This is a genomic window from Georgenia sp. EYE_87 (assembly GCF_023148685.1).
Lineage (GTDB): Bacteria > Actinomycetota > Actinomycetes > Actinomycetales > Actinomycetaceae > Georgenia.
Genome location: NZ_JAHXNL010000015.1, coordinates 1 through 83,596 on the forward strand (window position 1 = coordinate 1; position 83,596 = coordinate 83,596).

An 83,596-nucleotide genomic window follows, 5' to 3' on the forward strand; every position below is an offset into this window, starting at 1 on the left:
CCGCCCGGGCGGGGAGCGCGAGGCCGCCGGCGCCCGCGGTGCGCCGGGGTCCGGGGGCGGGTCGGGCTCCGGGGCCGGGCAGGGCTCCGGGGGCGGGCAGGGCTCCGGGGGCGGGCCGGGCTCCGAGGCCGGGTCCGGGTCCGGGTCCACCCTGCCGGCGGGCGCAGGCCAGGAGGACCGGGCCGGGCGCGAGCCGGACGACGATCTCGGCCCTCGCGACACCCCCGCCCCGGCGGACGTGGACGGCGACGCGACGCGCGAGCCGCCGGACGCCGGGAGCAGCGGCAGCGCGGGGACGGGCGGGGCTGCCGGGACCGGCGGGACCGCGGGGCGTGGGGCGCGCGGACGCCCCGGCCCGAGCGGACGGAAGGGACGCCCGCGCACGGGCGCGAGCACCCACGAAGGAGATGGTTCACGTGCCGGCAACCGTTGACGGCCACCACCAGCCCCGCACCTACGGCAACTGGCGGCGCCCCACCACGCCGGGCCTCATGGGCCTGGGCACGGCCGGGACGATGATCCTGATGGCCGGCCTGGTGGTGGTGGTGCTCGTCGTCATGTTGACCGAGCTGCTCACCGGCCTGGTGGTGGCCGCCGGGCTGGCGGTCGTGCTGCTGGCCATCGGGGTGCGCGACAAGCACGGCCTCAACGCCCTCGACAAGGGCGCCACCCGGTGGTCCTGGTGGCGCCAGCGCTCCGCCGGCGAGCACCTGTACCGCTCCGGCCCGCTCGGCCAGGTGCCGTGGGGCACCTGTCAGCTGCCCGGGCTGGCGGCGTCGTCGAAGCTGACGGAGCACTCCGACTCCTACGGGCGGCGCTTCGCCCTGATCCGCGTCCCGGCCACCGCCACCTACACCCTCGTCATCGGCACCGAGCCCGACGGCGCCGCCCTGGTGGACGAGGAGCAGGTGGACGCCTGGGTCGCGGACTGGGGCCTGTGGCTGGCCAACCTCGGCGACGAGCCGGGGATCGTCGCCGCGTCGGTGACCATCGAGACCGCGCCCGACACCGGCACCCGGCTGCGCCGCGAGGTCGGGACGAACCTCGACCCCGACGCGCCGGAGTTCGCCCGGGCGCTGCTGGCCGAGACGGTCGCCGAGTACCCGCACGGCTCCTCCACCGTGCGCGCCTACGTGGCGCTGACGTTCAACGCCACGCACAACGGCCGGCGCCGCCAGCCCGCCGAGTTCGCCCGCGAGCTCGGGGCCCGCCTGCCCGGGCTCACCGGCGAGCTGCAGGCCACCGGCGCCGGCCCCGCGCACCCGGTGGACGCCGCGGAGCTGTGCGAGCTGGTGCGGGTGGCGTACGACCCGGCCGCGGCGACCGCCGTCGACGAGGCGCACGCCGAGGGCGAGGTCACGCACCTGACGTGGTCCGACGTCGGCCCCTCGGCCGCCGAGGCGTCCTGGGACGACTACCGGCACGACTCCGGCGTGTCGGTGAGCTGGGCCATGACGGGCGCCCCGCGCGGCAACGTCCAGGCGTCGATCCTGTCCCGGCTGCTCGCCCCCCACCGCGACGTCGCCCGCAAGCGCGTCACCCTGCTGTACCGGCCCATCGACGCCGCGTCCGCCGCCGCGATCGTCGAGGCGGACCTGCGCGCCGCGCAGTTCCGGCAGTCCTCCTCGGACAGGCCGACCGCCCGGGACGTCCTCGCCACCCGCGCCGCGGCGCTGACCGCGCAGGAGGAGGCCGCGGGTGCGGGGCTGGTCAACTTCGGCATGCTCGTCACCGCCACGGTCCTCGACGAGGCCCGCGAGGCGGACGCCCGCGCCGCCGTCGAGAACCTCGCGGCCACCGCGCGGCTGCGGCTGCGGCCCGCCTACGGCTCCCAGGACACGGCCTTCGCGGCGGCGCTGCCGCTCGGCCTGGTCCTGCCGCGCCACCTCGACCTGCCCTCGCAGATGCGGAGCCGGCTGTGAGCCCCCGGAAGAGCGAGGGGACGACGTCGGCACCGCCGCGACCGGGACCGCGCGGCTGGCCCGGGCGCGGGCGGGGCCGGGCCGGGTCGATCCAGCCGGTGCCGGAGTGGCGCGGCTCCACCCGCCAGGTGTGCGGGCTCTGGCCGTTCGCCGTCGGCTCCGGGACCCCGATGGTGGGGGTGCCGCTGGGCCGGAACATGGTCACGGGCGCCACGGTGTGCTGCGACCCGGTGTCGTGGTTCCAGCGCGCGAACCTCATCTCCAACCCCTCGGCCTTCGTGCTCGGCCTGCCGGGCCTGGGCAAGTCGACGCTGGTGCGGCGGATGGCGGCGGGGCTTGCGGGCTACGGCGTCATGCCGCTGGTGCTGGGCGACCTCAAGCCGGACTACGTCGACCTCATCGAGGCCCTCGGCGGGCAGGTCATCGCGCTCGGCGGGGACCGCGGGCACATCAACGTCCTGGACCCCGGCGAGGCCACCTCGGCTGCGGAGCGGCTCACCGGCGGCGCCCGGGCGATGGTGCTCTCGGACGCGCACGACCGGCGCCTGACCATGGTGTCCTCGCTGCTGACCATCCTGCGCGCCCAGCCGCCGACCGACCGGGAGGAGACGATCCTCGACCGGGCGCTGCGCGTGCTCGACGAGCGCCACGACGGCGTGCCGGTGCTGCCGGACCTGCTGGAGGTCATCCGGTCCGCGCCGGAGGACGTCCGGCAGGTGGCGCTGGACCGCGGCTCCCTCGAGCGCTACCAGGCGGTCACGGAGAACCTCGAGGCCTCGCTCATCGGGCTGGTCGACGGCGGCCGGCTGGGCCGGACCTTCTCCCGCCCCACCACCAACCCGATGCGGCGGGACCGCCCGGTGGTCTACGACGTCAGCCACATCGACGACGCCCAGACGGACCTCCAGGCCGCGGTCATGCTGGCCTGCTGGTCGGCCGGGTTCGGGACCGTCAACGTGGCCAACGCCCTCGCCGACGCGGGGGTGGAGCCGCGCCGGCACTACTTCGTGGTGCTCGACGAGCTGTGGCGGGTGCTGCGCGCCGGCCGCGGCATCGTCGACCGGGTCGACGCCCTGACCCGGCTGAACCGCACCCGCGGGGTGGGGACCGTGATGGTGTCCCACACGATGTCGGACCTGCTCGCCCTGCCGGCGGAGGAGGACCGGATGAAGGCCCGCGGGTTCGTCGAGCGCTCGGGGATGGTCGTGGCGGGCGGGCTGCCGGGGGCGGAGATGTCGATGCTCACCCAGGCGGTGCCGCTCTCGCGCGCCGAGCAGGAGCTGCTCATCGGCTGGCAGGACCCGCCCGCGTGGGACCCGGTGCACCACCGGGAGACCGAGCCGCCCGGGCGCGGGAAGTTCCTCGTCAAGGTCGGCGGCCGGCCGGGCATCCCCGTGCAGGTGCAGCTGACCAGCGTCGAGCTCGGCATCCACGACACCAACAAGCGCTGGCGGGAGCTCTCCCGCGTGGGCCGCGTGGAACGGGCGGAGGAGTAGAGCGCTCCGCGCCGCCACCCGCGCATCGCCGCCGCCACCGCCGCCGCCACACCCGCCACCCGCCACCCGCCGCCGCCGCCGCCGCCGCCCGAGCATCTCCCTCGACGGCTAAGTGCTCCTGAGCAGATGAAGTGGATCGAGGACGACTTCATCTGCTCAGGAGCACTTATCGGACCGAACCGTCCGGGCGTCAGCGCGGGCGCCCGCCACCAAGCCGCGGGGACGACTTTCGCGGGCATTCCTAGATGAGGCACCGCGCCCGTTTCGGGGGCACTCTTCGTGAGTCTCGTCGAAGTCTTGACACGCATACGTGAACTCCGCTTCACTAATCACGTTGGTGGAGGGGAGTAACCCCAAGCGTTCCGTCGTCATCACGTCCCGCACGAATGCGGGTCCGGCGGGGCGGGCCCGGTCCGGGCCGGGAGAGACCTCCGGTCGGTGAAGTGACCGGAGGGTGGTGCTCTCGGATGGATGTTCCGTTCTGGGTGTGGGCGACGGTGATCGCCTTCATCGTGGTGATGCTCGCGATCGACCTCTTCGCCCACCGTCGCGCCCATGTCATCGGGGTGCGAGAGGCCGCGATCTGGTCGGCGATCTGGGTGGCGTTCGGGATCGCCTTCGGCGCGCTGGTGTGGAGCGTCTACGGCGCCGAGCCCGGGCAGCAGTACTTCGCCGGGTACCTGATCGAGAAGTCCCTGGCGGTCGACAACGTCTTCGTCTGGGCGATCATCTTCAGCTACTTCGGCGTCCCGCGGGAGTACCAGCACCGGGTGCTGTTCCTCGGCGTGCTCGGCGCGCTCGTCCTGCGCGGCGGGTTCATCGCCGCCGGCGCCGCGCTCATCGAGAACTTCTCCTGGGTGCTGTACGTCTTCGCCGCCTTCCTGCTGTGGACCGGGTACCGGATGATCCGCTCCCGCGACGAGCACCTCGACCCGGCGGGGTCGCGGACGCTGCGGCTGTTCCGCCGCTTCGTGCCGATGACCGACGCCTACTACGGCCAGCGACTCCTCGTCCGCGTCGGCGGAACCCTCGTGGCCACCCCGCTGCTCGCCGTGCTGGTGCTCGTGGAGGTCACCGACGTCGTGTTCGCGGTGGACTCGATCCCGGCCATCTTCGCGGTGACCGACGACGTCTTCCTGGTGTTCACCGCCAACGCCTTCGCCATCCTCGGGCTGCGGGCGATGTATTTCCTGCTGGCCGACCTGATCCACCGCTTCGTCTACCTCAAGATCGGCCTCGCCCTGGTGCTGATCTGGGTGGGCGTGAAGATGCTGCTCAAGATCGACCTGTTCTACATCCCCACGTCGATCTCCCTGGCCGTGGTGGCGACCATCATCGGCACCTCGGTCGTGGCCAGCCTCCGCGCCACCCGCGGGCAGAGCCGGCGGGAGCTCCCCTCGCCGGCCGCCGCGCCCTTCCGGGTGGCGACGGAGGAGGAGCTCGCCGCGAGCGCGCCGGCCTGGAAGGCCCGGTGAGGTCGACGCGCGGCGGACGCCGCCCCACGGCGGCGGAGCGAGAGGGGAGGATGTGGTCATGGCTGCCGACGACGACGCACGGCCGGGGTGGACGTTCCTGACCAACCACGGCCACGTCCTCCTCGCCGTCGCCGCCGCCCCGGACGCCCGGGTGAGCGACCTCGCCCGCCAGGTCGGGATCACGCCGCGCGCCACCCTCGCCATCCTCAGCGACCTCGAGGCGGACGGGTACGTCCGGCGCACCCGGGTCGGGCGGCGGACGCACTACACCGTCAACTCACACCGGCCGTTCCGGCACCCCGCGAACGCCGCGCACGAGGTCGGCGAGCTGCTCGGCATCTTCAGCGAGCACCCGCCGCCAGCTCGAGCGCCACGTCGATGATCATGTCCTCCTGGCCGCCGACGTAGCCGCGCTCCCCCACCTCGCGCAGGATGTCGTGGGCCGGGACGCCGTACCGGGCGGCCGCACGCTCAGCGTGCAGCAGGAAGGAGTTGTAGACGCCGAAGCGCCCCTGCACGATCGAGGACCGGTCCGCCACGGGCAGCCGGGGCACCAGCGGGCGCAGCACGTCCTCGGCAGCGGCCAGGACGGCGTCGACGTCGATCCCCGTGGGGACGCCCAGCTTCTCGAAGGCTGCGGCGAGGATCTCCGTGGGCGAGTTCCCGGGCCCGGCCCCGAGCGCGCACAGGGTGCCGTCGATCTGGCGGGCGCCGGCGTCGTAGGCGGCGAGGGAGTTCGCCACCCCGAGCGAGAGGTTCTGGTGGCCGTGGAAACCGACCTGGGCGTCGTCGCCCAGCTCCGCGACGAGCGCGGCGACCCGGTCCGTCGCGGTGCCCGGCATGAGCGCCCCGGCCGAGTCGACGACGTAGACGCACTGGCACCCCGCGTCGGCCATGATCCGGGCCTGGCCGGCGAGGCCCTCCGGGGTGTTGCGGTGGGACAGCATCAGGAACCCGACGGTCTCCATGCCCAGGTCCCGGGCTGCGCCGAAGTGCTGCGCGGAGATGTCCGCCTCGGTGCTGTGCGTCGCCACCCGGGCGATCGTCGCCCCGGCGCCGTGCGCCTCGCGGAGGTTCTCCACGGTGCCGAGCCCGGGCAGGAGCAGGACGGCGATCCGGGCCGATGTCACGGCTTCCGCGGCGGCCGCCACGAGCTGGGCGTCACTGCGCGCGCCGAAGCCGTAGTTGAACGAGGACCCGGCGAGGCCGTCTCCGTGGGTGACCTCGATAACCTGCACGCCCGCCCGGTCCAGGGCGCCGGCAACGGCGCGGACGTCGTCCTCGGTGAAGCGGTGGCGCACGGCATGGCTGCCGTCGCGGAGCGTGGTGTCGGTGATGCGGACAGACGTCGGGCCCGTCCCGCGCCCCGGGCGACCCGCGCCCGTCTCGGTGGTGGTCATCGCTGGTTCGCTCCCTTGGCCTGGCCGATCAGCTCGCCCACCCGCAGGGCGGCGGCGGTCATGATGTCGAGGTTGCCGGCCCACTCGGGCAGGTAGTCGCCGTTGCCCCGGACCTCGAGCAGCACGGTGACGCGGGCGTTGCCGTCCCACAGCTCCTCGGCGTCGTCGAACTGCGGCTCGCCGCGCAGCTGGTAGCCCGGCACGTAGGCCTGGACCTCCCGCACGCGGCGGTGGATCGACGCGGCGATCGCGTCCCGGTCGGCGTCGGCGGGGATCGCGCAGAACACGGTGTCCCGCATGATCATGGGCGGGTCGACCGGGTTGAGGATGATGATCGCCTTGCCGCGCCCGGCCCCGCCGACCGACTCGACGGCCCGGGCGGTGGTCTGCGTGAACTCGTCGATGTTCGCGCGCGTCCCCGGCCCCGCCGACCGCGACGCGATCGAGGCCACGATCTCGGCGTAGGGCACCTCGGTCACGCTGGAGACCGCGTCGACGATCGGGATGGTCGCCTGCCCGCCGCAGGTGATCATGTTGACGTTCGGCGCGTCCAGGTGCTCGGTGTTCACGGCCGGGCACAGGAAGGGCCCGACGGCGGCCGGGGTCAGGTCGACCGCGGTGATGCCGGCCTCCCGGTACCGCGGCGCGTTCGCCAGGTGGGCCCGGGCGGAGGTCGCCTCGAACACGATGTCAGGCAGGGCGCCCTGGGCCAGCAGCCAGTCCACGCCCCCGTGGCTGGCCTCGACGCCGAGGCCGCGGGCACGGGCGAGCCCGTCCGAGGTCGGGTCCACCCCCACCATGGAGTGAACGTCGAGCGACTCCGAGCGCAGCAGCTTCACGAGCAGGTCGGTCCCGATGTTGCCGGGCCCGACGACGGCTGCGCTCAGCCGCCGCCCGGGGGCCGGCGCGAGCGCGGCAGCTCGTTGCGTGACGGTCATGGTCATCCTCCTGGTCGGCTGGACGGCGGTCGGCTGAACGGCGGTCAGTCGCCGGCCGGGTCGATCTGCATCACGACGGCCTTGGGCTCCGTGAAGAACTCGCGGCTGAACGACCCGCCCTCCCGGCCCACCCCCGAGTCACCGACGCCGCCGAAGGGGGCGCGCAGGTCACGGATGAAGAAGCAGTTCACCCACACCGTCCCGACGCGCAGCCGGGAGGACACCCGGTGGGCCCGCGAGAGGTTCTCGCTGAAGAGCATGGCGTTGAGGCCGAACGGGGAGGCGTTGACCAGGCCCACCACCTCGTCCTCGCTGTCGAAGGGCGTCACGGTGACGATCGGCCCGAAGATCTCCTCGCGCTGGTGGGGCGAGTCCTCGGCGAGTCCGGTGACGATCGTGGGCAGGACGAACAGGCCCTCCCCGAGCGCGCCGGTGAGCACCGTGCCTCCCTCCGCCTCGATCGCCTCGAAGTAGGAGCGCACCTTGGCGTGGTGGGTCGCGGACGAGAGCGGGCCCAGCTGGGTGGCGGGGTCCTTCGGGTCACCGGCCACCATCGCGCGGGCGGCGGCCACGAAACGCTCGAGGAACTCCTCCTGGATCGAGCGGTGGACGTACAGGCGTGAGCCGGCGAGGCAGACCTGGCCGGCGTTGGTGAAGATGGCCCGCACCGACCAGGCGACGGCGTTGTCGAGGTCGGCGTCGGCGAAGACGACGTTCGCCCCCTTGCCGCCGAGCTCGAGGCTGACCGGCGTGAGGTTCCGCGCCGCGGCACCGGCGATCGCCCGCCCGGTGCCGGACTCGCCGGTGAAGGTGATCCGGTCGACGTCGGGGTGCGCCGTCAGTGCCTCGCCGACGGAGTCGGGGCCGTAGCCGTGGACGACGTTGAAGACCCCGGGCGGGATGCCGGCCTCCAGCGCGAGGCGTGCCAGGATCGTGGCCGACGCCGGGGAGTCCTCGGCGGGCTTGAGGACCACGGTGTTCCCCCAGGCGAGGGCGGGGGCGACCTTCCAGCTCTCGAGCATCATCGGGAAGTTCCACGGCGCGATGGCGACGACGACGCCGGCAGCCTCGTAGCGCGTGTAGGCGTGGTGGCCGGAGTCCATCGGCAGGGCCTCGGCCGCGGTGAGCTGCGCGTGGTCGGCGAAGAACCGGAAGTTGTCGGCGGTGCGGGGCACGTCGTTGCCGCGGCTCTGGGTGATCGGCTTGCCCATGTCCCGGGTGTCGGCCAGGGCGAGCTCGTCCCCGTGCTCGAGGATGAGGTCGGCGAAGCGGGCGAGGATCGCCTGACGCTCCCGGCGCCCCATCCGGGGCCAGGGCCCCTCGTCGAACGCGCGGCGTGCGGCGGCGACGGCGAGGTCGGCCTCCGCCTTCCCGCCGAGCGGGAACCGCGCCCAGACCTGGCCGGTGTACGGGTCGACGCTGTCGAACGTGGCGCCGTCGGCGGAGGGCACCTCGTAGCCGCCGATGACGTGACCGAAGGTGACCACGGGCGCCTCGGCTCGCAGCGGGCCGGCCGCGTAGGCCGGCGGCTGCTCGCCGGGGCTCGGGGCGGAGGTCTCGGCGACCTGGCTGGTCGGGTTCATTTCAGCGTCCTTCCTGGTCGCGCTCGGCGAGGGTCTGATCGCCCGCGGACCACAGCTCGCGGGGCACCTCGCGCACGATCACGCGGATGTTCTGGGGGCTGGCGTCAAGGCTGACGCGGACCGCCTCGTGGACCCGGTGCATGAGCTCGCGTAGCTGTTCGGGCTGCCGGCCCTGGGTGAGGGTGACTTCGACGAGTGGCACGGTTCAGGCTCCTGTCACGGTGACGCTGCCGAGGTGGCTGAAGTGGAGCGACACGGACGAGCCGGGACGGAGGAAGACCGCGTCGGTGATGCCGCCGGTGAGCACGATCCAGCCGGCGCGGAGCCGGTGCCCGCGGGCGCCGAGCGAGTTGGCGGCGAGTGCGAGAGCCTCCGCGGGGTGGCCCTGGACGGCGGCCGCGGTCGCGGTGTCGACGATCTCGCCGTCGACCTCGACGAGGCAGGCCTCCAGGGAGAGGTCGAGGTCGCCCGGGTCGAGGGAGACGGGTCCGCTGCCCCAGCGGGCGGCGGAGGCGTTGTCGGCGATGACGTCCGGCAGCGTGAAGCGGAAGTCGCGGTAGCGCGAGTCGATGATCTCGTAGCCGCCGAGGACGGCGGAGACGGACCTCATCGCGCGGGCCGCGGTGATGCCGGGCCCGGCGAGGTCCTCGCCGAGGACGAAGACGATCTCCGGCTCCACCCGGGGGTGGATCAGCTCGGCCAGCGGTGCGGGGGCGCCCGCCGGGAGGGTCATGGCGTCGGTGAGCCAGGCGGTCAGCGGCGCGTCGATGCCCATCCGCTGCTGCTTGGCCCGCGAGGTCAGGCCGAGCTTGACCCCCGTGACGGTCTGGCCCTCGGCGACCTTGCGCTCCACGAGCAGGTCCTGCGCCCGGTAGGCGGTCTCGATGTCGAGGCCGGGGAACTCGTCGGTGATCGGCGTCCGGTCGTACCGGCCGGCCTCGGCCGCGTACAGCTCCTCGACCACCCGGTCGATCGTCCAGTCCCCCACCCCTGCTCCTTCTCTGGCGCCGTCGGCCCGCGCGCCGGTCGTCGTGGTCATGCCGCCACAGCCATCCGCGTGCTGACGGTGCCGAGCCCGGCGAAGGTCGCCCGGACCGTGCCGCCCGGCCGGAGCGCCTGGGCGGCGGTGAGCGAGCCGGGGATCACCACCTGGCCCGCCTCGAGGGTCGTGCCCAGCGCGCCGACGGTGTTGGCGAGCCAGACGAGCGCGTTGATGGGGGATCCCAGGACCGCCCCTCCCGCGCCGGTGGCCACGACCTCGCCGTCGACGGCGAGGACGCACCCGGTCAGGCGCAGGTCGACGTCGGCGAGCCGCACGGGCCGGGACCCGAGGACGACCGCGCCGGAGGAGGCGTTGTCGGCCACCGTGTCGGCGAGCCCGATGCGCCAGTCGCGGATGCGCGAGTCGATGATCTCGAGCGCGGGCAGCACGCAGTCCACGGCCCGCACGGCGTCGACGACGGTGACGCCCGGCCCGGCGAGGTCGCGGCCGAGCACGAACGCGATCTCCGGCTCGACCTTCGGCTGGACGAAGTCCGCCGGGTCGAGGGCCTGGCCCTCGCCGTGGATCATCGTGTCCAGCAGCTGGCCGTAGTCGGGCTGGTCCACGCCGAGCTGGCGCTGCATGACTCGGGAGGTCAGGCCGACCTTGTGGCCGCGCACGGACCGCCCCCCGGCCACCCAGCGGTCCAGCTGGATGCGCTGGATCGCGTAGGCGTCGTCGAGGTCGATGTCGGGGTAGGTCTCGGTCAGCGGGGCGACGGCCTCGCCGTCGTAGGCGGCCAGCAACGCCTCGGCGGCGGCCATGCGGTCCTGGGTCTCCATGGTCTACTCGCTCGCGACGAGGTCGGCCATGTCGACGGGCTCGGCGAACGCGCCCGTGGCGATCATGAGGTCGTTCCACCGGCCCAGCTCCTCGGCGTCGGGAGCGCCCTCCACCCAGGTCGGCAGCTCCAGCGCGGCCGCGGCCTCCGGGCTCGTCTCGGAGTAGGTCTGCACGGCCTCGCGCGCGGCGTCGGGGTCCTCGGCCAGGAGGGCGTTGGCCTTCTCGATGGCGCGGGCGAAGGCGGCGGCGGTGTTGGGGTTCTCGGCGACGAACTTGTCCGTCATGCCCAGGCCCGACACGGGGATCTCCTCGGCGATGCCGCTGTAGGACGCGAAGACCTTCCGCGCGCCCTCGGCGGCCACGATGGAGCGGAAGGGCTCGGCGACCCACACCGCGTCGACGTTGCCCAGGGAGAGCGCGGCCGGCATGTCGGGGAACGGCATCTCGACGAACTGGATGCTGGCCATGTCCACGCCGAGCTCGTCGAGGGCGGCCTTGATGCTGACGTCGCCGATGTTGTTCAGCGTGTTGACGGCGATCGTGGCGCCGGCCAGGTCCTCGGGGTCCTGGATCGGGGAGTCGACGTTCACGAAGACGCCGGCGGTCTCCTCGTTGCCGCGGATCCCCTCGGCGACGATGGTGACCCCGAGGCCCTTCTGCTCGGCGAGGAAGAACGACGGGTAGCTGGCGAAGGCCGCGTGCAGGTCCCCGGAGACCATGGCGGGCAGCGCGGCGGCGCCGCCCTGCATGACGGTGGCCTCGACGCTGAGGCCCTCCTCCTCGAAGAAGCCCTCGTCCACGGCGACCTGGACCGAGGCATGGTCGACGACGGGGACGATGCCGACCGCGAGCTCGGCGATCTCGGGCTCGCCGTCGGTCGACGCGGCGGTGTCGGGGGCGTCGGCGGCGGCGGTGTCTTCGGCACCGCCGGCCGAGCAGGCGGCGAGAGCGGCGGCGAGGGTCAGGGCGAGGGGCAGGGCGGCCATGGAGCGGGGGTAGATGCGCATCGTTCCTCCTTGAACAGACGGCGGGTAACACGAATATTGATAGTAATGATTAGTCTTGTCAAGCGCGCGGGCGCTCAGAGCCCCCGACGCAGCCAGCCCACCATCACCGGACGCGAAGGCGACGCGGCGATCGCAACGAGGCGCAGGCTTCGGCGTCTCGCGGCCGGCGTGAGACGCCGGGCGACGTGGACTCGACGGCCCCCGGCCCGGGCTGCGGTGAACCCGTGCCGAGGAGCTGGTGGGCTCGAGGCGCTACATCAGGTGCGTGGCCATCCCGCCGTGCACGGCGAGGACGGTGCCGGTCACGTGCGACGCCCGCGGCGAAACCAGGTACACGATCGCGTCCGCGACCTGCTGGGCCGTGGCGGGCCGGCCGAGCGCCACCTTCCTCACGTCGCGGACGTGGTGCGCCACGGCCTCCTCCCGCGGGAGCCCGTGCCGCTCAGCGAGCGCGTCGGCGAACCCGCCCGGCTGGTCCCACAGCGGCGTGCGGGTGGGGCCGGGCGAGACGGCGTTGACGCGGATCCCGGCCGGCCCGAACTCCGTGGCGAGCGCCCCGGTCAGCGAGAGCACGGCGGCCTTGCTGGCGGCGTAGTCGACCAGCATGGGCTCGGGATAACGCCCGGAGGTCGAGGCCACGTTGACGACGGCGGCGGCGTCAGACCCGCTCAGCAGCGGGATCGCGGCACGGACGGTGCGAATCACGCTCATCAGGTTCAGGTCCAGCGTCCGCCGCCAGGCGTCGTCGTCGACCTCGAGGAATCCCGGCCGCAGAGGTGCGGCCCCGACGTTGTTGACGAGGATGTCCAGCCCGCCGAGCACCTCGTGCGTCAGGGTGGCGAGCCGGTTGCCGGCGTCCGCGGCGGACATGTCGACCTGGGCCGCGCGCACGTTCGACATCGCGTCCAGCTCGGCACAGCAGTCGGGGTCCAGGTCGGCGGCGAGCACCGTGGCCCCCTCGTTCACGAGCGTCTCCACGACGGCGCGACCGATGCCCTTGCCGGCTCCCGTCACGATCGCGCGCCGGCCGGCGAGCCCGAGGTCCACGTCCGCCTCGCTCAGCCGTGCAGCCGGCCGGTCATGGCCTCGGAGAGGGGCGTGTGGGCCTCGACCGCCCGCCTGACCCGGTCCGGCTCACCGGACGCGATCGCGTCGACGAGCTCCCGGTGCAGCTGGAGGTTCTCGGGGAAGGACGCGGCGAAGTCCGGGTCGGGAGCGACGTCCTTGACCGCCTCGCGGGCCGTCTCCAGGAGGGAGATGTAGATCGTCCTGAGCAGCGGGTTCGCCGAGATGCCGGCGATCTCCTCGTGCAGGTCCCAGTTCCGCAGCAGGTACTCACGCGGCTGGTCGCCCAGCCGGGACATGGCCTCGACGATCTCGTCGAGGCGGGCGAGCTGCTCCGGCCCGGCGTTCCGCGCGGCCTGGATCGCGACCGGGAGCTCGAGGGCGTTGCGGATCTCGAGCGTGTCGGAGACCGACATCGCGTCGGCACCAAGCCCGAGAATCAGGTGGCTGAGGCGGATGTGCGCCGAGGGGCGGGCGACGAAGATGCCACCCCGCGGCCCGGGTCTGGCCTCCACCAGCCCCCGCGTCTCGAGCAGCCGGACCGCCTCGTTCAGCGTGCCGGCGGCGACGCCGAACTGGCTCTGGAGCTCAGTTTTTGTGCCGAGCCGGTCACCGGGGAGCACCTGCTCGGTAGCGATCAGCTCGCTGATGCGCTCGGCCACCGCCTGGCCGCGCGAGGTGCGCTCGGTCCGGCCGAGGTGGAGGGCGGTCGGGGTGTCCGTCATGCCCGAACGATAGTATTGATTACGCTCGATGGCCAACACTGCCGCGCTGCGTGGTCACCTCCGGCGTGATCACGCCGGTGGTCACCCCCGGCGCGGTCACCTCCACGTCGAGGGCACGGAGCAGGTCGATCATCCGGCGCGCCCAGTCCACCTTCACCCTGGCCAGCTCGACCTGCCGGGCGAAGACCATCGCCTTGACCTCGGCGATCCGGCGGTGCTCCCGCACGGGCCGAATCTTCAGGCGCTCCCGCAGCAGCGGGGTGTCCCGGCGGAGCAGCGCGTCCCGGTGCTCCTCCCACTGCTTGATCAGCGCCCCCTGCTCCGCGACGTGGGCCTCGAGGACCGCGACGGCGCTGTCCGTGTCGATACTGTCGAATCCCAGGGCCTGCAGGGCAAAGGGGTCGCGCGTGGGCGGCTCGGGGTGCGGCGCCGAGATCCACTGCGCCAGGGCCCGGTCCCCCTCGGGTGTCAGCGCATAGTCCGCAGTGCTGAGCCCGTTGTCTCCCTCGCGGAGCGTGCCGGCGATCAGGCCGTCCTCGCGCAGTTTCGCGAGGACGCCGTAGACCTGGCTCTGCGGCGCCGACCAGACCCAGCGCTGCGCCTCGGCGAAGCGGCGGGCCAGCCGGTAGCCGTTCGTCGGACTCGCCTGGAGAACCTCCAGCACCGCGTACTTCAGGGACATGACGAAAGGATACGTCCGACCTCCGGCACTGGAGTATTCCTATGTAGACCTATTCCGTGGTAGAACGTCCTCGACGGACCGCACTCGACGACGAGGAGCACCTCCCGTGCCGAACACCGCAGACGACCTGGTCCTCGCTGGTCGCGCGCTGGCACGCCACGGTCTGGTCGACGCCTTCGGTCACGTCTCGGCCCGCACGGACGACGGCTCGTGGGCCATCACCCCGCCTGTGCCGCTCGCCCGGGCGACCGCCGGCGCCGTGCGTACCCTCGACCTCACGACACCCGACCTCGCGCCGGGCGTGCCGCGCGAGGCCTGGATCCACCGGGAGATCGCGGCCGCCCGCCCGGACGTTGGGGCCGTCTGCCGCGCGCAGCCCCCCACGGCCACCGCGCTCGCCGGCGCCGGCGTCCCCATCCGCCCGCTGCACGGCCAGGGCGCGTTCCTCGGCCCGCAGGTCGCGGTCCACGACGACCCCCGCCTGGTCCGGGACCGGGCTGCCGCCGCCAGGCTCGCCGCCACCCTCGGCGCCGGGTCCGCCGTCCTCATGCGGGGTAACGGCGCGGTCACCGTCGGGGCCGACGTGAGCGAGGCGATAGCCCGCATGTGGGTACTTGAGCGGTCGGCACTCATGAACGCCACCGCCGCCGCCAGCGGCACCCCCATTCCCCTGGACGACGACGAGCAGGACGCCTGGCGTGCCGTCGCCCCGGAGCTTCTGCATCGGATCTGGCTGTACCTCAAGGAGGAGGAATCATGATCGAGCTGGTCGACATCGCGTACGTGCGCTCCGGAACCGCCGACCTGCGGGCGGCGGTGAAGTTCGCGACCGACATCGTCGGGATGGAGCTGGTCAAGGAGGAGGAGGGCATCGCCTACCTCCGGGTGGACCACCGCCACCACTGCCTGGCCTTCGTCGAGGGCCGCTCGGGCGTGCTCAGCTCCGGCTTCGTGCTGCGCGACATGGCCGCCCTCGACGCGGCGGAGGCGGAGCTGCGCGAGATCGGCCTGAAGGTCAGGCGCGGGACTGAGGCGGGCGCCCGCTCCCGCCACGTCCGCGACTACCTCACCTTCGAGGACCCGGCCGGCAATCGGGTCGACCTCGTGGTGGGCCAGGTGAGGCTCACCGCGCCGGTGAAGTTCTCACGCCCGGCGGGCATCACGGAGTTCGGGCACATCTGCTTCGACGCGCCCGACGTGTACGCCGCGGGCCAGTTCTGGACCGAGCACTTCAACATCAAGGTCTCCGACTGGGTCACCGGCGGCGCCTGCCTCATGCGGTTCGACCCGGTGCACCACAAGCTCGCCGTGTTCCAGGGGGACCGGCCCGGCCTTTGCCACATCAACTTCCAGGTCGAGAGCATCGACGACGTCATGCGCTCGTGGCACTTCCTCGAGGAGCACGGGGTGGAGATCGAGCAGGGGCCCGGCCGGCACCCTCAGTCGACGGCGATCTTCCTGTACTTCAAGGGCCCCGAGGGCTTGACCTACGAGTACTCCTACGGCGTCCGCCAGATCGCGGAGGACGAGGACTGGACGCCACGCTGGTTCGACCCGGAGGAGCCCGGCGCCATCGACATGTGGCTCGGGCCCAAGGCGCGGGTCAGCACCCAGTACCAGGTGCCCTCGGACCTCGACGACGACTGGGAGGGCCTGCCTCGGAAGCAAGACCTGGCGGAGACGGGCCCCGCCCGCGCCACCGAGGCTTCCGAGGTCACCGCACCGGTGGGCGCCGGGGCGCAGACGACGTGACGCGCCCTGATCTGCCACGCGGCCCCGGCCATCCGGACGACTAGGCCAACCTGTCGTGAGGCTGTGCACTTCCCTTTTGCTGTCGCAAGTGAAGTGCACAGCGTCGCGACAAGGACTGCTGGACTCGTCGTTGCTCACCGCGAAGTCGGCGAGGATCCCATTCCAAACCGCCAGCCGTCGCTAGGGACAGCCGTCGTCCACAGACAACCGTTGTCCACGGATACCACCGTCCACAGACGCCCGCCGCACTGCGCCGCCGCTGCGTAACGTGCCGCAGATGGAACTCGTGAGTGTCGCGCAGGCCGCCAGCCTCCTCGGCGTGACACCGACGAGAGTCCGGCAGCGGATCGCGGAAGGGTCGCTGCCCGCCGAGAAGGTGGGCAGAACGTGGGTGCTCGATCGGGCAACGGTTGTCCCAGCGGTGCCGGGTCGTCCGCTCGAGGCCGCCATGGCGCTCGCTGTCGCGGCGGCCTGGGACGGCATCCCCCCACGTCCGGCCTTCTGGCAGGAGGCACGGGTCCGCGCCAAGGTGCGGGAGATCGAGAACTGGTCGGACGACGACCTGCCGCGCGTGGTCAGCCACACCTTCGCGAGGCGGGCCCGGCGCCGGGTGATTCACCTGCCCCGGGCGAGGGTCGCGGCGCTGCGGGCGGACAGCCGCGTCCTCAAGTCCGGAGTGTGTGACCCCCGACTAGTCATCGTGTGTGAGCCGGCGAAACTACCGTCGCACGCATCCGTGCTCTTGGAGGCATACCTCCCGTGGCGCTACTTCGCCGCGGTTCTTCGGGACCACGGCCTGCCCTCGTGGGACCAGATGGGCAAGGACGCGTCACCCGGTTCGTCCCACGAGCTCACGACGGCGACAGCGACGGCGACGGCGACGGCGACGGCGACGGCGACGGACGCGGGGACCGAACTGCCGGTCGTGCTCCGCCGCTCCGACGGATGGCTTGAGCAGGTTCCACGACTCTTCAGCATGGCTGACCTCCTCGAGCGGGAGGACAACATCTGCACCGATGCGGCGGTCCGTCTCTTCCGGGGCAGACGTCGACTCCCGTGAGACCGTCTGCCGGGCATGCACTGTTCACGCACCGGACGACAGCCGGACGCCCGGGCGCCACGAGGCCGCCCTAGTTTCGGGCCTATGCGCACAACAATCGCTGCCGCCGCGCTGACCGCGGCATCCGTCCTGACCCTGCCGATGGTGGCCGCCGCCGCACCGGCCCCCGCCAGTCCCGCCGCGGGTGCCGCGGCGTCCGACCAGGGCCGCGGCCCCCACCTCGTCCCCACGCTCGAGCAGCGCGCCACGCTCTCCGCCGACCACCTCGCGGAGGGTCCGGCGTCGGGCGCGGCTGTCACCCCGGCCAACGGCCGTACCGGCCCGTTCGACGGTCAGGTGATCCCGGGTTTCTCCGCCATGGTCGACAACGGCGACGGCTCGTTCTGGGCCATGCCGGACAACGGCTTCGGCAACAAGCAGAACTCCGGCGACTTCCTCCTGCGCGTCTACCGCGTCACCCCGGACTGGGAGACGGTCGACGGCGGAGCCGGCGAGATCGCCGTCGAGGAATTCATCTCCCTGAGCGACCCCGACGGTCACATCGACTTCCCGATCGTCAACGACGGCACGCAGGAGCGCCTGCTCACCGGCAACGACTTCGACATCGAGTCGCTCGTGCGGGCCGAGGACGGCTCGTTCTGGATCGGCGAGGAGTTCGGGCCGTTCCTCCTGCACGTCGACGCCACGGGCAAGCTGCTCGAGGCGCCCGTACCGCTCCCGGACCTGCGCGCCGGCGCCTACGGCGCGCTCGAGTCGCCGCAGAGCCCGTACCTGGACGGCGAGGAGCCGCTCATCCGCAGCTCCAAGGGCTTCGAGGCCATGGCCGGCTCGAAGGACGGCCGCTACCTCTACCCGGTCCTCGAGGGAGCGATCACTGACGACGACCAGCAGCGCCGCCGCTGGATCTTCCAGTTCGACACCACCACCGGCGACTACACCGACCGGACCTGGCAGTACGAGGCGGACACCGACGCCAACCTCGTCGGCGACGCCTTCCTCGTCAAGAACGACCGCCTGCTCATCCTCGAGCGCGACGACTTCGACGGCCCCGCCTCGGTCACCAAGCGCGTGTACGAGATCGACCTGAGCGAGACCGACGACGCCGGGTACGTGGAGAAGGAGCTCGTCATCGACCTCCTCGACATCGCCAACCCCGACGGCATCGGCACGGCGACCTCCCGGGGTGCGTACGGCGTGGGCGAGGACTTCACCTTCCCGATGCAGTCCGTCGAGGTGGTGCTCCAGCTCGCCGACGGCCGCCTGCTCATCGCCAACGACAACAACTACCCCGGCAACGACGCCCGCTACCCCGGCACGCCGGACGACACCGAGATGATCGTCCTGGACCTCGAGCCGACGAACCGCGGCGGCCGGGGCGCCCAGGCCGGACCGAACGACCCGGTCGAGGTCATCGGTCACCGGGGCGCCTCGGGGTACCGCCCCGAGCACACCCTCGCCGCCTACGAGCTGGCCATGAACCAGTGCGTCGACTTCATCGAGCCCGACCTCGTCGCCACCAAGGACGGCGTGCTCGTCGCGCGCCACGAGAACGAGATCGGCGGCACCACCGACGTCGCCGACCACCCCGAGTTCGCCGACCGCCGCACCACGAAGACCATCGACGGCGCTGAGCTGACCGGCTGGTTCACCGAGGACTTCACGCTCGCCGAGCTGCGCACCCTGCGCGCCAAGGAGCGCATCCCGGGCACCCGCCCGGCCAGCACCGCCTTCGACGGCCTCTACGTGATCCCGACCTTCGAGGAGGTCGTGGACCTCGCCCGCCACTCCCGCACCTGCGACGGCGAGCCGATGGGCATCGCCCCGGAGATCAAGCACCCCACCTACTTCGACTCCATCGGGCTGTCGATGGAGGAGGGCGTCGCCGAGATCCTCGCGGCCAACGGCTACGGCGACAAGCAGGACCCGGTGGTCATCCAGAGCTTCGAGACCGCCAACCTGCGCGACCTGGACGGCCTGACCGACGTCGCCCTCGCCCAGCTGATCAACTGCTCCGGCGCTCCCTACGACCTCGTCGCAGCCGGTGACCCGCGCACGTACGCCGACCTCGCCACTGCCGAGGGCCTGAAGGAGATCGCCGGGTACGCCGACGTCCTCGGTGCCTGCAAGGACGTCATGATCCCGCGCGACGCCGACGGCAGGCTCGCCGCACCGTCGCCGGTGATCGCGGACGCGCACCGCGCCGGCCTCGAGGTGCACGGCTGGACGTTCCGCGCGGAGAACACCTTCCTGCCCACGGAGTTCCGCTCCTCGACCGACCCCGCCGCCCACGGGGACCTCGCCGGCGAGATCGCGGTGTTCCTGGAGGCGGGCATGGACGGGCTCTTCTCCGACCATCCGGACATCGCCGTCGCCGCGGCCGAGGACTTCGTCGCCGCGCAGCACCCCGGCCGCGGCTGATCCCGACCCGGCCTCGCGGCTGATTCCATGACCCCGCCCCCCGGCTGACCGCGACCGCCGGACGGCGCCCCTGCGGCGCCGTTCGGCGGCGTTTTTCACCCGGGTTATTTCCGGACTGCCTCTGGATTCCTCGCGGCGGTGCCGCTACCTTGGCGGCCCGGGCACGACGCGGTGCCTGGGATCGATCGGGTCCGGGGTGGGGTCATCGACGACCTCGCCGCTCCACCTCCCGGGCCCGCTGACCTCGCCCCGGAACGGGGCGGGAGGGGGAACGATGAGCAACTCAGTCACCCGTGCGGTGGTCGGAGCCTCGGCCGCCGCACTCGCTCTCGCCGGCCTCGCGGCACCCGCCGCGGCCGACCACTCGGCGGACCCGCCAGATGACCTCGGCAGCGCCGGCGACGCCATCATCACCGTGCCGATCAACGACAGCGCCGCCGGCGGCACCTACTACCAGCCGTTCGAGCAGGCCTACGCGGGGACCACCGCGGACGGCACCCCGGTCTACGTCTACGTCCCCGTCGGCGCGCTGGACGGCGCGGAGGGCGTGCACAGCCTCGACCCGTCCTTCGACCACGACCCAGACGACGAGTTCCTCCCCTGCGCCGACCGCAGCGCCGAGGACTACGAGCTCACGCAGGAGCAGATCGAATACCTCGGCGACACCCTCGCGAAACAGATCGTCCAGGTGAACGAGGAGCACTTCGGGGAGATGGGCCCGGCGAACCCCGACGACCCGGCGAGCGACTCCCTCGTCACGCTCGTGTACAACGTCCAGGACGACTTCTACTACGACTGCTCGGTCACGTCCTACACGGCCGGCTACTTCGCGCCCGACTTCATGACGTCGCTGGGCATGAACGTGATCGTGCTCGACGCCCTCGAGTGGGAGAACCGGGTGGGCGAGGACCCGAGCGACGCGCCCTGGAGCGACGGCGACCCGGCCAACGACCGGCCCGAGCTCTACGAGGGCGTCATCGCCCACGAGCTCGAGCACCTGCTGATGAACTACTCCGACGCCGGCGAGCTGTCCTGGGTCGACGAGGGTCTGGCCGACATGGCCGCGTTCCTCAACGGCTTCGACATGACCGGCAGCCACCTGACCTACCAGCAGGTCTTCCACCGGGAGACCTCCCTGACGCGGTGGGGCGGCGGGCTGGAGAACTACGGCGCGTCCTTCAGCTACTTCGCCTACCTGTGGGAGCGGGCCGGCGGGAACGGCGGGGGCGACCTGACCCCGGACCTGGAGTACGACGACGCCGGCGGAGACCTGCTGATCAAGCTGATCTTCGCCGAGGAGGCCGACTCGATGGAGGGCGTCCAGACCGCCATCGACGAGTTCAACGCCCGCACCGGCGCCGGCCTGGCGTCCGCGGCGGAGCTGTTCCAGGACTGGGCCGTGACGATGTACCTCGACGACGAGGACTCGGCGCTGTGGGACCTTGAGAACTTCGACCTGGGTCCGGCCTCGGGCGGCTGGACCGTCGACATCGCGAACGACGAGTTCTGGGACGACCGCGGCAGTTACATCGGCTCCCTGCCGGAGGCGAAGTGGGACCGGGCTGCCAACCGGCCCGCCGGTGACGCCCTGCCGTTCGGCGTCTCCTACGAGAAGTTCCGCAACCCCGGCCCGTTCGTCTCGCTCGACTTCACGGGCGAGGCGGCCTCCGAGGTGACGCCGCACTCCGGCGCCACGCACTGGTGGGGCGGGTACGCGAGCCAGTCCGACACCGTGCTCGGACTCGAGACCGCGGTGACCGGCGGTGACACCGTCACCTTCTGGAACTGGCACTTCATCGAGGAGGGCTGGGACTACGGCTTCGTCGAGGCGCTCGTGGACGGCGCGTGGGTGACCGTCCCGGTGACCGACGTCGCCACCGGCGACACCGTCTCCACCGGCGACGACCCGCACGGCAACAACACCGAGGGCAACGGCATCACCGGCACGTCGGGCGGTGCGTACTTCGTGGACGAGCCGCAGTACCTCGAGTACTCGGTGACCGTGCCGGCGGGGGCCACGGACCTGAGGTGGCGCTACTCCACCGACGCGGCCTACCTCGACACCGGCTGGTTCGTCGACGACGTCGCCGTCAACGGCACGGCCGCCACCGTCGCCCCGGAGGGCGACGGCTGGGTGGAGACCGACGGCAGGCAGGACAACAACTGGACCGTCCAGGTCATCTCCACCTGCGACCTCACCCCGGGCACGGACTCCGCGGGCGAGCTCACCGACGACGCCGGGAACTTCGTGTACCGCTTCACCGGTGACTCGTTCACCACCCCGGTGCTCGACACCCGTTGCGCCAACGGGCCGAGCTCCGACTTCGTGGTGTCGATCTCGAACCTGCCCACCGGCGACCTCGCGGTCCTCGACGCGAGCTACGACTTCGACGTCGTGAAGCGCAGCCGCGGCTAGCCCGGAAGGTGCGGCCCGTTCTCGCGGGCGAGGAGGTACCTCCGAGCGGCGACGGCGTCCGGCACCCTGCCGGGCGCCGTCGCCCTGCGTCCGGGGTTGAGCGACGCCGTGTCCCGCGCCCGGACCGTGGGGGCGCCGTGGGCCGCGTCCGGGCTGCGCGGTGCGCCCCGACAGCCGTGTCGGCGGTCCGTGATGGACTGGGCCCATGAGCGAACCCGAAGCCGCAGTGCCCGACGACGTCGCCGCCTACCTCGACGCCGCCCCTGAGCAGCGGCGGGACCTGGTGCGCGAGGTCTTCGGCACAGTCGCCGGCGCGATGCCGTCGGGCTACGAGCTCGGGATGCACTGGGGGATGCCCGGCTGGGTGGTCCCGCTGGAGCGGTTCCCCGACACCTACAACGGCCGGCCGCTGAGCTACGTCAGCATCGGCGCGCAGAAGAACTACGTGTCGGTGTACCTGATGGGCGTGTACTCCGTGCCCGAGGAGGTCGAAGCCTTCCGCGCCGCGTGGAAGGCCGGCACCGGGCGGGTCGACATGGGGAAGTCCTGCCTGCGGCTGAGGAAGTCTGCCGACGTCGACCACGAGCTGCTCGCGCGCACCGTCGCCGGCATGCCGGTCGAGCGGTTCCTCGACACGTACCAGCGCATCCAGGCGCGCTGACCCGCGCTCGGGGCCGGCGGGCGCTCAGGCCGGCGGTACCGGCTGACGGGCACGCGGGCTGCTCAGGTCGGCCCGTACCGGCTGACGGTGAACGGGAAACCCTGCGGGTCGACGAGCTCGGCCACCCGTGAGTCGTCGACGTCGAACGGCTCCGCCGCCACCGACCCGCCGAGCTCGCGGGCACGGGCGGCCACGCCGTCGGGATCGGCGACGGCGAAGGTGACGTTCCAGCGCGGCGTCCCCTCCGCCGTCGCCACGATCCAGCCGACGGCGTCGGAGAAGCTGGGCGGGGCGCCGGCCTCCGCGTGCCGGGCGAGGGTCCCAGGGTTGCGCTGCTCGAGGACGTCGGAGTAGCCGGGGCGGCGCACCATCAGCAGGTCGGGCCCGACCTCGGTGGTCTCCCACCCGAAGACGTTGCCGTAGAACTCCGCGGCCGCCTCGGGGTCGGGGGTGTGCAGCTCGTTGAAGTTCCAGGAGTTCGCCACGTTGACGACGTCCGCGCCGTCGTGACGCCCGCCCTGCCAGGCCCCGAAGACCGCGCCGGCCGGGTCCTCGAACCGTGTGCGCCGGCCGCCGTCGAACGCCTCGTGGGACGGCTCGCGCACGAGCCCCCCGGCGTCGAGCACCCGGCGCTCGGTCGCGTCCAGCTCGTCCACCCGGACGTACATGGTCCAGCCCGGGTTGCCGATCGCGAGCGCGCCGATGCCCGCGACATCCCCGTCCGGCAGGCTCGCCACCCGGTACGGGCCGGGGGCGTCGTCGAGCTCCCGGAACCGCCACCCGAAGAGGTGACCGTAGAACTCGGCGGCGGGGCCGGGGGCGGCGGTGAGCAGATCCATCCAGGCGGGCACGCCATGCGGGTAGCGCGGGACGTCCGTGGGGGTGGGGGCCATGCCTCCACGGTAGGGCCGCGCGCGGGCGCCGCGCCACGGAACTCGTCCCCGACGCCGGCCGGACGGATCGCGTTCACCCTCATCGGGCGCGGATCATCCGCAACTGCCCTTGCGGCGGCCGTCCTCCACCGGCCACGCTGGGCCTCACCGTGCCCGGGGCGGAGGTGCAATGCCGCAGATCGTGCTCGTCGACGACCACCCCGTGGTCCGGCTCGGTCTGCGGGCTCTGCTCGCCGAGGAGCCCGACCTCGCGATCGTCGGTGAGGCGGCGCGGATCGAGGACGCCGTCCGCGCCGTCGACCTTCGCCGCCCGGACCTCGTGGTCCTCGACGTCCGGCTCGAGGGCAGGCCGGCCGGGCCGGACCTGTGCCGGACGCTCAAGGGCCTGCCCGTCCGCCCCGCCGTCCTCGTGCTCACCGCCCGGGCCGCGGCCGAGGAGGTCACCGCGATGTACCTCGCCGGGGCCGACAGCTTCGTGGACCAGACGATGGCGCCCGACGAGCTGGTCGCGACCGTCCGCGCCACGCTCGACGGCCGGCGGGTGTGGGTGCCGCACCCGCGCCCACCGGTCGGACGCGGGGGCGCCGGCGCCGACCGGCTCCGCGAGCACCTCACGCCGCGCGAGCGTGAGGTGCTGGGCCTGCTGCTCCAGCGCCGCACCAACGCCGAGATCGCCCGCGCCCTCCACCTCGGCCTGCCGACCGTGAAGACCCACGTCAGCGCCGTGCTGCGCAAGCTCGGCCTGACCCGCCGGCTCGACCTCTTCGTCGACGTCGCCTGAGGTTCGCGCCGACACCACCGCCCGGCCGGGACCGGCGCCCCGGGTGCCTCAGTGCGCCCAGGGCTCGAGGACGACGGCGCTCCCTCCGCCGAACCGGGTCGGCTCCGCGGCCGCCAGCAGGCCGTCGTCGCCCAGGAGCTGGACGCCGTTGGCGTTGCCGATGGGATCCTCCGTCGGCGCGGGCAGGTTGTGCCCGTACGCCCTCAGCGCCTCCTGCGCCGCCGCCGGCAGGCCCGCCTCGAAGTTGGTGTTCTCGCTGTTCAGGTTGGCCAGCCGCGGCGCGGCGATGGCGTCCGGCAGCGCCATGTCCAGGTCGATGAGGTTGACGGTGACCTGGAGCACGGTCGTGATGATGGTGGCGCCGCCGGGCGTGCCGTACGCGGCGAACGGCTTCCCGTCCGGGTCGAGGACGATCGTCGGGCTGATGCTGCTCCGCGGGCGCTTCCCGCCCTCCGGGGAGTTGGCCAGACCCGGGTCGGTGGCGAAGTCGGTGAGCTCGTTGTTGAGCAGGAACCCGTAGCCGTCGACGGCGATCCCGCTGCCGCCGATCTGCTCGATGGAGAAGGTGAGGGCGACGATGTTGCCCCACCGGTCCGTCGTCGTCAGGTGCGTGGTGGAGCCCGCGGTCGCAGGTGCCGAGGCGAGGACGACGCCGTCGTCCGCGGCGCCCTCGGGGGTGCCGGCGGGCAGGGGCTTCTCGGTCGCGGCGAACGGCTCGAGGATCAGCTCGCGGCGCTCGTCCGCGAAGTCCTGAGAGAGCAGCCCGTCGACGGGGACGTCCACGAAGTCGGGGTCCCCGAGGTACTTGCCACGGTCGGCGAACGCGAGCGCCTCGGCCTCGATGAGCAGGTGGAGCACGTCGCTGTCCGGCAGCTCGGAGAGGTCGTAGCCCTCGAGGATGTTCAGCGCCTCGCCCACCGTGGTCCCGCCGGACGACGGCGGCCCCATCCCGAAGACCGTGTGGTCGCGGTAGTCCACCATCGTGGGGTCGCGCCACTTCGCCTCGTACTCGTCGAGGTCCTCCAGCTCCATCAGCCCGGGCCGGACGTTGCGGGTGACGCCCTGCGCCACCGGCGGCTCCTGGACCGTGTCCACGATCGCCTCGGCGATCTCGCCCTCGTAGAAGGCGTCCGCACCCTCCCTGGCGATCAGCTTGTAGGTCCTGGCGAGGTCCGGGTTGCGGAAGACGCTGCCCTCCTCCGGCGCGGCCCCGTCGACGAGGAAGGTCTCGCTCGAGGAGCTGAAGTCCCGGAAGATCTCCAGGTTGTCCTCGGTCCGGTTCACGTACTCGGCGTCGACGACGAACCCGCGCTCAGCCACCACACGCGCGGGCTGGAGCAGCTTGTGCAGCGGCATGGTGCCGTACTCCTCCAGCGCCAGCTCCCAGCCGGCCACCAGCCCGGGTACGCCCTGGGAGAGGCCGGAGACGCGGCGCTCGTCGAACGGGATCGGCTGGCCGTTCTCGAGGAAGACGGTGGGCGGCGTGGCCAGCGGCGCCGTCTCGCGGGCGTCGATGGAGGTGACCTCGTCCTCCTCGGCGTCGTAGATGAGGAAGAACCCGCCGCCGCCGATGCTGCCGTCGTAGGGCCGGGTGACGCCGAGCATGGCGGAGGCGGCGATCGCGGCGTCGACGGCGTTGCCGCCCTTCTCGAGGATCTCCAGGCCCGCGGCGGTCGCGTACGGGTCCAGCGCGGTGACGGCGCCGCCGAAGCCGGTGGCGACGGCCTGCTTGTCGGGCGGGTGCGGGCGGCCGTTGTCGTCCTTGTCGCCGTCGCCCTTGCCGTGCGCCCCGGCCGGGCCCGCCCCGACGACGAGCGCGGCGACCAGCGCGAGAGCCATGACCAGCAGCGCGAGGACCCGTCCTCGGCGCAGCGCGGATCCAGACATGTCCGTTCCCCTCGACGGCGCCGGGTCCTCGTCGACCCGGCGGTGGTGCGGCAGACGGTAGCCCGCGCCCGTTCGCAGCGGATCAGCCCTGAGGGATGAGCCCGCGAGGTCACAGCGCGACTGGGCCAGAGGTCACGGCTCGTGCGCCCGTCCCCGGGGGACAGTGGACGCGTAACCCACCACGACCACGGAGGCCGACATGAAGGCATGGCAGTTCATCACCACCAACGAGCCTCTGGTTCTCGCCGACATCGCCGAGCCTGTGCCGGGTCCCGGCGAGGTGGTGCTCGACATCAGGGCGGCGGGCCTGTGCCACTCCGACGTCGGCGCGATGACCGATCCCGGCTGGCTCGCCCTCATCCCGAACCGCCCGATCGTCATCGGCCACGAGATCGCCGGCGTCGTCTCCGCCGTCGGCGAGGGAGTGACGGACGTGACGGTCGGCGACCGGGTCGGGGTGTGCCCCACCGCCAGCGAGGGTGCCCCCGGCTACGCCCGTGACGGCGGCTTCACCTACAAGCACCGGGTGGCCGCGGCCGACCTCGTGCTGATGCCCCCGGAGCTCAGCTTCGAGCTGGCCGCGCTGGGCACCGACGCCGGCATGACCTCCTACCACGCTGTCATGGTCCAGGGCCGGGTGAAGGCCGGCGACAAGGTCGGCATCGTCGGCCTGGGCGGCCTCGGCCAGGTCGGCGCGCGCATCGCCGTCGTCACCGGCGCCGAGGTGCACGTCGCCGAGATCAACCGCGAGGTGTGGCCGCTGGCGGAGAAGATCGGCGCCACCTCCGTCGTCGCCGACGTCGCCGAGTGGGCCGGGCGGGACTTCGACGTGATCGTCGACTTCGCCGGCTACGGGGACACCACGGCGAGGTCGATCGACGCGGTCCGCCGCGACGGCCGCATCGTCGTGGTCGGCATGGGCACCCTCGAGTCCACCATCAACACCCGCGACCTCATTCTCAAGCAGGCGGTGGTCATCGGCTCGAACGGCGGCACCAAGGATGACGTCGCGGCGGTCTACGAGATGCTGGCGAGCGGCGACCTCGAGCCGGTCGTCAACCTGATCGGGTTCGACGAGATCCCCGACGGTCTCGAACAGCTCCGCGAGCACTCGGTCACCGGGCGGGTCGTCGCCACCATCGGCAACTGACCCCCAGGCACGAGGGGTCATCCCCCCGCCGAGCTCCGGCACCTCGGCGGGGCGGGGCCGCCCGGCGTCAGCGTCAGCGTCAGCGTCAGCGTCAGCGTCAGCGTCAGCGTCAGCGGATCGTGATCGAGCGGTCGAGGAAGGCCAGCACCTTCTCGGAGCCGAACGGCCACAGGCCGCCGAGTGCCCCGGGGGCGTCCTTGCCGAAGGTCGGCAGCCCGGGCAGGCTCGGGCCGGCGGAGACGGTCCGGACGGGCGCGTCGTCGGGCAGCCTGCCGAGGCGCCGGGCGGCGGCCAGGCCGGCGTCGAGGTCGCCGAGCTCGTCCACGAGGCCGATCTCCTTCGCGTCCTGGCCGCTCCAGATCCGGCCGCGGCCGATCTCGTCGACGCGCTCCCTGCTGAGGTGGCGGCCGGCGGCCACGCGGTCGACGAACCTGACGTACACCTCGTCCATCATCTTCTCCGCCCACGCGCGCTCTTCGTCGGAGAAGGGGCGGTGCGGGCTCTCGAACAGGGCGCGGTCGCGGCCGACGACCTCGGGGTTGAGGCCGTGCCGGTCGTCGAACTGGGACAGCACCGGCTTGCCGACCACCACGCCGATGCTGCCGGTGATCGTGTACGGGTCGGCGACCACGTGGTCGGCCTGCGCGAGCACGTAGTACCCGCCGGACCCGGCGACCTCGCCCATGACCGCGACCACCGGCTTGGTGCACCGGGCGACGGCGCGGCACACGACGTCGGAGGCGAGCGCGGAGCCGCCCGGCGAGTCGACGAACAGCACGACGGCCTTGGTGTGCTCGTCGCGGTCGGCCTTGCGCAGGGCGGCGACGACGGAGTCGGACCCGGACATCGGGCCGGGGAGGAACGGCAGCGGCGGCGTCCCCCGGGAACGGCCGGAGACGATCGGGCCGACGACCGGCACCACGGCGACGCCGTCGGCCTTCCGGCCGATCTTCCTCATCGCCAGGTCCGGCATCATCAGCTCGATCGTGCGGCCCCAGTGCTGGTCGACGGGGGTGACGATCTCGTCGTCGTAGGCGATGCGGGTGATGAGGCCGACGTCGAGGAGCTGCTGGGCGTTGGTCAGCGTCGTCTCGAACAGCGACTCGTCGTCGGCGCCGCGCGCCTCGGGGACGTGCGCGAGCCAGCTGCGCTCGGCGGAGCGGAGGTAGGCGGTGAGCTGCTCGCGGTCGTACTCGTCCATGTGGTCCTGGGAGAACCGGGTCAGGGCGGACTTGTACTCCCGGATGCGCAGGTTCTCGAAGGTGATGCCGTGCCGGCCGAGGAAGGCGCCGTAGAAGACCTGCTCGGCGGCGAAGCCGGGCAGGGAGACCTCGGCGGACTCGGGGGCGACGACCTCGGTCAGCGGCGCCGTCGCCAGCAGGCTGCGCATGGTGACCTGCGGGACGTACCCGACCACCCGCTTGCTCTCCGCGAGGCGGCCCAGGGCGAGACCGATCGCGTGCGCGGTGGCGAGCCCGACCTTGAGCTCGCCGAGGCGGACCAGCACGCCGCGCACCCACTCGGCCCCGGCGAGCTTCTCGAGCCGCGCCGTGAGGGCCTCGAAGGACTCGTTGCGCTGCAGCAGGTCCTGCACCGGGGCGTTGGTGCGGTGCGTCGGGTAGTGGCCGTGGAGGTCGAGCACCACCCAGTCCGGGGTGCCGTCCGCCGCGGTTCCGCGGGCCAGGGACAGGCGTAGCTTCTCGGGCAGAGGGGCCATGGTCCAGCGTAGCCAGCGATTCTCGGTCCTCGGGCGTGGACGGACCGGCCTCCGGATCCCGGCTTCTGGGGGTTTCCGTTTCCGCGGGCCCGAAAGTCCACTCGCGGCGCGCGGGTCGGGAGTACGTTTCGATCCGTACCGCCCGTCAACCTCCTCCCCCTGGAGTCCCCTTCATGAGAACCGCCGCGCGCGGGCGACCCGCCCTGCTCCGGACCGTCGGGATCGCGTCGTCGGCAGCCCTGCTGGGCGCCCTGGCCGTGGCGCTGCCGCCGGGGGCGGCGGCCGCACCCGTGCCGTGGGAGCACGACACGACCGTCGACCTCCTCGCCCTCGACAAGAACTTCGCGCCGGCGCCCACCGTTGCCGACTGGGACGGCGACGGGCGGGACGACCTCGTCGTCGGGCTCCGCTCGTCCGACCAGCTCGGCGGCGTGGCCGTGGCGCTGCGGGAGGACGACGGCGATCTGGCCCCTCTCGTCCCGGCCTTCGACAGCGGCACCGCGACCAGCACCACGGGATGGACGCTGTACATGCGCCCGGCCGTGGGCGACTGGGACGGCGACGGGGACCAGGATCTGCTGTTCGGGACCTACTCCAGCAACAAGGGCGTGCTCCTCTGCGAGAACGTCGCCGAGGCTGGCGCGCCCGTCGTCCGCGGCGAGGACTGCACGCCGCTGCGCACCGCCGCCGGCGCCCTCGTCGGCGCGACCACGGGCAGCACGGTCGCCTACGTCTCGCCCGAGCTCGTGGACTGGGACCTCGACGGGGACCTCGACCTCCTCGTCGGCACCGGCGCGTCCGCGGCGGAGAAGGCCGTGCGCCTGTACCGCAACGTCGGCAGCGCCACGACCCCGGTCCTCGCGGGCCCCGTGACCGTGGTCGCGCGGAGCAGCACGGCGGGCCTTGCCGGGGAGAGCTACTTCGAGCCCACGGTCGTCGACATCGACGACGACGGCCGCCGGGACCTCCTCGTGGCCGGCAGCCAGGTCGGCGCCTCCCGGGAGTTCACCCTCCACCAGTGCCTCAACACCGGCACCGACGCCGCCCCGTCCTTCGCCGCCTGCTCGCCCACCCGGCTCCCCGGGCTCGTGAACAACACGGTCGCGGCCACCGACTGGGACGAGGACGGCTACCTCGACCTGCTGCGCGGCTTCCACTCCGGCTTCATCACGAACCCGGTGACCCTCCTGCACGGCAGGGCCCCGGACAGCGACGGCGACGGCATGTCGGACTCCATCGACAACTGCGTGGCCGTGCCCAACCCGCCGGACATGATGCTCGACAAGGCCAACGCGGTCCAGATCGACACCGACCGCGACGGGCTCGGCGACGTCTGCGACCCGGACGACGACGCCGACGCCGTGGTCGACACCGCGGACATCTGCCCGCTGACCACGAACGAGGACCAGTCCGACGTCGACGGCGACGGCCGTGGGGACGTCTGCGACGCGCGCGACGACCGCCCCGCCCACCCGGGCGCCGGCACCTACGAGGTCGCGCAGGCCGACCGCATCGGGTGGGGCCGCAAGCCGGTGATCATGCTGCGCGCCGACGCCATGTCCGTGGGCTACCGCAGCGAGATCGCCGAGGCGCTGTCCACCGAGGCCATCGACCGGGGGCTGCCCTTCTCCCTGGCGCTCATCCCGTGGGACACCGCACGGCTGGCCGGCTCCGGCACCCCGGAGTTCCTCAGCTCCGTGATCGCCGACCCGAACTTCGAGGTGGTCCACCACGGGACCTACCACACGTGCGTCTACACGCCGTACGTCGAGAAGTACGGCCCGTCGGCGGCGGAGTTCGACTGCGGCATGGACGTCTCCCGCGCGTTCAACCTGCTCAGGGTGGGCCAGCAGGCGATCACGGACACCGTCGACACGGACCGGGCGAGCCACCAGCTCACCGGGTTCATCCCGCCGACGGACGCCTATGACGACGCCGCCGGCGAGGCCATGCAGGCCGCCGGCTACAGCTGGGTCTCCTCCGCCTGGTACGCCGAGCCGGCCGGCCGGGAGGACTTCGCCTACGTCGACGACACCGGCCTGGTCCACATCCCGTGGTCGCAGATCGCGTGCGGCAACGGCGCGGCGTCCTGGACGAACTGCCAGGCGCCCGTCAGCCAGGGGATCGCCGCCCACAGCGGCGTGGACTGCGACGTCGCCGAGCTCTGCGCCCCGACCAGGGACGGCAAGGACTACTCCGACTGGCAGCGGCACGCCGACAACTCCCTCGCGGACCGGTGCGAGAACGACTTCGACCGGTACGGGATGTGCGAGGTCCTCTTCGAGCTGACCTCCTACGACGGCGACTTCGCCACGGGCAGCCTGGACGCCCGCGCCTTCGCGGGCTACCAGCAGACGCTCACGGAGCTCGAGGACCTGGCCGGGCGGACCGGGGCGGTCTTCATGACGCTCGGGGACTACGCCGCGGCGCTGCAGGCCGAGGACCACGTCGCGCCCGCCATCGCCGTCGCCACGCCGGAGGGGGCCGAGTACTCCTACACCGGGACGTTCACGGTGGACGTGGAGGTCTCCGACGACCTCAGCGGTGTGCACCACGTGGAGATCACGCTCGACGGCGAGGCGGTCGCCGACGGCGCGAACGTCGACCTGGCGGCACTCGCCCTCGGCGAGCACGTCCTGTCCGTCACGGCGGAGGACGTCGCCGGGAACCGCAGCACCTCGGAGGTCACGTTCACCGTGATCGACGACGTCGCACCGGAGATCACGGTCCTCAGCCCCACGGCGGGGGCGTACCTCCACCACGAGACCGTCGTGGTGGACGTCGCTGTCACCGACGCCCGCAGCGACGTCGCCGAGGTCGCCGTCACCCTGGACGGGGAGCCGGTGGACGACGGCGCCACGATCGACCTCCTCGACCTCGCCCTCGGGGACCACACCCTCGCGGTGGTGGCGACCGACGCGGCGGGCAACCGGTCCGACGCGAGCGTGACCTTCACGGTCGAGGCGACGGTCGGCTCCCTCCGGGCGACCGTCGAGCGGTACGTCGCCGACGGGTCGATCACCAACCCGGGCACGATCACGAGTCTGCGGCAGCTGCTCGACGCCGCAGGCACCGCGGTCGCGGACGGCCGGACCGGCGCCGCCGCGAACCAGCTGGGGGCGTTCGAGCACCTGCTCGCGGCGCAGTCCGGCAGGCACGTGCCGGACGAGGTCGCCGGGCTGCTGCGCACTGACAGCGCGGCCGTGCGGGGCGCGCTCGGCAGACCGCGCGTGTGACGAGGTGTCCCCGGGGCCCACGGCCCCGGGGACGCTCGTGCTCCGGGCACGTTGCAGCTCCGGGGACGTTCGTGCTCCGGGGCTCCTACGTCACCAACGGCGGCGTGCGGGAGCCGCAGCACATCGCCGCGGACGTCGCGACGCTCGATGTCGTCTCCGGCGGTCGCGCCCGGCTCGGACTCGGGGCGGGCCACACCCCGGCCGAGTGGCGGGCGGTGGGCCGCTGCTCCCCCGGCTGGCAGCCGTCGGCTGACCCGCCCGCCACGAGTCGGGCGCCGGCCCAGGCCCGTCTGTGCGCCCTGTCCCAGTTGCCGGCCCCAAGGTGAGTCGCTACGCCCCGATGTGGGTGGCGGGGGTGACCATGAAGGGGACAGGAGCTGGAGCCGGACGGGAGGAGCTGCACATGGCCGTCGCCACGCTGACCGAGGTCGAGCCGGACGTCGACGTCTACGCGGACTACGTGAAGGTCTGGTGCGTCGACTGCGAGGGTCCCGCGCACGAGATCGACGGGTTCTGCGAGAGCTGCGGAGGCCGGGGTCACGACCTGCTCTGATCCGGGTCCGAGGTCGCCGTCGCCCTGACACACTCCAAGGGTGTACGGCGCCGACCCGTGGGACCGCCCCACCGTCTACGCCCCGCCTCGTCGACAGCGGGGCGGCTACCTGCTCGCCGCCGTCGCCGTCCTCGTTGCGGGTGGCGGTGCCATGGCGCTCGTTGCCCCCGACGGCGACAGGCTGGCCGCCGCCCCGGTGGCCGCGCCGGGGCCGGGGTCGTTCGCCTTCGTCCAGGAGCAGCTCGGCACGCCGGTGACGTACGACCCGTGCGAGCCGATCCGGTACGTGGTCAACGACGCCCTCGCCCCCGCGGGCGGCGCCGGGCTCCTCGCCGAGGCGCTCGCCACCGTCTCCGGCGCCACCGGCCTGGTCTTCGAGGACTCGGGCAGCACCGACGAGCCGGCCGATCCCGACCGGCCGCCGCGGGACGTGCTGCGCCACGGGCTCGGCGCCTCCCCGGTGCTGGTCGCCTGGACCACCCCGGAGCAGGTCCCGGATCTGGAGGGGGGCGTCGTCGGTGTGGCGGGCAGCGTTGCCGAGGGGGTGGGCGGCAGCGCCATGCGCTACGTCAGCGGCACCGTCTACCTGGACGCCGCCGACCTGGCCGGGATCCTGCAGCGTCCCGACGGCGCGGACCAGGTGCGCGCGATCATCACCCACGAGCTGGGTCACCTCGTCGGCCTCGACCACGTCGACGACCCCGGCGAGCTGATGTACGCCCAGAACGTGGGCCGCACCGAGCTCGGACCGGGCGACCGCCAGGGCCTCGCCGCGCTGGGGTCCGGCAGCTGCGGGTAGCCGCCGGGGCCCGGGTCAGACCATGGTGGGCCAGAGGATCTCCGAGGCGGCGTCGTCGGCGTCGCGCAGGACCCGCAGCACGTTCTCGCCGGCGAGCGCCGCGAGGTCGGACCGGGACCAGCCGCGGTCCGCGAGCGCCGCGAACAGCCGCGGGTAGCCCGAGACGTCCTCGAGCCCGTCGGGGAGCCGGTCGACGCCGTCGTAGTCGCCGCCGAGCCCGATGTGGGCGATGCCGGCCACCTCGCGGGCGTGCTCGAGGTGGGCGACGACGTCCCCGATGCCGACCCTGGGCCGCGGGTGCTCGGCCTCCCAGGCCGCGAGCCGGTCGCGCCCGGCGACGTCCGGGTCGAGCCCGATGTTCTCCTCCGCCACCGCCGCCGCGTCCTCGCCCGGCCGGGGCGCGCGGGGCCAGTGCCAGGCCCCGTCGTCGAGCGCGGCCCGGGCCTCGGCGTCCCACGCGGCCGCGTCCGGCGAGACGAACTTCGGCACGAAGGTCACCTGCAGCACCCCGCCGTTCGCCGCGAGCTTCTCGAGCACGGCGTCGGAGGCGTTGCGCGGGTGGTCGCAGACCGCGCGGCAGGAGGAGTGGGAGAAGATCACCGGCGCGGTGGTGGCCGCGAGCGCGTCCAGCTGGGTCGTCTCGGCGGTGTGGGAGAGGTCGACGAGCATGCCGATCCGGTTCATCTCGGCGACGACGGCGCGGCCGACGTCGCTCAGCCCGCCGACCGCGGGGGTGTCAGTGGCCGAGTCCGCCCAGGAGACGTTGTCGTTGTGCGTCAGGGTCATGTACCGCACGCCCAGGCGGGCGAACGTGCGCAACGCCCCGAGCGACCCGCCGATCGAGTGGCCGCCCTCGGCGCCGAGGAGGGAGGCGATCGCGCCGCGCGCGAACGCGCTGCGGACGCCGTCGGCGGTGCAGACCAGCTCGAGGTCGGCGTAGCGCGCGACGAGCCGGTGCACCGCGTCGATCTGCTCGAGCGTCCCGAGGACGGCGTCCGCGCCCGTGAGGGTCGAGGGCACGAAGACCGACCAGAACTGGCCGCCGACCCGCCCCGCCCGCAGCCGCGGCAGGTCGGTGTGCAGGCCGTCGCGGGCGGCGTCGAGGCCGTCGACCGAGTAGCCGGCCGTGGTGCGCAACGCGTACGCGAGGTCGTTGTGCCCGTCGATCAGCGGGGTGGCGGACAGGACGTCGGCGACGAGGCTGGCGGAGTCGGTCATGCCTCGATTGTCAGCCCTGGGCGGCGGCCGGGTGCACGAAGAGCGCCGAGACGTAGTGGTACGCGGGCCGCACCTCCATGGTCAGATCCGCCGCATCCGGCACCAGGAACCCCAGCGTGAAGCTGACGTTCTGACCGGGCTGGATCATGGTGCCGGGCGGCCCGGTCAGGCCGGAGGCGGCGTCGTGCACCGGCTCGGCGTCCACGCCGCCGCTGCTCATCGCCACGAAGACCGACGAGTTGACCGGCCGGTCGGTGCCGTTGACGAGCACGACGTCGACGGCCACCACGCCGCCGTCGTCAGCCGGGCCGGTGAGGGTCGGCCCGGTGTCGGCGAGCCCGGTGCCGGCGGGCGCGTCCTCGTCGGACGCGCCGGACTCCTCGGCGGCGGCCGCGTCGGGCGGTGCGTCGCCCCCGGAGGTGGTGGACGACGGCGGCGCGGTCTCGGTGGCGCCGTCCTCCTCCTGGCTCTCCGGGGTCTCGAGCAGCACCGGCCGGCCGGCGGTGACCGCCAGCCCGTTGTCCCACTTGTACGTCTGCCCGAAGGCGAGCGGCGCCGACGGGCCGCCCACGCGCGCAGGGGCGGGCGGCGGCGTCCGGCTCGGTGTCGGACTCGGTTCGGGCGTGCTCGGCGGGGTCGGCCGCGCCGTGGGCACGGCGGACGGGCTCGGCGTCGTGGGGGCCTGGTCGGAGGGGCGAGGCCGTGGTGGCCGCTCGGACGGCCCCGGGTCGTCCCCCGGTGCGGGGTCCGCGGGCGGCGGGACGTGGTCCTCGGTCGGCCGCGGCGGCACACCCGTCGGTGACGCCGGGGGTTCGGTCGGCTCCGCCGTCGGGGACGTCGGCGAGGCCGGTGCCGTCCGCGCGGGGCCCGCCGCGCCGGCCGGCGGGCGGCCGTCGTCACCGCACCCGGTCAGCGCGAGGCAGGCGGCCACGACCAGCGCGGCACCACCCGCGGTTCGCTGCCTCATACGTCCGAGACTACGGGCTGGCGTCGTCGCGTCCAGGGATGGTCACAGAATGGTCACGGGTGCGGCGTCTCCCCCGCGGGCCGCGCGCCGGGCCACCCACGGTCGGGCGAAGGTTCCCGGCCAGGCGCCCCAGGCGTGCCGGCGGCAGAATGGCCGCGTGCCTGCACTGCCCGACGACGCCCGCTGCCCCTGCCTGTCCGGCGAGACCTACGCGGCCTGCTGCGGCCGGTTCCACGCCGGACTCCCCACCGGCGGCCCCTACGCCCCGACGGCCGAGACGCTCATGCGCTCGCGCTACAGCGCGTTCGCCGTCGAGGACGCTGACTACCTCCTGGCCACCTGGCACCCCACCACCCGGCCGGCGGACCTCAACCTCGCCGACGGCACGGAGTGGCGCCGCCTCGACGTGCGGCGCACCGAGGCCGGCGGGCCGTTCGACGAGACCGGCGTGGTGGAGTTCGTGGCGCACCACCGCTCCGCCGTCGGGCGCGGCCAGATGCGCGAGGTCAGCCGGTTCGTGCGCGAGGACGGGCGCTGGTACTACCTCGACGGCGACTCCGCGTAGGTCGGCCGCTCGGGTACCGCCCCCCGCTGGGCGGGGCTGGCCGCACGGAGAAGGCCCGCGGCACGATCGCCGCGGGCCCGGATGCGCGCTCAGGCGCTCGTCTCGTGCGTGATCCGCTCGGGGATGAGGCCGAGCTGCTGGAGGCCGCCGAGCATGTCGTAGACACTCCAGTCCTCGACGATGCGGTCGTCCTCCCACTTGCTCATGCCCATCCCGGTCATCACGTAGGACTTGCCGGTCGCGGGCAACCCTCGGAACTCCTTCGACGCGGTCCCTCCGCACGTGAACCGGTACGCGGTCATGTCTCCCCCAGCCACGACCTCGTGGAAGTCCATGTGCAGGTCCGCCTGCGCGGTCCGAAGGTCGCGCACGAACTCCTTGAACCCGGCCACACCGTCGATCGGGAACGTCGGGTCGTGGAACATGCAGTGTGCCGCGAACAGCTCGTCACAGGCGTCAAGGTCACCCCTGTTCCATACGGCGTCCATCGTGCGCCGGAACAGGTCGGCGCGCTCCTCCATCGTCATCATCGTGGGTCATCCCTGCTGGTCTCGCGGGTACGGCGTACCCGCGCGAACGCCGGGGCCGGAGCGGCCCCGCTGCCGGTTGGTTGATGCTGACCACGTCCGCCGATGAGCCACCTCCCGGAGCTGACTTCCGGGATCCACCACGATTTTCCCACCTCGCTCCGTCTCCCGGTAGGCCCGGACGACGGCGAACAGGACCCGGCGACGCCGCAAGCGCCTCTCGTGCAGGATCCGTCCACGGAGCCGACGCCCGCGGTCAGTGGATCAGCTTGAGCCCGATGACGCAGCCGACGATCCCGCCGAGCAGCAGGATCTTGATCAGGGACACCGCCTCCTGCCCGGTCGCCATCGCGTAGGTGACGGTGAGCACCGCGCCGATGCCCACCCAGACGGCGTAGGCGGTGCCGACCGGCAGCGACCTCATGGCGTAGGCGAGGCCGGCCATGCTCAGGCCGAGGGCGACGAAGAACGTGACGGTCGGGGCGAGGCGGGTGAAGCCCTCGGACCTGCTCAGGGCGGTCGCCCAGACGGCCTCGAGGACGCCGGACAGGACCAGGACGAGCCAGGACATGACGGTTCTCCTTCGTGGCCGTCTTGTCGCTCGCCGGGTACAGCTCCCTCGTCCGGTGCCCGTTCCGGGCCCTGCCAGGGTGCCACGCCCCGGTCGTTACCGGCAACGGTCCGGGCGGTGAGGTCGGCCTCCACGCGGTGCGTGCTTGGATGGTCCGGTGCCCGCTCCTGCCGACCACCTCGCCGACCTCGCCGACCTCATCACCGCCTCGCCGTCCTCGTATCACGCCGCCGCCGAGGTGGCCCGCCGCCTGGATCTGGCCGGGTTCACGGCCCTCGACGAGGCGGACGGGTGGGAGAGCACCGGGCGTCACTACGTCGTCCGGGACGGTGCGGTCGTCGCGTGGGTGCGGCCGGCGACGGCGGGGCCCACCACCCCGTTCCGGATCGTCGGCGCCCACACGGACTCCCCCGGCTTCAAGCTCAAGCCGCGTCCCACCGTCACCGCGCACGGCTGGCTCCAGGCCGGCGTCGAGGTCTACGGCGGCCCGCTGCTGAACTCCTGGCTCGACCGCGAGCTCGAGCTGGCCGGCCGGCTCGTGGACCGCGAGGGCCGCGAGCACCTGGTGCGCACCGGCCCGTTCCTGCGCATCCCGCAGCTGGCGATCCACCTCGACCGGTCGGTCAACGACAAGGGCGTGACCCTCGATCAGCAGCGGCACACCGCCCCCGTCTTCGGCGTCGGCGCGCACGGCGACCTGCTCGGGCGGCTGGCCGACGCCGCGGGCCTGGGCGCGGACGACGTCGTGGGGTACGACGTCCTCACCGCCGACACGCAGGCGCCGCGCCGTTTCGGCCTCGACGACACCCTCTTCGCGGCCGGCCGCATGGACAACCTCGTGTCCGTCCACGCGGGGCTGCTGGCCCTCCTCGACGCGCCCGACGACGCCGCGCACGTCAGCGTGCTGGCCGCCTTCGACCACGAGGAGCTGGGCTCGGCGTCGCGCTCCGGCGCGTCCGGGCCGCTCCTCGACGACGTCCTGACCCGCGTGTCGGGCGGCACCGCCGAGGAGGTCCGCCGCGCGTACGCCGGCTCCTGGTGCGTCTCGGCCGACGCCGGCCACGGCATCCACCCGAACTACCCCGAGCGCCACGACCCGGCCAACCACCCGACGCTGGGCGGCGGCCCGCTGCTGAAGATCAACGCCAAGCAGCGCTACGCCACCGACGCCCACGGCGCCGCGCTCTGGGCGCGGGCCTGCGAGCGCGCCGACGTGCCGTGGCAGGAGTTCGTCTCGAACAACGCCGTGCCGTGCGGGTCGACGATCGGGCCGCTCACCGCGACCCGGCTCGGGATCCGCACCGTCGACGTCGGGGTGCCACTGCTCTCGATGCACTCCGCCCGCGAGCTGGCGCACGTGAGCGACCCCGCGGCGCTGGCCGCCGCGGCGGGGGCGTTCCTCGCCGGGGCGTAGGACCCCGGCGAGGTCGTCACGCGGCCGACTGAGAGTTTCCCGCCCGGTGCTCGGCGGCGATCTGCGTCGCGACCTCCGTCAGGGCCGTGACGGGGTCCGGGGTGAGGTGCGAGAAATCCTCGGTTCCCCACCGGGCGATCTCGTGCCCGAGGAACCCCTTGGCGTGCAGCCGCAGCTGCACCGAGTCCCCGCGCCGGTGGAGCGACCACGCCGTGCCGGGCGGGGGCGGGGGGAGCGTGTCCTTGAGCCACATGGGATTTCCTTCCGACGAGGTTGGCAGGGTGGTCCGCCGCAGCCCCGAGTTCCCCACTGACCCCAGGGCGCCTACCGTCGCGCTCAGTCAATTCTAGCCCTCGCGGTCAGAGGCGCCCACGGACCGGGGTCCGCTCGGCCGGGTCGCCCTCCTCCGGCATGACCATCTCGGCGCGGACCCCGAGCAGCCGGATCTCCCGGCCCGGCTCGATCCGTCCCGCCAGCTCCACCGCCGCGGCGACGACGTCGTCGCGATCGGTCGTCGGCGCCGCCAGCTTGTGCCCGATCGCCTTGGTGACGAACGGGGCGTAGCGCACCTTGAGGGTCACCCGGAACACCGCCCGCCCCTCGCGGGCCGTGTCCTCGAAGACCTGCTCGGCGAGCTCCCGCACGGCGGCCGTCACCTGTTCCGGCGTCGTGAGGTTGTGCTGGTACGTCGTCTCCCGGCTGTGCCCGCGCGCGATCCACGGGCTGTCGTCGACCACCGCCGGCCCGATGCCCCGGCCCAGCTGGCCGTACCAGAGGCCCATGCGCGGGCCGAACTCCGCGACCAGCTCCTCCGGCGGCGCCGCGGCGAGCTCGGCGACGGTGCGGATGCCGTGGCCGGCGAGCCGCCTGGAGATCTTGGCGCCGACGCCCCACAGGTCCCGCGTGGGCCGCTCGCCCATCACCTCGAACCAGTTCTTCTCCGTGAGCCGGAAGATCCCGCGCGGCTTGCCGAACCCGGTCGCGATCTTCGCGCGCACCTTGTTGTCGCCGATCCCGACGGTGCAGTGCAGCTCCGTCGAGGCGAGGACCGCCTCCTGCGCCCGCCGCGCGAGGGCCTCCGGGTCGTCCGTGACCGCGCCGAGGAAGGCCTCGTCCCAGCCGAGCACCTCGACGACGACGCCGAGCTCCCGCAGCGTCGCCATCACCTGCTCGGACGCCGCCTCGTAGGCGGGCGCGTCCACCGGCAGGAAGACGGCGTCGGGCACCTTGCGCACCGCCGTCTTCATGGGCATGCCCGAGCCGACGCCGAACTCGCGCGCCTCGTAGGAGGCCGTCGCCACGACCGCCCGCTCGGTCGGGTCGCCCCGTCCGCCGACCACGACGGGCAGGCCCGCGAGCTCCGGGCGGCGCAGGATCTCGACCGCCGCGATGAACTGGTCGAGGTCCACGTGCAGCACCCAGGGCCTGGCGCCGTCGCTCATGGCACGAGTCTGACCAAGCCCACGCACGCTGTCACGCGGGCCGCTGGCCGGACGGGCGCCGCCGCTCCCGCGGAAGCGGCCTACCATCGGTGCCGATGTCCACCTCCCCGGCGTCCCCCGCGCGGGGAGCCTTTCCGTGGGCCGTCGTCGGCGGCGTCGCGCTGGTCGCCCTGAGCCTGCGTGGGCCGATCGTCGCGCCGGCGCCCGTCGTCGGCGACATCCGGGCGGACCTCGGGCTCTCGACGACCACCGCGGGCCTGCTCACCAGCCTGCCGGTGCTGTTCTTCGCCCTCGCCACCCCGCTCGCGACGCGGGTGATCCGCCGCGCCGGACCCGAGCTCGCCGTCGTCGCCTGCCTCCTCGGCGTGCTGGCGGGCACGGTGGTCCGGTCGGCGGGGCCGGCGTGGGCGCTCTTCCTCGGCACGGTGATGATCGGCGCGGCGATCACGATCGGCAACATCGTCGTCCCGGTGGTGATCAGGCGTGACGTCCACTGGCGGCGGGCCTCCGCCGTCACCGGCGTGTACACCGCGTCGCTCAACGTCGGCTCGATGATCACCTCGCTGGGCACCGCCCCGCTGGCGGCGGTGGTGGGCTGGCGCGGGGCGCTGCTGACCTGGGGCGTGCTGGCCGCCGTCGGCGCGGCGTTCTGGGTGTGGCTCGCCCGCCGTCGGGCGGCGTCCCACGCGGCAGAGCGGCAGCGGGCCGACACCGCTCCCTCGGCCGATGCGGTTACGCCGAGCGCCGTGCCGGACGCCACGTCGAAGACCACGTCGGACGCCACGCCGGACGCCACGGAGAGCGCGGCCCGCCGGGCGGCGGCCTCCGCCAGGGTCAGCCGCATCGGCTGGCTGCTGCTCCTCGCGTTCTGCGGGCAGTCGTTCTCCTACTACGCGGTCACCGCCTGGCTGCCCACGCTGCTCGCGGACACCCGCGGCCTCGACCAGGCCGCCTCGGGCGCCACGGCGTCGCTGTTCCAGATCGCCGCCGTCGTCGGCTCGCTCGGCGTGCCGGCGATCGCCGCGCGTGCCCCCGGGTGGGTGCCGGTCGCCCTCATCGGGGCGCTCTGGGCGACCCTGCCGGTCGGGCTGATGGTGGCGCCGGAGTCGTTCACGACGTGGTCGATCGTCGGCGGCGTCGCCCAGGGCGGCGGCTTCACGGCGATCCTGTCGATCATCGCCCGGGTCACCCGGACCGACCGGGAGGCCGCGTCGATGTCCGCCCGCGTCCAGGCCGGGGGGTACGTTGCCGCCACGTTCGCGGCGCCCCTCGCGGGCGCGCTGAACTCCGCCACGGGCGGATGGACGGCGCCGCTCGGGCTCGTCCTCGTCGCCACGCTCACCTTCTCCCTGGGCGGGGTCTCCGCGGCGCTGCTCGCGCGGCGGCAGGGACCGGGCACGCGGGCGGGCACGGCCGGGTAGCGAGCCGTCCGCCGGACGAGTGGCGCGCCCGCGTGCGCTCCGTCCACCGGCCAGTGGTTCTGGGCCGGATAAGTGGGCCCGGGACCACTTCATCTGCGCTGGAGCACTTCATCTGCGCGGGAACGCGCCGTCGCGGGGTCCCGCCGTCTGCGCAGGATCGGGATGGCCTCGACCTTCCGGTGCCTCGCCGGGGCGCTGACCCCGCTGTGATCCGTAACCTGAAGGTCACGGCCCGTGGCCTCACGGACCGTCAGCAGAACGGATTCACCATGGCGCACTCCCCCACTGCCCCGGGCCGCGGGGACGCGGCGCGCGTGGGCCACGCCGGGAAGGGCGCACGCGTGCTGGCCGCCGTCGTCATCACGCTCGGCGTCGGCGGGGTCGCCGCCGGGACCGTCACCTGGCTGCTGCGCGTTCTCGACCGTGCCACCGGGAGCACGCCGGACGCCGGCACGGCGGGCACGTTCCTGACCACAATGACCTTCCTCGTCGCGCTGCTCCCCGGCACTCTCGCGGCGGCCGTGGAACGACGACGCAGCTCGCGCGTGCTCCTCTCGGCGGGGGGCTTGACGGTCGCGGGGCTGCTCGTCGCTCGGGTCTGGGACCGCCCCGCCGCCGAGTCCGCCGCGGCCCTCGGAATCGTGGTGGTGACGGTCGTGCTGATCGGCGTCGTCGCCGGGGCGGTCTGGGCGGCGGCGTGGCTCACCCGCTCCGCAGTCGGTCCCGGCGGGAGCGGGCTGGCCGGTCCCCGGGTGGAGTCCCGTGCCGGGCCCAGGGTGGAGTCTCGTGACGAGGCCGGTCCGGGGGTCGAATCCCGTGCCGGGCCCAGGGTGGAGTCCCGAGACGAGGCCGGTCCGGGGCTCCCCTCCCGCGACGACCGCGGACCTACGCTGTGCGGCGGAGGCCCCCGATGACCGTGCGCGTACCGCCCCACCCGGGCGCCTCCTCCGCCGCAGTCTCGCGGCGGATGTCCGTCGCGGCGCGGCGGGACACCGGCTGCGAGCTGCTCCTGCGCCGGCAACTGCACGCGGCCGGACTGCGCTACCGGGTGAACTACCCGGTGCCCGGCAACCGTCGCCGGACCATCGACATCGCGTTCACCCGGGCGAAGGTCGCGGTGTTCGTCGACGGGTGCTTCTGGCACGGCTGCCCCGAGCACGGGACCCAGCCGCGCGCCAACGCGGACTGGTGGTCGCAGAAGCTCGCCGCGAACCAGGCCCGCGACGCCGACACCACCGCGCTGCTCGAGGCATCGGGCTGGGTGGTGGTGCGCGTGTGGGAGCACAGCGAGCCGGCGGAGGCGGCGCGGATCGTCGGGGAGCGGGTGCGCGAGCGCCGCCGGATCTGAGGACGCGCGGTCCGGGCGTGCCGGATCCGGGGCCGCTCAGTCCGGGCGTGCCGGCTCCGGGGCCGCTCAGTCCGGGCGTGCCGGCTCCGGGGCCGCTCAGTCCGGGCGTGCCGGCTCCGGGGCCGCTCAGTCCGGGCGTGCCGGCTCCGGGGCCGCTCAGTCCGCGTCGCCGTCGCCCTTGTCGTCCCCCTCGCCCTTGTCGTCCCCGCCGTTCCCCTTGCCGCTGCTCTCGAGCTCCGTGCCCACGGCAGCGGCCAGCTCGTCCTGCAGGGCCTGCGCCTCCGCCTCACCGAGCTCCCCCTCGCGGGCAAGCTCGTCGATGCGCTTGCTGAGGTCCTTGGCCCTGTCGGTGACCTTGTCGGCCTTGCCCTCGGCCAGGACCTCGGTGAGCTCATCCCACTGCTCCTCCAGCTGCGTGCGGGTCTCCTCGTCCGCCTGGAGCGAGGCGAGGAGGGCGGACATCCCGCCCTCGGCACCAGGCCCGGCGGAGTCCGCCGGAGGTGCGGCGCTCGGTGGCGCCGCCTGGGCCGGCGCGCTCTCCTGCTGTGCAGGCGCGCTGGCCTGGGGCTCGCCGGGCGTCGGTGATGCTGCCGGCGCGGGGGACTCTCCGGCGGCCGGCGTCCGCGCCTCGGTCCCGGTCGGGTCCCCGCCCCCCAGGAGGGCGATCGCGACGGCGATGCCGGCCACCCCGGCCACGGCTGCCCCGCCGACGACCCAGCGGGGACGGCCTCGTCCGGAGCGGGCCGGGGCGACCGCCGTGACTGACTCGGTGCCCGGGCCCGCGGTCGCCGTAACTGATTCGGTGCCGCGGCCCGTGGTGGGCGCGCCTGCCGCCGGCTCCCTCCCCGCGGCGGGCGCAGCCGCCACGGCCGCAGCCGGCAGCGTTCTGGTGGTGCCGGTGGCGGGCAGGACCTCAGTGGCCCCGTCGGGGTCCGCCACCGCGGCGGTCGGAAGGTGGTGGCGCGGCGCCCGCAGGGTCTGGAGAACCGCCGCCGTGGAGGGCCGGTCCGCCGGGTCCTTGGCGAGCATCGCCGCGACGAGGGCGTCGAGATCCCGTGGGAGCTCCGGTACCTGCGCGGCCAGGCCGGGCGGTGACGCGGCGGCGTGCTGGCGCAGGACGTCGAGCGGGTGCGCGCCGGTGAACGGGGGCCGCCCGGTGAGCGCGGCCGTCATCAGGCATCCCAGCGCGTAGACGTCGCTGGCCGGCGTGACCTCTGCCCCCTCGGCCTGCTCCGGAGCCATGTAGTCGGCCGTGCCGACCACCGTCCCGGGCTCGGTCAGCGAGGCTCCGGCGGCCTGGGCCGCGGCCGCGATCCCGAAGTCCACGACCGTGACGTCATCCCCGTGCAGGAGCACGTTGGCCGGCTTGACGTCGCGGTGGACGATGCCGGCCGCGTGCGCGGCCGACAGGGCGCCGGCCACCCGCTCGACGACCCGCAGCGCTTCCGGGACCGGGAGCGGACCGCCCCTCAGGACCTCGGCCAGGTCCCTGCCCTCGATGAGCTCCATGACCAGGTAGGCGGTGTCTCCCTCGACGCCGGCGTCGTGGACGGTGACGATGTCCGGATGCCTGAGGCTCGCGATGGCTACCGCCTCACGCTGCAGCCGCTCGCCCACCCTGGCGTCGTGGGCGGCGGCGAGGTTGACCGTCTTGACCGCGACCCGGCGGCCCAGGCGGGTGTCGCGGGCCTCCCACACCTCCGCCATCCCGCCCCGACCGATCAGCCGGGTTAGCTCGTAGCGCCCCAGCAGGACGTGAGTTGTCATGACGACATCATCGCGGCCGTACCGCCGTTCGGCCCGCCGCGCGACCCCGGTCCCGCGCGCTCCGGCTCGTCGACGTCCTGCAGGCCCAGGCCGGAGGCCATCTGCCGCACGGTGCGGCCGAAGAGCGCGTCGGCGGGCTCGAAGCCGCCGACGAAGTGGCCCGCGAGCTCGAGGTTGACCATGCCGACGAGCTGCCCGAACGCGCCGGCGAGGGTGGCGAGCACGGGGGCGGGGATGTGCTCGCCGAGGACGCGAGCCACGCCGTCGAGCTGCGCCGCGAGCTCGCCGTCGACCGCCTCGCCGTTCACGTCCGTGAGTGCTCCCGTGCGGGCGGCGTCGTCGACGATGCCGGCCAGCGCCGTCATCACCGCGGTGGCGGGGGCGATCGTGTCGGCCGGCGCGCGGTAGCCGGGGATGGCTGAGCCGTAGATCAGGGCGAACCGGTGCGGCTCGCGCCGCGCCCAGCCGCGCAGGGCGTGGCAGGCGGCGATCCAGCGCGCCCGGAACCGGCCGGGCGCCACCTCCGCCGTCGTCGCGCCGATCGTCGCCGCGAGATCGCCGTACGCGTCCACGATCAGTGCGGTCAGCAGCTCGTCGCGGCTCGCGAAGTAGCGGTACAGGCCCGAGGAGACCATGCCGAGCTCTCGCGCCACCGCCCGCAGCGAGAGCGCTCCCGCCCCCTGGTCGGCGAGCTGCTGCAGGGCCAGCCGCTTGATGTCCCTCGTGAGCTCCGCCCGTGCACGGGCGCGGGCAGTGACGGGCGGGCTGACTGGCGCGGGCATGGCAGCGATGATGCCAAGACTGAGAGCGCTTGTCACGAATGTGAGCACCGCTCTTGCTTTTCGCGCACCGCTCCTGTCACCATGGTGAGAACCGAGAGCACTGCTCTCTCTAGCGCCAGGAGACCCGATGACCAGTTCGCGCATCACCTCTCGACCCGCCGTCACGGCGGTGGCGTTCGCCCTCGCCGGCGCCGGCTTCGTCGTCTACCCCGCGCTGCGCCCGTACAGCGACGAGACCACCCTGGCCGGCGCGGAGGCCATGTCCTCGACCGCGTGGGTGCTCGCCCACTCCGTCGGGATGCTGGCGTTCCTGGCGCTCACCGTCGCGGTGTGGTCGCTGCGCCGCACCGTGCCCGGCCTCCGGCAGCTGCCCGCCGCCGTCGCCGCCGTGCTCACGTGGCTGGGGGTCAGCCTCGTGCTGCCGTACTACGGCGGGGAGACCTTCGCGCTGCAGGTGATCGCCGAGCGTGCCGCGACGGAGGCGGAGCCCGGCCTGCTCGAGCTCGCCGACGCCTTCCGGTACCAGCCGGTGGCGATCGCCTCCTTCGGCGCGGGGCTGCTCGCGCTCGCCGCGGCGGGCGTCTCGCTGGCGACCGCGCTCCGGGACTCGGGCACGCTCGGCCGGGCAGGAGGGCTGCTCGTCGGTCTCGGCCTGGTGCTGTACCTGCCGCAGTTCTTCGTGGCCCCCGCGGGCCGCATCGGCCACGGCGTGCTGCTCGCCGCGGGGTGCGCGGCCCTGGCGGTGCTCGGCCGGCGCGCCGGCACGGCTCAGCTCTCGCAGACCGTCCCGTCGGAGTCGCCGTCGCGGTACCAGTCGTACTCGGCGTCGACGCCGGAGACGTACGGTCCGTAGCCGGCGTCGAGCGCCTTGGCGCAGGAGCTGAAACGTGGGTCGGTGCCGGCACCACCGCCGCCCGGGGCGGGGGCCGACGCGGGCGCCGGCTCGGGCGAAGGGGCCGGGGCGGCCGCGACCTCGGGCATGAGCGGCGCGGTCTCGCGGGCCGGGAGCGGCTGGTCCGGACACCGGGTGAGCACGCGCACCATGGCGTCCCGCTCCGCCCCGGTGACCCACAGGCGGTACTCCGCCTTCACGGCGACCTGCCGCGCGACGTACTCGCAGCGGTAGGCCTGGTTCGGGGGCAGCCAGGTGGCGGTGTCGCCGTCGCCCTTCTGGCTGTTGAGCGGGCCGTCGACGGCGAGGAGGTTGAGGGGGTCGTTGCCGAACTCGCGGAGGGTGGACGCGTCCCAGGCCTGGGCGCCCTTCTGCCAGGCGTCGCTGAGGGCGACGACGTGGTCGATCTGGACGTCGCCGGAGGTGGCTGCGCCGCGGACGAAAGCGATCGCCGAGCCGGAGTACGGGTCGTGCAGCGTGCCGGACTCGACCACGCACCCGCTCGTGCCGGCGCCGATCGCCAGGTCCACGAGGTCGCGGCGCAGGATGTCGTTGCGGACGTCGCAGCCGTTGCGGTCCTGGTCGTAGGCGCGGTACGCGAAGGCCTCGCGGTCGTATCCCGTCTTCGGGGCGCGGCCCTTGACCTCGAGGCCGGCGACGGCGGCCAGGGCGGTTCCCGGCCGCGCCCCGGCCGGCGGGCCGGGAGCCGGGGAGGGCGACGGCGCGGCCTCCGCCGTCGGGCTCGGCACGGCCGTCGGAGTAGGAGAAGGGGTGGGCGACGGGGCCGCCGTCGGGGCCGGCTCCGCCGTCGTCGTCGGTGCCGCGGTCCCGACCGCGACCGGCGTCCCGGGCGCGGAGGGCTCCACGTCGTCGAACGCCCCCGCCACGCCGCCGAGCACCGCCACCGCGGCGGCGACGATCAGCGGCGTGCGCCACCGCGGGCGCCGCCGCGGCCCGGCGTTCTGGAACATGTCTCGACGGTAGGCCTCGACACTCCTCGGCCGAGATGTTTCGGAGCCCTTCGTGCGCTATCTCACCGCCCGCCCGCCCCGGACTGCCCTCGGCGCCGTCGGGAGAGCCACCGAGGATCTCGACGCCACGCCGGCTACCCCGCTAGCGTCGGCGCCGTGGTCGACGCCGCCCTCGTCCCCTGGTTGCTGGAATCCGACCCGGCGCTGCGCTGGCAGGTCGAGCGCGACCTCCTGCACGAGCCGCCCGAGGTGTGGGAGGCCACCCGAGCCCGGATCGCCACCGAGGGGTTCGGCGCCCGCCTCCTCGCGCTGCAGGACCCCGACGGGCAGTGGGCCGGCGGGGCCTTCTTCCCCGCCGACTTCGACTTCCAGGGCCCGGAGGCGGCGGCCGGCGCCGGCCAGCCCTGGACGGCGACGACCTGGACGCTGAACACGCTGCGCGAGTGGGGCCTCGACCCCGCGGTGCTGCGCGAGCGGCGCACGGCCGAGCTCCTCGCCGAGAACAGCCGGTGGGAGTACGACGACCTCCCGTACTGGGGCGGCGAGGTCGACTGCTGCATCAACGGCTTCACGGTCGCGAACGGCGTCTGGCTGGGCGCCGGCGTGGGCGGCGTCGTCGACTGGTTCCTCGAGCACCGGCTGCCCGACGGCGGCTGGAACTGCGAGTGGGTCGAGGGCTCGACGCGCTCGTCGTTCCACTCGACGCTCAACTCGCTCAAGGGCCTGCTGGCGTACGAGGTGGCGACGGGTGGCACGGACGCCATCCGCGCGGCCCGGCACGCGGGCGAGGAGTACCTGCTGCGGCGGGCGTTGTTCCGGCGCCTGTCCACGGGTCAGCCGGTGGCCCCCTGGGTGGACCGCTTCGCCTACCCGTTCCGCTCCTTCTACAACGTCCTCAACGCGGCGGAGTACTTCCGGCAGGCCTCGCGGCTCGACGGTTCGGCGCCCGACCCGCGCATGGCCGAGGCGGTCGAACTCGTCCGGGCGGCCCGACAGCCGAACAGCACGTGGCTCCAGGCCCGCCGGCACCCCGGCCGGGTGTGGTTCGAGGTCGACGTCCCGGCGGGCGAACCCTCGCCGTGGCTGACGTTCTACGCCACGCGCGTGCTGGAGTGGTGGGACGACGCGGGCGCCGTCGCCGGGGATGACTGACCCGGCGACGGCGCAGCTCGCATTGCCGCGTAGCTCGCGTTAACGCGTGGCCTCGCGGGACTCAGGCGTCGCGGCGGCGCAGGCTCACCGCGCCGGCCACGAGCGCTACGGCGGCCCACGCGCCGACGACCGCCACGCCCTCCCACGCGGTGAGGACTTCGTTGCTCCCGAAGACCTCGCTGAGGCCGAGGAAGGACACGGCTGCGGGCAGCGGCAGGACGGCGACGAGGTCCTGCACCCAGTCGATCTGGACGAACTGCAGCACGCCGGGCAGCAGCAGGAGCAGGCCCAGGACGGTCGTGATGGTCCCGGCGGTGTGCCGGAGCACGGCCCCGAGGCCGAGGGCGATGAACGCGGCGGCCACGAAGAAGAAGGTCATGCCGCCGAACGCCTGCCAGGTGGTCGCGTCACCGAGGGACGGCACGAGGCCGTAGTCCTCCAGGAAGGGCCGGGCCACCAGGTAGCCGCCGAGGATGCTGACGGCGCTGACCACCACGGTCAGGACGACGAGCACGAGCGCCTTCGCCACGAGAACGGGCAGGCGGCTCGGCACGGCGGCGAAGGTGGAGCGGATCATCCCGGTGGAGTACTCGCCCGTCATCAGGAGCGCGCCGAGCACCGCGATCGTGACGGTGCCGAACTGGTAGCCGCCGATGACGATCTCCGCGCCGTAGAGCGTGGCGCCCGCGGCGGCCGCGTCCTCGGCGAAGTACTGGAGCGAGGACGCCTGCGCGAGCGCGAGGAGGGTCATCACCGCGACGGTGATGCCCATCGTCCACCAGGTCGAGCGCAGGGAGAGGAGCTTGATCCACTCACCCCTCATCACGCCGAGGAAGCTGAGCCGGGCGGCGCCCACGGAGGCGGCACCCACGGTGCCGGCCTTGCCTGGGCCGGTCGCCGTCGGGGAGCCGGGGCGAGCGACGGCGGACGCGCCGCCGCCCGGCCCGGCCGGGCTGGTCGTGGTCGTGGTCGTGCTCATCGGGCGGCCTCCATGGCCTCGTGGGTGGTCTCGGAGCGGTACTCGACGGCGTCCTGGGTGAGGGTCATGTAGGCCTCCTCCAGGCTCGCCCGCTGGACGGTGAGCTCGTGCAGGACGATCCGGTTGCGGGCCGCGGTCTCGCCGATCAGCTCGGCGGTCGTGCCGTGCACGGCGAGCGTGCCGTCGCCGTCGCCGGCCGCGTCGACGGTGGCGCCGGTGGCCCTCAGGAGCGGCACGAGCTCGGCCGACTGCGGCGACCGGACCTTGACGACCGCGCCGGTGGCGGAGTCGATGACGTCCTGGACCAGGCCGGCGGTGATGATCCGGCCGCGGCCGATGACCAGGAGCTGGTCGGCGGTCTGCGCCATCTCCGACATCAGGTGCGAGGAGAGGAAGACGGTGCGGCCCTCGGCCGCGAGCTGCCGGGTGAGATTGCGGACCCATTGCACGCCCTCGGGGTCCAGGCCGTTGACCGGCTCGTCGAGGATGAGGGTGCGCGGGTCCCCGAGCAGGGCCGAGGCGATGCCGAGCCGCTGGCCCATGCCGAGGGAGAACCCGCCGACCCGCTTGCCCGCGACGCCGGCCAGGCCGGTCATCTCGATGACCTCGTCCACCCGCCGGGTGGGGATGCCGTGCGTGGCGGCCATGGTGCGCAGGTGCGAGCGGGCGCTGCGGCCGCTGTGCACGGCCTTCGCGTCGAGCAGTGCGCCGACCTCCTTCAACGGGGAGCGGTGCTGCGCGTAGTGCTTGCCGTTGACCGTCACGGTCCCCGAGGTCGGCCGGTCCAGGCCGACGATCATGCGCATCGTGGTGGACTTCCCGGCCCCGTTGGGGCCGAGGAACCCGGTGACGGTGCCGGGCGGGATGGTGAAGCTGATGCCGTCGACGGCGGTCTTGCTGCCGTAGCGCTTGGTGAGGTCGTGTGCCTCGATCATGGTTGCCCTCAGGTCGGTCCCGCCCCGGACGAGCGGCCGCTGGCCGCCCGCCGGGGATGTCACGACGAGTCAACCGATCCGGGCGAACCGGCGGATCCGGGACCGGCCCTGACCGGACCCTGGATCCGGACGGGCCGACCCTGAGGGACGCCCTCAGGGTCGGCCGCCACTCACCTGGTTCACGGACGAGGCCACACAGGGAGCACCTATACTCCGGCCGCACGCCCTCTATCGCAGCACCACCTCGGCGATGCGCGGCGCCTCGGAGCCGGCGGCGAAGACCAGGCGCACGCCGTCGACCGCTCCGCCGTCGAGCTCGGCCTCGTGGAAGGCGGCACCGGCGGCAAGCTCGCCCACGGTCACCCACTCGCCCCCGCGCGAGACCTGGATCTCGCCGGAGCCGGACCCGACGACGGCGACCGAGCCCGCCGTGGCCGGCTCGTCGAGGTTCCGGGCGAGGAACGAGCCGTCGACGGGCGCGTCGGCCGCCGCGTAGGAGGTCGCGACGTCGCCGTCGAAGGCGCGGGCGGCCCCCTCACCGGGCACGCTGGCGAGGTTCGTCTCGAACTCCCCCGACGGAGCGGAGACCACGAACTCGCGGATCTTCACCCACTGCCCGCCCGAGTTGTGAGCCGTGGCGAGCAGCCGCACGTACCGCGCCTGGACCGGGGTGTCGAACGTGTGCGCGACGAGCGGGGAGGAGCTGTACTCCCCGGCGTCCGTCCACGTCTGCCCGTCCACGGAGTACTGGAGGGTGGCGGAGTAGAACATGTCGCCGGACTGGGTGTCGGAGTCGGCCTGGTGCACGTTCACCGACCCGACCTCGCGGACCTCGCCGAGGTCGACCTGGACGTAGTCGCCCGCGCGGCCGGCCTCGTTCGACCAGTAGAGGGTGGCCGGGTCGCCGTCGACCATCTTCGCCACCGTGTTGTCCTGGTAGGTGCCCAGCGAGCTCGACGCGGTGGCCGGGTACCCCTCGGCCGGTCCGGCCGGCTCTGCGCCGAGCCACTCGGCGTAGGCGGCCATGGCCCGGTCGGAGAAGTCCTCGAAGACGCCGTCACCGACGCTGGGGACGAGCACGTCGGGGCGCAGCACGCCGTCGCCGCCCTGGTCGTCGACGGTGGGCTCGGTGGTCCGCGCGATCCAGTCGCGGGCGGCGAAGAGCTCCGCGGTGGCGGTGGCTCCGTCGTCGGCGGCGATCGCCTCGAGCATCGCGATCTCGTGGCTCAGGGCCGCGGCCCACTGGGCGGCGGCGTCGATCCACGGCTCGGCGTCGGCGGCGAAGCCGGGCTCGGCCATCGCGGGGAGGGTCTCCGGCAGGGCCCGGATGACCGCGAGGCGCTCCCGTAGCGCGGCGGCACCGGCGGCGTCCCCGGCCTCGTGGGCGGCCCAGAAGGCCTCGACGTCGGCGCTCAGGGCGGGCGCGTGGACGACGTCGTCGCGGTACGGCCAGCTCTGGTTGAGGTCGGCGAAGGCGACCAGCGCCTCCTGGACGACCGGGTCGTTCCCGGCCAGCTCGGCGAGGACGGCGGACATGGACGCCTCGGCGTCGTAGGCCGGGCCGTTCCAGGTGTAGTCGGCGTAGTTGCCCAGCGCGGGCAGCGACGCGTACGGCTGGATCATCGGGTTGGAGGTGATGCCCTCGATGTGCTGGTACAGCCCCGGGTCGCGGCCGGTCAGCGGGTTGAGGAACAACCGGCTGCGGCGGCCGTCGTTGACCGGGAAGTTGTCCCAGATGTACAGGTGCTCGGTGCGGTAGGACCGCGACGCCCGCTGCACCGACTCCTCGGTGATGGTGTCCGAGAAGACGCCCTCGCCGGTCCACTGCACCCGCACGTCCTCATCGAGGCGATCGCCGAAGCGGCCCTTGTACGGGTCCTCGCCGGAGCCGGCGTAGTTGGTCGGCACGGTCTGCAGCGGGGCCAGGCCGTTCGGCTCGATGTACTCGGTCTGGATGCGGTTGAGGTAGTCGGTCTGGGCGTCGGCCAGCCAGTACCAGTTGCCCTCGTTCGGGTACTTGGCGCGGTCGGCGTCGCAGTGCAGCCGCAGCGGGATGTCGTCGAGGGCCACGTAGAAGGAGTCGACGCCGAGGTCGCGCAGCTGCTCAAACTTGGCGATCGTCGCGTCGAAGTCCTTCTGCGAGGAGTAGCAGATGTCGTTGCCGGGCGAGAGCGCGAAGGTGAAGTCCACGTGGTTGGCGTTCGCCGCCTCGATGAGCTCCTGCATCCGCGCCAGGTCCTCGCCGCTGTAGAGCTCGCGCCACTCGTAGCGCAGCAGCAGATCGTCCTTCGGCGTGTAGATGTAGGTGTTCATCTTGTGCTCGCCGTAGAACTCCATGTGGTCCAGGCGGGCCTGGTGCGACCACGGGATGCCGTAGAACCCCTCGATCGCGCCGCGGATCGACATCAGCGGCCAGTCACGGATCTCCAGGCCGGGCACCGTCCTCCCGTCGACCACCTGGCGCAGGGTCTGGGTGGCGTAGTACGTGCCGCGGGTGTCGGCACCGTTGAGGACGACGACGGGGCGGCCCTCGTAGCGCCCGCTCGCCAGGACGTAGCCCTCCTCGGGGAGGTCGGCGGCGTCCTCGACGCCCATGCCGGCGAGGACCTCCGCGAGCGCCGGGTTGTCCGCCACCGTGCCGAGGTAGACCTCCTTGCCGGCGCCGCGCGCGCCGGTCGTGGTGGTGACCTTGCCGCCGGCCGCCGTGATGATCTCCTCGGCCGCCGCGACCGCGGCGGCGTCGGTCCGCTCGCCGACGACGAGCGTCACCCTCCCGGCCAGCGGCACGGGCTCGCCGCCGGTCGTCAGCTCCTGCGGCGCCGGGAAGATCTGCGGTGCGGCCTCGGCCGCAGGCGCCCCCTCGGCCGGTGCCGCGGCGGCGTGCAGCTCCGCCGCGGCAGGTGCGGCGACGGCGAGCGCGGCCGCCAGCGCGGCCGCCCCTCCCACCGTCGTTCTCCAGGTGCGCGCACGGCGCGTTCGCGTGTTCACGGACTGTCCCCCCGTTGGTCGTCGTGAGAACCACCGCCGCGGCATCGTCGCCATGTTCGTTCCTGTGAGGCGGTGGGCGTTTCAGTGCACATTCAGCCAGAGGGGTGAGTTACCGTCAAGAGGTGCCGGTATCGCCCGCCGGCCCGGGCTGCGGGTGTGAGTTCCGCCACCGAGCCCCGCGGTGGTGCGGATGCCTGGGGCTCGGACCTCACCGGATGCCGGGCCCATGAGTTTATGGCCGGATTCCGCCGAAAACTCAGGGTCGAAACCAGGTCCGAGGGCGAGTAGCGTTCCGCTCAGAACCCTACGGCTCTCACTGTCACGTCTCTGGAAGGACCCTCCTGTGACCATCACCGCCCTCGCGCCCGTGTGGGCCGACCCGACCCAGATCACCGACCCGGCGGACGCGGCGGTGCGCATGCGCCGCTCCCCGATCGTGGTCACCCGCGTGGGGTCCGGAGAGGCGCGGACGGTCATCGTCGACGACGGCAACGGCCCCCGCCTGCACCTGGAGGCCAGCACCGAGGACGGCCTCGACGTCGAGCAGGCCACCGCACTGGTCGAGGCCCTCGCGGCCCAGGTCGAGGTGCTGCGCGCCGCGCGGTAGGTCACCGAGAGACGCACCCTCGCACCACTGTCGCTGGTCAGACGTCACAAAGTCGTGACTTCTCGCAGTGCGGTGGGGCGTCACACGCAAAGAACCCGGCGGCACCTGAGGTGCTGCCGGGTTCTTCCTGTCCAACGAGAGCCCGGGTGCGCCGTCGCCGACGCCCCGGGCTTCCGGAGGGATCAGGATCAGGCGTTGGCGCCGACCGGGGCGAAGTCGCCCGCACGCACGGCCTCCATGGCCTTGGTCCAGGACACGAGCTGGTCGAGCATCGGCTCGACCGCGGCGGTGGCCGGCTCGGTGGGCTTGAGCACCGAGAAGTTCTCGAAGTCCGTGAACAGGGACAGGAGCGCGGCGTTGCGCACGTGCGCGACCTGCATCTCGGAGAGGATGCCGCGCAGGTGCTCGACGGCGCGGGCGCCACCGGCGGAGCCGTAGGAGACGAAGCCCGCGGCCTTGTTGTTGACCTCGGCGGCCAGGTAGTCGAGGGCGTTCTTCAGGGCGCCGGTGATGGAGTGGTTGTACTCGGAGACGATGAAGACGAAGCCGTCGAACTCGGCCATCTTGGCGGACCAGGCCTGACCCTCGGCGGAGGCGGCGGGGCCCCACGACGGCGGCGTGGCCTCGGCCCAGACCGGCAGGTTGAAGTCGGCGATGTCGACGATCTCGAACTCGGCGTCGTCGCGCTTCTCCGCGATGGACTTGACCCAGCTGGCGACGTTCAGGCTCTGGCGCCCGGGGCGGATGCTGCCGGTGACGATGGCGATCTTGGTCATGACTCTCCTGTGGTTCGTGTCGATCCGATTAGGGCTCGCGCCCTTCACTCCATGCAACTGCATGAATCTTCAAGGGATTCCGAGGACGGCGGTGGCGTCGGTCACAGGTCCCCCGCCGTCGTCGGCGCGCCGGGGCACACCGACGTCAGCCTCGCGCTCGACCTCGAGGCGCCACGCGTCCTCACCGGCGACACAGCCCGGCTCGACCCGGCGTCGTCCGCTTCGGGCGCGGCCAGCCCGTCTCAGGGACGGCGGCCAGGCGCTCCGCCGCGCAGCGCCCTAACGGGAGCGCGGCTTGAGCCGGACCTGCGGCAGCTCGGGGGCGGGGAGGGGTGCGCCGTCGTAGCCGGTGACGCGGCCGAACCGGGCGACGCCCTCCGGCTCGCCGGCGACCGCGGCCTGCCACTGCGCCCGGGCGGTGAGGACCTCCTCGTGGGTGCGGGTGACGAAGTTCCACCACATCAGCACCTGCTCGCCGAACGGGACGCCGCCCATGAGCACCGCACGGACCGGGGCCGCCCCCGCCTCGAGGAGGATCTCGCCGGCTCCGGGCGCGAGGTAGGCCAGCCAGGCCTCCGGCACCGCGGTGCCGTCGACGGTGAGGTCGCCGCTGTCGAGCAGGATGCCGTGCTCGAACGCCGGGTCCACCGGCAGGCGCACGCGCGCGCCCGCGGGGATGTCGATCTGCGCGGCGACCAGCGGCGAGTACGCCCGCGCCGGCGACGTCACACCGCCGAGGGTGCCCATGAACACCTGCACGCGGGCGCCGTCGACGTCGAACCCCGGCACGTCGGCGACGTGCTCGAAGGCGCGCGCGCCGGCGCGGTCGGCGTCCGGCAGGGCGGTCCAGAGCTGGACGCCGTGGAGGCGCACCTGCGTGGGGAACCGCGTGAGCGTGCCCTCCTCGGAGTGGCAGATCCCGTTCCCGGCGGTCATGAGGTTGAGCTGGCCGGGCTGGATGGTCTGCACGGAGCCGAGGGCGTCCTGGTGGAGCACCTGCCCCTCGAAGAGCCACGTGACCGTCTGCAGCCCGGTGTGCGGGTGCGGGGGCACGTCCATCCCGCCGGAGACGGAGATGTCGTCGGGCCCGTAGTGGTCGGCGAAGCAGAACGCCCCGATCAGCGAGCGCTGCTTGGAGGGCAGCGTGCGCCGCACGGTCATGGCGCGCGGCCCGCCGAGGGGGACGTCGCGCGGCTCGATCAGCTCGACGGCGGAGGTGCCGGGGCCGGTGACGCACACCTGCTCCTGGGGCCGGGTCTCGAGGTTGGTCATGGCCCCAGCGTAGATCGGGCCGGTCACCGCGCCGCGGCCAACCGGACAGGCCGCGACCCGTAGCGGCCGCGTGGCGGCGGACGTATGGTCGCACCGGCGACGCGCTTCCCCAGACCATGACGTCCCGCCCCAGTACCGGTCGCCCACCTACGGCCCTGCCGCAGTCCGCTGCGGGCGCCCACGGCCCCGCAGCCTGCGACGATGCGAGCCGCCCGCTCCGCCGTCGCCAAGCCTTTATCCCCCATGACCCCGGGTCAGGGGCAGCGTCCCGCCCGGGCGGAGACAGACGATGAAGACTGCTCCCGCGGCGCTCGGCGCCGCCCTTCTGCTCCTGACCTCCACCGCCGCCGCGGCGTTCGCGAGCAACGACGGCGACGACGGCGGCCCCCCGGCCGTCGAGGACGACTTCACCCGCGACATCCTCACCACCGGCCTGTCGGACCCCTTCGAGGTGATCTACGGCCCGGACGACATGCTCTGGATCACCGAGCGGACCAGCGGGGAGGTCACCCGCGTCGACCCCGAGACGGGCGAGACCTCCCTCGCCCTGACCATCCCCGGCGTGCTCGCCACGCCCGGCGAGCAGGACGGCCTGCTCGGCATGGTGCTGCACCCGGACCTGCTCGAGAAGAAGAACCGGAACCAGTACGTCTTCCTCTCCTACACCTACGACGGCGAGGGCACCCCGCCCGAGAACGAGGCGATCGACCGGCGCCAGCGCATCGCCCGCTACACCTGGGACGCCGAGGACGAGGTCCTCGACCCCGACTCCGAAGAGGTCCTGATCGACGGCCTCTACGCCAGCGACGACCACAACTCCGGCCGTATGATCCTCGCGCCCGACGGCAAGCTGCTCTACACCATCGGCGACCGCGGCAACCTCCAGGACCTCAACGCCTGCAAGGTCAACCGGGCCCAGCGCCTGCCCACCCAGGACGAGGTGGACGACGAGAACTGGATCGCCTACCAGGGCAAGTCCCTGCGCCTGAACCAGGACGGCACCATCCCGCGCGACAACCCGCGCATCGACGGCGTACGCAGCCACGTCTTCAGCTACGGCCACCGCAACCCCCAGGGCCTGACCCTCGGGCCGGACGACCAGGTCTACTCCTCCGAGCAGGGCCCCAAGAGCGACGACGAGCTCAACCTCATCGTGGCCGGCGGCAACTACGGCTGGCCGAACGTGGCCGGCTACCAGGACGACCAGGCCTACATCTTCGGCGACTGGTCCGCCTGGGAGGACTGCACCCCCGAGCAGTACAACGCCTTCGAGATCCCCGACACCGTCCCGCAGCTGCAGGAGTCGGAGTTCTACTCCCCCGACTTCCAGCCGCCGCTGCGCACCTTCTACACCGTGCCCACCGGCCACGACTTCAGCGGCGAGGCCTGCGAGCCGTCCGGGTTCTTCTTCATCTGCTACCCCACCGTCGCGCCGTCGAGCCTGGAGTTCTACGACGACGACGCCATCCCCGGCTGGGAGAACTCCTTCCTTATGCCGACCCTGAAGCACGGCACGCTCTATAGGCTTCCCGTCTTCGACGACGACGGCGTGCGCATCGACGGCCCGCTCCCCTTGTTCGAGACCGTGAACCGCTACCGCGACACCGCGGTCTCCCCCGACGGCCGCACCATCTTCGTGGCCACCGACAGCGGCGGCCTGGCCCGCGGCACCAACGGCGACGCCACCACCGAGCTCCAGAACCCCGGCGCCATCCTCACCTTCACCTACACCGGCACCGACTGAGCGGTTCCCTAACCGAAGCGCCGGAACGCCCCGGCGCCACCCAGAGACGGCAGGCCGCACCCGAGGGGTGCGGCCTGCCGTGCTTCACGCGCCGCCCGGTCTGTGGCGCCTGCGGCGCGAGGCTACGGGAGCTGGGGCTTGGCCCTCTTGGCGGCGAGGAGCTGGAGGAGCACCTCGTCGCGCTGGCGGAGGGTCTCGTCCCAGTCGTGCCCGGCGAGCTCCTCCGCGACGCCCTCGGCCATCACGGGGATGTAGTCGTCGGTCTCGGGGTACTCGCCCAGGGTGCGGGCCCACTCGCGCTGGGCCGGGCCGATGTGCTCGAGCACGTGGGTGATGCCGCCGTCGCCGCCGGAGGCGTGCAGGTTGAGGAACGGGCCGAGCAGGGCCCAGCGCAGCCCGGGTCCGTAGGAGATGGCGGTGTCGATGTCCGTCACGCTCGCCACCCCGGTCTGGACCAGGTGGAACGCCTCGCGCCACAGCGCCACCTGGAGCCGGTTGGCGACGTGCCCAGCCATCTCCTTGTTGATGCGGATCGGCTTCTTGCCGATCTCGGCGTAGAAGGCGAGCGCCTTGTCGACGCTCTCCGCGGAGGTCTGCCGACCGCCGAGGACCTCGACGAGCGGGATCAGGTGCGGCGGGTTGAACGGGTGCCCGAGGACCATGCGCTCGGGGTGCGTCATCCCCTTCTGGACGTCGGAGATCAGCAGGCCCGAGGAAGACGTCGCGATGAGCGCTCCCGGGGCGAGCGTCGACTCGATCTCGGCGAGCATGGCCCGCTTGATCTCGAGTCGCTCCGGCCCGTTCTCCTGGACGAACTCGGCGTCGCGCACGGCGTCGGCGATGGAGGCGGTGAACCGGAGGTTCTCCTTCGACGCGCCGTCCTCGAGCCCGAGAGTCTCCAGCGCGGGCCAGAACTGCTGGACCCAGGTGCGCAGGCGGTCCTCGGCGCCCTCGGCGGGGTCCGCGGCGACCACTGTGAACCCGCGGGAGAGGTAGTACGCGGCCCAGCTGGCGCCGATGACGCCGGTGCCGACGACGGCGATGGTGCGGGAGGTGTTGCTCATGACTCTCACTTCTCTCTGAGTACTGATGCCGGCCGAGCGCGGTCGCGCTAGCGGGCCGTGGCGCTCGTGGTGGTGACGTCCTCGAAGGTGCGGTCGCGGCTCAGGAGCGCGGCTCCGAGGACCATGACCGCGGCGGTGGCGGCGAAGACCAGCAGCGGGACGGTCCAGCCGCCGGTGAGGTTCGACAGCAGTCCGCCGAGGAACGGGCCGACGGTGCCGAACGCGTAGCCGATGCCCAGGCTGAACCCGGTGACCGCGGCGGAGCCCTCGGGGGTGCGGGTGCGGCGGTTGAACATGACCATCGCGAAGGGGAACGCCCCGCCGGAGATGCCGGCGACGAAGGCCCACACGGCCCCGGCGCCCGGGGCGGCGATGATGCCGAGGTAGCCGACGGCCGAGGCGATCGGGAACACCGCGCCGAGCAGGAGGGGGTTCTTCAGCCTGGAGGCGATGATCGGGGTGATCAGGGCCATCGGCAGCGTGAGGAACGTGTAGATCGAGTACATCCCCGCGGCCTCGCCCTCACTGAGACCCTGCGCCTGGAAGATCGTGGGCAGCCAGGCGAGCATGGCGTAGGTGTTCAGGGCCGCCATGCCGTAGAAGATGGCGCCGCCCAGCGAGACCGGGTTGGTGAACAGCTTGCGGGCGCCGAACTTCTGCGCCGGCGCGGCCGCCGTCGTGCCGGCCTTGTCCGCCTGGCCCGAGCGCACGGCCGCGAGGGTCCACGGCAGCGCGGCGAGGATCATCAGCCCGGCGTAGGAGGCGACCGAGGTGCGCCAGCCCACGGCGTCGGCCATGGGCACGGCCAGCATCGCGGGGATGGTGGCGCCTGCCTGGGTCATCAGCGTCAGCACGGACATGGCGGTGGCCTGCCGGTCCGCGAAGTACCGCTTGACCAGGGGCGGGCCCACCACGTTGCCCATGCCCATCCCGAACAGCGCGACCAGGCCGAAGAGCAGGAAGCCGACCGGGGAGTCCCCGAGGACGCGCAGGATGGTCCCGGCGGCGCCGAGCCCCAGGGCGACGACGGCGATCCGGGCCGGACCGTACCTCCGGATGAACGCCGGGGCGATGAACCCGGCGAGGCCGAAGGCGATGGTGGGGAGCATGCCCAGGATCGTGGTGCCGACGGCGCCGAGGGCGACGTCCTCGCCGATGCGGCCCAGCAGCGGGGAGATGCCGGTGACCGCGTGGCGCAGGGAGAGCGCCAGGAGGATCAGGCCGACGAAGTAGAAGATGCGACCGCGCCAGGGCTGCCTGGCCGGGGCGGCCGGGGCCGCGTCCACGCCGGGCAGACCGTCCGGCGCGCCGGTGGTCCCGAGGGTGCGGGTGTCGGCGGCGGTCATGACGCCGCCTTCGAGTCCGCGTCGATCGGGAAGAGCTGGCCGGAGATGGTCCGTCCGTGCGGGCCCGTCAGGAACAGGACCAGCGCGGCGATGTCGGCAGGGTCGATGAAGTCCTTGATCGACTGGTTGTTCAGCGCGTTGGTGGTCTCCTCCTCCACGGTGGTGCCGTTGGCCTTGGCGCGGCCCTCGAGAACGGCGGCCATGCGCGGCCCCTTGACGGCGCCCGGGTGGATCGTGTTGGCGGTGATGCCGAACTCACCGAGCTCGAGCGCGAGGGTCTTGCTGAAGCCGACCAGCGCCCACTTGGTGGTGGAGTACGCGATGCGGTTGGGGTAGCCGAAGCGCCCGGCGAGGGAGGACATGGTCACCACGGAGGCGGCCTCGGACTCCTTGAGCAGCGGGATCGCGCGCTGGGTGACGTTGAAGGTGCCGTGGAGGTTGACGTCGACGACGGCGCTCCAGGCGTCGAAGGCCAGCTCCTCGGCCGGGGCGGTGGGCCCGGAGATGCCGGCGTTGTTGACCAGGACGTCGAGCCCGCCGAGCTCGCGGCGGACGTCGGCGAACATGGCGTCGACGGCGGCGGGGTCGCTCACGTCGGTGACCGATCCGGTGATGTTCTCGTTCGCCGCGGTGACGGCCTTGACGGCCTCCGCGTTGACGTCGGCGATGTGAACCCTGGCACCGGTGGCGGCATAGGCCTGTGCGATGGCGAAGCCGATGCCGTTGGCACCCGCCGTGATGAGAACCCGCTGAGTCATGGTCTTACCTTTCTGAGATGCACCCGCCGGTCCAGCAGATGCCTTGCGTGGAAGATACATAGGCGACAAGTGTTATCGCGCTAGGCAAATTCCGAGCAGTGCCGTGAGGCCGGTCACCCGCCGGGGCGCGGCACGAGAAAGCGCCAGCCCCGGACCCGGAAGGGGTCCAGAGCTGGCGCTGGCGCGGGCCTGAGGTCCGCGGAATGGCTGCGGACCTCAGGCCCCGGGGGTGCCGTTCGCCTCGTACAGCTCGAGCATCGCGTCGGCGACCAGGCCGGCACGCTCGGGCCCGAGGACGTCGATGAACTGGGAGCGGTTGATGTCCGCCACGAGGCAGCGCAGCTCGGCGGCGAGCTCGACGCCCGCGGGGGTGAGCTCGAGGTAGGTGACCCGGCGGTCCTCAGCGCAGGCCGTCCGGACGACAAGTCCCCGGCTCGCGAGCTTGTCGGCGATCTTGGTGAAGCCGCCGCTGGTGAAGGACGCCGCGCGGGCCAGCGTGTTCATCGGCGCCCGGCGCTCCGGCCCGGCGCCGAGCTGCAGCATGGTCTGCGCCTCGGCCGGGTTGAGCGAGAACGCGGCCTTGATGGCGGCCTGCACACGCGCGTTGGTGGCCTCGAAGCCCCGGATGACGCGGCCCCAGAGCTGGACGGCGGCGTCGTCGTCGACCGTCGGGCGGACGGCTGTCTTGGTGTCGGCGTTCATCGGGTCACTTCCGGTCGGCGGGATGATGCTCGCTCTCTTCCATACAAGCAAGTTGGCCGAAAGTAAATTCCCGGCACGCGTCGACGCCCTCCCGTCGGACGCGCGGACGCCGCGGGCGGAGCAGTCCCACCACCCACGGCGCCCTGCGTGAAGACCTCCGGCCGATCAGGACCCCGCGAGGCTGGGCGCGAGGGTCGGGGCGGCGACGCGCCCTCGGGAGGCATAGGCCCGGAGCACGGCGAGCGTCGCGGCGAGGAAGACCAGCTGCAGCAGCGTCCGCGGGAACAGCGCCATGGTCTGGGCACCCTCAAGGGCGGCGCCGCTCACGGCGGCGTACACGTTCGCCGGGTACATCACGACGAGCAGGGCGCTCAGGCCGCCCGCCGCCCACGCGACCGTCCGAGGAACGAGCAGCCCGACCGCGCCGGCCAGCTCCAGCACGCCCGTCACGGTGACGAGCAGAGCCGGCTCCGGGAGCACGGGCGGAACCATGCTGATGAGCTCCTCGCGCATCCCCACGAAGTGGCTGACGCCGGTGAGCGTGAACATCGCGGCCAGGCCGCCGCGCAGGGCGACGGGCCAGGAGCGAAGGCGTGCGACGCCGGCGGCGCCGGCCGCCCAGACCGCCAGCGTGACGACGACGAGAACGATGAACGGTGCCATGCGATCCTCCAGAGATCTTGTCACTGACAAGTTGCCAGTACGAGAACCGTAGGCGCCGACCATCAACTTGTCAATGCCTAGATTGGGCTATGCTCGGTCCGTGTCCACCGCTCGCCCGTACCACCACGGCGACCTCCGCCGCGCCGTCCTGTCCGCCGCCGTGGCGGCGATCCCGGAGGTCGGCCCGGCGGGTCTGAGCCTGCGGGACCTGGCGCGGCGCGCCGGCGTCTCCCACGCGGCTCCGGCCCACCACTTCGGGGACAAGGCGGGGCTCCTCACCGCGGTGGCGGCCGAGGGCTACGAGCTGCTGGCGGAGGCGCTGACGACGGCCCAGCAGAGCACGGACGACTTCCTCGAGCTCGGCGTGGCCTACGTCCGCTTCGCCGTCGAGCACCGCGCCCACTTCGAGGTAATGTTCCGGCCCGATCTGTACCACCCGGACGATCCCGCGCTGCTGGCCGCCCAGCGGCGCGCCGGAGCCGCCCTCTACGGCGGGGCGGCGTCGGTCCCGACGGGCCGGCGCGGGGAGGACGTGCGCGTCGCCGGCATCGCCGCGTGGTCCCTCGTCCACGGCTTCGCCAGCCTCTGGCTCACCGGTGCGGTGCCCGCCGACCTCGGCGACGACCCGGAGGCGGCTGCGCGCGCCGTCGCCGGTGTCCTGTTCCGCGAGCCCTGACCTGACTCCTCAGTGCCGCAGCGCGTCCAGGTGCTCCGGCCGCACCTGGACGACGTCCGCGGCGTACTCGCGGTGCCGGCCGAGGAACGCGTGGATGTACGGGCACACCGGGACGATCTTCAGCCCGGCGGCGACGGTCTCGTCGAGGGCGAACGCGGCCAGCTTCGACCCCAGGCCGTGCCCTTCGTACGCCTCGTCGACCACGGTGTGGAAGAAGACGCGCTCCCCCGTGCCGTCGTCGGGCAGGTAGTGCGCCTTCCCGATGACCTTCCCGTCGTCGACCAGCTCGAAGCGGTGGCGGTCGGCGTTGTGGCGGACGGTGATCGTGGTCGTGTCCATGGTTCTCCAGGGCCGGGTCCTGCGACGACGGATGGGTCAGCGGGCGCTCACGGACGTGCCCGGACCGGGTGCCGGCTCACGATCGACACCCGGTTGTAGGCGTTGATGGCGATGGCCGCCCACGCCAGGGCGGAGTACTGCTCGTCGGTCAGGCTCGCGCGGGCGCGGGCGAGCTCGTCGGTGCGGGTCTCCTCGTCGGGCAGGGACGTGACGGCCTCGGTCACCCGGAGCGCGGCCGCCTCGACGTCGGAGAAGAGGGACGTGTCCCGCCAGGCGGAGAGGACCGCCAGGCGCTGGGCGGTCTCGCCCGCCTCCATCGCCTGCCGGGTGTGCAGGTCGAGGCAGTAGGCACACCCGTTGAGCTGGGACGCGCGCACGTTCATGAGCTCCACGAGGGTGCGGGGAAGGCCCGTCGCGTCGGTGGCGGCGCGGACCTTGAGCACGAAGGCGTTCAAGGACTTCCAGACGGCGGGGTCCGACTTGTCGAGGTGGAGATCGTCCGGCGTGCTCATCGCTCTCCCGGTGCTGGGTGCGTCGTTCCCGACGATCCTCCCAGGCCCGGGGCCGCACCGCCCGAGGTCCGGACCGCGCCCGGCGCGCGGGCGGCCTCCAGCTCGGCGATCAGGGTGCGCGCGTCGTAAGGCCCGACGTGCCGGGTGTCGCCGATGAAGAACGTCGGGGTCCCGCGGGCCCCGCTCGCCTCCGCGTCGGCGACGTCCTCCCGGACCCGGGCCGCGTGGCGCTGCTCGTCGACGTCCCGGAGGAACTCCTCGACGTCGAGACCGAGCTGCCCGGCGTAGCCGGCGAGGTCCTCGACCTCGAGCTGGTCCTGGTGGGCGAAGAGCAGGTCGTGCATCGGCCAGAACCGGCCCTGGGCGTCCGCGGCCTCGGCCGCCGCGGCGGCGAGCTCGGCGTGGGGGTGGACGTCCGGCAGCGGCAGGTGGCGGAAGACGTACCGCAGGTCGTCGCCGAAGTGCTCCCGCACCTCCTTCGCCACGCCGGTGGCCCGGGCGCAGAACGGGCACTCGAAGTCGCCGTACTCCACGAGGGTCAGCGGCGCCGTCGCCGGCCCGAGCAGGTGGTCGCGCCCGGGGTCCACGGGACGTGCGAGGGCCGTGGGCAGCGCCGCCGTCGTCTCCCCGAGCAAGAGCGCCGCCAGCCGGAACACGACCGCCCCGAGCGCGATGGCCAGGACCAGCGCGAGCAGCACGCCGACGGTGGCCTGGCCCCGGAGCTCCGGGTCGTCGAACGCCAGGCTGATGATCAGCAGGGACACGGTGAAGCCGATGCCGGAGAGCGCGCCGCCCGCGGCCACCTGGCCGGGCCCCACACCCTGCGGCAGGCGCCCCAGGCGCAGCCGCACGCCCGCGAGCGCGAACCCGCCGATGCCCACGAACTTGCCGACCACCAGCCCGATGACGACGGCCCACGTCACCGGGGAGGCGAGCGCCTCGGCGAGCACGCCGCCGCGCAGGTCCACCCCGGCGTTCGCGAGCGCGAAGACGGGCACGATGACGTAGCTCGTCCAGGGGTGCAGCACCAGCTGGAGCCGCTCGTTCACGGGGACGGCGCGGGTCAGCGCGTCCCGGGCGGAGCGGCCCACCTCCGCCATCGGGGACTGCCGGAAGGCGCGGAACCGCGTCGCCGCCCCCTCGACGTCGTGCCGCCGCAGCGCGAAGGCCGGGATGAGCAGCCCGGCGAGCATCCCGGCGATCGACGCGTGCAGGCCCGACGCGACGGTGGCGACCCAGACCACGAGGGCGACCGTGACGTAGGGCCAGGTGCGCCAGGCGCCCACGCGGTCGAGCACCGCGAGCGCCACGAGCCCGGCCGCGGCGACGAGGAGGGCGGGCACGTCGAGGCGGTCGGAGTAGACGACGCCGATGACGGTCACCGCCACGACGTCGTCGACCACGGTGAGGGTGAGGAGGAAGACCCGCAGCTGCGTGGAGGCGGCGGGACCGACCAGCGCGAGGGCGCCGAGCATGAACGCGGTGTCGGTGCCGATCACGACACCCCAGCCGCCGGCGGCCTCGCCCGCGGGGGCGACCAGCAGGTAGAGCAGCGCCGGGACCACCATGCCGCCGACGCCGGCGACCACGGGGATGACGATCCGGCGCCGGTCGGTCAGCTCCCCCACGGCGAGGTCGCGACGCACCTCGAGACCGACGACGAAGAAGAAGACGGCCATGAGGCCGTCGTTGATCCAGTGGCCGAGGTCCATCGCCAGGGCGGCGTCGCCGATGCGGAGCGAGACCGGGGTGGCCCAGACGGCCTCGTACGCACCGGACCACGGGGAGTTGGCCCAGGCCAGGGCGACGGCGGTCGCCGCGACCAGGAGCAGGGCGCCGGCGGCCTCCGTGGCGAGGAACCGGCGCAGCGGGCCGGACAGCTGGCCGGAGAGCTGGCGCCGGCGGGTCTGACCGGACGACGATCCGCTGCTCCGCACCCTCACAGGTTACTGAGGAGGTCGCGCCGGCCTGCCCGGTCCGACCGGGTCAGCGGCGCACGGCGAGCGTGTCCAGGCCGTCCGCGTCCCAGTCCCCGACGAGGACGGCGTCGCACGCGCGGCCGTAGACGGAGACGGTGTCGGCGACGCCCGACGCGATGGCGTTCTTGACGTAGTAGGTGTTCGACCGGCGCACGGCGAAGGTCTCCCGGCCGTCCCCGTCCCAGTCGCCGACGAGCGTGACGTCGGCGGCCCGGCCGTAGTAGGCGACCTGGTCGGCCACCCCCGACGTGAGGGTGTTCCGCACGTGGTAGGCGTTGCCGCGACGCACCGCCAGCGTGTCCACGCCGTCGCCGTCCCAGTCACCGACGTAGACGGCGTCGTCTGCCTTCCCGTAGTGGACGACCTTGTCGGCCGGCCCGCCGGCGATCGTGTTCTTGAGGTGATAGGCGTTGCCGCGACGCACCGCGAGGGTGTCGACGCCGTCGCCGTCCCAGTCGCCCCGGAGGACGACGTCACCCGGCCGGCCGTAGTAGATCGTCCGCTTCGCCTCGCTGCCGTGCCCCTCGGGCACGTGGAAGGCGCTCCCCTGTCGAACGGCGATCGTGTCGATCCAGTCGCCGTCCCAGTCGCCGACCAGCGCCTGGTCCTCATAGCCGCCCCAGATGAAGGTGTGGGTGGCCGTCGGGCCCCAGGTGTTGCTGAGGAAGAACCGCGTGCTGAGCTGCGGGCGGTCCGTGCAGTTCTCGACACCGATCCAGCGGTCCGCATGGGTGACGGCGCCGTCGAGGTCGCGAGCGGCGTAGCGGACGCGGCCGAAGTTCGCCACCGTCTGCCTGGCCGGCGGCGGCGTCGTCAGACTGACCGTGATCTCCGGCTCGTCGTGCACGCCGGGGAACCCGGCGTCCCACTCCTCCGCCGTCACGAGCGGCAGGTCCCAGCCGTCGTAGTCGTCGAAGACCGACACCCCCGACAGGGGGTCGAACCGCTCCCCCGCGCAGATGAGGATGCCGTCGAGGCCGAAGATGCCGGGCGGTTCGTTGTCGGGCGGTGCGCTGCTGGCTGCGGCGGGGAGGCCGGCACCGGCGACGACGAGCAGCGACGTGAGGCCGACGATGGCCGGACGGGGAAGCGGCACGGGAGTTCCTTCTGAGCGATCGAGTCATCGCAACGTAGCCGGGACCCACCGGCCGCGTACGCCTTTTCGGGACGCCTCTCGACCGATCTTCGCCACGGTCGTGCCTCCCGCTGCCGCGACGGTCATGAAGGGCTGCTGAGCGTTGACTTCGCGGACGCGCGGCGTGACGCTCGGGCTGACGCTGCCGAACCGCAATGGAGTCGTGGGCATGATGTCGGACCACAGGTTCGTCGAGACCCCCGTCGGCCGGCTCGCGGTGCGCACCCGCGGTGAGGGGCCACCCGCGGTACTGTGGCACAGCCTGTTCGTCGACGACCGGTCGTGGCACCGGGTCGAGGACGAGCTAGCCGCCGAGCGGCGGCTGATCCTCGTCACGGGACCGGGCCACGGGCGCAGCGGCGACCCAGGGCGCCGCTACACCATGACGCAGTGCGGAGCCGCGGCCGTCGCGGTCCTCGACGAGCTCGGCGTCGAGGAGCCCGTGGACTGGGTGGGCAAGGCCTGGGGCGGCCACGTCGGCGTCATCGTCGCGGCGTACCTGCCGCCGCTCGAGGCCCCCGGGGCGACCGTCGACCACCTGCGCCGGTTCTGGGCGGCACACCCGATGTCCCCGCCCGCCTGACCGGGTCCGGCCGGAGCCCGCTCACGGTGACCGCCGCTGAGGGGCAGGCTCCGAGCCGGTCGCAGCTTCTCCCGTCTCCGGGCAACTCGTGGCAACCCGTACGTCCCGGCGGCGCGCTCGCCGATGATCGAGACGGTCGGGCGGGCGAGAGCCGCCCCGACCGCCGTCCGAACATCGATGTTCCACCAGGGAGAGAAGTCCTATGCCCCGTCTGTTCCGCCGTCGTCCCGCGCTGGCGACGCTGTCCGTGACCTGCGCCGGCGCCCTCGGCCTCGGTCTGGCGGTCCCGGCCAGCGCCGGTCCGCGCCACGACCCCGAGCCCGATCCCGTCACCGCCTCCCTCGCCGCCGTCCCCGAGGTCCAGGGCCCCATCGCCGAGACCGACGAGAGCTACCTGTGGTCGACGATGGAGCGCGCCCGCGAGCCCTTCGACGTCGCCGACCGCGGCTACGTCGAGGAGGAGTACTTCCTCTCCGGCACCGCCAACGTCTACGACAACGCCGGCGGCGAGCTCGAGGTCGTCACCGAGGACGTGCCGTACGTCAACAACATCCTCGTGCGACGCCCGGCGAAGAAGTCCGACTCCTCCGGCGTCGTCCTGGTCGACATCCTCAACGCCTCCAACGGCTTCCCCGGCGAGGACCACTGGCGCCGCATGTGGGACTGGGCCATGGCGGAGGGCCACACCGTCATCGGCGTGACCTCCAAGCCGATCCAGGTGGACGCGCTGAAGAACTTCGACGCCGAGCGGTACGAGGAGCTGACCTGGGACGTCGAGGACGTCGACCGCGAGCCCATCGTCGCCGACCCGTCCGACCCGGCCTCGTTCAACCCGTTCATGGTCGTGCCGGGCGCCGAGGAAGGCCTGGCGTGGGACATCTTCACGCAGGTCGGCACCCTCCTGGACAGCAAGGACGGCCGCGCCGTCCTCGGCGGGCAGAAGGCCAAGACCGTGCTGCTCATGGGCCAGTCCCAGTCCGGGGTGTACCTCAACACCTACGCCACGAACTTCCACGAGGCGGTGACCGAGGCCAACCGCGGTCCCGTGTTCGACGGCTACCTCAACACGGTCGGCGCCGTCATCGAGCGGCCGCTCCGCCAGGCGGAGACCGACGGCTTCGTCACCGTGCCGGGTTCCGAGCCGGCCCTGGACGTCCCGTTCATCACCGTCACCTCCGAGGGCGACGCCGGTCTCTTCGGCGCGCGCACCCTCGCGGCAAAGGACCTCCCGGAGAACCGGCGGCACTGGCAGGTGCCGGGCACCCCGCACACCGACCTGCTCTCCCCCGTCATCCCCGCCGACGAGGAGATCTACAAGGCGGGCCGGCTACCCAACACCCAGGTCCACGACCCGGCGTTCCGGGAGTCGCTCAACCTCTACCCGATCGAGCCGGCCGTGATCGCCGCCGCCGACGCGCTCGTGTCCTGGAGCAAGAAGAACCAGGAGGCAGCGCCGTCCCAGTGGTTCGACCAGGCCGACGGCGCACTCGTGCGCGACTCCTCCGGCAACGTCACCGGCGGGGTGCGGTACGGGCTCATCGAGCACCCGCTCGGGCAGTACCTCGGTGCGGCCAAGCCAGGCGCGGTCTACGGCTCGGACGAGCTGATGACGGCCGAGGAGTTCGCCGCGGCGTACGGGACGCGGGAGGACTACCTCGCGCTGATCGCCGAGGTCGACGCCGCCCAGGTCGAGGCCGGGTACCTCACCGAGTGGGGCGCCGAGTACTTCCAGGGCGTCGCCAGCACGCTGCTGGACCGCATCGGCGTCCCGGCGGCGTGACGACCGCACCCTGAGTCCCAGACGACGCTCAGGCCGGCTCGACCTCGAGCACGGGCAGCTTGTTGAGGGCCATCATCATGTTGTTCATGTGACGCTCTCCGTCGCCGACGGTGATCCGGCGCACCCGGCGGGCGAGCGCGCCGATGACACCGTACGCCTCCAGCCGGGCCAGGCCCTGACCGGCGCAGCCGTGCACCCCGTAGCCGAAGGACAGGTGGTCGATCGGGTTCCGGCGGACGTCGAACGTGTCGGGGTCCTCGTAGTGGCGGTGGTCCCGGTTGCCCGAGCCGTACAGGACCGCGATGCGGTCCCCGGCGGGGATCGGCTGCCCGTCGACGTCGAAGTCCTTCTTCACGAGCCGCGCGAAGGCGTGGACCGGAGACTCGTAGCGCAGCACCTCGTTGAAGGCCGAGGGGATCAGCGACGGGTCCGCGCGGATCAGGTCGAACTGGTCCGGGTGGGTGGCGAGCTGACGGATGGCGTTGCCGATGGCCGCGATGGTCGAGTCCATCCCGGCCGCGACGTACTGGTGGATGATGTGCCCGCAGCTCTCGAGCGGGATGTCGCCGCGCTCGCCGGCGTCGAAGATCGCGCGGCCCATGCTGCCCTCGGCCAGGTCCGAGGCCTTGACCTGCAGCGACCACTGGAAGAGCTCGCCCGCGACCGGGAAGCTGTCGATGGTGCGCTGGTTCATGGGGCCGAGCACGTTGAACGCGGCCTCGCCCCACTGCAGGATGCGAGCCCGCACGTCGTCCTGGACGCCGATGAGGTCCGCGACCACCTGGAGCGGCAGCGCCCGGGCGAGGTCGTCGATCGCGTCGAACGAGCCCTGCTGGACGAGCCGCGCGACCATGGCGTCGGCCTTGGCGTCGATGTCGGCCTTCATGCCGCGCAGCGCCCGCGGGGTGAGGTTCTCGGTCAGCGCCGCGCGCAGCGCCGTGTGCTCCGGCGGGTCGGTCGTCAGGGACGTCCCCTGCAGCGCCTCGTTCATCTGCTCGTTGAAGGCGACCTTGTTGGAGGAGAACACCTCCCAGTTGGCCAGCGCGTCGCGGATCTGGTCGTATCGCGTCAGGGCCCAGACGCCGTTCTTCTCGAGCCGGACCACGGAGGCCTGCTCGCGGAGCTGCGCGAAGTACGGGTAGGGGTCGGCCAGGACCTCGTCGGAGAAGAGGTCGATCTCGGATGTTGCCATCGTGTCCACGGTCATCAGGCACCTCAGGGCTTGGGGGTCGGAGGGGGGCGGGACCCGCGTCGGCGCGGGTCCGTCGTCGGGCTGGGGTCAGGCGGGGACGGCGGCGGGCACCGGGACCCTTGTCTCGGCCGGGGCGAGGCCCGGGGCTGCGGCGGCCAGGCGGCGCAGCTTCGGGACGGGGATCCGGTAGTTGACGGCGACGGCGGTGCCCGAGCCGTCCGCGTGCTCCCAGCGCAGCAGCGCGGGGCCGTCGGCGGGGTCGCCGTCGACGATCTCGGGGGCGCCGGCCACCGGCGTGAAGCCGGACGCTTTGAGGCTGAGGCCGAACTGCTCGGTCCAGAAGTACGGCTGGAGGTCGAGCTCGGGCGCCTCGTCTCCGCGGACGAGGGCGGCGGCCGCGACCTTGCTCTGGTCGATCGCGCTCGTCCACAGCGGCACGCGGCGGGCGCCGCGCCGGGTGCGGATGGTCGCGACGTCGCCGGCGGCGACGACGTCGGGCCGCACCCGTCCCCGGGTGTCGACCTCGAGCCGGCCGTCGGTCAGGAGCCCGCTGGTGGCGAGCCACTCGAGGTTGGGGTCGTCGCCCACGGCGGTGACCACCAGGTCGGCCTCGAGGACGGACCCGTCGGCGAGCACCACCTGGGAGCGCGCGCCGGCCCGGCGGAGCCCGACGGCGTGGGTCGGGGCGATCGTGAGCCCGCGCCGGAGGCCGGCCGCGACGAAGACGTCGGACAGGTAGGACCCGAGCTGGTCCACGAGGGGGCGGCCGTAGGAGGCGAGCGTGACCTCGCAGCCGGTGGCGAGGCAGCCGGAGGCGACCTCCATCCCGAGGGGACCGCCGCCGACGACGACGACGCTCGGCCGGTCGGCGAGGCGACGGCGCAGCCGCTCCGCGTCCTCGAGCGTGCGCAGGGTGAGCTCGCCGCCGCCCGCGCCGTCGTCGTGCGCCTCGCCGGCGCCCGTCAGGCGCCGCGCCCGCGAGCCGGTGGCGATGACCACCGCGTCGTACGGGACCTCCTCGCCGTCACCGAGGACGACGACCCTGCGCGCGACGTCGAGACCCGCGGCGCTCACGCCGAGGAGCTCGGTGGCCTCGTGGGTCGGGGCCGGAAGGAGGTGGGACGTGACGTCCTCGCCGTCGAGGAGCGCGGCCTTCGACAGGGCGGGCCGGCTGTACGGGGCGTGGCGCTCGTCCCCGATGACGGTGAGGTCACCGTCGAAGCCCGCGGCGCGCAGGGAGTCGCCGGCGGTGAGGCCCGCGATGCCGTTGCCGACGACGACGACGCGGCGCGGCGCCCCCATCAGGCGATCCGCAGGGCCGCGACGGGGCAGACGCGGGCCGCGGCCTTGGCGAGCTCGACGTCCGGACCCTCGACCTCCTCGACGTCGAGGACCAGCTCCCCGTCGTCGTCGAGGTGCATCAGCTGGGGCGCGGCCTCCTCGCAGAGGCCGTGACCCTCGCAGCGCGGGCGGTCCAGGATGATCTTCATTGCTGTCTCCGAGCTAGGCGTCGTGGCGGCACTGCCGACCTTGCTTTACACAGCAGTGTGTGGGTTGACACAGTGTCAGGCAAATAAATAGTGCGCATCAGCAACATGCACGGCGTGCACGTGGGCTGGGAGCCTGGTCATGCACCCGCCGAATCTGCGCCGTGGTGCCACATTCGCTTGACGCACGTGCCTCGGCGGCTGGAGAGTGTGCCCGCGGATCACGAGCCAACAAGAGGGGTGTGCGGTGACCACGACGGCGGGACTGGCCTGGGCGGTCAAGGACAGCCTGGTCTCCTACGTGGAGGCCCTGGCGGACGGGGTGGTCGAGGCGCTGCCGCCCGCCTCCCGCTCGGAGGCGGGGTTCTGGTTCCCTCTCACGGACGCCGGAGGCTCCGGCGTCGTCCCGCTCGAGGGCGCGCTGCAGTTCCGCGGCGCCATCCGGCTGTCCGGGCACTGGGGCGCGCTCGACGTCGAGCTGCGCGACCCGCACGTGGAGCTGGACGGCCGGCGCGGGACGCTGCTGATCCGGGACCGCGGGAGCCGCGACCCCGCGGCGATGCTCCCGTTCGCCGACCTCACCCTCGCCGAAGAGGCCGGCGACGACGGCGGGGCCGCGCCCGTCGAGGTCGCGGCGTCGCTGACCGGCCACGGCCGCCTCCTGCTCGGCGGCCAGTACGCCGTCGGAGAGCCGCTGAGCCCGCTGCGCATCACGCTCCCGCCGCGCCATGGATGACGCGCGCCGTGGATGACGAGCGCGACGCGTCGACCTCGGACGCGGATCTCACCCGGCTGGCGTCGGTCAACCTCAACCTGCTGGTGCCGCTGGCGGCGCTCCTGGAGGAGCGGTCGGTGACCCGGGCGGCGGCCAAGGTCGGGCTGTCGCAGCCGGCGATGAGCCACGCGCTGCGCCGGATGCGCCGCCTGCTGGGAGACGACCTCGTGGTGCGGCGCGGCAGCGCGATGACGCTCACCCCGCGGGCGGTGCAGCTGCTCCCGCCGCTGCGGCGGGTGCTGCAGCAGGCGGCGCGCATCGTCGACTCGGCACCCTTCGACCCGGCGGTGGACCGCCGGCTGATCACCGTGTCGATGACGACGAGCACGGCCCTCGTCCTCGGCAGCACCCTCGCGCGGCTGCTGGCCGAGCGGGCCCCGAACGCGGTGCTGCGGCTGCTCACCTCGACCATGACGTCGGGCACGATGTTCACCGAGGACGGCGCGGACGTCGCCCTGCTCACCGGGGGCTTCACCTCGCCCTACCCGCGCGAGCGGCTGTACGACGACCGGTGGGTCGTCATCACGAACTCGACCGCGCCGGCGGAGGCGGGTGCCGCCGAGCTGCTCGCCACGCTGCCGCACATCGCCTTCGACTCGGCCACGTACCGCTCCCGCCCCTACGACATCCTCGACGCCGAGGGCGTGGCGTACACGGTGCGCCACCGCGTCTCCGACAACCTGCTCATCCCGCAGCTGATCTCCGGGGCCGGCGGGGTCGCGGTGCACCGCTACCGGGTGGCGACGGCGATGAGCCGCTACCTCGACCTGCGCATCGAGGAGTTCCCGTTTCCGATCGAGGGCCTCGGCATGAACATGGTCTGGAACCCGTGGCTGGCCGACGACCCGTTCAAGGACTGGCTGCGCGGGATCCTGCTCGAGGCGGCCGCGTCGCTGGAGCCGCACGCACCGGCCTGAGTGCCCGGAGCTCGCCCGGCGACGTCACGGTGGAGCGCTTCACCCGCGGGGTGCAGGCGCCGCTGGACTCCTGAAGGTCCGCTGAAGGTCCGCGCCCCACCTGCCCCACGGACGGACAGCCTTCGGGGGACGACGACGCCCCGGACCCGACGGGGCCCGGGGCGTCAGACGGTCGGTCGGGTCAGCGCGCCGATCCGGCCAGCGCCGGCTCGCGCTCGGCGGTCCTGGCCGTCGCCCGAGCGGCGAGGACGGCGTCGAGACTGAAGCGCCCGGCCCCGGCCGCGATGAGCGCAACCGCGCCGGCGGCGAGGGCGAGGACGAGCTCGTAGCCGTTCTCCATCACCCAGATGCCGAACGGCAGGTGCACGATGACGAGCGCGCCGACCATGTTGATGGTCAGGAGCGCCGCGAACAGCGGGGTGAGGAGCCCGAGGATGAGGGCCGCACCGCCGACGGTCTCGACGATGGCCGAGAACCACGCGGACAGGCCGGGGGCGGGCACGCCCATGCCCTCGAAGGCGGCCGCGGTCCCGGGCATGCCCCAGGTCAGCATCTTCTGCAGGCCGTGGGCCAGGAAGACGATGCCCAGCGCGACGCGCGCGACGAGCAGCAGGACGTCCTTCGCGGTTCCGGAGGCAGGGGTGAAGAGCGTGGAGAAGTTCATGTGAGGTCCTTCGCGTTGTCGTTGCCGGGCGTCCCGGCGCGGCATGTGCGTGGGCGGGTCGGAACCGCCGCGACCCGGCCGAGGACGGGCGGCGAGACCGCCGCCCACCGCATCACCGCGACCCGGCCGCGCCGCGGAGAACCACGCTCGCACCAGGACCCGCGCCGGCCGGACGTGCACACCGTAGCACAGATTGTTGATGATTCAACTGTCGAGTCGTGAGGCCGCTGACTGCGAGGGGCTCAGCCCTCTTGAGATGCGCGGGCCCAGGCCCTGTCTCACCCTGGTGCAGCCATCTGCTGATCCGGAGAGGAGCATCATGCCCACCACCGTCGCTGAGACCATGACGCCGCAGCCGACCACGATCCGGGCGGACCAGAGCGTGCGGGAGGCCGCCCAGCTCATGGACGCCCAGGACATCGGGAACGTGGTCGTCGTCGACGACGGTCGCGTCGTCGGCATCGTCACCGACCGCGACATCGTCGTGCGGGTGCTCGCCGCCGGCGGGGGACCCGACGACGAGATCCGCCGCGCGTGCAGCACCGAGCTCGTCACGGCGTCCCCGGACGACCCGGTCGACGCCGTCGTCCAGCTCATGCGGGACAAGGCGGTGCGCCGCGTCCCGGTGATGCGCGGCGACGAGCTCGTCGGCATCGTCTCGCTCGGCGACGTCGCCATGGAGCACGACCCGAACTCCGCGTTGGCGGAGATCTCCGCCGAGCCGCCCAACGAGTGAGCGCCTACGCCGGCGCCCTCGTTCGCCTGTGATCCGATCTCGGTCCGAGGCGTCCCGCCGGGGAGGCTCACCCAGGAAGGTGCGCCTCCCCGCACGCGCGAGCCAGTTATTTCATACCGCCGTAACCCGCTTTTAAATGCCAGCCTCGAATGCTTTTTCCGTGCTTCAGATATGCCCCGACCAAATCGCTGCGAGGCAAACGAGATGTAGTTAGCGTGACGCCCCCAGGAGCGTTCTCGGGCGAATGGCTCCGATGCAGGACCCGTGAATATGGACGCTCCGCGAACCCACGCTCGACCACCTCGGGAGGACGCATGCGAAAGACCCTCGGCACCGTCGCCGCCACCGCCGTTCTGGGCACCGCCCTCGCAGGGTTTGCGCCCATGGCAGCCGCACAGCCGGACCCGTTCCCACCCGCCAACGCTCCCCAGCCTGCCCCGGGCAGCTTTGATCTCCCTGCAGATCCCCTGTTCTGCGACTTCCCCGTCCGCCTCGAGCTCGACGGCAAGAGCAAGGTGATCGATCAACCGGACGGAAGCACGCTGTCCATTTCTCCGGACTTCAGGGTCACGGCCTCCGGGAACGGGAACACCGCGACCTACGTCATTACCGGCAGCATTCGGACGACCACCCTGGAGAACGGCAACACGGTGCTCGAGTACCGCGGGCGGAACCTCGTCGGCGACCCGACGACGGGACTCGCCATTCTCGTCGGCAACTTCACCTTTATCTCGGACGCTGAGGGGAACCCGGTCCAGACCGTCGAGGGGGAAGGCCAGATCATCAGCGTGTGTGACGCGCTCGCTCCGTGATCCGCGTTGTCCCCGACCGAGCCTCGCGCGCCTCCTCGGGTCACGCGGCCGCGACGAGCCATGCGGGCACGGCACCCGTGAGGGCGCCCGATGCGCCCTGCGTGACCGTCATCGCCGTGACCCAGACGATGTAGGCGTCCACGGCGGCGACGAAGAGCAGCTCGCGCCTCGAGCCGGCGTTCCCGAGCAGCGGCAGCGCGAAGTGGCCGTTGTTGCGCCACAGCGGCGTCGCGAGGACGGGCCTGGGCCGCAGCGGCCACAGCAGCGGCACGCCCTGGGAGGTGAGCGCGTCGCCGGCCAGGTGGCACAGGCAGCCCAGGACCACCGCGGCGGGCAGCCACCAGGTGGTCTCCGGCGCGAACCAGGCGGCGAGCGTCGCGACCGTCAGCGAGACGGCCCACGACGAGAGCCACCCGCGGGTCAGCCGCAGCGCCTTCGCGGCGAAGGCGACGAGGAGCACGGTGATCAGCCACGCGCCGAGCTGGAAGTGCTCCTCCCCGAGCGGGACGCGCACGGCGGACAGCGCCCGTGCGATCAGGCCCGCGCCGAGGACGCCGACCAGGGAGTGGGTGGCGAGCCGGTGGCCGCCGGAGAGGAAGCCGAGGCCCCGGGCGACCCACCGGGACACCGGCGGCAGCGACCGGGCGATGGTCCCGGCGTGGTGGTCGGCGTCCAGGAGCAGCGCGGCGCCCGCCGTCGCGACCGCCCCGGCGAGGACCTCGGCGGGCGGGAGCGGCACCCAGCCGGCGGTCCAGGGCACCGTGGCGGTCACCGCCAGCCAGGCCGCGGCTCCTGTCGTGGCGTGCGCGTGGCTCATCATCGTTCGGGTGCCTCCAGGCGGTCGCGGACACGTCATCCTCGACCACGACACCGACATCGCTCGGTCCCGTCCCAGGGCGACCGCGCACTTCGCCGACTCGGCGTCCCGTTTGCACCACGACGGCGGCCGGAACTCGGCATCATCGCCGCGTGAGCTACGACATCACTCTCGTGGGCCGTCGGGCGGGCCAGAGCTGGGACGACGCGTTCGGCGCCGTGGACACGGTCGTGGGCCTCGTGCTGTGGCGGCGCGCGCGTCGCTGATCAGCTGCTGAGCGCACCGGGCCCCTGAAGGATCCCGAGCCACGCGCTCACGGCGAGCACGGCCGCCAGCACCGCGACCACCCCCGCCACGAGCGCCCGGTCCGTGCGGGTCACCCGCACCGGTCGCCACGTGGTCCGCGGCTCCAGCCCGAGCCCGCGCGACTCCAGCGCCTGCGCCATCCGCTCTCCCTTGCGCACGGAGACCACGAGCAGGGTGAACACCACCCCCGCGAGGTGCCGCGGGCCGCGCGGGGGCCGGCCGCCGTCGCGCAGGGCGGCCCGCACGGTGTGCGCGTGCGCGATGGTCGACCACTCGCGCGGCATCTCCTGCAGCATCCGGTAGCCGGCAAGGATCGCGTAGGTGACCCGCGCCCCGAGCCGGGCATTCTGGTGCAGGCTCGTCATGAGGGCGACGCCGTCGGTGGACAGCAGGAACCCGATCGCCAGCACCCCGATCAGCAGGGTGCGTGCCGCGAGCGCCGCACCCACGCTCAGCCCCTCCTCCGTCACCCGCAGCAGGCCGGCCTGCCAGAGCACCGTGCCCGGCCGGGCGAGCGCGTTGACCACGAGCACTCCGACCGCGAAGAGCAGGAACGGCACGTGCGCCACCAGCAGCGCCCGGGCGGGCACCCGCACCGACGCCGCCACGCCCGCGAGCGCCAGCAGGTACAGCACCGCCGGGGTGACCGGGTCGAGGACGAGGACGACGACGAGCGAGACCAGCGTCAGCAGCGCCAGCTTCACGGTGGGGTTGCGTCGGGCCAGCGGCGAGTCCGCGACCGGCGCGGCCGTCAGCGCGCTCACCGCTCCTCCCCCGCCGCCGGCACCGCGCCGTCCAGCTCGCGCAGCACGTGGCCGACGGCGGAGCCGGGCACGTGGTCGAGCAGCCAGGACACCAGGGGCGGCAGGGCGAGGCCGGCGCGGGCGAGCACGTCGGCGTCGCCGAGCACCTGGGCGGTGGGCCCGTCGGCGAGCACCCGGCCCGGTGTACCGGCCCTGCCGGAAGGACCGTCACTGCCTGCGGCGCCGACCCCGCCGGGGGCGCGGTCCACGCCGGGGGCGCCGTTCCCGTCGAGGGTGCCGGCCCCGTGCCCGAGCACCACCACGCGGGTCGCCAGCGATGCCACCAGGCGAAGGTCGTGGCTGACGAGCACCACCGCTCCCCCGTCGGCGGCGACCTCCCGCAGGGCAGCGGCGGTGGCGATGCTGTCGCGCCGGTCGAGGCCGAGGGTGGGCTCGTCGGCGAGGAGCACGGGCCGGTCGTGGGCGAGCATCGCGGCGAGGCTGAGCCGCCGCTTCTCCCCGCCGGACAGGCGGAACGGGTTCTGGTCCGCCAGGTGCTCGAGCCGGTGGCGGCGCAGCTGCCGCGGCACCACACGCTCGGCGACCTCGGCCGGCAGCCCGTGGGCGATCTCCGCGCGCACGCTGGTCGCGAGGAACTGGTGCTCGGCGTTCTGGAACACCAGCCCCGGCCGCGGGCCCTCGACCCGCCCGGCGAGCGGCTCGAGCAGGCCCGCGAGCGTGAGCAGCAGCGTCGACTTCCCCACGCCGTTCGCCCCCAGGATCGCGACCACCTCGCCGGGGCGCACGGTCAGGTCGACACCGGCGAGCACCGCACCCGGCGCGCCGGGAGCCGGCTCTCGTCGCCCGCGCCGCCACCGCCCGCGCTTCGCGCCCGCAAGTGCCACGTCCCGCCCCACGGCGAGGCCGCGGGCGGTGAGCAGGGGCGTGGCATCCGCAGGCGTCGGCGCGACGGCGGCCTCGACGGGCGAGGACGGGCGGTCCGGCGCCTCGGCGGCGAGCCGGTGGAGCAGCTCGGTGTTAGCCGTCGCCGCGGGGCCACCCGCCGCGCCGGTGAGCGCGAGGAGCTCGGCGTCCAGCGGCAGCCAGCACCCGGCGGCGTGCAGCTCGTGGGCGTGGTCGCGCAGGACGACGGCGGTGGGGCCGTCGGCGAGCACCTCCCCGGTCCCGGAGAGCGCGAGCGCCCGGGTGGGCAGGCCCGAGACGCCGTCGGCGCCAGCCCACTCGTCGAGCCGGTGCTCGACCAGCACCACCGCGGGCGCGTACCGCGCGACCGCCCCGGCCAGCGCGCCGCGGACGGCGGCGACGCCCGCGGGGTCGAGCATCGACGTCGGCTCGTCGAGGAGCAGCACGTCCGGCTCGGCGACCATCGCCGCGGCGAGCGCGACCCGCTGCGACTCCCCGCCGGAGAGCGTCGCCGTCGCCCGGGAGCGCAGCTCGCCCGCGCCGGCGGCCCCGAGCGCCGCGGCGATGCGCGGGCCGATCGTCGCCGGGTCGGCGCCGTGGTTCTCCAGCGGCAGGGCGAGCTCCTGCTCCACCCCGGGCAGGCACACCGCCGCAGACGGGTCCTGCGCGAGGACGCCGAGGTGCCGGGAGCGCTCGACCACGGGAGTCTCGTGCGTCGTCGTGCCGACGGCGACCGCACCGGCGAGGGTGGCGGTCACGGTGTGCGGCACCACCCCGGTGATCGCGTGGAGCACCGTGGACTTCCCCGAGCCGGAGGCCCCGAGGACGACCAGCTGCTCCCCCGGCGCCAGGCGCAGCGACACCTCCCGCAGCACCGGCTCCGCGCGCCGGGGGAACGTCACGGTGACGTCGCGCAGCTCGACGACCGCCCCGGTGCCGTGTGCATCGCCGGCGGCTGCCCCGGCTGCCGCGCCGGCGGGCGTCCCGGCGCCGGCCCGGACCGGGGCGGCCGGCTGGGTCACGCCCGCCCCAGGTCCCGGCCGATGGCGAAGTTGTCGACGACGCCGGTGCGCGCCAGGGCGTCGACGATCACCTTGCCGAGCAGGCCGCCCAGGACGATGCCGGAGACGCACTGCATGGCCAGGCGCAGGAGGAAGATGTCCTGCCCGTACCAGCCGGCCCGGAACGCGGAGTAGAAGAACACCAGCCCCGCGCCGAGCAGGCCGGAGAGGGCGAAGACGCCCCAGCCGAACCGGCGGTAGCGGGTCAGCGCGAACGGGATCTCGCTGCCGGCGCCCTGGATCGCGGCGGCGATGAACAGCAGCGGCCCGACCGGCGAGCCGAGGAACACGACCTCCACGACGGAGGCGATGACCTCGGCGATCACGCCGGCGAACGGGCGGCGGATGATGGCGATGGCGAGCGGGGCGACCAGCAGCCAGCCGCCGAAGAGGACGTGCTGGGCGAGGTCGCCGGCGGGGCCCATGAGGATGCTCAGGCCGTTCCAGGCCTGGACGAGCGCCCAGTAGGCGAAGCCGAAGACGACGCCGAGCACGACCATGAGGACGAGGTCCCTCATGGCCCAGCGCGGGCGGGCGGTCGTGGTGGTGGGTTCGGTGGTGGTCATGCGATCGGCGAGCCGACGGAGACGGTCAGGTGGGTGACGACGTGCGGCACGTGGGCGCCGACCTGGGCCCAGGCGTCGACGGCGGTGGCCAGGACCTCGGCGACGTCGCCGGTGAGCTTGGTGGCGTAGTGCGCCGGGCTCAGGGTGCCGCGCTCGCGGGCCACGGCGATGGCGGCCTCGATGTGGGCCATGTGGTCGCCGTCGTCGGACCCGCCGTCGATCAGCGGGTAGAGCGACCAGTGGGCGGCGGCGCGGATCCCGGTGGGCTCGACCGCCACCGGGTCCGGGCTGGGCAGCCCGGTGACGGCGAGGTTGCAGGAGACCTCGCCCGGGCAGCCGCGGGAGAGCAGCACGTGGGCGACGACGTGCCCGCCGCCCGAGCGGCGCGAGGACGCGGCGATCACCGCGGCGAGGTACGCGGCCAGGCGCTGCTCCGCCGGGGCGGCGGTGGCGCCGACGTAGGTGCTGACCTCGTCGGTGTCGATGACCAGGCCGTCGGTGAGGCCGGCGGCCTCGACGTCGGCGAGCGCGCCGAGGATGACCTCGACGAAGCCGTCGGTGTGGGGGTGGATGCTGAACCGCATCCCGATGCCGAGCTCGGCCGGCGTGGGTGCGGCCGGCGTCGTCGTCTCGTCGATCTTCGTGCTCATCACGGTCCCTTCTCGGGCCCGCGGGTACTTCGAGACCCACGCCGACGCATGGCTGCGCCGGGCGGGTGCCCTGCTCCCTACGCCGGTACGAACCGGATCAGGTAAACGGGTCTGCGGACTCTCCGCACTCTCAGCGCCGTTCGGCGCTCCCCGGGGGTATGCGCCGAACCTAGCCACGTCGGGGCGTGAATGTCCAGGATGTCCGGCCTACGGTACCGGGCGGCGGTCAGCACGGCCGGGTCTCGCGGTCGTAGCGCATCGTGCGCCCGGTCGCCCGGGACCTCCGACCCACGCACGCCGGCCCGTGCACGGAGGAGTGTGGTGGTGGACCACCGGGACGAGCCGAGGAGGGGCCATGAGCGAGACCGCGGAGCGGCGGGACACGGACGCCCGCACCGCCGAGGAGATCCGGCGCCACCACGCGGTGATGGTGGCGGACCTGGACCGGCTCAGCGCGGCGCTCGTGGAAGCGGCGGAGTCGGGGGCCGACGTCGCGCCGGCGCGGTCGGCGCTGCTGGAGTGGATCACCACGGTGCTCGTGCCGCACGCCGCGCAGGAGGAGGAGACGACCTACCCCGCCGCGGCAGGGCTCCCCGAGGGCCACCTGCTGATCATGGGCATGCTCGCCGAGCACGACGTCATCCGCCACTTCGCCGGCCTGGTCCGCGGCACGAAGAACCCGGCGGCTGCCGGTGCCTACGCGCGTGCGCTGTACGAGACGTTCGCGAGCCACCAGCGCAAGAAGAACGACTACATCCTGCCGCTGCTAGTGAACGAGCCGTCGGTCTCCCTGACCGATCTCATGTCGAACTCGCACGGCCACGCCCACCACCACTGACGCAGCGATTCAGGTTGGCATTCTCTGACGAGCAACGTATACAAACTGGTCGACGCGTCGACGCCTCGGTGAGGACTTCTCCTCGTCACCAATACCACGATGAACCCACGGGCCAGCACGTCCGTTTCGCCAACAGTAAACCTCGACGCATGGAATGCTTCCAGCAACTGGCGAGCGGGACCTGTGGGGGCTGACGTGCTATTCGAAGACACGCAAATCGACGACGAGGTCGAACAATCGAGGCACCTTGATCGAGCGGGCCGCCGCATCAAAGTGATGATCGTGGTGAAGGCTGCCCCGCAGCCGTCGAGGACCTACGGCGACACCGTGTGCGTTGCGGGCATCGCAATCGTTCCTGGGCCGCCGCGCTGGGTCCGGTTGTATCCGGTCCCCTTCAGATACCTGGACGGCGAGAAGCGATTCCGCAAGTACGACATCGTTGACGTTAAGGTTTGAGGCGCAGGGTCGGACACTAGGCGTGAGTCGCTCAAGATAGACGCGCACAGCCTTGCAATCGAGAATCACCTCAAGACATGGGGCCGCCGCGCCCAGTGGGTTGAACCTCTAGTTGGACCCTCGATGTGCGAAGTCCTAGACAGAGTTCGCGCGGACATGCACTCCGTTTCCCTTGCTGCGATACGACCTCGGGAAGTTACGGGCATTGAGATATCACCACATCGCGGTTGGTCACCCGACGAGTTGGAGCGCTTCCGGATCTATTCCCAGCAGGGCGACCTGTTCCAGGAGACGCCACCTAAGTTGTTGGACGCCCCGCCTTTTGAGGCACGACTGAAATATTGCTGCAATGAGCGCGACTGCACCTCACACACTCAGCGCATCATCGATTGGGAGCTCAACGCGCTCCAACACAGCCTTCGCCACCACCCCGAAGATCGACTCCGCGAATCGATTAAAAAGAACTTTTTCCACCAGATGTTCGGACGCGACAAACAACCGCTGATCTTCGTGGGCAATCAGGAGAACCCTCAACGACGCCAGTCCTTCACGGTACTGGGCGCGTACTACCCCAAGATCGGCGACACCCCAGGCGATAGCGTCCTCTTCTAGACCGAGGCAAGCTCCCGCTCCCGGTTATTTAGCGCCTCGAGCACCAACTGCCGGTGGCAGCAACGTTCGGCGTCCTCGTAGCACAGCACCACCACGGGGCCTTTGCGGGCATATTCGTATAATTGCTGCAGGGCAACTCCGGCGGCAGCGGTCGACAGCACTTCCGTCTGAAATCGCATGCGCGCGGCGTGACCTGATGGTCCGTCGGCATCGGCGAAGCCCGCCCTGTTGTCGCGCGGATTCCCCAAATCCGGGAGGTGCACGTAGTCGATTCCCTCCTCGGCGAGTGACTGAGAGAGTCGCTTCTTTGAAAATCCCGGTTTCCGGGATAGCGGCGTCAGCCGGACGTCAACGACCGTCTTCGCCTGCAAGCCACCAGCGTGGGCAACGAGATCGGACACCACTTTGCCCTCGTAACCCCATCCCGTGACGGGATGCCGTTTCCCAAGCCCCATGCTTCGCATCCTCGCACGTTCGCACGGAGACAGCCTCGTCGCTGTGGAGTCCGGCTGCCGGGCAAGTGGGTCTCGTCCTAGACCTGCCGCTCCCCGCGCAGGCCGTCGGCGGCGACGCCGACGTCGTAGGAGTGGAAGCCCGCGCCGTCGCCGTCCTCGTCCACCCAGGAGCGCTCGAACATCTCGTCGTGGCCGGAGATGACGGCCGCGACCCCGTACTCCTCGAACAGCGGGCTGTAGACGCGCATCGCGACGCCGGACTGGTTGTC

Annotated in this window: 81 protein-coding genes, 2 pseudogenes and 2 riboswitches; of the genes and pseudogenes, 36 read left to right on the forward strand and 47 right to left on the reverse strand. The window is 73.1% G+C overall.

All coding sequences use genetic code 11. The features are described from left to right. The 5 genes and pseudogenes from KZX45_RS16910 to KZX45_RS16930 all read left to right on the forward strand — a co-directional run. Nucleotides 1–433, forward strand: a pseudogene (locus KZX45_RS16910) (hypothetical protein); the annotation flags it as partial. Continuing rightward, nucleotides 417–1,922, forward strand: coding sequence for an SCO6880 family protein (locus tag KZX45_RS16915; RefSeq protein WP_374112608.1), 1,506 nt, complete (start codon nt 417–419; stop codon nt 1,920–1,922). The pseudogene KZX45_RS16910 and the gene KZX45_RS16915, both read left to right, overlap by 17 nt. Next, nucleotides 1,919–3,418, forward strand: a complete 1,500-nt coding sequence (locus KZX45_RS16920) for an ATP-binding protein (RefSeq protein ID WP_248258931.1) — start codon at nt 1,919–1,921, stop codon at nt 3,416–3,418. Before KZX45_RS16915 ends, KZX45_RS16920 begins: the two co-directional genes overlap by 4 nt. A gap of 467 nt (nt 3,419–3,885) precedes the next feature. Next, the gene (locus KZX45_RS16925; RefSeq protein WP_248258932.1) at nt 3,886–4,893 is read left to right on the forward strand and encodes a TerC family protein; all 1,008 of its coding nucleotides are present in this window, start codon (nt 3,886–3,888) and stop codon (nt 4,891–4,893) included. Between the two features lie 58 nt (nt 4,894–4,951). Next, complete coding sequence (locus tag KZX45_RS16930) at nt 4,952–5,275, forward strand: winged helix-turn-helix domain-containing protein (protein WP_248258933.1); 324 nt, start codon at nt 4,952–4,954, stop codon at nt 5,273–5,275. On the opposite strand, the gene dmpG is transcribed toward KZX45_RS16930, so the two are convergent. The 10 genes from dmpG to KZX45_RS16980 form a co-directional block, all read right to left on the reverse strand. Continuing rightward, entirely contained in the window at nt 5,235–6,293 is a 1,059-nt protein-coding gene (dmpG, locus tag KZX45_RS16935; protein ID WP_248258934.1) for a 4-hydroxy-2-oxovalerate aldolase, read from the reverse strand. The genes KZX45_RS16930 and dmpG overlap by 41 nt on opposite strands. Continuing rightward, nucleotides 6,290–7,231, reverse strand: coding sequence for an acetaldehyde dehydrogenase (acetylating) (locus tag KZX45_RS16940; protein ID WP_248258935.1), 942 nt, complete (start codon nt 7,229–7,231; stop codon nt 6,290–6,292). The genes dmpG and KZX45_RS16940 overlap by 4 nt, the downstream gene beginning before the upstream one ends. 44 nt (nt 7,232–7,275) lie before the next feature. After that, nucleotides 7,276–8,814: an aldehyde dehydrogenase gene (locus KZX45_RS16945; RefSeq protein WP_248258936.1), complete on the reverse strand. Its 1,539-nt coding sequence runs from the start codon at nt 8,812–8,814 to the stop codon at nt 7,276–7,278. Between the two features lies 1 nt (nt 8,815). Further along, the gene (locus tag KZX45_RS16950; RefSeq protein ID WP_248258937.1) at nt 8,816–9,016 is read right to left on the reverse strand and encodes a tautomerase family protein; all 201 of its coding nucleotides are present in this window, start codon (nt 9,014–9,016) and stop codon (nt 8,816–8,818) included. 3 nt (nt 9,017–9,019) lie between these two features. Beyond that, a complete protein-coding gene (locus tag KZX45_RS16955; protein ID WP_248258938.1) occupies nt 9,020–9,853 on the reverse strand; it encodes a 2-keto-4-pentenoate hydratase in 834 nt (277 codons plus the stop codon). Continuing rightward, nucleotides 9,850–10,638, reverse strand: coding sequence for a 2-keto-4-pentenoate hydratase (locus KZX45_RS16960; RefSeq protein WP_248258939.1), 789 nt, complete (start codon nt 10,636–10,638; stop codon nt 9,850–9,852). The genes KZX45_RS16955 and KZX45_RS16960 overlap by 4 nt, the downstream gene beginning before the upstream one ends. A gap of 3 nt (nt 10,639–10,641) precedes the next feature. Then, a complete protein-coding gene (locus KZX45_RS16965) occupies nt 10,642–11,646 on the reverse strand; it encodes an ABC transporter substrate-binding protein (protein ID WP_248258940.1) in 1,005 nt (334 codons plus the stop codon). A gap of 252 nt (nt 11,647–11,898) precedes the next feature. Continuing rightward, a complete protein-coding gene (locus tag KZX45_RS16970; protein WP_248258941.1) occupies nt 11,899–12,693 on the reverse strand; it encodes an SDR family oxidoreductase in 795 nt (264 codons plus the stop codon). A gap of 11 nt (nt 12,694–12,704) precedes the next feature. Continuing rightward, a complete protein-coding gene (locus tag KZX45_RS16975; protein WP_248258942.1) occupies nt 12,705–13,436 on the reverse strand; it encodes a FadR/GntR family transcriptional regulator in 732 nt (243 codons plus the stop codon). A 19-nt stretch (nt 13,437–13,455) separates the two neighbouring features. Beyond that, entirely contained in the window at nt 13,456–14,118 is a 663-nt protein-coding gene (locus KZX45_RS16980) for a PadR family transcriptional regulator (protein WP_248258943.1), read from the reverse strand. Between the two features lie 106 nt (nt 14,119–14,224). Between KZX45_RS16980 and KZX45_RS16985 the strand changes: the two genes are divergently transcribed. The 6 genes from KZX45_RS16985 (at nt 14,225) to KZX45_RS17010 (ending at nt 22,425) form a co-directional block, all read left to right on the forward strand. Continuing rightward, entirely contained in the window at nt 14,225–14,878 is a 654-nt protein-coding gene (locus tag KZX45_RS16985; protein WP_248258944.1) for a class II aldolase/adducin family protein, read from the forward strand. Next, entirely contained in the window at nt 14,875–15,870 is a 996-nt protein-coding gene (locus KZX45_RS16990; protein ID WP_248258945.1) for a VOC family protein, read from the forward strand. The genes KZX45_RS16985 and KZX45_RS16990 overlap by 4 nt, the downstream gene beginning before the upstream one ends. Nucleotides 15,871–16,147: 277 nt before the next feature. After that, the gene (locus KZX45_RS16995) at nt 16,148–16,930 is read left to right on the forward strand and encodes an excisionase family DNA-binding protein (protein ID WP_248258946.1); all 783 of its coding nucleotides are present in this window, start codon (nt 16,148–16,150) and stop codon (nt 16,928–16,930) included. 84 nt (nt 16,931–17,014) lie between these two features. Then, the gene (locus tag KZX45_RS17000) at nt 17,015–19,348 is read left to right on the forward strand and encodes an esterase-like activity of phytase family protein (RefSeq protein ID WP_248258947.1); all 2,334 of its coding nucleotides are present in this window, start codon (nt 17,015–17,017) and stop codon (nt 19,346–19,348) included. Between the two features lie 274 nt (nt 19,349–19,622). Then, nucleotides 19,623–21,764: an immune inhibitor A gene (locus KZX45_RS17005; protein WP_248258948.1), complete on the forward strand. Its 2,142-nt coding sequence runs from the start codon at nt 19,623–19,625 to the stop codon at nt 21,762–21,764. A 205-nt stretch (nt 21,765–21,969) separates the two neighbouring features. Then, nucleotides 21,970–22,425 (forward strand): DUF1801 domain-containing protein, encoded by a 456-nt coding sequence (locus KZX45_RS17010; protein ID WP_248258949.1) that lies wholly within the window; start codon nt 21,970–21,972, stop codon nt 22,423–22,425. A gap of 62 nt (nt 22,426–22,487) precedes the next feature. Here the strand turns inward: KZX45_RS17010 and KZX45_RS17015 are convergent, their stop codons facing one another. After that, nucleotides 22,488–23,318, reverse strand: a complete 831-nt coding sequence (locus KZX45_RS17015) for a VOC family protein (RefSeq protein WP_248258950.1) — start codon at nt 23,316–23,318, stop codon at nt 22,488–22,490. Between the two features lie 169 nt (nt 23,319–23,487). On the opposite strand from KZX45_RS17015, the gene KZX45_RS17020 reads away from it, so the two are divergent. Continuing rightward, the gene (locus tag KZX45_RS17020; protein ID WP_248258951.1) at nt 23,488–24,099 is read left to right on the forward strand and encodes a response regulator transcription factor; all 612 of its coding nucleotides are present in this window, start codon (nt 23,488–23,490) and stop codon (nt 24,097–24,099) included. 48 nt (nt 24,100–24,147) lie between these two features. Here the strand turns inward: KZX45_RS17020 and ggt are convergent, their stop codons facing one another. Then, nucleotides 24,148–25,986: a gamma-glutamyltransferase gene (gene ggt, locus KZX45_RS17025; protein WP_248258952.1), complete on the reverse strand. Its 1,839-nt coding sequence runs from the start codon at nt 25,984–25,986 to the stop codon at nt 24,148–24,150. Nucleotides 25,987–26,185: 199 nt separating this feature from the next. Between ggt and KZX45_RS17030 the strand changes: the two genes are divergently transcribed. Next, complete coding sequence (locus KZX45_RS17030; protein WP_248258953.1) at nt 26,186–27,136, forward strand: zinc-binding dehydrogenase; 951 nt, start codon at nt 26,186–26,188, stop codon at nt 27,134–27,136. A gap of 109 nt (nt 27,137–27,245) precedes the next feature. Here KZX45_RS17030 and KZX45_RS17035 read toward each other — a convergent pair whose 3' ends face one another. Next, nucleotides 27,246–28,853: a S49 family peptidase gene (locus KZX45_RS17035; RefSeq protein ID WP_248258954.1), complete on the reverse strand. Its 1,608-nt coding sequence runs from the start codon at nt 28,851–28,853 to the stop codon at nt 27,246–27,248. Nucleotides 28,854–29,026: 173 nt separating this feature from the next. Between KZX45_RS17035 and KZX45_RS17040 the strand changes: the two genes are divergently transcribed. From KZX45_RS17040 to KZX45_RS20400, 4 genes are all read left to right on the forward strand, one after another. After that, the gene (locus tag KZX45_RS17040; protein ID WP_248258955.1) at nt 29,027–32,089 is read left to right on the forward strand and encodes an FG-GAP-like repeat-containing protein; all 3,063 of its coding nucleotides are present in this window, start codon (nt 29,027–29,029) and stop codon (nt 32,087–32,089) included. 71 nt (nt 32,090–32,160) lie between these two features. Beyond that, the gene (locus tag KZX45_RS20520; protein ID WP_374112609.1) at nt 32,161–32,415 is read left to right on the forward strand and encodes an LLM class flavin-dependent oxidoreductase; all 255 of its coding nucleotides are present in this window, start codon (nt 32,161–32,163) and stop codon (nt 32,413–32,415) included. Nucleotides 32,416–32,492: 77 nt separating this feature from the next. Then, complete coding sequence (locus KZX45_RS17045; RefSeq protein WP_248258956.1) at nt 32,493–32,642, forward strand: hypothetical protein; 150 nt, start codon at nt 32,493–32,495, stop codon at nt 32,640–32,642. Nucleotides 32,643–32,682: 40 nt separating this feature from the next. Further along, nucleotides 32,683–33,441 (forward strand): matrixin family metalloprotease, encoded by a 759-nt coding sequence (locus KZX45_RS20400; protein WP_248258957.1) that lies wholly within the window; start codon nt 32,683–32,685, stop codon nt 33,439–33,441. 15 nt (nt 33,442–33,456) lie between these two features. Here the strand turns inward: KZX45_RS20400 and KZX45_RS17055 are convergent, their stop codons facing one another. Together KZX45_RS17055 and KZX45_RS17060 are read right to left on the reverse strand one after the other, a co-directional pair. Continuing rightward, a complete protein-coding gene (locus KZX45_RS17055; RefSeq protein ID WP_248258958.1) occupies nt 33,457–34,659 on the reverse strand; it encodes a dipeptidase in 1,203 nt (400 codons plus the stop codon). Between the two features lie 10 nt (nt 34,660–34,669). Then, entirely contained in the window at nt 34,670–35,230 is a 561-nt protein-coding gene (locus KZX45_RS17060; protein ID WP_248258959.1) for a hypothetical protein, read from the reverse strand. Between the two features lie 562 nt (nt 35,231–35,792). Here KZX45_RS17060 and KZX45_RS17065 point away from each other — a divergent pair. Further along, nucleotides 35,793–36,191, forward strand: coding sequence for a YchJ family protein (locus KZX45_RS17065; protein WP_248259008.1), 399 nt, complete (start codon nt 35,793–35,795; stop codon nt 36,189–36,191). Between the two features lie 89 nt (nt 36,192–36,280). Here KZX45_RS17065 and KZX45_RS17070 read toward each other — a convergent pair whose 3' ends face one another. Next, the gene (locus tag KZX45_RS17070; protein WP_248258960.1) at nt 36,281–36,721 is read right to left on the reverse strand and encodes an ester cyclase; all 441 of its coding nucleotides are present in this window, start codon (nt 36,719–36,721) and stop codon (nt 36,281–36,283) included. Nucleotides 36,722–36,974: 253 nt separating this feature from the next. Then, nucleotides 36,975–37,289 carry a multidrug efflux SMR transporter gene (locus KZX45_RS17075; RefSeq protein ID WP_248258961.1) on the reverse strand — a complete coding sequence of 105 codons (315 nt, stop codon included), beginning with the start codon at nt 37,287–37,289 and terminating at the stop codon, nt 36,975–36,977. A gap of 11 nt (nt 37,290–37,300) precedes the next feature. Further along, a riboswitch (guanidine-III (ykkC-III) riboswitch) is annotated at nt 37,301–37,364 on the reverse strand. Between the two features lie 82 nt (nt 37,365–37,446). Here KZX45_RS17075 and KZX45_RS17080 point away from each other — a divergent pair. Next, nucleotides 37,447–38,703, forward strand: coding sequence for a M18 family aminopeptidase (locus KZX45_RS17080; protein ID WP_248258962.1), 1,257 nt, complete (start codon nt 37,447–37,449; stop codon nt 38,701–38,703). A 16-nt stretch (nt 38,704–38,719) separates the two neighbouring features. Here KZX45_RS17080 and KZX45_RS17085 read toward each other — a convergent pair whose 3' ends face one another. Continuing rightward, a complete protein-coding gene (locus KZX45_RS17085) occupies nt 38,720–38,956 on the reverse strand; it encodes a hypothetical protein (RefSeq protein WP_248258963.1) in 237 nt (78 codons plus the stop codon). Nucleotides 38,957–39,062: 106 nt separating this feature from the next. Continuing rightward, entirely contained in the window at nt 39,063–40,145 is a 1,083-nt protein-coding gene (locus tag KZX45_RS17090; protein ID WP_248258964.1) for a DNA polymerase IV, read from the reverse strand. A 95-nt stretch (nt 40,146–40,240) separates the two neighbouring features. Here KZX45_RS17090 and KZX45_RS17095 point away from each other — a divergent pair, with 95 nt between their 5' ends. From KZX45_RS17095 to KZX45_RS17105, 3 genes are all read left to right on the forward strand, one after another. Further along, entirely contained in the window at nt 40,241–41,566 is a 1,326-nt protein-coding gene (locus tag KZX45_RS17095) for a CynX/NimT family MFS transporter (protein ID WP_248258965.1), read from the forward strand. A 269-nt stretch (nt 41,567–41,835) separates the two neighbouring features. Beyond that, complete coding sequence (locus KZX45_RS17100) at nt 41,836–42,480, forward strand: hypothetical protein (protein ID WP_248258966.1); 645 nt, start codon at nt 41,836–41,838, stop codon at nt 42,478–42,480. Continuing rightward, nucleotides 42,477–42,914 (forward strand): very short patch repair endonuclease, encoded by a 438-nt coding sequence (locus KZX45_RS17105; RefSeq protein WP_248258967.1) that lies wholly within the window; start codon nt 42,477–42,479, stop codon nt 42,912–42,914. Before KZX45_RS17100 ends, KZX45_RS17105 begins: the two co-directional genes overlap by 4 nt. Before the next feature lie 156 nt (nt 42,915–43,070). Here the strand turns inward: KZX45_RS17105 and KZX45_RS17115 are convergent, their stop codons facing one another. Further along, entirely contained in the window at nt 43,071–44,681 is a 1,611-nt protein-coding gene (locus tag KZX45_RS17115) for a serine/threonine-protein kinase (protein WP_248258968.1), read from the reverse strand. Continuing rightward, complete coding sequence (locus KZX45_RS17120) at nt 44,678–45,463, reverse strand: TetR/AcrR family transcriptional regulator (RefSeq protein WP_248258969.1); 786 nt, start codon at nt 45,461–45,463, stop codon at nt 44,678–44,680. Before KZX45_RS17120 ends, KZX45_RS17115 begins: the two co-directional genes overlap by 4 nt. A gap of 127 nt (nt 45,464–45,590) precedes the next feature. Here KZX45_RS17120 and KZX45_RS17125 point away from each other — a divergent pair, with 127 nt between their 5' ends. Further along, the gene (locus KZX45_RS17125) at nt 45,591–46,316 is read left to right on the forward strand and encodes a hypothetical protein (protein WP_248258970.1); all 726 of its coding nucleotides are present in this window, start codon (nt 45,591–45,593) and stop codon (nt 46,314–46,316) included. On the opposite strand, the gene KZX45_RS17130 is transcribed toward KZX45_RS17125, so the two are convergent. Further along, nucleotides 46,232–47,326, reverse strand: a complete 1,095-nt coding sequence (locus tag KZX45_RS17130) for a DUF1524 domain-containing protein (RefSeq protein WP_248258971.1) — start codon at nt 47,324–47,326, stop codon at nt 46,232–46,234. The two genes, KZX45_RS17125 and KZX45_RS17130, sit on opposite strands and share 85 nt — an antisense overlap. A 156-nt stretch (nt 47,327–47,482) precedes the next feature. Here KZX45_RS17130 and KZX45_RS17135 point away from each other — a divergent pair, with 156 nt between their 5' ends. Continuing rightward, nucleotides 47,483–48,478 (forward strand): squalene cyclase, encoded by a 996-nt coding sequence (locus KZX45_RS17135; protein ID WP_248258972.1) that lies wholly within the window; start codon nt 47,483–47,485, stop codon nt 48,476–48,478. 61 nt (nt 48,479–48,539) lie between these two features. On the opposite strand, the gene KZX45_RS17140 is transcribed toward KZX45_RS17135, so the two are convergent. The 3 genes from KZX45_RS17140 to KZX45_RS17150 all read right to left on the reverse strand — a co-directional run bounded on the left by KZX45_RS17140 (nt 48,540) and on the right by KZX45_RS17150 (nt 53,380). Further along, on the reverse strand, nt 48,540–49,457 hold the full coding sequence (locus KZX45_RS17140) for an ABC transporter permease subunit (protein ID WP_248258973.1): 918 nt from the start codon (nt 49,455–49,457) through the stop codon (nt 48,540–48,542). Next, the gene (locus KZX45_RS17145) at nt 49,454–50,392 is read right to left on the reverse strand and encodes an ABC transporter ATP-binding protein (RefSeq protein WP_248258974.1); all 939 of its coding nucleotides are present in this window, start codon (nt 50,390–50,392) and stop codon (nt 49,454–49,456) included. The genes KZX45_RS17140 and KZX45_RS17145 overlap by 4 nt, the downstream gene beginning before the upstream one ends. Before the next feature lie 228 nt (nt 50,393–50,620). Continuing rightward, complete coding sequence (locus tag KZX45_RS17150) at nt 50,621–53,380, reverse strand: beta-N-acetylglucosaminidase domain-containing protein (RefSeq protein WP_248258975.1); 2,760 nt, start codon at nt 53,378–53,380, stop codon at nt 50,621–50,623. 343 nt (nt 53,381–53,723) lie between these two features. Between KZX45_RS17150 and KZX45_RS17155 the strand changes: the two genes are divergently transcribed. Then, nucleotides 53,724–53,987: a hypothetical protein gene (locus tag KZX45_RS17155; protein ID WP_248258976.1), complete on the forward strand. Its 264-nt coding sequence runs from the start codon at nt 53,724–53,726 to the stop codon at nt 53,985–53,987. Nucleotides 53,988–54,175: 188 nt separating this feature from the next. On the opposite strand, the gene KZX45_RS17160 is transcribed toward KZX45_RS17155, so the two are convergent. Together KZX45_RS17160 and KZX45_RS17165 are read right to left on the reverse strand one after the other, a co-directional pair. After that, nucleotides 54,176–54,763 (reverse strand): NADPH-dependent FMN reductase, encoded by a 588-nt coding sequence (locus tag KZX45_RS17160; protein WP_248258977.1) that lies wholly within the window; start codon nt 54,761–54,763, stop codon nt 54,176–54,178. Between the two features lie 279 nt (nt 54,764–55,042). Continuing rightward, nucleotides 55,043–56,035 carry a pirin family protein gene (locus KZX45_RS17165; protein WP_248258978.1) on the reverse strand — a complete coding sequence of 331 codons (993 nt, stop codon included), beginning with the start codon at nt 56,033–56,035 and terminating at the stop codon, nt 55,043–55,045. Between the two features lie 289 nt (nt 56,036–56,324). Here KZX45_RS17165 and KZX45_RS17170 point away from each other — a divergent pair, with 289 nt between their 5' ends. After that, nucleotides 56,325–57,779 carry a glucose/sorbosone family PQQ-dependent dehydrogenase gene (locus KZX45_RS17170; protein WP_248258979.1) on the forward strand — a complete coding sequence of 485 codons (1,455 nt, stop codon included), beginning with the start codon at nt 56,325–56,327 and terminating at the stop codon, nt 57,777–57,779. 122 nt (nt 57,780–57,901) lie between these two features. Here KZX45_RS17170 and KZX45_RS17175 read toward each other — a convergent pair whose 3' ends face one another. From KZX45_RS17175 to KZX45_RS17195, 5 genes are all read right to left on the reverse strand, one after another. Beyond that, a complete protein-coding gene (locus KZX45_RS17175) occupies nt 57,902–58,843 on the reverse strand; it encodes a 3-hydroxyacyl-CoA dehydrogenase NAD-binding domain-containing protein (RefSeq protein ID WP_248258980.1) in 942 nt (313 codons plus the stop codon). 47 nt (nt 58,844–58,890) lie between these two features. Then, on the reverse strand, nt 58,891–60,189 hold the full coding sequence (locus KZX45_RS17180; protein WP_248258981.1) for a CynX/NimT family MFS transporter: 1,299 nt from the start codon (nt 60,187–60,189) through the stop codon (nt 58,891–58,893). After that, on the reverse strand, nt 60,186–60,947 hold the full coding sequence (locus tag KZX45_RS17185; protein WP_248258982.1) for an SDR family oxidoreductase: 762 nt from the start codon (nt 60,945–60,947) through the stop codon (nt 60,186–60,188). Before KZX45_RS17185 ends, KZX45_RS17180 begins: the two co-directional genes overlap by 4 nt. 216 nt (nt 60,948–61,163) lie before the next feature. Continuing rightward, complete coding sequence (locus tag KZX45_RS17190; RefSeq protein ID WP_248258983.1) at nt 61,164–61,649, reverse strand: MarR family winged helix-turn-helix transcriptional regulator; 486 nt, start codon at nt 61,647–61,649, stop codon at nt 61,164–61,166. 165 nt (nt 61,650–61,814) lie between these two features. Continuing rightward, nucleotides 61,815–62,312, reverse strand: a complete 498-nt coding sequence (locus KZX45_RS17195) for a DoxX family membrane protein (protein ID WP_248258984.1) — start codon at nt 62,310–62,312, stop codon at nt 61,815–61,817. A gap of 100 nt (nt 62,313–62,412) precedes the next feature. On the opposite strand from KZX45_RS17195, the gene KZX45_RS17200 reads away from it, so the two are divergent. Continuing rightward, nucleotides 62,413–62,988: a TetR/AcrR family transcriptional regulator gene (locus tag KZX45_RS17200; protein ID WP_248258985.1), complete on the forward strand. Its 576-nt coding sequence runs from the start codon at nt 62,413–62,415 to the stop codon at nt 62,986–62,988. A 9-nt stretch (nt 62,989–62,997) separates the two neighbouring features. On the opposite strand, the gene KZX45_RS17205 is transcribed toward KZX45_RS17200, so the two are convergent. From KZX45_RS17205 to KZX45_RS17220, 4 genes are read right to left on the reverse strand one after another with little or no spacing between them, the layout of a single operon-like run. Continuing rightward, a complete protein-coding gene (locus KZX45_RS17205) occupies nt 62,998–63,327 on the reverse strand; it encodes a GNAT family N-acetyltransferase (RefSeq protein WP_248258986.1) in 330 nt (109 codons plus the stop codon). Nucleotides 63,328–63,374: 47 nt separating this feature from the next. Continuing rightward, complete coding sequence (locus tag KZX45_RS17210; RefSeq protein WP_248258987.1) at nt 63,375–63,839, reverse strand: carboxymuconolactone decarboxylase family protein; 465 nt, start codon at nt 63,837–63,839, stop codon at nt 63,375–63,377. Then, nucleotides 63,836–65,782 (reverse strand): Na+/H+ antiporter NhaA, encoded by a 1,947-nt coding sequence (gene nhaA / locus KZX45_RS17215; protein ID WP_374112610.1) that lies wholly within the window; start codon nt 65,780–65,782, stop codon nt 63,836–63,838. Before nhaA ends, KZX45_RS17210 begins: the two co-directional genes overlap by 4 nt. A 43-nt stretch (nt 65,783–65,825) precedes the next feature. Then, complete coding sequence (locus tag KZX45_RS17220; protein ID WP_248258989.1) at nt 65,826–66,914, reverse strand: hypothetical protein; 1,089 nt, start codon at nt 66,912–66,914, stop codon at nt 65,826–65,828. A 208-nt stretch (nt 66,915–67,122) separates the two neighbouring features. Between KZX45_RS17220 and KZX45_RS17225 the strand changes: the two genes are divergently transcribed. Both KZX45_RS17225 and KZX45_RS17230 read left to right on the forward strand, forming a co-directional pair. Further along, nucleotides 67,123–67,536 carry an alpha/beta fold hydrolase gene (locus tag KZX45_RS17225; protein WP_248258990.1) on the forward strand — a complete coding sequence of 138 codons (414 nt, stop codon included), beginning with the start codon at nt 67,123–67,125 and terminating at the stop codon, nt 67,534–67,536. Nucleotides 67,537–67,738: 202 nt separating this feature from the next. Beyond that, a complete protein-coding gene (locus KZX45_RS17230) occupies nt 67,739–69,316 on the forward strand; it encodes an alpha/beta hydrolase domain-containing protein (RefSeq protein ID WP_282453850.1) in 1,578 nt (525 codons plus the stop codon). A gap of 28 nt (nt 69,317–69,344) precedes the next feature. Here KZX45_RS17230 and KZX45_RS17235 read toward each other — a convergent pair whose 3' ends face one another. From KZX45_RS17235 to KZX45_RS17245, 3 genes are all read right to left on the reverse strand, one after another. After that, the gene (locus tag KZX45_RS17235) at nt 69,345–70,508 is read right to left on the reverse strand and encodes a cytochrome P450 (RefSeq protein ID WP_248258991.1); all 1,164 of its coding nucleotides are present in this window, start codon (nt 70,506–70,508) and stop codon (nt 69,345–69,347) included. An 87-nt stretch (nt 70,509–70,595) separates the two neighbouring features. Then, nucleotides 70,596–71,810 (reverse strand): NAD(P)/FAD-dependent oxidoreductase, encoded by a 1,215-nt coding sequence (locus KZX45_RS17240; protein ID WP_248258992.1) that lies wholly within the window; start codon nt 71,808–71,810, stop codon nt 70,596–70,598. Further along, nucleotides 71,810–71,998, reverse strand: coding sequence for a ferredoxin (locus KZX45_RS17245; protein WP_248258993.1), 189 nt, complete (start codon nt 71,996–71,998; stop codon nt 71,810–71,812). Before KZX45_RS17245 ends, KZX45_RS17240 begins: the two co-directional genes overlap by 1 nt. 244 nt (nt 71,999–72,242) lie before the next feature. On the opposite strand from KZX45_RS17245, the gene KZX45_RS17250 reads away from it, so the two are divergent. Together KZX45_RS17250 and KZX45_RS17255 are read left to right on the forward strand one after the other, a co-directional pair. Beyond that, a complete protein-coding gene (locus KZX45_RS17250) occupies nt 72,243–72,731 on the forward strand; it encodes an HtaA domain-containing protein (protein ID WP_248258994.1) in 489 nt (162 codons plus the stop codon). 8 nt (nt 72,732–72,739) lie between these two features. Then, on the forward strand, nt 72,740–73,687 hold the full coding sequence (locus KZX45_RS17255; protein WP_248258995.1) for a LysR family transcriptional regulator: 948 nt from the start codon (nt 72,740–72,742) through the stop codon (nt 73,685–73,687). A 181-nt stretch (nt 73,688–73,868) separates the two neighbouring features. On the opposite strand, the gene KZX45_RS17260 is transcribed toward KZX45_RS17255, so the two are convergent. Further along, complete coding sequence (locus KZX45_RS17260; protein WP_248258996.1) at nt 73,869–74,351, reverse strand: DoxX family protein; 483 nt, start codon at nt 74,349–74,351, stop codon at nt 73,869–73,871. 319 nt (nt 74,352–74,670) lie between these two features. On the opposite strand from KZX45_RS17260, the gene KZX45_RS17265 reads away from it, so the two are divergent. Both KZX45_RS17265 and KZX45_RS17270 read left to right on the forward strand, forming a co-directional pair. Beyond that, nucleotides 74,671–75,087, forward strand: a complete 417-nt coding sequence (locus KZX45_RS17265; protein WP_248258997.1) for a CBS domain-containing protein — start codon at nt 74,671–74,673, stop codon at nt 75,085–75,087. A gap of 314 nt (nt 75,088–75,401) precedes the next feature. Beyond that, on the forward strand, nt 75,402–75,899 hold the full coding sequence (locus tag KZX45_RS17270) for a hypothetical protein (protein ID WP_248258998.1): 498 nt from the start codon (nt 75,402–75,404) through the stop codon (nt 75,897–75,899). Between the two features lie 40 nt (nt 75,900–75,939). Here the strand turns inward: KZX45_RS17270 and KZX45_RS17275 are convergent, their stop codons facing one another. From KZX45_RS17275 to KZX45_RS17295, 5 genes are all read right to left on the reverse strand, one after another. After that, on the reverse strand, nt 75,940–76,716 hold the full coding sequence (locus KZX45_RS17275; RefSeq protein WP_248258999.1) for a metal-dependent hydrolase: 777 nt from the start codon (nt 76,714–76,716) through the stop codon (nt 75,940–75,942). 266 nt (nt 76,717–76,982) lie between these two features. Then, nucleotides 76,983–77,786, reverse strand: coding sequence for an energy-coupling factor transporter transmembrane component T (locus KZX45_RS17280; protein ID WP_248259000.1), 804 nt, complete (start codon nt 77,784–77,786; stop codon nt 76,983–76,985). Then, a complete protein-coding gene (locus KZX45_RS17285; protein WP_248259001.1) occupies nt 77,783–79,711 on the reverse strand; it encodes an ABC transporter ATP-binding protein in 1,929 nt (642 codons plus the stop codon). The genes KZX45_RS17280 and KZX45_RS17285 overlap by 4 nt, the downstream gene beginning before the upstream one ends. Beyond that, nucleotides 79,708–80,316, reverse strand: a complete 609-nt coding sequence (locus tag KZX45_RS17290; RefSeq protein WP_248259002.1) for an ECF transporter S component — start codon at nt 80,314–80,316, stop codon at nt 79,708–79,710. The genes KZX45_RS17285 and KZX45_RS17290 overlap by 4 nt, the downstream gene beginning before the upstream one ends. After that, the gene (locus tag KZX45_RS17295) at nt 80,313–80,966 is read right to left on the reverse strand and encodes a Ykof family thiamine-binding protein (protein ID WP_248259003.1); all 654 of its coding nucleotides are present in this window, start codon (nt 80,964–80,966) and stop codon (nt 80,313–80,315) included. Before KZX45_RS17295 ends, KZX45_RS17290 begins: the two co-directional genes overlap by 4 nt. Before the next feature lie 55 nt (nt 80,967–81,021). Next, a riboswitch (TPP riboswitch) is annotated at nt 81,022–81,129 on the reverse strand. Nucleotides 81,130–81,321: 192 nt separating this feature from the next. Between KZX45_RS17295 and KZX45_RS17300 the strand changes: the two genes are divergently transcribed. The 3 genes from KZX45_RS17300 to KZX45_RS17310 all read left to right on the forward strand — a co-directional run bounded on the left by KZX45_RS17300 (nt 81,322) and on the right by KZX45_RS17310 (nt 82,872). After that, nucleotides 81,322–81,804 (forward strand): hemerythrin domain-containing protein, encoded by a 483-nt coding sequence (locus KZX45_RS17300; protein WP_248259004.1) that lies wholly within the window; start codon nt 81,322–81,324, stop codon nt 81,802–81,804. A gap of 195 nt (nt 81,805–81,999) precedes the next feature. Then, nucleotides 82,000–82,260, forward strand: coding sequence for a hypothetical protein (locus KZX45_RS17305; protein ID WP_248259005.1), 261 nt, complete (start codon nt 82,000–82,002; stop codon nt 82,258–82,260). Between the two features lie 156 nt (nt 82,261–82,416). Next, nucleotides 82,417–82,872, forward strand: coding sequence for a hypothetical protein (locus KZX45_RS17310; RefSeq protein WP_248259006.1), 456 nt, complete (start codon nt 82,417–82,419; stop codon nt 82,870–82,872). On the opposite strand, the gene KZX45_RS17315 is transcribed toward KZX45_RS17310, so the two are convergent. After that, on the reverse strand, nt 82,869–83,327 hold the full coding sequence (locus tag KZX45_RS17315) for a DUF488 domain-containing protein (protein WP_248259007.1): 459 nt from the start codon (nt 83,325–83,327) through the stop codon (nt 82,869–82,871). The two genes, KZX45_RS17310 and KZX45_RS17315, sit on opposite strands and share 4 nt — an antisense overlap. 77 nt (nt 83,328–83,404) lie before the next feature. Beyond that, nucleotides 83,405–83,596, reverse strand: a pseudogene (locus tag KZX45_RS17320) (phosphoesterase); the annotation flags it as partial.

Excerpts from the sequence above, each read along its gene's own strand:
- KZX45_RS17105 (WP_248258967.1), top strand. The coding sequence starts at position 42,477 with ATGACCGTGCGCGTACCGCCCCACCCGGGCGCCTCCTCCGCCGCAGTC.
- KZX45_RS17235 (WP_248258991.1), bottom strand. The coding sequence starts at position 70,508 with ATGGCAACATCCGAGATCGACCTCTTCTCCGACGAGGTCCTGGCCGAC.
- KZX45_RS17195 (WP_248258984.1), bottom strand. The coding sequence starts at position 62,312 with ATGGCACCGTTCATCGTTCTCGTCGTCGTCACGCTGGCGGTCTGGGCG.
- dmpG (WP_248258934.1), bottom strand. The coding sequence starts at position 6,293 with ATGACCACCACCGAGACGGGCGCGGGTCGCCCGGGGCGCGGGACGGGC.
- KZX45_RS17090 (WP_248258964.1), bottom strand. The coding sequence starts at position 40,145 with ATGAGCGACGGCGCCAGGCCCTGGGTGCTGCACGTGGACCTCGACCAG.
- KZX45_RS16960 (WP_248258939.1), bottom strand. The coding sequence starts at position 10,638 with ATGGAGACCCAGGACCGCATGGCCGCCGCCGAGGCGTTGCTGGCCGCC.
- KZX45_RS16975 (WP_248258942.1), bottom strand. The coding sequence starts at position 13,436 with ATGACGGACACCCCGACCGCCCTCCACCTCGGCCGGACCGAGCGCACC.
- ggt (WP_248258952.1), bottom strand. The coding sequence starts at position 25,986 with ATGTCTGGATCCGCGCTGCGCCGAGGACGGGTCCTCGCGCTGCTGGTC.
- KZX45_RS16925 (WP_248258932.1), top strand. The coding sequence starts at position 3,886 with ATGGATGTTCCGTTCTGGGTGTGGGCGACGGTGATCGCCTTCATCGTG.
- KZX45_RS17095 (WP_248258965.1), top strand. The coding sequence starts at position 40,241 with ATGTCCACCTCCCCGGCGTCCCCCGCGCGGGGAGCCTTTCCGTGGGCC.
- KZX45_RS17260 (WP_248258996.1), bottom strand. The coding sequence starts at position 74,351 with ATGAACTTCTCCACGCTCTTCACCCCTGCCTCCGGAACCGCGAAGGAC.
- KZX45_RS17225 (WP_248258990.1), top strand. The coding sequence starts at position 67,123 with ATGATGTCGGACCACAGGTTCGTCGAGACCCCCGTCGGCCGGCTCGCG.
- KZX45_RS17085 (WP_248258963.1), bottom strand. The coding sequence starts at position 38,956 with ATGTGGCTCAAGGACACGCTCCCCCCGCCCCCGCCCGGCACGGCGTGG.
- KZX45_RS17115 (WP_248258968.1), bottom strand. The coding sequence starts at position 44,681 with ATGACAACTCACGTCCTGCTGGGGCGCTACGAGCTAACCCGGCTGATC.
- KZX45_RS17040 (WP_248258955.1), top strand. The coding sequence starts at position 29,027 with ATGAGAACCGCCGCGCGCGGGCGACCCGCCCTGCTCCGGACCGTCGGG.
- KZX45_RS16945 (WP_248258936.1), bottom strand. The coding sequence starts at position 8,814 with ATGAACCCGACCAGCCAGGTCGCCGAGACCTCCGCCCCGAGCCCCGGC.
- KZX45_RS17100 (WP_248258966.1), top strand. The coding sequence starts at position 41,836 with ATGGCGCACTCCCCCACTGCCCCGGGCCGCGGGGACGCGGCGCGCGTG.
- KZX45_RS17005 (WP_248258948.1), top strand. The coding sequence starts at position 19,623 with ATGAGCAACTCAGTCACCCGTGCGGTGGTCGGAGCCTCGGCCGCCGCA.
- KZX45_RS17210 (WP_248258987.1), bottom strand. The coding sequence starts at position 63,839 with ATGAGCACGCCGGACGATCTCCACCTCGACAAGTCGGACCCCGCCGTC.
- KZX45_RS17300 (WP_248259004.1), top strand. The coding sequence starts at position 81,322 with ATGAGCGAGACCGCGGAGCGGCGGGACACGGACGCCCGCACCGCCGAG.
- KZX45_RS17240 (WP_248258992.1), bottom strand. The coding sequence starts at position 71,810 with ATGGGGGCGCCGCGCCGCGTCGTCGTCGTCGGCAACGGCATCGCGGGC.
- KZX45_RS17245 (WP_248258993.1), bottom strand. The coding sequence starts at position 71,998 with ATGAAGATCATCCTGGACCGCCCGCGCTGCGAGGGTCACGGCCTCTGC.
- KZX45_RS17030 (WP_248258953.1), top strand. The coding sequence starts at position 26,186 with ATGAAGGCATGGCAGTTCATCACCACCAACGAGCCTCTGGTTCTCGCC.
- KZX45_RS17075 (WP_248258961.1), bottom strand. The coding sequence starts at position 37,289 with ATGTCCTGGCTCGTCCTGGTCCTGTCCGGCGTCCTCGAGGCCGTCTGG.
- KZX45_RS17020 (WP_248258951.1), top strand. The coding sequence starts at position 23,488 with ATGCCGCAGATCGTGCTCGTCGACGACCACCCCGTGGTCCGGCTCGGT.
- KZX45_RS16930 (WP_248258933.1), top strand. The coding sequence starts at position 4,952 with ATGGCTGCCGACGACGACGCACGGCCGGGGTGGACGTTCCTGACCAAC.
- KZX45_RS16955 (WP_248258938.1), bottom strand. The coding sequence starts at position 9,853 with ATGACCACGACGACCGGCGCGCGGGCCGACGGCGCCAGAGAAGGAGCA.
- KZX45_RS17055 (WP_248258958.1), bottom strand. The coding sequence starts at position 34,659 with ATGACCGACTCCGCCAGCCTCGTCGCCGACGTCCTGTCCGCCACCCCG.
- KZX45_RS16980 (WP_248258943.1), bottom strand. The coding sequence starts at position 14,118 with ATGTCCCTGAAGTACGCGGTGCTGGAGGTTCTCCAGGCGAGTCCGACG.
- KZX45_RS17165 (WP_248258978.1), bottom strand. The coding sequence starts at position 56,035 with ATGACCAACCTCGAGACCCGGCCCCAGGAGCAGGTGTGCGTCACCGGC.
- KZX45_RS17045 (WP_248258956.1), top strand. The coding sequence starts at position 32,493 with ATGGCCGTCGCCACGCTGACCGAGGTCGAGCCGGACGTCGACGTCTAC.
- KZX45_RS17275 (WP_248258999.1), bottom strand. The coding sequence starts at position 76,716 with ATGAGCCACGCGCACGCCACGACAGGAGCCGCGGCCTGGCTGGCGGTG.
- KZX45_RS17310 (WP_248259006.1), top strand. The coding sequence starts at position 82,417 with ATGCACTCCGTTTCCCTTGCTGCGATACGACCTCGGGAAGTTACGGGC.
- KZX45_RS17185 (WP_248258982.1), bottom strand. The coding sequence starts at position 60,947 with ATGACTCAGCGGGTTCTCATCACGGCGGGTGCCAACGGCATCGGCTTC.
- KZX45_RS17010 (WP_248258949.1), top strand. The coding sequence starts at position 21,970 with ATGAGCGAACCCGAAGCCGCAGTGCCCGACGACGTCGCCGCCTACCTC.
- KZX45_RS17130 (WP_248258971.1), bottom strand. The coding sequence starts at position 47,326 with ATGTTCCAGAACGCCGGGCCGCGGCGGCGCCCGCGGTGGCGCACGCCG.
- KZX45_RS17160 (WP_248258977.1), bottom strand. The coding sequence starts at position 54,763 with ATGACCAAGATCGCCATCGTCACCGGCAGCATCCGCCCCGGGCGCCAG.
- KZX45_RS17140 (WP_248258973.1), bottom strand. The coding sequence starts at position 49,457 with ATGAGCACGACCACGACCACGACCAGCCCGGCCGGGCCGGGCGGCGGC.
- KZX45_RS17175 (WP_248258980.1), bottom strand. The coding sequence starts at position 58,843 with ATGAGCAACACCTCCCGCACCATCGCCGTCGTCGGCACCGGCGTCATC.
- KZX45_RS17290 (WP_248259002.1), bottom strand. The coding sequence starts at position 80,316 with ATGACCACCACCGAACCCACCACCACGACCGCCCGCCCGCGCTGGGCC.
- KZX45_RS17125 (WP_248258970.1), top strand. The coding sequence starts at position 45,591 with ATGACCAGTTCGCGCATCACCTCTCGACCCGCCGTCACGGCGGTGGCG.
- KZX45_RS17000 (WP_248258947.1), top strand. The coding sequence starts at position 17,015 with ATGCGCACAACAATCGCTGCCGCCGCGCTGACCGCGGCATCCGTCCTG.
- KZX45_RS17035 (WP_248258954.1), bottom strand. The coding sequence starts at position 28,853 with ATGGCCCCTCTGCCCGAGAAGCTACGCCTGTCCCTGGCCCGCGGAACC.
- KZX45_RS17145 (WP_248258974.1), bottom strand. The coding sequence starts at position 50,392 with ATGATCGAGGCACACGACCTCACCAAGCGCTACGGCAGCAAGACCGCC.
- KZX45_RS17190 (WP_248258983.1), bottom strand. The coding sequence starts at position 61,649 with ATGAACGCCGACACCAAGACAGCCGTCCGCCCGACGGTCGACGACGAC.
- KZX45_RS17265 (WP_248258997.1), top strand. The coding sequence starts at position 74,671 with ATGCCCACCACCGTCGCTGAGACCATGACGCCGCAGCCGACCACGATC.
- KZX45_RS16940 (WP_248258935.1), bottom strand. The coding sequence starts at position 7,231 with ATGACCGTCACGCAACGAGCTGCCGCGCTCGCGCCGGCCCCCGGGCGG.
- KZX45_RS17230 (WP_282453850.1), top strand. The coding sequence starts at position 67,739 with ATGCCCCGTCTGTTCCGCCGTCGTCCCGCGCTGGCGACGCTGTCCGTG.
- KZX45_RS16995 (WP_248258946.1), top strand. The coding sequence starts at position 16,148 with ATGGAACTCGTGAGTGTCGCGCAGGCCGCCAGCCTCCTCGGCGTGACA.
- KZX45_RS17170 (WP_248258979.1), top strand. The coding sequence starts at position 56,325 with ATGAAGACTGCTCCCGCGGCGCTCGGCGCCGCCCTTCTGCTCCTGACC.
- KZX45_RS17295 (WP_248259003.1), bottom strand. The coding sequence starts at position 80,966 with ATGAGCACGAAGATCGACGAGACGACGACGCCGGCCGCACCCACGCCG.
- KZX45_RS17015 (WP_248258950.1), bottom strand. The coding sequence starts at position 23,318 with ATGGCCCCCACCCCCACGGACGTCCCGCGCTACCCGCATGGCGTGCCC.
- KZX45_RS17205 (WP_248258986.1), bottom strand. The coding sequence starts at position 63,327 with ATGGACACGACCACGATCACCGTCCGCCACAACGCCGACCGCCACCGC.
- KZX45_RS16990 (WP_248258945.1), top strand. The coding sequence starts at position 14,875 with ATGATCGAGCTGGTCGACATCGCGTACGTGCGCTCCGGAACCGCCGAC.
- KZX45_RS17270 (WP_248258998.1), top strand. The coding sequence starts at position 75,402 with ATGCGAAAGACCCTCGGCACCGTCGCCGCCACCGCCGTTCTGGGCACC.
- KZX45_RS16965 (WP_248258940.1), bottom strand. The coding sequence starts at position 11,646 with ATGCGCATCTACCCCCGCTCCATGGCCGCCCTGCCCCTCGCCCTGACC.
- KZX45_RS17120 (WP_248258969.1), bottom strand. The coding sequence starts at position 45,463 with ATGCCCGCGCCAGTCAGCCCGCCCGTCACTGCCCGCGCCCGTGCACGG.
- KZX45_RS17180 (WP_248258981.1), bottom strand. The coding sequence starts at position 60,189 with ATGACCGCCGCCGACACCCGCACCCTCGGGACCACCGGCGCGCCGGAC.
- KZX45_RS17070 (WP_248258960.1), bottom strand. The coding sequence starts at position 36,721 with ATGATGACGATGGAGGAGCGCGCCGACCTGTTCCGGCGCACGATGGAC.
- KZX45_RS17315 (WP_248259007.1), bottom strand. The coding sequence starts at position 83,327 with ATGGGGCTTGGGAAACGGCATCCCGTCACGGGATGGGGTTACGAGGGC.